The 109083-nt window shown below is 72.2% G+C and carries 108 protein-coding genes and 3 pseudogenes (1 of these 111 only partly in view); 48 read left to right on the plus strand and 63 right to left on the minus strand.

From position 1 onward, the window contains the following. Positions 1–94 precede the first annotated feature (94 nt). Positions 95–626, minus strand: a pseudogene (locus tag ACSBPG_RS11255) (IS701 family transposase); the annotation flags it as partial. 296 nt (positions 627–922) lie between these two features. On the opposite strand from ACSBPG_RS11255, the gene ACSBPG_RS11260 reads away from it, so the two are divergent. Next, positions 923–4258 (plus strand): SwmB domain-containing protein, encoded by a 3336-nt coding sequence (locus ACSBPG_RS11260; RefSeq protein WP_435537256.1) that lies wholly within the window; start codon positions 923–925, stop codon positions 4256–4258. A gap of 446 nt (positions 4259–4704) precedes the next feature. On the opposite strand, the pseudogene ACSBPG_RS11265 reads toward ACSBPG_RS11260, so the two are convergent. From ACSBPG_RS11265 to ACSBPG_RS11275, 3 genes and pseudogenes are all read right to left on the minus strand, one after another. Next, positions 4705–4956, minus strand: a pseudogene (locus ACSBPG_RS11265) (transposase); the annotation flags it as partial. Between the two features lie 83 nt (positions 4957–5039). Continuing rightward, positions 5040–5275, minus strand: a pseudogene (locus tag ACSBPG_RS11270) (IS110 family transposase); the annotation flags it as partial. Positions 5276–5296: 21 nt separating this feature from the next. Continuing rightward, a complete protein-coding gene (locus ACSBPG_RS11275) occupies positions 5297–6169 on the minus strand; it encodes an FCD domain-containing protein (RefSeq protein WP_435537257.1) in 873 nt (290 codons plus the stop codon). Positions 6170–6410: 241 nt separating this feature from the next. Between ACSBPG_RS11275 and ACSBPG_RS11280 the strand changes: the two genes are divergently transcribed. The 10 genes from ACSBPG_RS11280 to ACSBPG_RS11325 all read left to right on the plus strand — a co-directional run bounded on the left by ACSBPG_RS11280 (position 6411) and on the right by ACSBPG_RS11325 (position 16710). Continuing rightward, a complete protein-coding gene (locus ACSBPG_RS11280; RefSeq protein ID WP_435537258.1) occupies positions 6411–7232 on the plus strand; it encodes an ABC transporter substrate-binding protein in 822 nt (273 codons plus the stop codon). Between the two features lie 127 nt (positions 7233–7359). After that, positions 7360–8094 (plus strand): amino acid ABC transporter permease, encoded by a 735-nt coding sequence (locus ACSBPG_RS11285; RefSeq protein WP_435537259.1) that lies wholly within the window; start codon positions 7360–7362, stop codon positions 8092–8094. A gap of 36 nt (positions 8095–8130) precedes the next feature. Further along, the gene (locus ACSBPG_RS11290) at positions 8131–8895 is read left to right on the plus strand and encodes an amino acid ABC transporter ATP-binding protein (protein ID WP_435537260.1); all 765 of its coding nucleotides are present in this window, start codon (positions 8131–8133) and stop codon (positions 8893–8895) included. Between the two features lie 41 nt (positions 8896–8936). Beyond that, on the plus strand, positions 8937–10103 hold the full coding sequence (locus ACSBPG_RS11295; protein ID WP_435537261.1) for a M20 family metallopeptidase: 1167 nt from the start codon (positions 8937–8939) through the stop codon (positions 10101–10103). Then, positions 10100–11197 (plus strand): mandelate racemase/muconate lactonizing enzyme family protein, encoded by a 1098-nt coding sequence (locus ACSBPG_RS11300; RefSeq protein WP_435537262.1) that lies wholly within the window; start codon positions 10100–10102, stop codon positions 11195–11197. Before ACSBPG_RS11295 ends, ACSBPG_RS11300 begins: the two co-directional genes overlap by 4 nt. Beyond that, on the plus strand, positions 11194–12366 hold the full coding sequence (locus ACSBPG_RS11305) for a M24 family metallopeptidase (protein ID WP_435537263.1): 1173 nt from the start codon (positions 11194–11196) through the stop codon (positions 12364–12366). The genes ACSBPG_RS11300 and ACSBPG_RS11305 overlap by 4 nt, the downstream gene beginning before the upstream one ends. Beyond that, positions 12366–13595 (plus strand): glutamine amidotransferase-related protein, encoded by a 1230-nt coding sequence (locus ACSBPG_RS11310; RefSeq protein ID WP_435537264.1) that lies wholly within the window; start codon positions 12366–12368, stop codon positions 13593–13595. The genes ACSBPG_RS11305 and ACSBPG_RS11310 overlap by 1 nt, the downstream gene beginning before the upstream one ends. Positions 13596–13637: 42 nt before the next feature. Next, positions 13638–14579: a dihydrodipicolinate synthase family protein gene (locus tag ACSBPG_RS11315; protein ID WP_435537265.1), complete on the plus strand. Its 942-nt coding sequence runs from the start codon at positions 13638–13640 to the stop codon at positions 14577–14579. Positions 14580–14706: 127 nt separating this feature from the next. After that, positions 14707–15906, plus strand: a complete 1200-nt coding sequence (locus tag ACSBPG_RS11320; RefSeq protein ID WP_435537445.1) for a pyridoxal phosphate-dependent aminotransferase — start codon at positions 14707–14709, stop codon at positions 15904–15906. Positions 15907–15924: 18 nt separating this feature from the next. After that, positions 15925–16710 carry an SDR family oxidoreductase gene (locus ACSBPG_RS11325; protein WP_435537266.1) on the plus strand — a complete coding sequence of 262 codons (786 nt, stop codon included), beginning with the start codon at positions 15925–15927 and terminating at the stop codon, positions 16708–16710. Between the two features lie 127 nt (positions 16711–16837). Here ACSBPG_RS11325 and ACSBPG_RS11330 read toward each other — a convergent pair whose 3' ends face one another. Further along, positions 16838–17842: a zinc-binding dehydrogenase gene (locus tag ACSBPG_RS11330; protein WP_435537267.1), complete on the minus strand. Its 1005-nt coding sequence runs from the start codon at positions 17840–17842 to the stop codon at positions 16838–16840. A gap of 102 nt (positions 17843–17944) precedes the next feature. On the opposite strand from ACSBPG_RS11330, the gene ACSBPG_RS11335 reads away from it, so the two are divergent. Next, positions 17945–18808, plus strand: coding sequence for a LysR family transcriptional regulator (locus ACSBPG_RS11335; RefSeq protein WP_435537268.1), 864 nt, complete (start codon positions 17945–17947; stop codon positions 18806–18808). Positions 18809–18848: 40 nt separating this feature from the next. Here ACSBPG_RS11335 and ACSBPG_RS11340 read toward each other — a convergent pair whose 3' ends face one another. From ACSBPG_RS11340 to ACSBPG_RS11355, 4 genes are all read right to left on the minus strand, one after another. Then, positions 18849–19637, minus strand: coding sequence for a MetQ/NlpA family ABC transporter substrate-binding protein (locus ACSBPG_RS11340; protein WP_435537269.1), 789 nt, complete (start codon positions 19635–19637; stop codon positions 18849–18851). Between the two features lie 32 nt (positions 19638–19669). Then, positions 19670–20338: a methionine ABC transporter permease gene (locus tag ACSBPG_RS11345; RefSeq protein WP_435537270.1), complete on the minus strand. Its 669-nt coding sequence runs from the start codon at positions 20336–20338 to the stop codon at positions 19670–19672. Beyond that, on the minus strand, positions 20304–21368 hold the full coding sequence (locus tag ACSBPG_RS11350; protein WP_435537271.1) for a methionine ABC transporter ATP-binding protein: 1065 nt from the start codon (positions 21366–21368) through the stop codon (positions 20304–20306). The genes ACSBPG_RS11345 and ACSBPG_RS11350 overlap by 35 nt, the downstream gene beginning before the upstream one ends. A 134-nt stretch (positions 21369–21502) precedes the next feature. Beyond that, on the minus strand, positions 21503–22174 hold the full coding sequence (locus ACSBPG_RS11355; RefSeq protein ID WP_435537272.1) for an alternative oxidase: 672 nt from the start codon (positions 22172–22174) through the stop codon (positions 21503–21505). A gap of 334 nt (positions 22175–22508) precedes the next feature. Here ACSBPG_RS11355 and hmpA point away from each other — a divergent pair, with 334 nt between their 5' ends. Continuing rightward, the gene (gene hmpA / locus ACSBPG_RS11360) at positions 22509–23720 is read left to right on the plus strand and encodes an NO-inducible flavohemoprotein (RefSeq protein WP_435537273.1); all 1212 of its coding nucleotides are present in this window, start codon (positions 22509–22511) and stop codon (positions 23718–23720) included. A gap of 37 nt (positions 23721–23757) precedes the next feature. On the opposite strand, the gene ACSBPG_RS11365 is transcribed toward hmpA, so the two are convergent. The 4 genes from ACSBPG_RS11365 to ACSBPG_RS11380 all read right to left on the minus strand — a co-directional run bounded on the left by ACSBPG_RS11365 (position 23758) and on the right by ACSBPG_RS11380 (position 26267). Continuing rightward, complete coding sequence (locus tag ACSBPG_RS11365; protein WP_435537274.1) at positions 23758–24249, minus strand: Rrf2 family transcriptional regulator; 492 nt, start codon at positions 24247–24249, stop codon at positions 23758–23760. Positions 24250–24380: 131 nt separating this feature from the next. Beyond that, positions 24381–24911, minus strand: coding sequence for an RrF2 family transcriptional regulator (locus ACSBPG_RS11370; protein ID WP_435537275.1), 531 nt, complete (start codon positions 24909–24911; stop codon positions 24381–24383). Between the two features lie 120 nt (positions 24912–25031). After that, positions 25032–25478 (minus strand): cupin domain-containing protein, encoded by a 447-nt coding sequence (locus tag ACSBPG_RS11375; RefSeq protein WP_435537276.1) that lies wholly within the window; start codon positions 25476–25478, stop codon positions 25032–25034. 33 nt (positions 25479–25511) lie between these two features. After that, complete coding sequence (locus ACSBPG_RS11380) at positions 25512–26267, minus strand: SDR family oxidoreductase (RefSeq protein WP_435537277.1); 756 nt, start codon at positions 26265–26267, stop codon at positions 25512–25514. 306 nt (positions 26268–26573) lie between these two features. Here ACSBPG_RS11380 and ACSBPG_RS11385 point away from each other — a divergent pair, with 306 nt between their 5' ends. Beyond that, positions 26574–27440, plus strand: coding sequence for an FkbM family methyltransferase (locus ACSBPG_RS11385; RefSeq protein ID WP_435537278.1), 867 nt, complete (start codon positions 26574–26576; stop codon positions 27438–27440). 85 nt (positions 27441–27525) lie between these two features. After that, complete coding sequence (locus ACSBPG_RS11390; protein WP_435537279.1) at positions 27526–28299, plus strand: DUF3750 domain-containing protein; 774 nt, start codon at positions 27526–27528, stop codon at positions 28297–28299. Between the two features lie 4 nt (positions 28300–28303). Here ACSBPG_RS11390 and ACSBPG_RS11395 read toward each other — a convergent pair whose 3' ends face one another. Next, entirely contained in the window at positions 28304–30496 is a 2193-nt protein-coding gene (locus ACSBPG_RS11395; RefSeq protein ID WP_435537280.1) for a helicase-related protein, read from the minus strand. 69 nt (positions 30497–30565) lie between these two features. Further along, entirely contained in the window at positions 30566–31282 is a 717-nt protein-coding gene (locus tag ACSBPG_RS11400) for a FadR/GntR family transcriptional regulator (RefSeq protein ID WP_435537281.1), read from the minus strand. 214 nt (positions 31283–31496) lie between these two features. Here ACSBPG_RS11400 and ACSBPG_RS11405 point away from each other — a divergent pair, with 214 nt between their 5' ends. Continuing rightward, positions 31497–32378 carry a fumarylacetoacetate hydrolase family protein gene (locus ACSBPG_RS11405; protein ID WP_435537282.1) on the plus strand — a complete coding sequence of 294 codons (882 nt, stop codon included), beginning with the start codon at positions 31497–31499 and terminating at the stop codon, positions 32376–32378. Between the two features lie 49 nt (positions 32379–32427). On the opposite strand, the gene ACSBPG_RS11410 is transcribed toward ACSBPG_RS11405, so the two are convergent. Further along, entirely contained in the window at positions 32428–33378 is a 951-nt protein-coding gene (locus tag ACSBPG_RS11410; protein ID WP_435537283.1) for an aldo/keto reductase, read from the minus strand. Between the two features lie 175 nt (positions 33379–33553). Between ACSBPG_RS11410 and ACSBPG_RS11415 the strand changes: the two genes are divergently transcribed. The 3 genes from ACSBPG_RS11415 to ACSBPG_RS11425 are packed head-to-tail and all read left to right on the plus strand — an operon-like array spanning position 33554 to position 36092. Further along, entirely contained in the window at positions 33554–34537 is a 984-nt protein-coding gene (locus tag ACSBPG_RS11415; RefSeq protein ID WP_435537284.1) for an aldo/keto reductase, read from the plus strand. A gap of 29 nt (positions 34538–34566) precedes the next feature. Beyond that, positions 34567–35049 (plus strand): peptide-methionine (R)-S-oxide reductase MsrB, encoded by a 483-nt coding sequence (msrB, locus tag ACSBPG_RS11420; protein WP_435537285.1) that lies wholly within the window; start codon positions 34567–34569, stop codon positions 35047–35049. A gap of 2 nt (positions 35050–35051) precedes the next feature. Then, positions 35052–36092, plus strand: coding sequence for an LLM class flavin-dependent oxidoreductase (locus ACSBPG_RS11425; protein WP_435537446.1), 1041 nt, complete (start codon positions 35052–35054; stop codon positions 36090–36092). A gap of 200 nt (positions 36093–36292) precedes the next feature. Here the strand turns inward: ACSBPG_RS11425 and ACSBPG_RS11430 are convergent, their stop codons facing one another. Next, entirely contained in the window at positions 36293–38731 is a 2439-nt protein-coding gene (locus ACSBPG_RS11430) for a heavy metal translocating P-type ATPase (RefSeq protein WP_435537286.1), read from the minus strand. A gap of 100 nt (positions 38732–38831) precedes the next feature. Next, positions 38832–39122 (minus strand): nuclear transport factor 2 family protein, encoded by a 291-nt coding sequence (locus ACSBPG_RS11435; protein ID WP_435537287.1) that lies wholly within the window; start codon positions 39120–39122, stop codon positions 38832–38834. A gap of 24 nt (positions 39123–39146) precedes the next feature. On the opposite strand from ACSBPG_RS11435, the gene ACSBPG_RS11440 reads away from it, so the two are divergent. Together ACSBPG_RS11440 and ACSBPG_RS11445 are read left to right on the plus strand one after the other, a co-directional pair. Next, entirely contained in the window at positions 39147–39797 is a 651-nt protein-coding gene (locus ACSBPG_RS11440) for a hypothetical protein (RefSeq protein ID WP_435537288.1), read from the plus strand. A gap of 136 nt (positions 39798–39933) precedes the next feature. Beyond that, complete coding sequence (locus ACSBPG_RS11445; RefSeq protein ID WP_435537289.1) at positions 39934–40401, plus strand: DUF411 domain-containing protein; 468 nt, start codon at positions 39934–39936, stop codon at positions 40399–40401. A gap of 12 nt (positions 40402–40413) precedes the next feature. Here ACSBPG_RS11445 and ACSBPG_RS11450 read toward each other — a convergent pair whose 3' ends face one another. The 3 genes from ACSBPG_RS11450 to ACSBPG_RS11460 all read right to left on the minus strand — a co-directional run bounded on the left by ACSBPG_RS11450 (position 40414) and on the right by ACSBPG_RS11460 (position 42815). Continuing rightward, positions 40414–41241, minus strand: a complete 828-nt coding sequence (locus tag ACSBPG_RS11450; protein ID WP_435537290.1) for an OBAP family protein — start codon at positions 41239–41241, stop codon at positions 40414–40416. Positions 41242–41357: 116 nt separating this feature from the next. After that, positions 41358–42068 (minus strand): 7-cyano-7-deazaguanine synthase QueC, encoded by a 711-nt coding sequence (gene queC / locus ACSBPG_RS11455; protein WP_435537291.1) that lies wholly within the window; start codon positions 42066–42068, stop codon positions 41358–41360. 120 nt (positions 42069–42188) lie between these two features. Further along, entirely contained in the window at positions 42189–42815 is a 627-nt protein-coding gene (locus ACSBPG_RS11460) for an FMN-dependent NADH-azoreductase (protein ID WP_435537292.1), read from the minus strand. Positions 42816–42947: 132 nt separating this feature from the next. Here ACSBPG_RS11460 and ACSBPG_RS11465 point away from each other — a divergent pair, with 132 nt between their 5' ends. From ACSBPG_RS11465 to ACSBPG_RS11480, 4 genes are all read left to right on the plus strand, one after another. Next, positions 42948–43841 (plus strand): LysR substrate-binding domain-containing protein, encoded by an 894-nt coding sequence (locus ACSBPG_RS11465; protein WP_435537293.1) that lies wholly within the window; start codon positions 42948–42950, stop codon positions 43839–43841. Positions 43842–43944: 103 nt separating this feature from the next. Next, positions 43945–44376 carry a hypothetical protein gene (locus ACSBPG_RS11470; protein WP_435537294.1) on the plus strand — a complete coding sequence of 144 codons (432 nt, stop codon included), beginning with the start codon at positions 43945–43947 and terminating at the stop codon, positions 44374–44376. Between the two features lie 24 nt (positions 44377–44400). Continuing rightward, positions 44401–44577, plus strand: coding sequence for a (2Fe-2S)-binding protein (locus ACSBPG_RS11475; protein WP_435537295.1), 177 nt, complete (start codon positions 44401–44403; stop codon positions 44575–44577). Between the two features lie 144 nt (positions 44578–44721). Beyond that, positions 44722–46104: an MFS transporter gene (locus tag ACSBPG_RS11480; protein WP_435537296.1), complete on the plus strand. Its 1383-nt coding sequence runs from the start codon at positions 44722–44724 to the stop codon at positions 46102–46104. A gap of 22 nt (positions 46105–46126) precedes the next feature. On the opposite strand, the gene ACSBPG_RS11485 is transcribed toward ACSBPG_RS11480, so the two are convergent. The 6 genes from ACSBPG_RS11485 to ACSBPG_RS11510 all read right to left on the minus strand — a co-directional run bounded on the left by ACSBPG_RS11485 (position 46127) and on the right by ACSBPG_RS11510 (position 53945). Next, positions 46127–48202, minus strand: a complete 2076-nt coding sequence (locus ACSBPG_RS11485; protein ID WP_435537297.1) for a tetratricopeptide repeat protein — start codon at positions 48200–48202, stop codon at positions 46127–46129. A gap of 85 nt (positions 48203–48287) precedes the next feature. Then, positions 48288–49328, minus strand: coding sequence for an agmatine deiminase family protein (locus ACSBPG_RS11490; RefSeq protein ID WP_435537298.1), 1041 nt, complete (start codon positions 49326–49328; stop codon positions 48288–48290). 374 nt (positions 49329–49702) lie between these two features. Next, complete coding sequence (locus ACSBPG_RS11495) at positions 49703–50536, minus strand: ABC transporter permease subunit (RefSeq protein ID WP_435537299.1); 834 nt, start codon at positions 50534–50536, stop codon at positions 49703–49705. Further along, positions 50533–51492 carry an ABC transporter permease subunit gene (locus ACSBPG_RS11500; RefSeq protein ID WP_435537447.1) on the minus strand — a complete coding sequence of 320 codons (960 nt, stop codon included), beginning with the start codon at positions 51490–51492 and terminating at the stop codon, positions 50533–50535. Before ACSBPG_RS11500 ends, ACSBPG_RS11495 begins: the two co-directional genes overlap by 4 nt. Positions 51493–51568: 76 nt before the next feature. Further along, on the minus strand, positions 51569–52723 hold the full coding sequence (locus ACSBPG_RS11505; protein ID WP_435537300.1) for an ABC transporter ATP-binding protein: 1155 nt from the start codon (positions 52721–52723) through the stop codon (positions 51569–51571). 118 nt (positions 52724–52841) lie between these two features. After that, positions 52842–53945: a polyamine ABC transporter substrate-binding protein gene (locus tag ACSBPG_RS11510; RefSeq protein WP_435537301.1), complete on the minus strand. Its 1104-nt coding sequence runs from the start codon at positions 53943–53945 to the stop codon at positions 52842–52844. A gap of 196 nt (positions 53946–54141) precedes the next feature. Between ACSBPG_RS11510 and ACSBPG_RS11515 the strand changes: the two genes are divergently transcribed. Further along, the gene (locus tag ACSBPG_RS11515; protein ID WP_435537302.1) at positions 54142–55152 is read left to right on the plus strand and encodes a homocysteine S-methyltransferase family protein; all 1011 of its coding nucleotides are present in this window, start codon (positions 54142–54144) and stop codon (positions 55150–55152) included. On the opposite strand, the gene atzF is transcribed toward ACSBPG_RS11515, so the two are convergent. Both atzF and ACSBPG_RS11525 read right to left on the minus strand, forming a co-directional pair. Beyond that, complete coding sequence (gene atzF, locus ACSBPG_RS11520; protein WP_435537303.1) at positions 55112–56923, minus strand: allophanate hydrolase; 1812 nt, start codon at positions 56921–56923, stop codon at positions 55112–55114. The two genes, ACSBPG_RS11515 and atzF, sit on opposite strands and share 41 nt — an antisense overlap. Then, entirely contained in the window at positions 56895–57728 is an 834-nt protein-coding gene (locus ACSBPG_RS11525; RefSeq protein WP_435537304.1) for a GntR family transcriptional regulator, read from the minus strand. The genes atzF and ACSBPG_RS11525 overlap by 29 nt, the downstream gene beginning before the upstream one ends. Before the next feature lie 321 nt (positions 57729–58049). Between ACSBPG_RS11525 and ACSBPG_RS11530 the strand changes: the two genes are divergently transcribed. From ACSBPG_RS11530 to ACSBPG_RS11565, 8 genes are all read left to right on the plus strand, one after another. Beyond that, a complete protein-coding gene (locus tag ACSBPG_RS11530; RefSeq protein ID WP_435537305.1) occupies positions 58050–59177 on the plus strand; it encodes a BMP family ABC transporter substrate-binding protein in 1128 nt (375 codons plus the stop codon). 144 nt (positions 59178–59321) lie between these two features. After that, positions 59322–60374 carry an ABC transporter permease gene (locus tag ACSBPG_RS11535; RefSeq protein ID WP_435537306.1) on the plus strand — a complete coding sequence of 351 codons (1053 nt, stop codon included), beginning with the start codon at positions 59322–59324 and terminating at the stop codon, positions 60372–60374. A gap of 3 nt (positions 60375–60377) precedes the next feature. Next, complete coding sequence (locus ACSBPG_RS11540) at positions 60378–61304, plus strand: ABC transporter permease (protein ID WP_435537307.1); 927 nt, start codon at positions 60378–60380, stop codon at positions 61302–61304. Between the two features lie 36 nt (positions 61305–61340). Beyond that, positions 61341–62024: a biuret amidohydrolase gene (gene biuH, locus ACSBPG_RS11545; protein WP_435537308.1), complete on the plus strand. Its 684-nt coding sequence runs from the start codon at positions 61341–61343 to the stop codon at positions 62022–62024. Then, positions 62021–63562: an ABC transporter ATP-binding protein gene (locus tag ACSBPG_RS11550; protein ID WP_435537309.1), complete on the plus strand. Its 1542-nt coding sequence runs from the start codon at positions 62021–62023 to the stop codon at positions 63560–63562. The genes biuH and ACSBPG_RS11550 overlap by 4 nt, the downstream gene beginning before the upstream one ends. Before the next feature lie 19 nt (positions 63563–63581). Then, entirely contained in the window at positions 63582–64259 is a 678-nt protein-coding gene (locus ACSBPG_RS11555) for a cysteine hydrolase family protein (protein WP_435537310.1), read from the plus strand. Continuing rightward, positions 64256–64636: a cupin domain-containing protein gene (locus ACSBPG_RS11560; protein WP_435537311.1), complete on the plus strand. Its 381-nt coding sequence runs from the start codon at positions 64256–64258 to the stop codon at positions 64634–64636. The genes ACSBPG_RS11555 and ACSBPG_RS11560 overlap by 4 nt, the downstream gene beginning before the upstream one ends. 110 nt (positions 64637–64746) lie before the next feature. Continuing rightward, on the plus strand, positions 64747–65118 hold the full coding sequence (locus tag ACSBPG_RS11565; protein ID WP_435537312.1) for a c-type cytochrome: 372 nt from the start codon (positions 64747–64749) through the stop codon (positions 65116–65118). Positions 65119–65289: 171 nt separating this feature from the next. Here the strand turns inward: ACSBPG_RS11565 and ACSBPG_RS11570 are convergent, their stop codons facing one another. From ACSBPG_RS11570 to ACSBPG_RS11580, 3 genes are all read right to left on the minus strand, one after another. Continuing rightward, positions 65290–65727, minus strand: a complete 438-nt coding sequence (locus ACSBPG_RS11570) for a DUF4383 domain-containing protein (RefSeq protein WP_435537313.1) — start codon at positions 65725–65727, stop codon at positions 65290–65292. Between the two features lie 72 nt (positions 65728–65799). Continuing rightward, a complete protein-coding gene (locus ACSBPG_RS11575) occupies positions 65800–66444 on the minus strand; it encodes an ATP-binding cassette domain-containing protein (protein WP_435537314.1) in 645 nt (214 codons plus the stop codon). Then, positions 66441–68186, minus strand: a complete 1746-nt coding sequence (locus ACSBPG_RS11580) for an ABC transporter permease (protein ID WP_435537315.1) — start codon at positions 68184–68186, stop codon at positions 66441–66443. The genes ACSBPG_RS11575 and ACSBPG_RS11580 overlap by 4 nt, the downstream gene beginning before the upstream one ends. Positions 68187–68305: 119 nt before the next feature. Between ACSBPG_RS11580 and ACSBPG_RS11585 the strand changes: the two genes are divergently transcribed. After that, complete coding sequence (locus ACSBPG_RS11585) at positions 68306–69361, plus strand: SPASM domain-containing protein (protein WP_435537316.1); 1056 nt, start codon at positions 68306–68308, stop codon at positions 69359–69361. Here ACSBPG_RS11585 and ACSBPG_RS11590 read toward each other — a convergent pair. The 4 genes from ACSBPG_RS11590 to ACSBPG_RS11605 form a co-directional block, all read right to left on the minus strand. Then, a complete protein-coding gene (locus ACSBPG_RS11590; RefSeq protein ID WP_435537317.1) occupies positions 69346–70557 on the minus strand; it encodes an ABC transporter substrate-binding protein in 1212 nt (403 codons plus the stop codon). The genes ACSBPG_RS11585 and ACSBPG_RS11590 overlap by 16 nt on opposite strands. A gap of 160 nt (positions 70558–70717) precedes the next feature. Beyond that, complete coding sequence (locus ACSBPG_RS11595) at positions 70718–71359, minus strand: TIGR04282 family arsenosugar biosynthesis glycosyltransferase (RefSeq protein WP_435537318.1); 642 nt, start codon at positions 71357–71359, stop codon at positions 70718–70720. Next, the gene (locus tag ACSBPG_RS11600; protein ID WP_435537319.1) at positions 71356–72051 is read right to left on the minus strand and encodes a TIGR04283 family arsenosugar biosynthesis glycosyltransferase; all 696 of its coding nucleotides are present in this window, start codon (positions 72049–72051) and stop codon (positions 71356–71358) included. Before ACSBPG_RS11600 ends, ACSBPG_RS11595 begins: the two co-directional genes overlap by 4 nt. Before the next feature lie 52 nt (positions 72052–72103). Then, complete coding sequence (locus ACSBPG_RS11605) at positions 72104–72295, minus strand: hypothetical protein (RefSeq protein ID WP_435537320.1); 192 nt, start codon at positions 72293–72295, stop codon at positions 72104–72106. Between the two features lie 274 nt (positions 72296–72569). Between ACSBPG_RS11605 and ACSBPG_RS11610 the strand changes: the two genes are divergently transcribed. After that, a complete protein-coding gene (locus ACSBPG_RS11610) occupies positions 72570–72857 on the plus strand; it encodes a hypothetical protein (RefSeq protein WP_435537321.1) in 288 nt (95 codons plus the stop codon). A gap of 134 nt (positions 72858–72991) precedes the next feature. Here the strand turns inward: ACSBPG_RS11610 and ACSBPG_RS11615 are convergent, their stop codons facing one another. From ACSBPG_RS11615 to ACSBPG_RS11655, 9 genes are all read right to left on the minus strand, one after another. Beyond that, positions 72992–74092, minus strand: a complete 1101-nt coding sequence (locus ACSBPG_RS11615) for a branched-chain amino acid ABC transporter substrate-binding protein (RefSeq protein ID WP_435537322.1) — start codon at positions 74090–74092, stop codon at positions 72992–72994. Between the two features lie 197 nt (positions 74093–74289). After that, positions 74290–74649: a DUF6867 family protein gene (locus tag ACSBPG_RS11620; RefSeq protein ID WP_435537323.1), complete on the minus strand. Its 360-nt coding sequence runs from the start codon at positions 74647–74649 to the stop codon at positions 74290–74292. Beyond that, on the minus strand, positions 74649–75368 hold the full coding sequence (locus ACSBPG_RS11625; protein ID WP_435537324.1) for an ABC transporter ATP-binding protein: 720 nt from the start codon (positions 75366–75368) through the stop codon (positions 74649–74651). Before ACSBPG_RS11625 ends, ACSBPG_RS11620 begins: the two co-directional genes overlap by 1 nt. Continuing rightward, a complete protein-coding gene (locus tag ACSBPG_RS11630; RefSeq protein WP_435537325.1) occupies positions 75365–76255 on the minus strand; it encodes an ABC transporter ATP-binding protein in 891 nt (296 codons plus the stop codon). The genes ACSBPG_RS11625 and ACSBPG_RS11630 overlap by 4 nt, the downstream gene beginning before the upstream one ends. Further along, the gene (gene livM, locus ACSBPG_RS11635; RefSeq protein ID WP_435537326.1) at positions 76252–77739 is read right to left on the minus strand and encodes a high-affinity branched-chain amino acid ABC transporter permease LivM; all 1488 of its coding nucleotides are present in this window, start codon (positions 77737–77739) and stop codon (positions 76252–76254) included. Before livM ends, ACSBPG_RS11630 begins: the two co-directional genes overlap by 4 nt. A gap of 4 nt (positions 77740–77743) precedes the next feature. After that, a complete protein-coding gene (locus ACSBPG_RS11640) occupies positions 77744–78661 on the minus strand; it encodes an ABC transporter permease subunit (protein ID WP_435537327.1) in 918 nt (305 codons plus the stop codon). Positions 78662–78950: 289 nt separating this feature from the next. Next, entirely contained in the window at positions 78951–79289 is a 339-nt protein-coding gene (locus ACSBPG_RS11645) for an AzlD domain-containing protein (RefSeq protein ID WP_435537328.1), read from the minus strand. Then, on the minus strand, positions 79282–80049 hold the full coding sequence (locus ACSBPG_RS11650) for an AzlC family ABC transporter permease (RefSeq protein WP_435537329.1): 768 nt from the start codon (positions 80047–80049) through the stop codon (positions 79282–79284). Before ACSBPG_RS11650 ends, ACSBPG_RS11645 begins: the two co-directional genes overlap by 8 nt. A 174-nt stretch (positions 80050–80223) precedes the next feature. Next, positions 80224–81012, minus strand: coding sequence for a hypothetical protein (locus ACSBPG_RS11655; RefSeq protein WP_435537330.1), 789 nt, complete (start codon positions 81010–81012; stop codon positions 80224–80226). A gap of 221 nt (positions 81013–81233) precedes the next feature. Between ACSBPG_RS11655 and ACSBPG_RS11660 the strand changes: the two genes are divergently transcribed. After that, positions 81234–82160, plus strand: a complete 927-nt coding sequence (locus ACSBPG_RS11660; protein WP_435537331.1) for an ROK family protein — start codon at positions 81234–81236, stop codon at positions 82158–82160. Positions 82161–82196: 36 nt separating this feature from the next. Here ACSBPG_RS11660 and ACSBPG_RS11665 read toward each other — a convergent pair whose 3' ends face one another. Next, a complete protein-coding gene (locus ACSBPG_RS11665) occupies positions 82197–82517 on the minus strand; it encodes a hypothetical protein (protein WP_435537332.1) in 321 nt (106 codons plus the stop codon). A 178-nt stretch (positions 82518–82695) separates the two neighbouring features. On the opposite strand from ACSBPG_RS11665, the gene ACSBPG_RS11670 reads away from it, so the two are divergent. Beyond that, positions 82696–83475, plus strand: coding sequence for an alpha/beta fold hydrolase (locus ACSBPG_RS11670; RefSeq protein WP_435537333.1), 780 nt, complete (start codon positions 82696–82698; stop codon positions 83473–83475). A 6-nt stretch (positions 83476–83481) separates the two neighbouring features. Here ACSBPG_RS11670 and ACSBPG_RS11675 read toward each other — a convergent pair whose 3' ends face one another. From ACSBPG_RS11675 to ACSBPG_RS11695, 5 genes are all read right to left on the minus strand, one after another. Beyond that, on the minus strand, positions 83482–85137 hold the full coding sequence (locus ACSBPG_RS11675) for an ArnT family glycosyltransferase (RefSeq protein WP_435537334.1): 1656 nt from the start codon (positions 85135–85137) through the stop codon (positions 83482–83484). Continuing rightward, positions 85134–85472: a lipid-A-disaccharide synthase N-terminal domain-containing protein gene (locus ACSBPG_RS11680; RefSeq protein WP_435537335.1), complete on the minus strand. Its 339-nt coding sequence runs from the start codon at positions 85470–85472 to the stop codon at positions 85134–85136. The genes ACSBPG_RS11675 and ACSBPG_RS11680 overlap by 4 nt, the downstream gene beginning before the upstream one ends. Before the next feature lie 35 nt (positions 85473–85507). Next, complete coding sequence (locus tag ACSBPG_RS11685) at positions 85508–86233, minus strand: glycosyltransferase family 2 protein (RefSeq protein WP_435537448.1); 726 nt, start codon at positions 86231–86233, stop codon at positions 85508–85510. 111 nt (positions 86234–86344) lie between these two features. After that, on the minus strand, positions 86345–87328 hold the full coding sequence (locus ACSBPG_RS11690; RefSeq protein WP_435537336.1) for a zinc dependent phospholipase C family protein: 984 nt from the start codon (positions 87326–87328) through the stop codon (positions 86345–86347). Beyond that, positions 87328–88704, minus strand: a complete 1377-nt coding sequence (locus tag ACSBPG_RS11695; protein ID WP_435537337.1) for a DegQ family serine endoprotease — start codon at positions 88702–88704, stop codon at positions 87328–87330. The genes ACSBPG_RS11690 and ACSBPG_RS11695 overlap by 1 nt, the downstream gene beginning before the upstream one ends. Positions 88705–89129: 425 nt before the next feature. Here ACSBPG_RS11695 and ACSBPG_RS11700 point away from each other — a divergent pair, with 425 nt between their 5' ends. Together ACSBPG_RS11700 and ACSBPG_RS11705 are read left to right on the plus strand one after the other, a co-directional pair. Further along, positions 89130–90104: a hypothetical protein gene (locus ACSBPG_RS11700; RefSeq protein ID WP_435537338.1), complete on the plus strand. Its 975-nt coding sequence runs from the start codon at positions 89130–89132 to the stop codon at positions 90102–90104. A 200-nt stretch (positions 90105–90304) separates the two neighbouring features. After that, positions 90305–90529 carry a ChaB family protein gene (locus ACSBPG_RS11705; protein ID WP_435537339.1) on the plus strand — a complete coding sequence of 75 codons (225 nt, stop codon included), beginning with the start codon at positions 90305–90307 and terminating at the stop codon, positions 90527–90529. A gap of 73 nt (positions 90530–90602) precedes the next feature. Here ACSBPG_RS11705 and ACSBPG_RS11710 read toward each other — a convergent pair whose 3' ends face one another. Together ACSBPG_RS11710 and ACSBPG_RS11715 are read right to left on the minus strand one after the other, a co-directional pair. Further along, positions 90603–91613 (minus strand): glycosyl transferase family protein, encoded by a 1011-nt coding sequence (locus ACSBPG_RS11710; protein WP_435537340.1) that lies wholly within the window; start codon positions 91611–91613, stop codon positions 90603–90605. Between the two features lie 108 nt (positions 91614–91721). Continuing rightward, complete coding sequence (locus tag ACSBPG_RS11715; RefSeq protein WP_435537341.1) at positions 91722–92072, minus strand: TIGR01244 family sulfur transferase; 351 nt, start codon at positions 92070–92072, stop codon at positions 91722–91724. 278 nt (positions 92073–92350) lie between these two features. Here ACSBPG_RS11715 and ACSBPG_RS11720 point away from each other — a divergent pair, with 278 nt between their 5' ends. Next, the gene (locus ACSBPG_RS11720) at positions 92351–93082 is read left to right on the plus strand and encodes a CbiX/SirB N-terminal domain-containing protein (protein ID WP_435537342.1); all 732 of its coding nucleotides are present in this window, start codon (positions 92351–92353) and stop codon (positions 93080–93082) included. 25 nt (positions 93083–93107) lie between these two features. Here the strand turns inward: ACSBPG_RS11720 and ACSBPG_RS11725 are convergent, their stop codons facing one another. Together ACSBPG_RS11725 and ACSBPG_RS11730 are read right to left on the minus strand one after the other, a co-directional pair. Continuing rightward, the gene (locus ACSBPG_RS11725) at positions 93108–93743 is read right to left on the minus strand and encodes an XRE family transcriptional regulator (RefSeq protein ID WP_435537343.1); all 636 of its coding nucleotides are present in this window, start codon (positions 93741–93743) and stop codon (positions 93108–93110) included. Between the two features lie 123 nt (positions 93744–93866). Then, positions 93867–94307 (minus strand): MarR family winged helix-turn-helix transcriptional regulator, encoded by a 441-nt coding sequence (locus tag ACSBPG_RS11730; RefSeq protein WP_435537344.1) that lies wholly within the window; start codon positions 94305–94307, stop codon positions 93867–93869. Between the two features lie 164 nt (positions 94308–94471). Between ACSBPG_RS11730 and ACSBPG_RS11735 the strand changes: the two genes are divergently transcribed. Further along, a complete protein-coding gene (locus tag ACSBPG_RS11735; protein ID WP_435537345.1) occupies positions 94472–94792 on the plus strand; it encodes a heavy metal-binding domain-containing protein in 321 nt (106 codons plus the stop codon). Positions 94793–94853: 61 nt separating this feature from the next. Here the strand turns inward: ACSBPG_RS11735 and ACSBPG_RS11740 are convergent, their stop codons facing one another. From ACSBPG_RS11740 to ACSBPG_RS11750, 3 genes are all read right to left on the minus strand, one after another. Then, positions 94854–96077, minus strand: a complete 1224-nt coding sequence (locus tag ACSBPG_RS11740) for a methyl-accepting chemotaxis protein (protein WP_435537346.1) — start codon at positions 96075–96077, stop codon at positions 94854–94856. Positions 96078–96408: 331 nt separating this feature from the next. After that, positions 96409–99636, minus strand: coding sequence for an efflux RND transporter permease subunit (locus tag ACSBPG_RS11745; RefSeq protein WP_435537347.1), 3228 nt, complete (start codon positions 99634–99636; stop codon positions 96409–96411). Between the two features lie 16 nt (positions 99637–99652). After that, a complete protein-coding gene (locus ACSBPG_RS11750; protein ID WP_435537348.1) occupies positions 99653–100726 on the minus strand; it encodes an efflux RND transporter periplasmic adaptor subunit in 1074 nt (357 codons plus the stop codon). A 72-nt stretch (positions 100727–100798) separates the two neighbouring features. Between ACSBPG_RS11750 and ACSBPG_RS11755 the strand changes: the two genes are divergently transcribed. Then, complete coding sequence (locus ACSBPG_RS11755; protein WP_435537349.1) at positions 100799–101113, plus strand: ArsR/SmtB family transcription factor; 315 nt, start codon at positions 100799–100801, stop codon at positions 101111–101113. 17 nt (positions 101114–101130) lie between these two features. Beyond that, entirely contained in the window at positions 101131–101334 is a 204-nt protein-coding gene (locus ACSBPG_RS11760; protein ID WP_435537350.1) for a YgaP family membrane protein, read from the plus strand. A gap of 17 nt (positions 101335–101351) precedes the next feature. Here the strand turns inward: ACSBPG_RS11760 and ACSBPG_RS11765 are convergent, their stop codons facing one another. From ACSBPG_RS11765 to pdxH, 4 genes are all read right to left on the minus strand, one after another. Further along, entirely contained in the window at positions 101352–102644 is a 1293-nt protein-coding gene (locus ACSBPG_RS11765; RefSeq protein ID WP_435537351.1) for a methyl-accepting chemotaxis protein, read from the minus strand. After that, positions 102619–103143: a PAS domain-containing protein gene (locus ACSBPG_RS11770; protein ID WP_435537352.1), complete on the minus strand. Its 525-nt coding sequence runs from the start codon at positions 103141–103143 to the stop codon at positions 102619–102621. Before ACSBPG_RS11770 ends, ACSBPG_RS11765 begins: the two co-directional genes overlap by 26 nt. Positions 103144–103337: 194 nt before the next feature. Continuing rightward, positions 103338–104288, minus strand: coding sequence for a cation diffusion facilitator family transporter (locus ACSBPG_RS11775; protein ID WP_435537353.1), 951 nt, complete (start codon positions 104286–104288; stop codon positions 103338–103340). Further along, positions 104261–104863: a pyridoxamine 5'-phosphate oxidase gene (gene pdxH / locus ACSBPG_RS11780; protein ID WP_435537354.1), complete on the minus strand. Its 603-nt coding sequence runs from the start codon at positions 104861–104863 to the stop codon at positions 104261–104263. Before pdxH ends, ACSBPG_RS11775 begins: the two co-directional genes overlap by 28 nt. Before the next feature lie 166 nt (positions 104864–105029). Between pdxH and ACSBPG_RS11785 the strand changes: the two genes are divergently transcribed. The 4 genes from ACSBPG_RS11785 to ACSBPG_RS11800 all read left to right on the plus strand — a co-directional run bounded on the left by ACSBPG_RS11785 (position 105030) and on the right by ACSBPG_RS11800 (position 108154). Continuing rightward, the gene (locus tag ACSBPG_RS11785) at positions 105030–105497 is read left to right on the plus strand and encodes an RT0821/Lpp0805 family surface protein (protein WP_435537355.1); all 468 of its coding nucleotides are present in this window, start codon (positions 105030–105032) and stop codon (positions 105495–105497) included. 60 nt (positions 105498–105557) lie between these two features. Next, positions 105558–106523: a DnaJ C-terminal domain-containing protein gene (locus tag ACSBPG_RS11790; protein ID WP_435537449.1), complete on the plus strand. Its 966-nt coding sequence runs from the start codon at positions 105558–105560 to the stop codon at positions 106521–106523. Between the two features lie 121 nt (positions 106524–106644). Then, the gene (locus ACSBPG_RS11795; protein WP_435537356.1) at positions 106645–107202 is read left to right on the plus strand and encodes a hypothetical protein; all 558 of its coding nucleotides are present in this window, start codon (positions 106645–106647) and stop codon (positions 107200–107202) included. A 61-nt stretch (positions 107203–107263) separates the two neighbouring features. Beyond that, positions 107264–108154, plus strand: coding sequence for an EamA family transporter (locus ACSBPG_RS11800; RefSeq protein ID WP_435537357.1), 891 nt, complete (start codon positions 107264–107266; stop codon positions 108152–108154). A gap of 116 nt (positions 108155–108270) precedes the next feature. On the opposite strand, the gene ACSBPG_RS11805 is transcribed toward ACSBPG_RS11800, so the two are convergent. Then, a protein-coding gene (locus ACSBPG_RS11805) for a dienelactone hydrolase family protein (RefSeq protein WP_435537358.1) crosses the window boundary here: on the minus strand, positions 108271–109083 show its 3' portion. Its footprint extends 48 nt past the window's final position; 813 of the gene's 861 nt are visible here — the last part of the coding sequence; its start codon lies off the right edge, out of view; it ends in the stop codon at positions 108271–108273.

Below are 109083 nucleotides of genomic sequence, written 5' to 3' on the forward strand. Positions count from 1 at the left end.
TTCGCCGCCTTCCACCATCTCGCCGCCGCCCTCATCACCGTCCGCTTCGTCGAGCGATGGTTCTGTTAGGCGCTCTTGGTACTGCAGCCGGTCCTTATCGGATTGGGTTCGGCGTTTCCAATGGGAGCGCCTTACGCGCTGCCGGTGGCGTCGTCGCCAGTGGGACCACGTGATAACGGCGTCGGTTGTGGGTGGCGGCAGGCCGACGAGGCGGGCGAGGAAGTGGCGGATTTCCGGGACGGTGAGGGGCAGGAGGTCGGCTTTCGCGCCGGTGGTCGGCTCTCCCCCCGACAGCCGTCGCGCGGACGACGGAGAGAAAGGCCAAGGAGAGCATGGCCAGGGTGATGTGGCGATGCCACGCCGTCCAGGCGCGGACCTCGCAGCGGTCGAGCCCAACCTCGCCTTTGGCCGCCGCGAAGCAGGACTCGATGGTCCAGCGCGTGCCGGCAATGTGCACCAGGGCGGGTACGGACGTCCCCTCCGGGGCGAAGGTCAGGCAATAGGTCCAGCTTGTCCGGCTCGCGGATCGACCGTCGCAGCAGCAGGCCCCGGCACCATCCGTCGCGCATCGACGGATAGGCCTTATGGGCCCCGTCGTTCGACGTCGACGGCTGGGGGCCGCGGCCGCGGTGACCATCGCGACCCTCACCCTCCGCGCGCTGTCGGCATCCGACATTTTTGTGCTGACCGGCTGAACGGAGGCCTGACGCGCTTCGCCCGGCCGCATCATGCGGCCGGGCGAAGCGCGACGGCTCCCAACGGCGGCGCGGCAATTTGTTACAAATGGTTGCACATCTGCTTGAGACCGTCATGTTACGATCTCGCTTGCGACGTGACGTTGTTGGGCATGGATAGAAAAGTATAAAGTGGGATTGATGCACAACCCGAAACGTATGATGCGCGCTCAACAGGAGAAATAAATATGGCTCGGTACATCAAGTATTACACGAATTCATCTGACCCGGCGAGCGCTGTCGACGTTTTCAACGGTTCTCATGGCACTCTGACAGATATCAGCTCATTCATTCCGACTGGCGCATTCGTTTATTTGAATTCCGCTGGATCAATCTACAACATCAGCATCAACGTTACCGACGATTCCTGGAACTTGCTCTCGACGTCGGGCGGCACGCCGCTCAGCCCCTCCACCGCCGGCTTGCTCATCGACTTTTCCGGTCAAACGGAAGTCATGCAACTCGATGGTGGTTCGCTGGGTGACTGGTTCATTGGCGGCTCGTCGCAAGACACGATGAACGGTGGCGGAGGTGCGGATACCCTGTCCGGCGGTTCGCAGAACGACTCCCTCATGGGGGGAGACGGAAACGATGACGTCGATGGGAACGACGGCAACGATACGGCCAATGGGGGTAACGGCAACGACACGCTCAAAGGTGGTGCCGGCAACGACACGGTCATCGGCGGCTCCGGAACCGATTTGATCGAGGCCGGTGACGGCAACGACGTCATCTACATCGAATCAAGCTCCGACCACGACGTCGACGAAACCATCAACGGCGGCGACGGCAGCGATTTCATCCGCTTCAAGGGCGCCGCGGACGGCGATACGCTGGTCCTGAACGCCAACCTCACCGATCCCCAGAATACCATTTCGATCGGCATCGCCGGCAACGCGGGTGGTTCCAGCAGTTCGGCGCAGGTGAACGTCGACGCCTCAGCGATCACCCTATCCGTAGGCGCCCAGATCAACGGCTCCAATGGAGACAATCAGCTGACCGGGTCTAACTTCGCTGACACGCTCAATGGCGGGAACGGCACCGACACGCTGATCGGCGGGGCAGGCAATGACATTTTTACTGGGGACGCAGCGCAGCTCGACAGCGACGTGATCAGCGACTTTGCGGCCGGCGACAGCATCGTCGTTACAAGCCTGGACCTCTCCAGCCTGAACAACCAAGCCGCCAGCGGCACGATCGACCTCGGCAGCAGTCAGACGCTGACCCTCACCGGGGTCACCGCCGCGAGCGGCACTTGGTCGGCCGTCTACAGCGGCGGCAGCACCACCTTGACCTTTGCCGAGACGATCCCTCCTGTGTTTCAGAGCGCGTCGGTCACCGGGACCAAGCTGGTGCTGACCTACGACGAGGCTCTGGACGGCAGTTCCACCCCCGATGCCTCGCACTTCCAGGTTAGCGCCGACGGCACCTCGATCGGCGTGAGCAGCTCGGCGGTGGATGGCCCCAACAAAACTGTCACCCTGACCCTTGACACCGCCGTCGCGGTCGGGCAAGCCGTCACCGTCGCTTACACCGATGCGACCGGTGATCAGACCTCCGGCGTGATCCAGGACAGCGTCGGCAACGATGCGGCTTCGCTCACCGCCACCACGGTGACCAACAACACCCCGACCATCGACATTCTGTCGAATTCCACCAACGTGCCTCTGCCGTTCATCGGGTATGTCGGGCAAACCTTCACTGCGACGGGAACCAAGCTGGAGAGCGCTGCGTTCGAAATCCAGCTTCCTCTCTTGCCTGTTGTCTCCAGTTATCGGCTCCTGCTCACGGAAATCAGCAACGCTGGCGGCGAGATCAACCCGACCACGGTGCTGTTCGAGAGCGGCACGCTCGCGCCCGACCTGACCGTTCTTGGGCCGCAGCGCTTCGACGTGTCCATCAACTACGACGGCCTGACCGTTGGATCCGAGTATGCGATCATCCTCGACGGCGTCGTCGAAACCACGCCGCTGGGACTTATATATTTCGACACACCGGACGTTTACAGCGGCGGCATACAGATCAACGGCGCTCACACGAACGGCAACACGCGGACTCAGGACTTCGCGGCCAACTGGACTGAGAACGCCGGCAGCGATCTCGCGGTCCAGATCACGATGTCCGGAGTCCCGCCCGTTCCGCAGCCTCCCGCGCCGTCGTCACCCGACGTGTCGTCGCCTGCGACGCCCACGCCGGAGATAGTGGACGGCGTGCCGGTGCAGACCAGCACTACCACCAACGGCGACGGTACGACCACGCAGACCGTCACCATCCCGGTCGTCACCACCGCGCGCCCCGAACAGGTCGGCAACAACACGGTGGCAGACATTCCGCTGGTCACCAGCGGTGGCACCAACCTGCTGACCGCCCAGGTGCCGACCGGCTACGGCATGACGGCGAGTGGCTCCGCCGCGCCGAAGGCGGCAGGCAACTCGCTTGCCGACCTGATCCGCGAGATCGAGGCCCACACCGAGGCTGGCTCGGAAGACCAAACGGCGCTGACCGGTGGTGGCGCCGGCTTTCTCAGCGCCATCCCGGCCGACACGCCGCTGCTTGTGCAGACGATCGTGCCGACGGCCGCGTCCGGTTCCACCGTTTCGCCGGAGTCACTTGTCATCACCGGCTCGCCGACGGCAGCCGGCAACCCCTACACGGCGCTGGTCATTGATACGCGCAGCCTGCCCTCGGGCACGGTAATTCAGTTGCAGGACGTGGAATTCGCGGCTGTGATCGGCGCGGTGCGGGTGACCGGCGGTGCCGGGTCTCAGACTGTCTGGGGCGACAGTGCGGCCCAGTACATGGTCCTGGGTGCCGAGGACGACACGCTTCGTGGTGGGGCGGGCAACGACTTCGTCGGCTCGGCCGCGGGCAACGACGTGCTGTTCGGCGACGAGGGCGACGACACGGTCACCGGCGGGCTGGAGAACGACGCGCTCTACGGCAACAAGCAGAACGACCTGCTCTACGGCAACTTCGGCAACGACACCCTGTTCGGTGGTCAGGACAGCGACACCGCGATGGGCGGGATGGACGCCGACTTGGCCTACGGGCAGCTGGGATCGGACGTGCTGTACGGCAATCGGGGGGCGGACACGCTGTTCGGTGGGCAGGAGAGCGATACGCTCTTCGGCGGGCAGGACGGCGACCTGCTCCACGGCAATCTCGGCGACGATTGGCTCGACGGCAACCTGGGTGCCGATACGCTGTTCGGCGGCCAGGGGGCGGACCTGTTCGTCTTCCGCAACCCGGAGGACGGAGGCGACGTGATCGCCGACTTCGAGGCGGGGGTGGACCGGATCGCAGTGTACAGCCCGAACTTCGGCGATCTCGCCACGGGCACGCTGTCGGCGGCGAATTTCGCACTCGACAACCCGACGACGACGAACGCCGGGTTCGTCTTCAACACCCGCACCGGCGCGCTGTCGTTCGATGCGGACGGTTCGGGCGCCGGGGCGGCGGTAACCGTCGCCACCCTCGACGTTCGTACACTGTCGGCATCGGACATCACCGTGCTGGCCAGCTGACCGCGGGCCCAGTGCACTCCGCCCGGCCCTTCGTCTCGGCTCCGCAGGGTGGGTATCCAATGACCATGGATGCGCCCCGAACTCGGAGGCTCTGCCGCTGTGGGGGTGGTAACGATTGTTACCGCTTTCAGAAACTCCTGACTCGCGGGGTGTCGAAGTGTATTGAGGCGTTGGCTGTGGTGTGATTCGCTGGCCTTGCCATTGAGGGAGGGAGCGGCGATGCCAGCGATAGCGATCCGGCAGCGAGGTGATGCGGTGGACGGCCCTTTCACCAAATGCCGGTGAAACAGCGTTGACCGTCGAAGAAACCATGTGTGGACGGCCCTCTCGGCGCAAGAGGAGAATTCGGTTGACGGTTGGTCGGGTGCATCCATGTGTCCGGCCTATCGCCTCTGGCCGCTGGCCTTGATGACGTCCGCGGATCGACGCCCAGCATCGGGCCGCGTGTCCTGGCGCGCCAACCGCATGACTGCCGTGGCGCCAACGGCCAGCAGGCGGCGGAGGTAGCCGTCGCCCTGCTTGCTGATGCCGACCTGGCGATCCTTGCCGCCGCTGCTGTGCGCCTTCGGCGTCAGGCCGAGCCATGCGGCGAACTGCCGGCCGGACCGGAACAGGGAGCCGTCCGGCACCGCCGCGGCGATCGCGCTGGCGGTGATCGGCCCAATGCCGGGTATCGTCGCCAAACGGCGGCTGACGTCGCTGGCGCGATGCCACTCCAGAATACGCGCCTCCAGCCGGTCGATTTCCTCGCCGGGCAGGCGGAGCTGATCGACGAGGCCGTGCAGCGCCCGTCGCGCCAGGTCCGGCAGACGATCCTGCGCCTCCGTGCAGAGCGTCGATGGCGGCCTTCGTCCCGCTTGGTCCTTTGGCCGCGATGATGCCGACTTCGGCGAGGTGAGCGCGCAAGGCGTTGATCAGCATCGTCCGCTGCCGGACCAAGAGGCCCCGCGTCTTGTGGAGCATCAAGGCGGCCTGCTGATCGATGGTCTTGACCGCCACGAAGCGCATCGTCGGCCGGGGGCGCCGCCCCACACAGCCCTATGTGGCGCGGCTGCGCGACTGCACCATGGCGGTGGCGGCGGCGCGCTGGAGATGGTCGCGCAGCGTTCCGGCGGCTGCGGCACGGTCGCCGCGCTCCAGCGCCTCTATGACGGCGAGGTGTTCGCCGCACCACTCACGGACGCGGGCACTGTTGGCATAGCCCTGGTATTCGAACAGCCGGCGCAGCTTGTTCTGCTGCTGCACCACCTGCAGGAAAAAGGGATTTCCCGACGCCTCGGCCATCGTCTCGTGGAACTGCGAGTCGAGCATGAAGAGGCTCCGCCCCGGGACCGGCGCGGCTTGGGTCTGCTCAATAATCAGGCTGTGCCGGTCCCTCAGGTGTCGCAGCACGCCGCGGTCCACGCGGAAGCTGTCCAGCAGCAGGCCGGCCGGCTCGAGTGTGATGCGCAGATCGTAGCTCGCGCGCAGCGATGATTCCGATTCCAGGCTGGGCAGGAACAGCCAATTCTGCCCCTTGCGGGTGATCAACCCCTCCTCGGCCAAGCGGTTCAACACCGGCCGCAGGGAGCCGCGGCCGATCCCATACCGCTTGGTGAGCATGACCTGGTTGACGGTCGGCGGAAGGCTTCCCGACAGCCGGTCACCCAGGATGTCGAGATAAAGCTTCTCGTCGATCAGCGGCGGCACATCCAGGGTCGTTCCCAGCAGTTCGCGCCCGTCCTTCTGCAGACGGAACCCGCGGTTGGGAATCGCCGCGACGATCTTGCGGTCCGCCAGAAGACGCAGCGCCGCGCGCACCGGCGTGCGGGAAACGCCCAGAATTTCGGCAAGATGCTGCTCTTTTAGGTGATGCCCGACGCCGAAACGCTCGTCGACCACAACCGAAAGTATTTTGTTCGCCAGCGCCATCTGCACCGACCGGGCCGCCGCCTTGCGGTCCCGGGGAGGACTTGCCGCGGTTTTGGCGCTGGAATGCGGATCGCCCTGGTCGATTGAATTCGGTGGCGTCACGGTTTCGGCCCGGAATTTGCTTTAGCCTCACCTTACCCATCGCACGCATCCCCGATCGTGTCCAGGCTTGACACCCGCGGATGTGTGCCCTGAAATGTACAAGTTGCGTCCATCTGAACAAACTAGGAGCGCACCGCCCATGCACCACCTGCTCTCTGCCACCGCCGCCCTGCTGCTTGGCGGTCTCGTCGGCACCTCCGCCCAGGCTCAGACCGCGACGCCGAAGCCCGATCTCGTGCAGTCGGGGACCCTGACCTACGGCGTGGCGGCGACCTTCGCGCCCTTCGAGTTCCAGAGCACGGACGGCACGCTGAAGGGCTTCGACATCGAGCTGGGCGACGCGCTGGCGTCGAAGATGGGTCTCTCCGTGGCGCCGCTGAACATGGAGTTCAAGGGGCTGATCCCGGCGCTCCAGGGTGGCCGCATCGACATCATCAACTCGGCCATGTACATGAACGAGGATCGCGCCAAGCAGGTCGACTTCGTGCCCTACCTGCGGGTCGGCAACGAGGTGGTGGTGCGCAAGGGCAATCCCGCCGGCATCACCGGACGCGACAACAGCCTGTGCGGCAAGAAGGTCTCCGTCACCCTCGGCGGCATCCAGGAGACCTACGCGCGCGAGGACAACAAGCGCTGCACCGACGCCGGCTTGCCGGCGGTGGAGATCCTCACCTTCCCGACGGCGCAGGACTCCGCCCTGTCGCTGCGCCAGGGCCGTTCGGACGTCCATCTCGACAGCACGCCGGGGGCCGTGATGATGATGCAGAAGGTGCCGGACACCTACGAGATCGCCGGCGAGTCCTTCAACACCAACACGAAGATCGGCATCGCCGTGCGCAAGGGTGACGCCGCCATGAAGGCGGCCATCGAGGCGGCGCTCCTGGAGGTGGTGAAGGACGGCACCTACGCCGCCCTGATCACGAAGTACGCGCTGCCGCAGACCGTGGCGCTGCTGAAGTGACCCCTTCCTTTCGGGTCCGGGAGGCGGGCGCCCCGGCGCCCGTGTTCCGGAGCCGCTTTCGCGGACGTCCGAACCGTGGGCCGGCGCCGTGTCCGGCACGGCCCCAGTCCGACGGAGAGAATCCCCGATGACGATATCCCTGTCCCTCATCCTCGACTACCTCGTCTCGCCCGTGTTCTTCAACGGGGCGGTGACGACGCTGCTGATCACGGTCTCGTCCATCCTGTCGGGAGTCGTTATCGGCCTTCTGCTGGCCCTGCTGCAGGAATCGCGGTTTGCCGTCGTCCGCGGCGGGACCACTCTCTACCTCTGGCTGTTCCGCGGAACGCCGGTGCTGTTCCAGATCATCTTCGTGTTCAACGTGCTGCCGTCCTTCGGCATCATTCTCTCCGGCTTCGTCAGCGGCGTGCTGGCCCTGTCGCTGAACGAGGGCGCCTACATGGCCGAGATCATGCGCTCGGGCCTGCAGGCGGTGAAGCGCGGCCAGAAGGTGGCCGGCCGTGCGCTCGGCATGACCGAGTGGCAGGTCATGCGCTTCGTGGTGCTGCCCCAGGCCCTGCGGGTGATCCTGCCGCCCATCGGCAACCAGCTCATCGGCATGATGAAGTTGAGCGCGCTGGTCTCCGCCATCGCCGTGCAGGACCTGCTGCTGGCGGCGAACCAGACGGCCAGCGCCGATTTCCGCTATTTCGAGGCGCTGACCGCCGCCGGCATCTACTACCTGGCGATGACCACGGTCTTCATGGTGCTGCAGTCCGCCCTGGAACGCCGCCTCGCCGCCCGCCGCCGCCCCGGGGGCCAGAAGCTGTCCCTGACGCGCCGCCTGATCGGCGCCACCGGCGCCCAATCGGCCTTGCGCTGAGCGCCCGCACCGGCGATCGCGCACAAGGAGATCCCCATGACCGTATCCCCCCGCCACGCCGCCACCGACAGGCCGCTGCTCAGCCTGCAGGCGGTCGACAAATCCTACGGCTCGGTGCCCACCCTCAAACGCTGCTCGCTGGACGTGCGGCGTGGCGAGACGGTGGTGCTGATCGGCCCGTCGGGCTCGGGCAAGTCGACGCTGCTGCGCTGCGTGAACCTGCTGGAGAGCATCAACGGCGGCTGCATCCTGTTCAACGGCGCCGAGATCACCCAGTCCCGGACCGACGCGCCGAAGCTGCGCCAGCGCATCGGCATGGTGTTCCAGAACTTCGAGCTGTTCGGCCACCTCTCGGCCATCGAGAACATCATGCTGGCGCTGGTGCGCGTCCAGGGCATGTCGCGCGCCGACGCCCATGACATCGCCCTCTCGCTCCTGAAGAAGGTGCACATCCCCGACCGCGCCGACCACTACCCGGACGAGCTGTCCGGCGGCCAGCAGCAGCGTGTCGCCATCGCCCGGGCGCTGGCCATGAAGCCGGAGCTGATGCTGTTCGACGAGCCGACCTCGGCGCTCGACCCGGAGATGATCCGCGAGGTGCTCGACGTCATGGTGGAACTGAGCCAGGAGGGCATGACCAGCCTGGTGGTGACCCACGAGATGGGTTTTGCCCGCCGCGCCGCCGACCACGTCGTCTTCATGGAGGGGGGCGAGATCGTCGAGAACGCTCCGGTCGACACCTTCTTCTCCGGGGCGGGCAACCCGCGCACCCAGAAGTTCCTCAGCCAGATCCTGCACTGACGCCCAGCGGGCGCCGCCCTTTCCCCCACCGGACCGACACCATGCTGACCCATCCCGACCGTGCCCGCATGACGGGCGACCTGGAACGCCTCGTGGCCTTCAACACGGAGAACCCGCCGGGCCACGAAGTCGAGGCCGCGCGGTTCCTCGCCAGCCGCCTCCAGGAGGCCGGCTTCGACGTCTCCCTCAGCGAGTTCATGCCCGGCCGGGCCAACGTGGTGGCCCGGCTGGACAACGGGCCCGGCCCGGTCTTCGCCTTCAACTCCCACATCGACACGGTGCCCGCCGGCGGCGGCTGGACCAGCGACCCGTTCCGCCTGGTCGAGCGCGACGGCCGGCTGGTCGGCCGCGGCTCGTGCGACGCCAAGGGGCCGATCGCCGCCATGGTGGAGGCGCTGCGCCAGATGGCGGCGGCCCGCGCCGCGTGGTCGGGCACGCTGCTGGGCGTCTTCGTCGCCGACGAGGAGACGGAAAGCCGCGGCGCCAAGAGCTACGCCGCCGGCCGACCGCGCGTCGACCAGGTGGTGATCGGCGAGCCCACCTCCAACACCACCTTCACCGCCCACAAGGGCAGCCTGCGCCCGGTGGTCCGCGTGCGCGGCGTGATGGCCCATTCCGGCACGCCGCACCTCGGCGAGAACGCCATCTACAAGGCCGGCAAGCTGCTCGGCCTGATCGAGGAGCACCACGCGACCTGCGTGTGCAAGCGCTGCCACCCGCTGGTCGGCAGCGCCAGCCTGACGGTCACCCGGATCACCGCCGGCATCGCCGACAACGTGGTGCCCGACGCCTGCGACCTGCTGCTCGACCGCCGCATGGTGCCCGGCGAGGACGAGGAGGCGGTGAAGCGCGAGCTTTACGCGCTTCTGGACACGGCGCAGCGGGCCTTCGGCGTGCGGGCGGAGATCGTCGCCTTCCAGCCGACCACCGGCGGCCCGACCGAGACGGCGACGGGCGAGCCCATCGTCGCCGCCTGCATGGACGCCGCCGGTATGCACGGCTATCCCCACGACGCCCCGCAGGGCTTCCAGGGCGGCTGCGACCTCGTCCATTTCCGCTCCGTCGGCGCGGTCGGCACGGTTCTCGGCCCGGGGTCCCTGGCGGTGGCCCACAAGCCGGACGAGTTCGTACCCGTCGACGAGTTCGTCGGCGCCGCCCGAATCTACGGCGACGTCGCCCTGCGCATGCTGCGGAGCGCGGCGGCATGAAGGCCGTCCTGTCGACGGCCGTCCTGACCTACGGACCGGAGGTCGCGCTGCACACCGCCTCGTCGGGGGCGATCGGCCACCTCTCGGCCCTCCACCTGCGCCTGACGGCGGCGGACGGCGTCACCGGCCTCGGCGAGGTGCGAACCAACATCGCCTACCTCAACGGCCATCCGGAGGCGGCCGTGTTGGCTGCCGCCCGGGCGGCCGTCGCCGGCACCGACTGGAGCCGTCCGGCCGAGGCGCTGCTCGACGAGGTGCCCCACAGCGGCTGGATCGCCCCGGTGCGCGCCCTGGTCGACTGTGCGCTGCACGACCTGCTGGCGCGCCGCGCCGGGGTGACGGTGGCGCGCTGGCTGGGAGCCGACGGCGCCGGCGCGGCGGCGTGGCCCACCAACCAGACCCTGTTCTGGTCGGGGCACGAGGCGCTGCTGGCCAACGCCGATCGCTACGTCGCCCGTGGCTTCACCGACCTCAAGCTGCGGGTCGGCGTGGCCGATTTCGACGAGGACCTGCGCCGCCTGGCGGCCCTGCGCGGCCGGTTCGGCGACCGCGTCAAGCTGGCGGTGGACGCCAACGGTGCCTGGAGCGTCGCCGACGCGCCGGAACGGCTGACGGCGCTGGCCCGCCACGGCGTGGCCTACGCCGAGCAGCCGATTCCCGCCGGCGACTGGGACGCCATCGCCCGTCTGGGCGAGGCGGGCGCCGTGCCGGTGATGCTCGACGAGAGCGTCGCCGGCGAGGACGACGTGGCCCGGGTCGCCGCCCTGGGCGGGAGGGTCTGGGCCCACCTGAAGCTGGTCAAGTTGGGTGGCATCGGCCCGACGGTCGCCGCCGCCCGCCGGCTGTCGGCGGCCGGCGTCCCCCTGATGATCGGGCAGATGAACGAAGGGGCGGGCGCCACCGCGGCCGCCCTCCAGGTCGCCATCGCGACCCGCCCGCGCTTCGCCGAGCTCTACGGCGCCGACGGGCTGACCGACGACCCGGTCGCCGGCCTGCGCTACGCCGACGGCGCCGTCGCCCACGCCGGCGGAGCCGGGCTCGGCGTCACCTTCACCGCGTCCACCACCCACCCTCTTCTGGAGATCGCAGCATGAGCGCCCCTGGTTCTGTCCGGCAGGGACAGGAATCGGCCTTCCCGCGCGGCGAGTACGACGCGCGCCAGCATGCCGTCCGCGCCGAGCTGGCCCGTCGCGGCATCGACGTGATGATCGTCACCGGGCCGGAGAACATCTTCTACCTCACCGGCCAGCAGACCCCCGGCTACTACACCTTCCAGGCCCTGCTGCTGCCGGTGGAGGGCGACGCGGCCTTCATCGTGCGCCGGCTGGAATACTTCAACTTCATCGCCAACACCTACATCTCCGACGCGGTGATCTACGACGACGGCACCGATCCGGTGTCGCTGCTGGTGGACGTGGTCGGCCAGCGCGGCTGGGGGGCCAAGCGGGTCGCCATCGACAAGCGCGGCTGGTTCCTGCCCATCGCCGTCTACGAGGCGCTGGCGGCCCGGCTGGGCACCGTGCTCGACGCTGCCGGGGTGGTGGAGACCTTCCGCGCGGTGAAGTCGCCGCTGGAGATCGAGAAGCTGGCGACCGCCGCCACCTACGTCGACGCCGGCCTGCGCGCCGGCCTGGCGGCCGTCAAGGCCGGGGCGACGGAGAACGACCTGGTCGCCGCCATGATGGGCGCGTCCATCGCCGCAGGGTCGGAGTACGTGGGCATGGAGCCGCTGGTCTCCAGCGGCCCGCGCGCCGGCGTTCCCCACGGCACCTGGCGTCGCCGGCGCATCGAGCCGGGCGACCCCGCCTTCCTGGAGATGGCGGCCTGCCACGACCGCTACCACGCCGCGCTGATGCGCAGCGCCTGGGTCGGCGCCGTGCCGAAGGCGGCGGAGGACATGATGGCGGTGTGCCAGGACGCGCTGGCCGCCGCGATCGACGCCATCCGTCCCGGCGAGACCTGCGAGAGCGTGCACGCCGCCTGCCAGGCGGTGATCGACCGCGCCGGCTACACCGACGCCTTCAAGAAGCGCACGGGCTACTCGGTCGGCATCTCCTTCGCGCCGGACTGGGGCGAGGGCGGCATCCTCAGCCTCTACACCGGGGTGACCACCGAGCTGGTGCCCGGCATGGCCTTCCACATCCCGCCGGCCCTGCGCGTCTACGGCGCCTTCACCGTCGGCGTCAGCGAGACGGTGGTGGTGACCGAGAGCGGCTGCCGCGTGCTGGGCAGCGTCGACCGGGCCCTGCTGCGGGTGGCGTGATGCCGCGCCTGCAGCTCGTCGTCCACGACACCGGCGAGCCGGCGCTGGACGGCGCCGTGGCCGGCCTGCTGGCGGCGCGGTCCGGCGCCCGCCTGCGGCGCCTGCGTGGCGACCGCGACCTCGCCGGCCCCGACGTCCGCCAGCATGTGCTGGCGGGCGGCCGGCTGGCGCCCAACGGCCTGCTGTGGGCCGAACGGGCGTCCGGTGTCGCCGTCGACACCGCGGTGGAGATCGCCGGTGCCCGGGAACTGACCGTGGCCGACGCACCGGCGGACCGCCCGCTGGTCGTCGCCGTGAACCCGCGCGTCGCCGGTGCCGCGGCGGCGGCGACCTTTGCCCGCGATGCCGAAGGGCGGGGGTGGCCGGTGGACGTCCTCCGGGTCGCGCCGGACGGCGCGGCGCTGGTGGCCCGCAGCCGGAAGGGCGACGTCGGACGCTGGCGGCGCGATGGCTTCGGCCGCGTGGTGCCCGACGGTACGCCGGCGACCGGGCCGGCCGGGCCGCCGCTGCGCATCGTCATCCTCGGCACCGAGACCTATCACCGCCACCAGTACCCGGCGGTGCTGGCCGCGCTCGGCGACGCGGCGGACGCGCTCGGCCGTGCCCTGGTCATCCGGTTCCGGGCGCCCGACGATGGCGCGGCGATCCGCGCCATGGCGGTGGAGGACGCGGACGGGCTGGTGCTGCCGGGCGGCTCGGACATGGGGCAGGTGGCGGGGCAGATCGCCGCGGCCCGCCTCGCCCTGACCAGCGGACTGCCGACGGTCGGTCTCTGCCTGGGCATGCAGAGCATGGCGACCGCTGCGGTGCGGGAGCGGCTGGGGCTGGAGGCCGCCACCCTGGCCGAGGCCGACCCCGCGGCGCCGATCCACAGCGTCGTGCTCCGGCCGGCCGGTCCCGGCGGCGGGCACCGGCTGGGCGACGACGCCAGCGAGCTGCGGCCCGGCAGCCATCTCGCCCGGCTCTACGGCCGCACCCGCACCGTGGAGCGCTACAACCACCGCTACGTGCTCGACCCGGCCCTGGTTCCCGACCTGGAACGGGTGGGCGTGCGCGTGCCGGCCCGCTCGGTCACCCACGGCACCGCCGACGCCGTGGAGGCCGCCGATCACCCCTTCTTCATCGGCATGCAGGGCCATCCGGAGCTGAACAGCGCGCCCGGCCGGCCCCATCCCCTGCTGCACGGCTTCCTCGAGGCGGCGGCCGGACGCAGCCGTGCCGCGGCCTGAGCCCGCGGACGTTCCGAGAGCATCGAAAGGAAACACTTCGTCATGACGACCCTGTCCAACTCCGCCGTGCTCGACATGAAGGCGCGTCTGGGTGGCTTCTTCAACATCACCGTCACCCCGTTCACCGCCGCCGGCGACCTCGACACCGGCGCGCTGGCCGCCAACATCGAGCGGGTGCTGGAGATCGGCGCCGACGGCCTGCTGATCGGCGGCACCTACGGCGAGTTCCCGACCATGACGGTGGAGGAGCGCGCCGACCTGTTCCGCCGGGTCATGGACCAGGTGGGCGCCCGCGTCCCGGTGATGCTGTGCAGCGCCGGCTCGGACGTCCGCGTGGTGCGCGACCTGACGGTGCTGGCCGGCGAGTTGGGCGGCGTTCCCATGATCACGCCGCCCTACGTGTCGGAGATCACCGACGAGCAGATCGTCGCCTTCTTCCGCGAAATGGCCCCGCTGTCGCGCACCGGGGCGCTGATCTACAACGCCCCCGGCATCGGCATCACGCTTTCGGCCAAGCTGATCGAGCAGCTCGCCGCCATCCCGGAGATCGTCGCCATCAAGCAGGGCGACCTGACCCCCACGGTCATCGACCAGCTCGTCGGCGCGCTGCATGGCCGCATCCGCCTGTTCTGCGCTTCCGACCTCGCCTTCCTCGGGCCGGTGGCGGCCGGCTTCGACGGCATCAGCTCGACCAACAGCTGTGCCTTCCCGGAGCTGATCCTCGACAGCTACCGCGCCATGCAGCGCGGCGACGCCATCACCGCCGGGGCGCTGCACCGGCTCTGGTTCCCCTACCGCCAGCTCGCCCGCCGCTTCGGCCAGCCGCAGACGGTGAAGGCCGCCATGGCGGCGCGTGGCTGGACCGGCGGCTCGGTCCGGCGGCCGCTGCGCGATCTGCCCGCGGCGGAGGTCGCGACGGTGCGCGCGGCGGTCGCCGCCATGGCCGCCGACCCGCGCGCCCGGATCGGCGCGCTGGCCGCGTAACCGACGCCTCCGGGAACGCCGTGGCGGGCCCGGAAGTGTACGACTTGGCAACACTGATACAGGCCGGGCCGCAGCGGCGGGCCGGCCAGCGAGGCGCTTTTCCATGGACACCGCCATGCCCCTTCCGCTGTCCCGCCTGTCGCCGCGCGTCGCGGCGCTGCGGCCGTCGCCGACCGCGGCGATCTCCGACAAGGTGCGCCGCCTGGCCGCCGAGGGGCGGTCGATCATCAACCTCGGCGAAGGCGAGCTGGATTTCGACACGCCGGAGCACGTCAAGGAGGCGGCCATTGCCGCCATCCGCGCCGGCGACACCAAATACACCGCGGTGAGCGGCACGCCGGACCTGAAGGCGGCGATCATCGACAAGTTCGAGCGCGAGAACGGGCTGACCTACGGGATGGACGAGGTGATCGCCGGGGTCGGTGCCAAGCCGCTGATCCTCAACGCCCTGCTGGCGACCCTGGCGCCGGGGGACGAGGTGGTGCTGCCGGCCCCCTACTGGGTCTCCTACCCCGACATGATCGCGCTCGCCGACGGCACCGCCCGCGTGGTGCCGTGCCGGGAGGAGGACGGCTTCCGGCTGCGCCCGGAGGACCTCGAGGCGGCGATCACCCCGCGCACCCGCTGGGTCATCCTGAACTCGCCCGGCAACCCGTCCGGCGCCGTGCTGTCGCCCGCCGAGATGAAGGCGCTGACCGACGTGCTGATGCGCCATCCCCACGTTCTGGTGATGGCCGACGACATCTACGAGCACATCGTCCTCGACGGCGCTTTCGCCACGCCGGCCGCCGTGGAACCGGCCCTGGCCAGCCGCACCCTGACCATCAACGGGGTGTCCAAGGCCTATTCCATGACGGGCTGGCGCCTCGGCTTCGCCGGCGGGCCGGCTTGGCTGGTCCGCGCTCTGCAGACCCTGCAATCGCAAAGCACCACCAACCCCACCTCCATCAGCCAGGCAGCCGCCGTCGCCGCCCTGCGCGGCGGCACCGGCTTCCTGCGCGACCGCCTGGCGGTGCTGCGGCAGCGGCGTGACCTGGTGCTCGACGCCGTCGCGGCGGCGCCGGGGCTGTCCTGCGCCGTGCCGGCCGGCGCCTTCTACGTCTACGCCAACTGCGCGGGGCTGATCGGCCGGCGGAGGCCCGACGGACCGGCCATCGCCAGCGACCTGGACGTCGCCGACTACCTGCTGTCCCAGGCCGGCGTCGGGCTCGTGCACGGCGCGGCCTTCGGCCTCTCGCCCTACATCCGCATCGCCTACGCCGTCGACACCGGCGTTCTGCGCGACGCCTGCGAGCGCATCCGGGCGGCCTGCGCGGCGCTGCACTGACCACGAGGAGGACCCGATATGGATTTGGGACTGACGGCCAAGACGGCGCTGGTGCTCGGCTCCTCGCGCGGGCTTGGTCTGGGCGTTGCCCGTGCCCTGGCGGCGGAAGGTGCGCGGGTCGTGCTGTGCGGCCGCAATGCGGAGCGCACCCGCGCGGCGGCGGAGGCGATCGTTGCCGGCGGCGGCAGCGCCGCCACGATCACGGTCGACCTGGCCGACGCCGGGGCGGCCGCGACCCTGCACGACGCGGTGCATCGGCTCGGCCTGGCGATCGACGTGCTGGTGCTCAATTCGGGAGGGCCGCCTCCCGGCGCGGTGCTGGGGGTCGACGGCGCCGTCTGGGCGGCGCAGTTCGGCCAGATGGTGCAGCGGCTGATCGAGATCGCCGGACGCTTCGTGCCCGACATGCGGGCCCGGGGGTGGGGCCGTGTGCTGACCATCGCCTCGTCGGGCGTCGTGCAGCCGATCCCCAACCTCGGCATCTCCAACACCCTGCGCGCTGCCTTGGTCGGCTGGGCCAAGACCCTGGCGGCGGAGGTGGCGGCCGACGGGGTGACGGTCAACACCATCGTGCCCGGCCGCATCCACACCGAGCGGGTGGACGAGCTGGATGCGGCGGCGGCGGCGCGGACGGGAAAGACCGCCGCGGAGGTCGCCGCCCAGTCGCGGGCGACCATCCCCATCGGCCGCTACGGCAAGGTGGAGGAGCTGGCGGCGGTGGCGGCCTTCCTGGCCGGCGAGCCCGCCGGCTATGTGACGGGCAGCGTCGTGCGGGTGGACGGCGGCCTCATCCGTTCGATCTGAGGGCACGCTGGCGGGGGTGCTGGTGCCTGCTCCGGCACCCGTCATCCCACCAGCGGGTGACCGCTGGCGCGCCGATCGAAACAGATCCTGTGGGTCAGGTGAACCGCACCGGGTTTCCCGGTTCAGTTCAGGAACGGATGGAGACGACGATCTTGCCGGCGGCGCTTGCATCGGCGAGTGCCGCGTGGGCGTCGGCGACCGCGGCGAGCGGGAAGATCCGCGGATCGACGCGCGGGACGAGCTTGCCGGCCTCGACCAGCACGGCTGCCGCCTTCAGGATCTCGCCATGGCGGGCGCGGCCGGCGCCGTCGAGCAGCGGCGCCAGGGTGAACACCCCCGAATAGGTGCCGGCCTTGAACGACAGCGGCGCCAGCGCATGGGCGCCCCAGCCGAGGCAGCTCACCACGTGGCCGAAACGCTTCACCGCCTGGAAGGACGCATCCAGCACGGCGCCGCCGCCGGTGTCGTAAACCAGGTCGAAGCCCTCGCCGCCGGTGTGCCGGGCGACGTACTGCCCGACCGGCTCGGCGGCGTAGTCGATGGCCGTCGCTCCCAGCGAGCGGATGACGTCCGCCTTGGCCGCATTGCCCGTGGCAAAGACCGTCGCGCCGTACGCGAGGCCGATCTGCACCGCGACGTGCCCGACGCCGCCCGCCCCGCCCTGCACCAGCAGAGTCTGGCCGGACCGCACCCCGGCGCGGTCGACGAGACCCTCCCAGGCCGTGATGGTGACGAGCGGCAGGGCCGCGGCTTCCCGCATGGTGAGGTTGGCCGGCTTGACGGCCAGCAGTTCCGCGTCGACGGCGGCGTATTCGGCCAGGGTGCCCTGAACGCCGCCGACCCCACCCGTCATACCATAGACCTCGTCGCCGGGACGGAAGGTCGTGACGTCGGGTGCCACCGCTTCGACCACGCCGGCGAGGTCGAGACCGAGGATGGCCGGCAGCGGATGCCGGGCATGGGCGGCCGCGCCGGCCCGGATCTTGGCGTCCAGCGGGTTGACGCCGCTGGCATGGATGCGAACGAGAACCTCGCCGCGCTTGGGCAGCGGACGGGCCACCTCGACGAGGCGGAACGGGCCGTCCTTCGCCTCGACACGCGCGGCGGTCATCGTTGGGGTGGGGTTGGTCATGATCTCCGCTCCGTTCTGGTGCGGCAAACGTGCGCTCGACCGGAATGCATGGCGACCCTAATATCCGCACGATATCCATACAGAAATGCATGAGGCGCGCCCGTGCGGGGACTTGAGTGGGGCGATCTGCCCGTCTTTCTCGCGATCGCGCGGGAAGGCACATTGGGGGCTGCCGCCCGCCGCCTGGGCCAGACCCAGCCCACCATGGGCCGGCGGCTCCGGGCGCTCGAGGCGGCGCTGGGCGTGGCGCTGTTCCAGCGCACCAGCGACGGCTTCATCCTGACCGATGAAGGTCAGGCCATGTTGGCGCACGCGGTTCGGATGGAGGAGGAGGCGCTTGCGATGCAGCGCCGACTGGCGGGCGGCGTCGGCGGGCTCGAAGGGCTTCTGCGCCTGTCCTGTTCCGACTGGTTCGGGACGACCATGCTGAGCCCGGTGCTGGCGGAGTTCGCGGACCTCCACCCGAAGGTCGTCGTCGAGGTGCTGACGGATGCGCGGATCTACAGCCTCGCGCGACGCGAGGCCGACGTCGTCATGCGCATCGCCCCCTTCGACGAACCGGAGGTGATCGCGCGCAAGCTGGTGACGGTTCCCTACGGCCTCTACGCGGGGTCCGATCGCTGGCGCCCACGGGCGGGCGACGGTGCGGGATGCCGGCTGATCCTGATGGACACCGCCTTCGGCGGGATGCCGGACGTTGCCTGGGCGACGCGCGTGCTGCCGCACGCGTCCATCCTGTCCCGCAGCAACAGCCGTGAGGTCCAGGCACGGCTGTGCGCCCTCGGCGCCGGGATGGCGGTGCTGCCGCGCCCGCTCGGGGATGCGACGCCCGGCGTCAGGCTCCTCGATCTCGGCGAACAGCCGCCATCCCGCGACACCTGGATCGGCTATCATCGGGATCTGCGCAGACTGCCGCGCTTGCGCGCGCTGCTCGACCTCGTCGTCGAACGGATCGCACGAGGGTGAAGCCCCGCCCGGCGCCCGTGGCGCCGTGGCGGAGCGGCGGTCACCAGCCGGGAACGACCGCCCCCTTGAAGGTGTCGAGGACGAACCGCTTCACCTCCGGGCTGTGGTAGGACTGGAGGAACGTGGCGACCCACGGCTTGTCCTTGTCCGCCGCGCGGACGGCGATGACGTTCGTGTAGGGGCTGTCGGCGCTCTCCCGGGCAATGGCGTCCTTGTTCGGATCGAGGCCGGATTCCATGGCGTAGTTGGTGTTCACGGCGGCGGCGTCCACGTCGTCCAGCGAGCGCGGAAGCTGCGCCGCGTCGAGCTCGATGAGCTCGATCCTCTTGGGATTCTCCACCACGTCCACCGGCGAGGCCTTCAGCCCGGCGCCGTCGCGCAGCTTGATCAGCCCGTTGGCCTGGAGCAGCAGCAGCGCGCGGCCGCCGTTGGTCGGATCGTTGGGCACGGCGATGCGCGCGCCCTCCTTCAGCTCGCCCAGGGATTTCACCGTCTTGGAGTAGATGCCCATGGGAAAGACCACCGTCTTGCCGACATTGACGATCTCGTAGCCGCGGTCGCGCACCTGGTTGTCCAGGTAAGGCTCGTGCTGGAAGGAGTTCGCCTGCAGGTCCCCCTGCGACAGGGCCTGGTTGGGGATGACGTAGTCGGTGAACTCGATGATCTCGACGTCGAGGCCCTTCTGCGCCGCGATCGGCTTCACCTGCTCCATGATCTGGGCGTGCGGGCCGGCGGAGACGCCGACCTTGATGGTTTCGGCCAGGGCCGCCGTGGCGGACGTCAGGGCCGCGACGCCGAGCACGGCGCCGAACAGGCGGGCACGCAGCATGTCTCTTCTCCTCGCTGATCTCTTCGGAAAATTCAGGACTTCAGGATGCGCTTGTTGAAGCGGCGGGCGAGGCGGTCGCCGGCGGACTGGACGATCTGCACCAGCACGACCAGCACCGCGACCACCGCTAGCATCACCTCGGGCAGAAAGCGCTGGTAGCCGTAGCGGATGCCCAGGTCGCCCAGGCCGCCGCCCCCCACCGCGCCGACCATGGCCGAGTAGCCGATCAGGCTGACCGCGGCCAGGGTCAGGCCGAGCGTGATCGACGACAGCGCCTCGGGCAGCAGCACCTTGCGGATGATCTGGAACGGCGTGGCGCCCATGGCCTGCGCCGCTTCGATCAGGCCGCGGTCGACCTCGCGCACCGCCCCCTCGACGATGCGGGCGATGAAGGGGATGGCGGCGACGGTCAGCGGCACGATCGCCGCCGCCGTGCCGATGGAGGTGCCGGCGACCAGGCGCGTGAACGGGATGATCGCCACCACCAGGATGATGAACGGGGTGGAGCGGGCGACGTTCACCACCGCGCCGACGACGCGGTTGAAGGCGAGGCTCTCCAGCAGCTCGCCCCGGCCGGTCACCGCCAGCATCACGCCGACCGGCAGGCCGACCGCGGTTCCGATCACCCCCGACACCGCCACCATGTGCAGGGTGTCGAGCGTCGCCTTAAACAGCAACGCGATGATTTGCGGGGAGAGCATGGCCGAGCACCTCGACTCCAAGATTGTTCATGGTGAGGAAGCCGATCGCTCCCTCGATGGCGGCCGGCGCCCCCGACGCCTCGACCACCAGGGTGCCGAAGGGCGCGCCCTGGATCTCGTCGATCTGGCCGTGCCAGATGTTCAGGTCGATGCCGAACTGGCGGCTCAACAGGCTGATGACCGGGGAGGTGGCGCGCTCGCCGGTGAAGGTGATGCGCAGCACCGGGTTGCGGTCGGCGGCCGGCTGTGGCGCCAGGCGCCCCTTCAGGCTGTCCGGCAGGCCGCGGTTGATGACGGGATCGACGAAGCTGCGCGTCACCGCGGTCCTGGGGTGCGCGAAGACGTCGAAGACCGGGCCGGTCTCGATCACCCGGCCGCCGTCCAGCACCGCCACCTTGTGGCAGATCTCCTTGATGACGGCGATCTCATGGGTGATCAGCACGATGGTCAGGCCGAGGCGCCGGTTGATGTCGGCCAGCAGGTGCAGGATCTGCTCGGTCGTCTCGGGGTCGAGCGCCGAGGTCGCCTCGTCGGACAGCAGCACCTTGGGCTTGGACGCCAGCGCCCGGGCGATGCCGACGCGCTGCTTCTGGCCGCCCGACAGCTCCGCCGGGTAGCGGTCGCGCTTGTCCGCCAAGCCGACGAGGTCGAGGAGCGGCTCGACCGCCTGGCGGATCGCCGCCTTCGGCATGCCGACGAGTTCCAGCGGCAGCGCCACGTTGCCGAAGACGGTGCGCGAGGACAGCAGGTTGAAATGCTGGAAGATCATGCCGATGGCATGCCGGGCCGCGCGCAGCTCGGCCGGCTTCAGCGCGGTCATCTCGACGCCGTCGACCAGGATGCGCCCCCGGGTCGGCATCTCCAGCAGATTGATGGTGCGCAGCAAGGTGCTCTTGCCGGCACCGGACCGGCCGATGATGCCGAAGATCTCCCCGCGGTCGATGGTCAGGCTCGTGTCGGCCAGCGCGGTCACCGGGGCGCTGCCGCCCCGTGCCGGGTAGGTCTTCTCGATGTTCTCTAGCGTGATCATGCCGGACAACCGCCGTTTCGCGGAACGAGGGAGGCATCTTTTAGTCGCGGCGGGCGCCGCGCACCATTGCGTTCTGGAGGCATCAGCCAAGGGCTGGCGGCCGGCCGAGGACGGTCGCCGGCGGAAGAGGCGGCTCACGCCGCCTTGCGATCCTCCGACCCGGTCCGGCCGGCGGCAGGGTCTGCGGCGGGCCCGGCGGCGAGCGTGTCGGCGAAGCCGTGGTTCACGTCGCGGTGATTGGCCTCGTCGTTGCGGACGGCCAGCACGACGTCGCGCAGCGTCGCCGTCTCCGGCAGGTTCCAGTAGTCGATGGCGAGGCGCGGGGCCGGCGGGTTCGCCTGCCGCCCGGCGTCGATCTCGGCGAGATAGCCGGTGTAGCTGATCACCGCCTCCTCCTCGAAATAGCCGACCACCCGGTGGGCGGTCTTCGGCGACACGAGGTAGAGAAGGAAGAAGGCGTTGTAGAAGGCGCCCTGGGCGAGAAGGATCATCGCCCGCTCGTACCAGCTCGGCTTGGCCACCTCGATGAAGGTCATCAGGTGCACCCGCTCGTTCTCGGCCTCGTCCAGCAGCGTGTGGATCCAGCCGTTGTCCCGCTGCATCCGGCGCAGGCAGCGCAGATGCTGGAGGGTCGCGCCGACCATGCCGGGAACCGCGGCCACGGTTTCCAGCACGATGGCCCGGTGCCCGTAGCGCTTGGCGAAGACGCTGTCGGCGACGAAGCGCAGCGCCTTGGTGAAGCCCAGCGCGATGCGGTCGCCGAGGTCGCGCGGCTGGTGATGGGTGGTGAGCACGAAGGTCGTCATGGTTCGCTCTCCTGTTTCGGGCCTGTTTCCGGGCGCCGGCGCGCTCCACCGGTGGCCGGTGCCGCGCCATTAAGATGCGTTTTCAATGCATGTTAAAGAACGGGGCGGATTGTCGCACCCTGTCGCACCCTGGCGCCCCGTGGCCGCCGAAGCCTTGGATTCCGAGGTCCGCGCCCGGCGTCACGTTCTCGGCCGCATGAGAACATATATTTTTATTGCATCTTAAAGCGTGCCGCGACATCCATGGTCGGCGCGGGCGCTCCGGCGCCGGACGGGCGCCACCGCTCGACCGGCCCGCCCGCCCCGTCCCCACCATCGCCGCACAGGATTCGAGATGCGACAGCCCCTCAGCGAGCGGACCATCGCCGTCGTCATGGCCACCGCCCCCGCCCTGGCCGAGCACGGCCCCGCCATCACGCGCGCCATGTACGTCACCCTGTTCCGCGACGCCAACATCGCGGCCCTCTTCAACCAGTCCCACCAGGGGGTGGAGGGCGCGCAGACCAAGGCGCTGGCCAACGCCATCCTCGCCTACGCCCGCCACATCGACGATCTCGGGGCTCTGGCCCCGGCGGTGGAGCGGATCGCGCAGAAGCACGCGGGATTGCTGATCCGGCCGGACCACTATCCCGCCGTCGCCGCCGCCCTCCTGGACGCCATCCGCCAGGTCCTGGGCGCCGCCGCGACGGACGAGGTGCTGGCCGCCTGGGGCGAGGCGTACTGGTTCCTGGCGGACATCCTGATGGAGCGGGAGCGGACCATCTACGCGGCGCAGGCGGCGTCCGCCGGGGGATGGTCCGGTTGGCGCGACGTCGTCGTCACGGCGAAGATCCGGGAGAGCGACGTCATCACCTCCTTCGTCCTCGCGCCGCGCGACGGCGGCGCCGTCATCCGGCACCGGCCCGGCCAGCACCTGACGTTCCTGCTGCCCGTGCCGGGGGCGGCGCCGCTGCGCCGCAACTACAGCATCTCCTGCGCCCCGAACGGCCGCAGCTACCGCATTTCCGTGAAGCGGGAGCCGCACGGCGCCGCCTCCAACTGGCTGCACGACCAGGTCGCCGAGGGGAGCGTCCTCCAGGTGTCGCCGCCGGCCGGCGACTTCGTCCTGCCCGACCGGCTGGAGCGGCCGGTGGTGCTGCTCAGCGGCGGCGTCGGCCTGACCCCCATGGTCAGCATGCTGGAGACGCTCGCCGCCGCCCATCCCGGCGTCGCGGTGCACTACGTTCATGGGACCGCCAACAGCGCCACCCACGCCATGGACCGTCACGTGCGTGCGCTGGCCTCCTCCCGCGCCGGCATCGCCGTCACGACGTTCTACGCCGAGCCGCTGGCCGGCGACCGTCCGGGCGCCAGCCACGACGTCACGGGCCTGATCTCCGTCGACTGGCTGCGCGACAACACGCCGCTCCGGGACGCCGACGTCTATCTGTGCGGGCCGAAGCCCTTCCTGTCAGCGTTCGTCAACGGCTTGGCGCGGGCGGCGGTGCCCGACGACCGCGTCCATTACGAGTTCTTCGGCCCCGCCGAGGCGTTGCGGGCGGCCTGAACCGGCGACGGCGCGGTGCCGCGCGGGGCGACGCCGGCTACGGCGCGCGTCCCGCGTCCCGCCGGCCGGCCGGGCGCTGCGCCGGCGGCAGCGGCAGGTCGAGGAGGGCGGCCAGGCTGCGGCGGTTGTGCACGATCTCCGCCAGCGTGTAGTCGTCCAGCACCGCCAGGAAGGCCTGGAGGGCCTCCTGCAGGGCGGAGCGCAGGGTGCAGGCCGGGTTCAGCCGGCACAGGGGCGTGCCGTCCGACGCGCCCATGCAGTCGACCAGGGCCAGGTCCCGCTCGGTGTAGCGCACGACGTCGCCGATGCGGATCTGCTCGGCCGGTCGGCCCAGACGCAGCCCGCCGTTGCGCCCCCGCACCGTCTCGATGTAGCCGCCCAGCCCGAGCTGGTGGGCGATCTTCATCAGGTGGTTCTTCGAGATGCCGTAGACCCCGGCGATCTCGCTGATGGTCGGCAGCCCGTCACGCTGCACCGCCAGGAACATGAGCAGGCGCAACGCATAGTCGGTGTGGCTGGACAACCGCATCCCGGCACCAAAGCTGTATTGTTGGTGCATGATAATAATCGCGACCGCCCCGGCCGACAACCGGTGTGCGGGAATGCGCCGACGAATGCTCCCGGCCGGGGAACCGCCGGCGGGCCCCCTCCCGGGACGGGTCAGCGCGTCCGGGCCGACCGCGCCGAGGCGCGGGCGCCGATCCGGCCCTCGATCCAGTCGCCGACCGCGCCGGCGAACTCGGGCGGCGCCTTCCGGCCGAACCGGTCGGCGACGTCGGCGAGGGTCTCCTGTGCCAGGGTCGCGCGCATCGCCTTTTCCGCCCGCAGCATCACCGCGTGGACGGCACAGACGCCGGACGTCGCCCAGGACGGGGGCCGCTCCCCGAACACCGCGCAACGGCCGCGGATCTCCTGACAGTCGAAGAGCGGCTTGTCGCCCTCGATGGCGTCCACGACGTCCAGGAAGGTGATGTCCTCCGGCGCCTTGGCGAGGCGATAGCCGCCGCGCACGCCCTCGCTGGCGGCGACGATCCCGGCCTTCTCGAGCTTGGGGAAGATCTTGGCCAGGAAGGACGGGGAGAGGCCCTGCAACTCGGCCAGGTCACGGCTGCTCAGCGGCGTGTCGCCCGAGGCGATCAGCCAGAGAAGGCAATGGAGACCGTATTCGACGCTGGCGGTGATGTGGGCCATGGGCGGTTCCGGAAGGGGGGCCGACAACGGCGACCGTAGCAATCCGTGTTCCGGTGGACAAGCCGCGGGTTACGGACGCGCACGGCCGCCGCGCTCTTCGGCGGGCGCCGGCATGCCGCGTCACTGCGCGTCCGGGATGGTCAGCTCCGTCTCGGCGGTGTCGACGACGAACACCGCGAGGAGCTTGGCCGGTTCGCTGTCGCTGGCGTTGGCGCTGACGCCATGGTGGTCGCCCGGCAGCTCGGTGAAGTTCTCGCCGGCCTGATAGGTCCGGACCGGACCGCCGTTGACCTGGCTGCGGACGGCCCCCTCCAGCACCGTGGCGTAGATGAGCGCCGAGGCGGCATGGGTGTGCGCCGGCGAGAAGCCGCCGGGGCCATACTCGACCAGCACGCCCTTGATGCTCTTGCCCGGCAGGTCCGGCAGCGCGTGCTCATAGACCAGCGTCACCGTGGCGTTCTTGGCCTTCGGCCCGTCGGCCGCGGCGCTGGCGAACGGCAGGGCGGCGAACGGCAGGGCGGCGAACGGCAGGGCGGCGAGCGCCAGCGCGCGGAGAATGCGGTTCATGGATCGTCCTTGCTTGTCTGTTGGTAAGAGGGATCAGGCCGGCGCCTGCGAGCGGCGCAGCCACTCGTCCAGGCCGATGCGGCCGAGGCGCGCCGGGCCGGTGGGAACCAGCGAATCCTCCTCGGTGCGCCCGCCGAAATAGCGCGCCTCGGGATCGCTCACGGCGACGCGCGGGTCGCCCATGGCCCGCAGATAGCGGCCGACGATCTCGGCGAACGGAGCACGCTCCGGGCCGGCGATGTCGATGATGCCGTTCCGCGGCTCGCCAACGGCCTCCTCGGCCAGCACCGCCGCGACGTCGTCGGCGGCGATCGGCTGGAACAGCCCGGACGCCAGACGCACCGCACCGCCGTCCGTGGCGCCCGCGGCGATGGTGCCGAGGAACTCCAGGAACTGGGTCGCGCGCACGATGGTGTAGGCGATGCCGGACCCGGCGATCAGTTCCTCCTGGGCCACCTTGGCGCGGAAATAGCCGTTGTCGGGCATGCGGTCGGTGCCGACGATGGAGAGGGCGACGTGATGCCGCACGCCGGCCCGCGCTTCCGCCGCGAGCAGGTTGCCCGTCGACGTCCGGAAGAAGTCCATCACCGCCCGCTCCTCGAACGAGGGCGCGTTGCTGACGTCGACGACGGCGGCCGCGCCGGCCACGGCGGTGTCGAGGCCGTCCCCGGTGACGGCGTTCACGCCCTTGCTGGGCGAGGCGGCAAGGACGTCATGACTGCCGGCGCGCAGAAGCGCCACGACCTTGGAGCCGATCAGCCCCGTACCGCCGATGACCACGATCTTCATGAGCCGATCTCCTGTCCGCCGGCACCGCGCGCCGGTCCACGATTGCGAGGGATGACGCGGGGCCGAGACGGACACCGTGTCCCCGGCGGGATCGCGGCCGCTCGACCGTCCGGCCCTGCGGGACCGGCGAAGCGCGTCATAACAAGGACTATATGAGTCCGTGTTTCGGAGCGCAAGCGAAAAACTCGGACCATGCCAGTCCTTGTTCCAATTCTTCGCGACCGACCGGCCGCCACGACGGATCTTGCGCCGCATCGCGCCGCGTGCGACACCGCCCGGCGGAACGCAAGACGACGACGGTGTGCGATGACCAGCTTCGACGAGCATCCCACGATCGGTCTGACCGAGACCCGCCTCGGGCCGATGTTCTACCCCCGAAACGACCGCTACGTCGGGCGCAGCCTGGAGGAATACGGCGAGTACGCCCGCCTGGAGATCGAGGTGTTCCGCCTGGCCGTCGCCAGGGGGCAGACGGTGGTCGACGCCGGGGCCAACATCGGGGCGCACACCGTGCTCTTCTCCACGCTGGTCGGCGACGGCGGGCGCGTGCTGGCGTTCGAGCCGCAGCGGGCGGTGTTCCAGGTGCTGAACGCCAACCTCATGCTGGCCGCCGCGACCAACGTCGAGACGTGGAACGTCTGCCTGGGAGCCGACGCCGGGCGGACGGAGTTTCCGCAGGTGCCGTTGACCGCCTCGGCCAACTTCGGGGGGATCGGCGCGGCGACGGCCTCCGGCGTCCGCCGGCCAGTCGAACGCCGCACCATCGACAGCTTCGCCCTGGACGCATGCCACTTCGTGAAGATCGACGTCGAAGGGGCGGAGGCCGAGGTGGTCGCCGGGGCGATGGCGACGATCGCCGCGCACCGCCCGGTGCTCTGCATCGAGGCGGAGCGGCCGGAGCGGGTGCGGCCCTGGTTCGAGGCGATCACCGGCCTGGGTTACCGGGCGGTCCTGATGATCCCCCGCCTGTTCGTCCACTCCAACTGGAAGGGCAATCCCAGCAACGTGTTCGGCAATGTGGTCAACGCCAACCTCCTGGCTTTCCCGGGTGCCGTTCCGGACTGGGCGGCGTCGCCGCGGTTCGGCATGGCCCCCGTGCCGGATCTCGCCACGCTGGAGCGCCGGACGGCCGCGTCCTGGCTCGGCAAGGCCGCCGCCGGCGGGGGACGCTGATCCCGCCCTGGACACCGGGCAGCCCCGTGACGATCTACGTTCAAGATGAGCGTGCCGGCGTCGGCGGGACGGAGGTCGGGTGAGGGTGGTCGCGGCGTTTTTCCTGGTGCTGGTCCTGCTGCTGGCCGGACCGGCCTTCGTCGTCGCCTCGGGCACGGTGGCCCTGCGCGTCGACTGGGCGACGGCCGACCGCACCGCCGTCGGCCTCGCCCCGGACCCGGCGACGACGCCGGAAGCGGTCGTCCAGGTCTATGCCGCGCGCGCCCTGTCGTGGCGCGGCGCCTTCGGCGTGCATCCCTGGTTCGCCGTCAAGCCGGCGGGAGCCGCCGCCTACACCGTCTACGAGGTGATCGGCTGGCGGGCGTACCGCGGCCTGCCGGCGGTCGCCGTCACCCAGCGCGCGCCCGACGGCCGCTGGTTCGGCGCCCGCCCCACCGTCCTGGCGGAACTGCGCGGGGCCGAGGCGCAGGCGGCCATCCCCAAGATCGCCGAGGCCGCCCGCACCTATCCCTACAGCGGCGAATACCGGGTGTGGCCCGGCCCCAACAGCAACACCTTCGCCGCCTGGGTCGGGCGCGCCGTGCCGGAGCTGCGCCTCGACCTGCCGCCGACGGCCCTCGGCAAGGACTATCTGCGCTGGCCGCTGCTGGCGCGCGCACCCAGCGGCACCGGCTGGCAGGTCAGCCTGTTCGGCCTCGCCGGCGTCCTCCTGGCCGTGGAGGAAGGGCTGGAGGTCAGCCTGCTGGGCCTGACATTGGGCATCGATCCCCTGGACCTGGCGCTCAAGATCCCCGGCGTCGGCCGGATCGCGCCGGGCGGCGCGCCGACGCCGGGCGCCGACGCCGCTCCGCCGGCCTGACCCCTCAGCGCCGGCGGGGCCCGTAGCGCTTTCTCGGCGCGCCGCGGAATCCCGCGGCCGGCGGCGGTTCCCGGCGGCGCGCCCGCGACGCCAGGGCCTCCGACAGGCGCCGGCCGATGTCGTCGCGCCGGGCGCGCACGAGGTCGCGGTCGGGCAGGGTGCCGGGCACCTTGCGCGCCGCCCAGAAATAGAGATCGCAGGCGCGCGACAGCCCCTCCAGTTCGGCGGCGTCGAGCCCGTCCAGCCGGCCCGGCACGACGCGGCCGAGCGGCAGCGGCACGCCCGCCTCCACCGCGTCGAGGATGGCGGCGACGATGCGACGGTCCGCCTCCTCCTCCAGGTCCGCCGGAGCGAGCAGCAGGTCGAGCCGGGTCGCCAGCGGCAGCCGCCGCGCGTCCAGCAGGAGCGCCAGCCGGCGCAGCCCCGACAGGTCGCCGACCCGGTAGGGCGAGTCGGCGGTGCGGGCGACAGCGAAGGCGTCGATCAGCGGCGTCACCTCCGCGCTGCCGAGATGGTCGGCCAGCCGCGCCAGCATGGCGCGCGACGGCCGCACCGTCAGCGGCGCCCCCGGGCCGAGACGCAGGTCGTCCTGCTCCAGCAGCCGGCGCAGGGCCTGGGGCGTGCCGCGGGCGACGACGCCGAACTCCCCGGCGTCATGGTGGCCGAAGCGGCCGGCGCGCCCGGCGATCTGCCGCACCTCGGTGGCGGTCAGCGGCCGCACGGCGCGGCCGTCGAACTTCTCCAGCGCGGTGAACAGCACCCGCCGGCACGGCAGGTTCAGGCCCATGCCGATGGCGTCGGTCGCCACCACCACGTCGGCCTCCCCCGCCAGGAAGCGCGCCGCCTCGCGCCGCCGCACCGCCGGGGCCAGCGCCCCGTACACCGCCGCCACCGACAGGCCGCGCGCCAGCAGGGTGTCGCGCACCGCGTGCACCTCGCGCCGGGAGAAGGCGATGAGGGCGTCGCCGGGCGCCACGTCGCTCCACTCCAGGCGGCGCTCCAGCAGGGTCAGGGGCGTCTTGCGCTCGAGCTCCACGACCTCCAGCGGCTCGCCGAGATGGCCGGCGATCCGCTCCACCAGCGGGCGCACCTCGGGCGCGCCGAGCAGGTAGACGGTGCGGGCCGGGGCGCCCAGCAGCGCCGCCGTCCAGGCCCAGCCGCGGTCGGGATCGGCCAGCATCTGCAGCTCGTCGATCACCGCCACCTCGACCGGCCGGTCGGGGTCCAGCATCTCGATGGTGGACGCCGTGTGACGGGCGCCGGGGGTGCGCAGTTCCTCCTCGCCGGTCAGCAGGGTGGCCGGCGTTCCCTCGGCGTTCAGCCGCTCCATCACCTCCAGGGCGAGCAGGCGCAGCGGCGCCAGGTAGAGGCCGTCGCGGGCCTCCTTCAGGGCGGCGATGGCGCGGTGCGTCTTGCCGGAGTTGGTCGGGCCGACCACCAGCACCAGCCGCCGCCCCATGCCGCGGGCCACCGGGAACAGCCGTTCGAAGCGGGCGAAGTCGAAATGGCGGTCGACGTAGGCACGGCCGCGCGCCTCCGCGCGCTCGCGCCGCCACAGGTCGAACTCGCGGTCCCAGCGGGCCAGCAGGTCGTCCGCGTCGGCGCGGTTGCGGGCGGCGCGTCCCAGCCGCTCCGCCAGCGCCCCGAAGGTCCAGGCGTCGGCGGCGTCGCCGGCATCCTCGGCGTAGAGGCGCAGGCGCGCCGCCGTGCGCGACAGCGCCTCCTCCACGCCGGCGGCGAGCTGCGGGTCCTCCTCCAGGCGGCGGCGCAGCCCGGCATCGTCGAGGTCTCCCAGTTCCAGCGGGTCGAGGGTGCGCGACGCCTGGAGGCGCACCGGCGCCGGCAGCCCCGGCCAGGGCAGCTCGTCGGCGAGCGTCGCCCGCACCCGCGTGCGGTCCTCGGCGGCGGCGAGCGCCACCCGCGACCCCTCCAGCGCGCGCCGTCCCTGGGCCAGCAGGGCGTCGCGCCGGTGCGCCCGGTCGACGGCGCCGGCGATCTCGCGGACCACGGCCTCGCGCCGTTCCGCCGGCACCAGCAGGTCGCGCCGGCCCTTGGGCAGCGGCAGACCCAGCGGGACGAGGCCGCGGGCCTCGGCCTGGTCGACACGGGACAGGCCGGTCGCCGCCAGCGGCACCACGTCGGGGTGGGCGCGGGCGAGGTCGAGGACCAGATGCGGATCGGCGGGCGGCACGGACATGGGGTTCTCCGAAGGACGGGGCCGTTCTCGCAGAACGGCCCCGTCCGATCAACGCCGCCGGCCGGACCCTCAGCCGCCGAGCAGACCCGACCGGACCAGCTGGAGGTGATTCTCGAGCTCGGCGCGCGCCCGATCCCCGTCGCGGTCCTTGAGTGCGTCGACGATCCGCCGGTGCTGGCGTTCGTAGGTGGCGCGCCGGTCCGGCGTCAGGGTGCGCGCCTTCAGCTTGATCCATTCCGGCCGGTTGCGGACCTCGTTGATGGCGTCGTAGACGTCCATCAGCAGGCCGTTCTTCGCCGCGCCGACGATGGCCACGTGCAGCATGCCGTCCCAGTGCTCGAACTCGGCGACCGCCCGGGCCCCCTCGGCGCGCACCAGGCACTCCTCGATGCGCTGGAGATCCGCGGCGTTCGCACGGCCCGCCGCCAGTTCCGCGGCCCGCGGTTCGACCATCAGCCGCAGCTCCATCACCTCCGCCGGGCTGGCGCCATGGATCCGCCGGACGAGGCTTTCCCCATCGCCGCCGTCCGCGCGGGCCGGCGCCGCCGGCGCGCCGGTCACGAACGAGCCGCGGCCGACGTGGCGCACGATCTTGCCCTGCTCCTCCAGCGCCTGCAGGCATTTGCGCAGCGTGTTGCGGGAGACGCCGAAGCGTCTCTCCAGCTCGCGCTCGGTCGGCAGCTTGGTGCCGGGCCCCCAGGTGCCGTCGGCGATGCCGCGCTCGATGAGATCCAGCGCGGCGCCGACGGCCGACGCCGCGCGCGCCCTGAGATTCCCCGCGTCCATCGTCGCCTCCGTCCGCATCGTGACCCAAATCTTCCCCAATATGCCGAAATCCGCATCGGCGCGCAACGGTCCGGAGCGGCCGCAGCCGCGGGAAGGGCATCTTTTCTGTTGACCAAACGCTTCCCAATGGCTCCTAATTGGCAACCGCACGCTGAATGGATGCCGATTGGCACGGCCAATTGGGTCAATATTGGATCAACAGGGGAGCAGCACGATGAAGTTTGCGACCATCCGCCACGACGGCCGACGGACCGTCGCGGCCGTCGATTCGGACAAGGGGCGGGTATGGCCGCTCGAGGCGGTTCTGGGCGAGCCGGTGGCGGACATGCTCGACCTCATCCGCCGCTTCGACGACCTCAAGGGGCGGATCCGCCTGGACGCGCCGTCGCTCCCCCTGTCGGACGTTCGCCTCGAGGCGCCCATCCCGCGTCCGGCGCGCAACGTCTTCTGCGTCGGCAAGAACTACCACGAGCATGCCCGGGAATTCGCGGGCAGCGGCTACGACAGCAGCGCGTCCGGTGCCGCCGACGCCGTGCCGGCAGCGCCGATCTTCTTCACCAAGGTGCCGGAAAGCGTCATCGGGCCGGAGGAGCCGATCCTGTTCCCCCGCGGCGTCAGCGAGCAGATCGACTACGAAGTCGAGCTGGCCCTCGTCATCGGCAAGGAGGGCAAGAACATCGCCCCCGAGGACGCCTTCGCGCACATCTGGGGCTATACGATCATCAACGACGTGACCGCCCGCGACGTCCAGGCCCGCCACAAGCAGTGGTTCCTGGGCAAGTCGTTCGACACCTTCTGCCCGATGGGGCCGTGGATCGTCACCGCCGACGCGCTCGACGCCACCAACGTCGACGTGCGCACCTGGGTCAACGACGAGCTGCGCCAGAACGCCAACACCCGTGATCTGATCTTCGACATCCCGACCATGGTCGCCACCGCGTCGGCGGGCATCACGCTGCACCCCGGCGACGTCATCGCCACCGGCACGCCGGCCGGCGTCGGCCTGGGCTTCAACCCGCCGAGGTTCCTGTCCCCCGGCGACCGTGTGACGGTCGAGGTCGGCGGCATCGGCCGCCTCAGCAATCCGGTGGAGTGAGACCGCCTGCCGGTCGGGCCGGCGGCGGTCCGGCACCGCCGCCGAAGCCTCACGCGCTCGCCCGCGTCAGATGGTCGAGCGACGCCGCGTCGAGCCGGAGATGCGCCGCCGCCACGAGGTCGCGGAGCTGGTCGAGCGACGTGGCGCTGGCGATCGGCGCGGTCAGGCCCGGGCGGGCCATCAGCCAGGCGAGCGCCACCTGGGCCGGCGTCACCCGGTGCTGGGCGGCGACCTCGTCGAGGGCGGCCAGGATGGCACGGCCGCGGTCGTTCAGGTAGCGGCCGACGACGCCGGTGCCGCGGGCGCTCTTGCCCGCGTCGTCCGGCGAGCGGTACTTGCCGGTGAGGAAGCCAGCGGCCAGGGAGTAGTAGGGGATGACGCCGAGGCCGTGGCCCCGGCACACCCCTTCCAGCTCCGCCTCATAGTCGGCGCGGTCGTAGAGATTGTAACCCGGCTGCAGGCTCTCGTAGCGCGGCAGGCCGGTGCGCGCGCTGACCCCCAGGGCGTCGCGCAGGCGCGCCGCCGAGAGGTTGGAGGCGCCGACCGCCCGCACCTTCCCCTGGTCCATCAGGTCGCGGTAGGCGGCGAGCGTGTCCTCGAACGGGGTGTCCGGGTCGTCGACGTGGGACTGGTAGAGGTCGATGCGGTCGGTCTGCAGACGGCGCAGCGACTCCTCGACGGCCGAGCGGACGTAGGCGGGCGACAGGCCCTTGCGCCCCGGCCCCAGCTCCCAGCCGACCTTGGTGGCGATCACCACCCGGTCGCGATCGCCGCGGCGCTTCAGCCATGTGCCGATGACGGTCTCGGATTCGCCGCCGCGGTTGCCGGGCGCCCAGGCGGAATAGACATCGGCGGTGTCGATGAAGTTGAAGCCGGCGTCGACAAAGGCGTCGAGCAGGCGGTGCGACGTCGCCTCGTCGGCCGTCCAGCCGAACACGTTGCCGCCGAAGCACAGCGGGGACACCATCAGGCCGGACCGGCCGAGCGGGCGATACTCCATGGGTGCGTCTCCTCGTCGTTCGCCTTGCCGATGACGGGCATCATGCCCCACGGCGCCGCGACGCGGCAGCCCCGATCCCGGCGTCCGGCACAGGCCAGCCATTCCGGGGGATGCCGCCACGCCCGTCCGCACTACTCTCTACGGCGGTCCGAAAGGGAACGGCGGGAGAAATGCAATGGAGAAGCGCACGCTCGGCCAGGGATTGGAGGTCTCCGCCCTCGGCCTCGGCTGCATGGGCATGTCGGAGTTCTACGCCGGGCGCGACGACGCCGAATCCGTAGCGACGATCCACCGGGCGCTGGAACTCGGCGTGACCCTGCTCGACACCGCCGACATGTACGGGGTGGGGCGCAACGAGGAGCTGGTCGGGCGCGCCATCCGCGACCGCCGCGACCGCGTCGTGCTGGCCACAAAGTTCGGCAACATGCGCGGTGCCGACGGCGCCTTCCTCGGCATCAACGGCCGGCCGGACTACGTCCGGTCCGCCTGCGAGGCCAGCCTGAAGCGGCTCGGGGTGGAGGTCATCGACCTCTACTACCAGCACCGCGTCGACCCCGACGTGCCGATCGAGGACACGGTGGGGGCCATGGCGGAGCTGGTGCGCGCCGGCAAGGTGCGCTTCCTCGGCCTGTCGGAGGCCGGGCCGCGGACGATCCGCCGCGCCCACGCGGTGCACCCGATCGCCGCGCTGCAGACCGAATACTCCCTGTGGAGCCGCGACGCCGAAGAGGACGTCCTGCCGACGGTGCGCGAGCTGGGCATCGGCTTCGTCGCCTACAGCCCGCTGGGGCGCGGCTTCCTGACCGGGCAGATCAAGCGCTTCGAGGACCTGGAACCCGACGACTACCGGCGCAACTCGCCGCGCTTCCAGGGCGCGAACTTCCAGCGCAATCTCGACCTCGTGGGGCGCATCGCCGAGATGGCGCAGGCCAAGGGCTGCACCCCGGCGCAGCTCGCCCTGGCCTGGGTGCTGGCCCGCGGCGAGGACGTCGTGCCGATCCCCGGGACCAAGCGCCGGCGCTACCTCGAGGACAACCTCGGCGCCCTCGCGGTGACCCTGAGCGCCGACGAGCGCGCCGCCATCGACGCCGCCTGCCCGCCGGGTGCCGCCGTCGGCGCCCGCTACCCCGAAGCCGCCATGCCGCTGCTCGGCCGCTGACCCCACCCGCCGAACCGACTGGAGACGCCATGACGACGCACCGCTCGCCTTCGGGCTTCGACCTGACGCCGCCGACGCCGGAACAGCGCGCGCGGCTGGAATCCCGCCTCACGCCGGAGGAGCGCGAGGTGCTGCTGCGCCACGGCACCGAAGCGCCGTTCTGCGGCTCGCTGCTCGCCAACAAGGAGCCCGGCACCTATTGCTGCGCGCTGTGCGGCCTGCCGCTGTTCCGCGGCGGCACCAAGTTCGAATCCGGCACCGGCTGGCCCAGCTTCACCGAGCCGTTCGACAAGGAGCACGTGGCGCTCAAGCAGGACAACAGCTACGGCATGGTGCGGGTGGAGACGCTGTGCGCCCGCTGCGGCAGCCACCAGGGCCACGTCTTCCCCGACGGGCCGCCGCCGACGGGCCTGCGCTTCTGCATCAATTCCGTCGCCCTGCGCTTCGTGCCCGAGGGCCAGCCGCTTCCCGAGACCATCGCCGACACCCCGGCCGGAGCGCCGATCCCATGAGCATCCCGCCGCTCTCGGTCCTCGACCTCGCCCCGGTGCCGCTCGGCGCCACGCCGGGCGACGCGCTGCGCAACACCCTCGAGCTGGCGCAGCACGCCGAGCGCTGGGGCTACACCCGCTACTGGCTGGCCGAGCACCACAACATGGTCGGCATCGCCAGCGCGGCGACCTCGGTGGTGATCGCCCACGTCGCCGCGGCGACGCGCACCATCCGCGTCGGCGCCGGCGGCATCATGCTGCCGAACCATTCGCCGCTGGTGATCGCCGAGCAGTTCGGCACCCTGGCGTCCCTCCACCCGGGCCGCATCGACCTCGGCCTCGGCCGGGCGCCCGGCACCGACCAGCTCACCCTGCGGGCGCTGCGCCGCGACCCCATGGCGGCGGAGTCCTTCCCCCAGGACGTGCGCGAGCTGCAGGCCCTGCTCGGTCCCCTGCAGCCGGGCCAGCGGGTGCAGGCGGTGCCCGGCACCGGCACCGAGGTTCCCTTGTGGATCCTCGGCTCCAGCCTGTTCGGATCCCAGCTCGCCGCCGCCTTCGGCCTGCCCTACGCCTTCGCCTCGCATTTCGCGCCGGACGCGCTGATGCAGGCGCTGCCGCTCTACCGCGACACCTTCGTGCCGTCCGAACAGCTCCGCCGTCCCCACGCCATGGTCGGGGTCAACGTGATCGCCGCCGACAGCGACGCCGAGGCCCGGCGGCTCTTCACCTCGGTCCAGCAGAGCTTCACCAACCTGGTGCGCGGCACCCGCGGCCAGCTTCCGCCGCCCATCGACGACATCGAGGACTACTGGACGCCGATGGAGAAGGCCCACGCCTCCACCATGCTGGCCTGCTCCTTCGTCGGCTCGGCCGAAACGGTCCGGCGCGGGCTGGAAGCCTTCGCCGAGCGCACCGGCGCCGACGAGATCATGGTGGCTTCGGCCATCCACGACCACCGGGCGCGGCTGCGCTCCTACGAGATCCTGGCCGAGGCCTGCGGCGTGGCCGCGTCGCGCCCCGCTCCCGACCTCCCCCCATCTTCGACAGCTCTCGATCGTCGCTGACAACCACATCCTCCCCCGGCTCCGCCGGGGGAGGAAGGGGCCCAACCGCGAGGTTGGGAAGGTGGGGGCAAGGTGCCGTCGGCCGTGCCCGCGCCGCTGCATCGACCGGCTTAGGGGCGGGCTGGATTCCGGCCGAACCCAGCCCCCACCCGGCGCCTTCGGCGCCACCCTCCCCCGCCGGCGGCGAGGGAGGGTTCGCCTCACCGCTGCCGCGGCGCCCAGCCGCGCAGGGACAGGGCGTTCAGCACCACGCTGACCGAGCTCAGCGCCATGGCGGCGCCCGCCAGGACCGGGCTGAGGAAGCCGAAGGCGGCCAGCGGAATGCCGACGAGGTTGTAGATGAAGGCCCAGAACAGGCCCTGGCGGATCTTGGCGTAGGTCCGCCGCGACACGTCGACCGCCCCGCCCACCAGCACCGGGTCGCCGCGCATCAGGGTGACGCCGGCGGTGTGCATGGCGACGTCGGTGCCGGTCGCCATGGCGATGCCGACGTCGGCCGCCGCCAGCGCCGGGGCGTCGTTGATGCCGTCGCCCACCATGGCCACCACCTTCCCTTCGCGCTTCAAGGTCGCCACCACCTCGGCCTTGTCGCCGGGCAGCACCTCGGCGAACACGCGGTCGATGCCGAGCTCGCCGGCCACCGCCTCGGCCGCGCCGCGGCTGTCGCCGGTCACCATGACCGCGGCGATGCCCTGGGCGTGCAGGGCGCGCACGGCCTCGCCGGCGCTCTCCTTGACCGTGTCGCCGAAGGCGACGAGGCCCAGCACCCGCGCCTGCGGCGCCGTCTCGGCCAGCCACGACACGGTGCGCCCGGACGCCTCCAGCGCCGCCGCCCGCTCCTCCAGGGCGGTGTCGGCGAGGCCGTTCTCGGCCATCAGGCGGCGCGTGCCCAGCAGCACCGCGCGGCCGTCCGCCGTGCCGGCCACGCCGCGCCCGGCCAGCGCCCGGAAATCGGCCAGGGTGCCGGCGGCGAGGCCGTCGGCGTCCGCCCGCGCCCGCACGGCGTGGGCCAGCGGGTGCTCGCTGCCCTGCTGGAGCGTGGCGGCGAGGCGGAGCACCGCGGCTTCGTCCCCGCCCGCCGCCGGCACGAGGTCGGTCACCCGCGGCCGGCCCTCGGTCAGGGTGCCGGTCTTGTCGAAGGCGACGGCGGTGACGGCGTGGGCCCGCTCCAGTGCCTCGGCGTCCTTGATGAGGATGCCGTGGCGGGCGGCGGCGCCGGTGCCGACCATGATGGCCGTCGGCGTCGCCAGCCCGAGGGCGCAGGGGCAGGCGATGACCAGCACCGACACGGCGGTGATGATGGCCGTCTCGGGATCGCCCGAAGCCACCCACCAGGCCGCCAGGGTCACCGCGGCGACCGCCAGGACCACCGGCACGAAGACGGCGGCGACCCGGTCCACCGTGCGCTGGATCGGCGCCTTGGACGCCTGGGCCCCCTCCACCAGGCGGACGATCTTCGCCAGCATGGTCTCGGCGCCCACCGCCGTGGTGCGCACCAGCAGCAGGCCGTCGACGTTGATGGAGCCGCCGGTCACCCGGGCGCCCTCCCCTTTCTCGACCGGCAGCGGCTCGCCCGTCAGCATGCTCTCGTCGACGCTGCCGGCGCCCTCGACGACCGTGCCGTCCACCGGCATCCGCTCGCCCGGGCGGACCACCACCAGGTCGCCCGGCCGCACCTGCCCGACCGGCACCTCGACGTCGGCGCCGCCGCGGCGCAGCCGCGCGGTGTCGGGCCGCAGCCCCATCAGGGCGCGGATCGCCGCCGCCGTCTGGCCCTTGGCCCGGGCCTCCAGCCACTTGCCCAGCAGCACGAAGGTGATGAGGACGGCCGATCCCTCGAAATAGAGCGCCGCGTGGCCACCGTGCGCCCCGGTCAGCAGGGTCCAGGTGCTGAGGCCCCAGGCGGCCGAGGTGCCGAGCGCCACCAGCAGGTCCATGTTGCCGGTGCCGGCGCGCACCGCCTTGTAGCCCGCCCGGTAGAAGCGCCAGCCCAGGACGAACTGGACCGGCGTCGCCAGCGCGAACTGCAGCCAGCCCGGCGGCATGAGCGCCAGCCCCAGCAGGTCACCCGCCATGCCGGCGACCAGGGGCAGCGACAGGAGCGCCGCGGTGACCACGTGCAGCAGCTCGCGGCGGCTGCGGTCGGCGGCCTCCGCCGGGGCGGCGGCGGCCGCCTGCTCCTCGGACACGGGGGTCGCGCCGAAGCCGGCGGCCTCCACCGCCTCGACCAGCCGGGCCGCGTCGATGGCATGGCCGGTGACGTGGGCCCGTTCGGTGGCGAGGTTGACCGACGCGGCGGTCACGCCGGGCACCCGCTTCAGCGCCTTCTCCACCCGGCCGACGCACGACGCGCAGGTCATCCCGTCGATCCGCAGGTCGATCCCGCTGGCCGCCGCCTCGAAGCCGGCGGCGTCGATCGCTTCGGCCACGGCGGCCGGGTCCGGCGCGCCGGCGAAGGCCACGTGCGCCCGTTCCGTCGCCAGGTTGACCGCGACGTCGGTGACGCCCGGCACCCGCCGGATGGCCTTCTCGACGCGCCCGACGCAGGAGGCGCAGGTCATGCCGCCGATGCCGATGTCGATCGTACCGGACGCCGGCGCCTGCCGCGCCGTCCGGTCCTGTGCAGCCACCTCAGCCATGCCCGGCTCCGTCGTTTTTCCATGCTGCACAGAGAGATGGGGCTTCCAGCGACGGGAAGGTCAAGGCGCGTTTCGTCGCCCCCGCGCCGCCGGTTCGCCCCTACCCGCCGGTCACGGTGTAATGGATGGTCTGGGCGACGATGCGGCCATCGCGGACGACGTAGCTGTCGGCCCCGTCCTCGACGCGGGCGCCGTTCGCCCCCCGGCCCTTCCAGGCCAGGAACCCGACGCCGTTCTCCATCGCCACGGTGTCGTAGGAGAAGCGGGCGTCGGGCAGTTCGCGGCGCAGCTTGGCCGCGAGCTGCCTCATGCCGTCGTAGCCGCGGAACACCCCCCAGCGGGTCAGCACCACCAGGTCGGGAGCGAAGTTGCGTTCCAGATCCTCCTGCACCGGTTCGCTCCGCGAGGTCCGGAGATGGTCATCGAGGACGTCGCGCGCCGGCCGGCGCACATCCGTGTGCTGTCCCATGGCGGGTTTGCCTCCTTGCACGTCCGGTTCCGTCTTCCCACCTCAACCGGCGGGCCGCGCGGCCGTTTCGCGCCGGGGCGGCACGGCCAATCGCCGCACCGGATGATCTTGATCAAGGCGACGGCCGCGTGTCAGGCTGACGGTGACGGGACGGGGCCGGATGCGGTGCCGCCCGGCATTTCCGACGCCGGGACCGGAAGGGGTGTGCGGATGGGCCGTTTGGTCGCGACAACCAGGATCCTCCTCGCAGGGCTGCTGACGCTAGCCCTGCTTGCGGTTCCGGTCGTCTCCGGCGGCGTCGCCCACCCCGCGGCCCATGGCACGCACGACGCCTGCGTCGGAACCGATGCCACCGCTGCGCCGTCACGGACCGCCTTGGGCGACGACACTCCCTGTCCGCCACCCCCGGTCTCCGGCAGCACCGACGCCTCCTGCTGCGTGAGCGCACCGTGCGTTCCGGCGCTGGCCGCCCTTCCCGCCGGCGGGATGCTCGCCGCCCCGTCCCGCGCCGCCGATCCGGTCGCCCTGGCGCCCGCCGGGCTGCCCGAGGGCGTCGGCGTGCCTCCGGCCCTGCCGCCGCCGCGCATCACGGCCTGACCGGCCCCCGTCGGGGCCGCCGGCCGATTTTCCCATTCCCGACATTCCAAGCCGGCCGCTGGCCGGCGCCGTGGCCATGATGTGAAAACCGCCGCCGCCGCTCCGAGCGCGGCGGCCACGTTCGAGGAGACACGCCATGAAACGCAGGACACTCCTTCTCGCCGGCGCCGCCGGTGCCGTCCTTCTGGGCGGCGTCGCCGTCGGCATCCCGGCGCTGACCAGCGCGCCGGCCGCGGCCGGCACGGTGGTCGAGGTCTGGAAATCGCCGACCTGCGGTTGCTGCGGCGGCTGGATCGACCACATGAAGGCCGCCGGCTTCACCCTGCGCGTCCACGAGATGGACGACGTCTGGCCGCTGAAGGCCGAGAAGGGCGTGCCGGAGACCATGGGCTCGTGCCACACCGCGGTGGTCGACGGCTACGTCGTCGAGGGCCACGTCCCCGCCGCCGACGTCCGCCGCCTGCTGACGGAAAGGCCGGCGGTGAAGGGGCTCGCCGTGCCCGGCATGCCGCAGAGCGCGCCGGGGATGGACAACCCGGGCGAGCCGTACGAGGTCCTGACCTTCGGCGGCGCCGGCGGCCCCACCGTCTACGCCCGCCATTGAGGCGGGCGCCCGCTACCGCCGCGGCGCCGGCGTGCCGGGCGCCGCGGCGGCGCGGGCCGAAGCCTTGTCGAGCACGCCGGGAATCTCGCGGGTCGGGCCGGCGTAGCGGCCGCGCAGCGCGTCCACCCCTTCCTGCGGGCGGGCGTCGCCGGTGAGATCGGCGCGGGCCCGACGCTTGGCCTCGGTGTCGACGCCCATGCGGCGGTCGCGCTCCCGGATCAGCCAGTCCCGCGCCTCGCCGAGCCGGCTGAACGACCACATCAGCCTGGCCTCGCCGACCGGCAGGGGATCGCCCTCGCCGTGGGTGCCGCCGGTGTCCCAGAGGTGCCAGGTCTTGCCGTAGCTGTTCATCTTCGAGCGCATCAGCGCGTGCTCCGCCACCTCCGGCAGGCCGGGGGCGACGAGCTGGCCCGACAGGATCTCGGCGTTGTGCGGGTGCCAGTAGGGCCGCTCCTCCGGCGGCAGCGTCTCGAACAGGCGCTCGGAGATGATGTACTCGACGCCGACGAGGTTGGCGTCGGCGGTGTTGCCGTCGAACAGCGCGCACTCGATGAAGTCCTCGTTGACCTGGCGGCAGAAATGGTGCGCCTCGCACTGCCGTTCGGGATCGTCCTTCATGGGATGGAAGCCGACGAGGTAGACGTCGAAGTCGTCCAGCGGCCAGTGCCCCTGCAGGAGGTGCGCGCCGGATTCGAGGGCCCGGGTGCGCCCGCTCTTGCGTCCCCCGGCGGGACGCGCCCGCGGACCGGACGGCGCGACGCGCGGCCGGGCCAGGGCGACGCCCACGGCCGCGGCGGCGAACAGGGCGGCGGCCAGGGCGGTGGAACTCGGTCGCTTCATGGCGAAGTCCTCGGCGCTGTGATGGAGCACGGCATTCCGGCAACATCCGCCCGCCGTCGGCGTTCCCTTGCCTTCCGTGCTAAGCGGGTTTGTCCGGCCCGGACCTCGGCGCCCTGTCAGGCGGCGGTGCCGCGCCGGGCCGCGTAGGCGGCGTAGCCGTCGCGGCGCAGCGCGCAGGCCGGGCAGTCGCCGCAGCCGTAGCCCCAGGCGTGGCGGTGCTCGCGGTCGCCCTTGTAGCAGGTGTGGGTGTCCTCGGCGATCAGCGCGACCAGAGGCCGGCCGCCGAGTTCCTCGGCCAGCGCCCAGGTCGCCGCCTTGTCGAGCCACATCAGCGGCGTGTGCAGGACGAGACGGCTCTCCAGGCCGAGGTTGAGGGAGGCCTGGAGGGACTTGATGGTGTCGTCGCGGCAGTCGGGATAACCGGAATAGTCGGTCTCGCACATGCCGCCGACCAGGTGCTTCAGGCCGCGCCGGTAGGCGATGGCGGCGGCCAGGGTGAAGAACAGCAGGTTGCGGCCGGGGACGAAGGTGGAGGGCAGGCCCGCCGCGGTCGTGCGGATCTCGACATCGGCGGTCATCGCCGTCTCGCCGAGGTCGGCCAGCACGCCGGCGTCGAGCATATGGTCCTCGCCCAGCCGCGCCGCCCAGCCCGGGTCGAGCGCGGCCAAGCCCGCGCGCACCCAGGCGCGGCAGGCGAGCTCGACGGCGTGGCGCTGCCGGTAGTCGAACCCCACCGTCTCCACATGGTCGAAGCGGTCGAGCGCCCAGGCCAGGCAGGTCGCCGAGTCCTGGCCGCCGGACAGCAGAACGAGCGCCGTGCCGGTCATCGGCGGTCCTCCCTGGTGGTCGTGCGGGGCGGATATGACGCACCCGGCCCCGCATCCGTCAACCCGGAGGAATCGCCGACGTCCCGGCGGCAGGCACTCGGAAGGACGGCGGGACGGCCCTCAGGCGGCCGCGCGCAGGTCAAGGCGTTCGATCTGGCCCCGCGCCTCGGCGAACGCCCGCTCGCGCGCCTCGGGGCCCATGGCGGTGCCCTCGGCACGGATCACCGTCACGTCGGTGACGCCGAAGAAGCCGAGCACGGCGCGCAGGAACGCTTCCTGGTGGTCGAGTGCGCCCTCCACCGGCGTCCCCGCGTACTTGCCGCCGCGCGACGACACGATGACCACCCGCTTGCCGCCGGCCAGCCCGACCGGACCGTCCGCGGTGTAGCGGAAGGTGCGCCCGGCCTGGGCGATGCGGTCGAGCCAGGCCTTGAGCTGGGTCGGCACCGAGAAATTGTACATCGGCGCGCCGATCACCACGGTGTCGGCCGCCAGGAACTCGTCCACCAGGGTGTCCGTCAGGGCGAGTTCGCGGCGCTGCCGCTCGTTCAGGTCGTCGAGGTTGCGGAACTTCACCACCGTCACCAGCTCCGGCGACAGATGGTCGGGCGGATCGGCGACGAGGTCGCGGTGCACCACCTCCGCCGACGGCTCACCCGCCGTCAGCGCGGCAACCACCTCGGCGGTCAGCGCACGCGACACGGACGCGCCGCCCAGCGCGCTGGAATCGATGTGCAGAATTCTCATTGCCGTTCTCCCGAATGGCGCCACGGCGCCGTTGATCCTCTGCGCCGAATCTACGGGCGGAACGGATTTGCGGTCAGGCGGCAATTCCGCTACGCATCGTCCCATGGATGGAACGATCGGCGGGACGCGGCGATGCAGGACCTGAACGACCTCTACCTCTTCGCCAAGGTGGTCGAGCACCGCGGCTTCGCCGCCGCCGGCCGGGCGCTGGGCCTGCCCAAGTCGAAGCTGAGCCGGCGCATCGCCGCCCTCGAGGAGCGTCTCGGCGTCCGGCTGATCCAGCGCTCGACCCGCCGCTTCGCCGTCACCGAGATCGGCCAGAACTACCACCGCCATTGCCTGGCGGTGGTCGCCGAGGCGGAGGCCGCCCAGGAGGCGGTCGACCGCGTGCGGACGGAGCCGCAGGGCCAGGTCCGCCTGAGCTGTCCTGGGCCCCTGCTGCAAAGCCACGTCGGGGCGATGCTGACGGCGTTCATGGCGGCCCACCCCCGGGTGCGCCTGCACGCCGAGGCGACGATGCGGCGGGTCGACGTCATCGAGGAGGGCTTCGACCTGGCCCTGCGGGTGCGGATTCCGCCGCTCGACGACAGCGACCTGGTGGTCCGCCCGCTGGCCCCCAGCGCCCACGTTCTCGTCGGGGCACCGTCGCTGTTCGCCGGGCGCCGCCCGCCGCAGACCCCTGCAGACCTCGCCGCCTTCGACAGCCTCGACCTGCCGGCTTCCGGCGAGCACCTGTGGCGGCTGCGGGGGCCGGACGGCACCCTGGTGGCGGTCCCCCACCTCCCCCGCCTCGTCACCGAGGACATGGAGACGCTGCGCCGCGCCGCCGTGGCCGGGCTCGGGCTCGTCCGCCTGCCCCAGTTCCTCGTCCAGGACGACCTCGCCGACGGCGCGCTCGTCGCCGTGCTCACCGACTGGAACCCGCCGGCCGGCCTCATCCATGCCGTCTTCCCCTCGCGACGCGGGCTGGTGCCGGCGGTCCGCAGCCTGATCGACCACCTCGCCGCCGGCTTCGCCGAGGGGTGACGGGCAGCCGTTCCATGCGCCGCGGCATTTCACCGCATGGCAGAAATGCGAATAATTCGCAATATCATTCAGTCTGTACGCCCCGAGACCGGAGGTGACGTCCATGCCGCAGACCCTGGCCCTGCCCCCGTCCACCCGCGCCTTCGTGGTGGCCATGCGACTCTGGCACTTCGAGCGCCAATCCTGGTGGATCAGGATGGAACCGTTGGGCGCCCGGCTGGGCCAGCGCGCCGGCCGCAGCCTGCTGATGGCGCTGGACGGCCTGATGACGGTGCTGGCCGAGCACGCGCGCTGCGACATCGAGCTCCGGCCCGTGGCCTGCAAACGCCTGACCGCGGAGGAGCACGCCTTCGTGCGGGCCGTCACCTGCGCCGGCTGCGGCGACACCGCCGGCTGCCGCGACGCCCTGTCGCCGTTCCTCGACGGGAAAAACCTGGAATTCGCCCTGTCCCTGCTGCACTCCATCGCCGCGCACCTCGCCGCCTTCGCCGCGACGGTCGACGGCCCGGCCGCCGCCCCCGCCGCCCATTGCTGACGCCAAAGCCACGGAGCCGCCCCGATGTCCCTCTGCCAATGCTACGACCTCACGGAGAAGACGATCCGCAAAGCCGTCGCCGAGAAGGGCCTGTCCGACGCCGACGCCGTCTACGACCATTTCAAGGTGGAGCCCTGCGGCGCCTGCGCCGACGAGATCACCGCCGTCGTCGCGGACGAAACGGCGAAATCCGGCACGTGAACAGGGCTCGGGACCACGCGGATCGAAGGTGGTCCAGCTCATCCGCGGCATCGCCGGCCAAGCCACCCCGTTGGTGCTGAACGCCACGATCAGGACGGCGCGTACCGGCGCGGCCCCGGTCGACCAGTCGACGTCCCTCACTGTGTGAGTCGACGGGTTCCCCGCCGGGCTCCGCGGCGCCGGCGCGAACACCGCCGCGGCGGCGGAGGCACCGCGGCGGGAGGCCGCTCAGGCCTTCGGCAGGGTCGTGCACACTCTTGCCAGAACCATTCCGATGTAGGATGTATGCGGTCCGCCGCGACAGGGACCGCATCCGCCATGACCGAGCCACTCCTCTCCCCCACCGCGTCCGGCCGGACACGGACGGCACCGGGATTCGCCCTGATCGTCAGCGGCACCATCCTCGGCATCGCCGGAGTCGACCTCGTGCTGCCGGCGGTGCCCGACCTGCCGGCGGTGCTGGACGGCAGTCCGGCGCAGGCCCAGCTCGTGCTCGCCGCGTTCGTCGCCGGCACCGCGCTGGGCCTGCTGGCGTTCGGCGAGCTGGGGGCACGCCACGACCAGCGGTCGCTGCTCGCCGGATCGCTGCTGCTCTATGCCGTCACCTCGGCCCTGGCGACGGCGGTCCCGTCGATGGAGGCGTTGATCGCCCTGCGGGTCGTCCAGGGAGCCGCCGGCGCGGCCGCCGCGGTGTTCGCGCCGGGCATGATCCGGCGGCTCTACGGCGATGCCCGGGCGGTCGGGGCGCTCGGCCTGCTCGGCAGCGTCGAGGCGTTGACCCCGGCCTTCGCGCCGGTCGCCGGCGTCTGGCTGGTGCGCTGGTTCGGCTGGCAGGGGACGTTCGCCGGCCTGGCCGCACTGGCGCTGGCGGCCGCGGTCGCGGTGCTGGTCCTGCGCGGCCGGCTGCCCGCCGGCGCCGCCCGGACGCCGGGCGCGGGCGGCTACGGCGCGCTGCTGGGCGACGCGGTGTTCCTGCGCTACGCGCTGCGCCAGGCCTGCGTGCTGGGCGCCCTGCTGGTCTTCGTGTTCGGCGCGCCGGCGGTGATCGTCGGCTCCCTGGAAGGGACCCTCGACGACTTCATCCTGATGCAGATCGTCGGCATCGCCTTCTTCATGCTGTTCGCCAACCTGTCCGGCCGGCTCGCCGCGCGGTTCGGGGCGGAGCGGATGATCCGGCTCGGCACGACGGTCGCCAGCGCCGGGGCGGGCGGCCTCCTGCTCTACGCGCTCGCCGGCGGCGACACGCCGCGCCTGCTGGCGGTGCTGTCGATCCCGCTCAACGTCGGGCTCGGCATCAGCGGCCCGCCGGGCTTCCACCAGGCGGTGGTGGCCGCCCGCGGCGACGATGCCCGCGGCGCGGCGCTGGTGATGCTGGCGATCCTCGCCGTGAGCGCCCTCGGCACCGCGGCGGCGGCCCCCTTCATCACGCTGGGCCTGGTGCCGCTGGCCGCGGTCACCGCGGTGATCGCGGTGGCCGGCAGCGTCACCCTGGCGGTGCTGCCGCCGCTGGCGGCGGACCGGCGCTGACCTCACCGGTCCGGCCCGCGGTTCAGCCGGCGATCCCCAAGGCGCGCAGGATGCGCTCGCGCTCGGCATGCGGTTCGGCGGACGGCCCCGCGGTCCCCAGGGCGTCGACGAGCGTCCGCACGGTCCGGTCGTAGTCCGGCCGGTTCTTTTCGTCGAGGATCTGCACGAACCGGCCGTCCCCGCAGAGGAACAGACGGCCCTCCGCACGGACCGACAGGATGCCCGGGGCCACGCCGCGGCGGACCGCGTCGTCGAGCCCCGCCACCAGGGCGATCTGGTCGAGGAAGTAGAACAGCGTCCGCTCCGCCGTCCACGACAGAAGGAAGCGCCGGACGCGATCGAACAGGGCCAGCACCGGCGGCTCCGGCAGCAGCGCCACCAGGCCGCCGCCGACGCCGTCGTACAGCCGCGCCAGATTGCCGGGAAAATGCTGCAAGGCCAGCGGGCGGTCCCCGGTGAGCGGCGCCGTGAAGGCCGCCGGGTCGGCGAGGATGCAGGCGTCGATGTCGGTGACCAGCAGCGGCGCGCGATAGCGGGCGGCCAGCTCGCCCAGCCGCAGGAACCGGGCGAAGGTGTAGTAGGTGGTCCGCGCTCCGGCACCCAGCCCGGCCGGCGCCGCCTCGTGGCTCCAGCCCAGGCGGCAGCGGCGCAGGCCGGCGGTCAGCGTGGCGATGACCGCCGGCGTGTCGGGCGCCGGATCGATCACGTGCAGATGGACCACCTGTCCCGAAGCGGCGAACCGTTCCAGCGTCGACAGGTACAGCGGGGCGAAGCGGCGGAGGTAGCCGGCATCGCAGGCCGCGACCACCACCGGCGCGGTGCCGGGTTGGACGACGGCCTCCGCCACGAAGGCCGCCTCCGACTCCGCCGCCACCGCGGCCGGCAGGGCCTCGACGCGACCGGCGAACGCGTCGCCCAGAGGCACGTGGACCAGGAACGGCAGGTACGGCTGCGCCGCCGCGAAGGCGTCGCGCGCCGTCCCGAGGTCGCCCCGCCGTACGGCCAGCGAACCGTGCAGGAACATCGCCCAGGCCTGCAGCTCGGAATCCACGCCGCGCCACGCCTCGATGACCGCCGGCAGCAGCGCCGCCACACGGTCGGAGCGCCCGGCGGCCAGCAGCGTGTTGCACAGGCGCACCAGATGATAGTAGGCGGTCTTCCAATGGAACCGGCCGCGCCGGCCGAGGCGGCCCACCTCGACGAGGACGGCCGCGACGTCGGCGAGCCGGCCGGCGGCCTCCAGCGTTTCGGCCGAGCGCTGCCACGGGGTGGGGTCTTCCGGCGTCAGCGCCATCAGGCGGCGGAAGGCGGTCAGCGCCGCCTCGCAGGAGCCGGCGTCGGCCAGCGCGGTGGCGAGAGGCAGCAACCGGTCCGGCCGGTCCGGCGTCAGTGCGACGAGACGGCGCAGAACCGCCGACGCGGCGGCGGGGCGGCCGGCGTCGAGCAGAGCCGCGCCGAGATTCCCGGCCGCCTCCTCGAATCCGGGTGCCGCGCGCAGGGCGCGGCGGTAGCCGGCGGCGGCTCGGTCCCGGGCTCCGAACGCCTGTTCCGTGCGGGCGAGGTTGAACAGCACCGTGGGGTTGGCCGGCGCGCTGGCCAACGCGAGGCGCAGGTGCGCCAGCGCCTCGTTCCGGCGCCCGAGCGCATCGAGCGCGGCGGCCGCGTTGATGCGGGCTTCGACGAAATCGGGCTTCAGGGCCAGCGCGTCCCGGTACCGCTCCGCGGCCTCGGCGGTCTGCCCGGCCTGCTTCAGCACGTTGCCCAAGCTGAAGAAGGCGTCCGCCGCCGGCTGAAGGGCAATGGCACGGCGCAGGCTGTCGGCCGCCTCCGGCAGCCGCCCCTCGGCGCGCAGCGCCCGTGCGAAGTTGGCGTGATAGGCGGCGACGTTGCCGTTGCGGGCAATGGCGCTGCCGATCAGCTCCACGGCGCGGGCGTTGCGGCCGGTCTGCGCGCAGAGAACGCCGTACAGGTGAAGCGCATCCGCAAAGCCGGGGAAGTCCGCCGCCAGAGCGGCGTACCGGGGCTCCGCCTCGCTCAGTCGTCCGGCCTGGTGGTGGTCGACCGCCGCACGCAGCCGGGTCAGCGGATCGTCGCTCATCCGGGTGTGGGGCGAGGGGGGCGGAGGCGGGGAGGCATGCGGCGTCCTCGGCTGGGTGCGGGTCGCGGTGTCCGTCCGAGCGTCGTCAGGCCGTCGGCTGCTGCTGCGTTATGCAGTGGATGCCGCCGCCGCCGCGGACGATGTCGAGCGCCGGGATCTGGATCACCTCGCGGTCGGGGAAGGCCTTGCGCACGGTGCGGTAGGCCTCGTCGTCGGCGGCGTCCTCGAAGGCCGGCATGACGATGCCGCCGTTGGCGATGTAGAGGTTGGTGTAGGACAGGGTCAGGCGCACCCCGTCGCGGTCGCGCCGCGGCGGCTGGCGGACCGGGATGATCTCCAGCTCCCGCCCCTGGGCGTCGCGCGCCTTCTTCAGGCGGTCCAGGTTGTCCTGGAAGATGCGGAAATTGGGATCGGCCGGATCGTCGGTGACGACGGCCATGACGACGCCCGGCTTGACGAACAGGGCGATCTCGTCGACGTGCCCGTCGGTCTCGTCGTCCTGGTAGCCTTCGCCCAGCCAGACCACGCTGGAGACGCTGAGATGGTCCTTCAGCAGGGTCTCGATCTCGCCGCGCGACAGGTTCGGGTTGCGGTTGGGGTTGAGCAGGCACTGCTCGGTGGTCAGCAGCGTGCCCTCGCCGTCGACATGGAAGGCGCCGCCCTCCATCACCAGGGGGGCGGCGTAGCGCGGCAGCTTCTGGTGCTCCAGGACCAGCCGGCCGATGTCCTGGTCCTTGGCGCAATCGGCGTAGTTGCCGCCCCAGGCGTTGAAACGCCAGTGGACGCCGGCGGCCCGCCCCTTGCCGTCGACGAGGAAGCTGGGGCCGGTGTCGCGGATCCACGAATCGGAGATCGGCATGGGCAGGATCTGCACCCCGCTGCCGCCGCAGGCCAGCGAGGCCTCCGGCACGTCGTCGGGGTCGCAGATCATGGTCACCGGCTCGAATCGGGCGATCGCCTTGGCGACCTCGGCGTAGGCGAGGCGGGCCGCCTCGATCCCCTCGCCGCTGCCGTCGGCGGCCAGCGCCGGCCAGGTCTCGGTCCGGCAGGGCCAGGCCATCCAGCAGCGGGCATGGGGCTCCCACTCGCCGGGCATGTAGAAACCGTCTGCGGCGGGTGTCGTCATGGTCTGCCTCTCCCCGTTCGGCGCCGCGCTTGTGCTTGTGGTTCGGGCGCACCGTTCCGTCTGCGCGAAACCCTAAACAGGCGGGCGACGGTTTGGCAACGGTGGGGATGGCGGAGGCAGGCCTGCCCCCGGGAGGGGAAAACCTTAAGGCGCGGCGGCCGGACGGCGGTCGCGGCGGCGGCGGAGCGCGAAAAGATTGGCAAAGGGGTTGGCAAAACCCAGACGGATCATCGGAAACCAAAGGACGGTGTGCACGGCACGCCTCGTTCGCAGTTGACGATGCGTGAAGAATAGCAGTCCCGAACGCAATGTTCCAGGCGACGCCGGACGGCCATGCGGGGCACGCATGACCGTCCGGACCGGATCGGGCGATTTCAGCCGCCCTGCAGCGCCATTTGCTCGTCGCGCCGCCTCTGCTTTTCCTGCCGGGCCATCCACAGGCTGGCGACGAAGATGCCGGTGGCGACGACCAGCACGATGATGGTCGCCAGCGCGTTGATCTTCGGGCTGACGCCGAACTTGACGCTGGAGAAGATCACCATCGGCAGGGTGGTCGAGCCGGGTCCGGAGACGAAGCTGGCGATCACCAGGTCGTCGAGCGACAGGGTGAAGGCGAGCAGCCAGCCCGACACGATGGCCGGCGAGATGATCGGCAGGGTGATGACGAAGAACACCTTGGCCGGCCGCGCCCCCAGGTCCATCGCCGCCTCCTCCAGGCTCTCGTCCAGGCTGACCAGGCGCGACTGCACGATCACCGCCACGTAGGCCATGGTGAAGGTGGTGTGGGCGATGGTGATGGTGGTGACGCCGCGCCCGCCCGGCCAGCCGACGAGCTGCTCCATGGCGACGAACAGCAGCAGCAGGGACAGGCCGGTGATCACCTCGGGCATCACCAGGGGGGCCGTGATCATGCCGCCGAACATGGTGCGGCCGCGGAAGCGGCCGAAGCGGGCCATCGCCAGCCCGGCCATGGTCCCCAGCACGACGGCGATGCTGGCCGAGGTGGCGGCGATCTGCAGCGACAGCCCGGCCGCCTCGAGGAGCTGCTCGTCGCGCAGCAGCTCGCCGTACCAGCGGGTGGAGAAGCCGCCCCAGATGGTCACCAGCCGGCTGTCGTTGAAGGAGTAGATGACGAGCAGGGCGATCGGCACGTAGAGGAAGGCGTAGCCGAACCACAGCGCCCACGACAGGAAGCCGAACCGTTTCATCGCCGCGCCTCCGCCTCCTGCTGGCGTCCCTGCACGTACTGGAACACCATGATCGGCACCACCAGGAACAGCAGCAGGGCGATCGCCACCCCCGAGGCCACCGGCCAGTCGCGGTTGGCGAAGAACTCGTTCCACAGCACGCGGCCGATCATCAGCGTGTCCGGCCCGCCCAGCAGCTCGGGGATGACGAACTCGCCGACCGCCGGGATGAACACCAGGAGCGAGCCGGCGACGATGCCCGGCAGGGACAGCGGCAGGGTGACGGTGAGGAACGCCTTCCACGGCCGGCAGCCGAGGTCGGCCGCCGCCTCCAGGAGGGTGAGGTCCATCTTCTCCAGGGTCGCGTACAGCGGCAGGATCATGAAGGGCAGATAGGTGTAGGTGATGCCGATGTAGACGGCGGTCTCGCTGTACAGGATCTCGAAGTTCTCGCCCACCAGCCCGAGCGACGACAGGACGCCGGTGATGATGCCGTTGGCCTTGAGGATGCCGATCCAGGCGTACACGCGGATCAGGAACGACGTCCAGAAGGGCAGCACCACCAGCATCATCAGCGGCCCGCGCAAGGACGGGCGCGCCCGGGCGATGGCGTAGGCCATGGGGTAGCCGATCGCCAGGCACAGCAGCGTCGACACGGCCGCCATCTTCATCGACGACAGGTACGCCACGACGTAGAGGTCGTCGGTGATGAGCCGCATGTAGCTGGTGAGGCTCAGCGTGATCTGCAGCTTCAGCTCGCCGAAATCCGGGTTCTCCAGCCACTCGAACAGGCCCGAGTAGGGCGGTTGGGCGATCACCGCCTCGGAGAAGCTGATGCGGAAGACGATCAGGAAGGGGATCAGGAAGAACAGCAGCAGCCACAGGTAGGGCACCGCCAGCACCAGCGCCCGCCCCGTCAGGCCGAGCCGCCGCAGGCCCCGCTTCAGCGCGTCCAGCAGCCCGTAGGGACCGTCCATCACGGCGGGGGGCGTGCCCTCGCTCATGCGGTCGCCGAGGGGAACGAAACCCTGACGGCTCATGCCCGTCCTCCGCTCACTGGGTCAGCACGACGCCGGCGAAGGGGCGCCAGCTCAGGTACACTTGGTCGTCCCAGGTGATCGGCAGCTCGGTGCGCCGGGTGACGTTGGGCATGGTCACCCGCACCGTGGTGCCGCTCCTCAACTCGATCAGGTAGATCGACATGTCGCCGAGATAGGCGATCTCGCGCACCGTGCCGGTGGTCACGTTGCGCCCGTCCGCCGCGGCGTCGGCCGGCGGCTCCTTGGACAGCATGATCTTCTCCGGGCGCACGGCGACCCACACCTGGGTGCCGAGCGGCGCCGGCACGCCGTGGCTGATGTAGAGGTCGCAGCCCGCCGTCTCGGAGCGCACCAGCACGTGGTCGGGCTCGTCCTCGATCACCCGGCCCTCGAACATGTTGACCGAGCCGATGAACTCGGCGACGAACTTGGAGTTGGGATACTCGTAGATCTCCGTCGGCGTGCCGACCTGGGTGATGTAGCCCTGGTTCATCACGGCGATGCGGGTGGACATGGTCATCGCCTCCTCCTGGTCGTGCGTGACGACCACGAAGGTGACGCCGAGCTTCTCCTGGATGTTCACCAGCTCGAACTGCGTCTGCTCGCGCAGGCGGCGGTCGAGCGCCCCCAGCGGCTCGTCCAGCAGCAGCAGCTTGGGCCGCTTGACCAGCGAGCGGGCGAGCGCGACGCGCTGGCGCTGGCCGCCCGAGAGCTGGTGCGGGCGGCGCTTGGCGAAGCGGCCGAGCTGGACCAGGTCGAGCATCGCCGCCACCCGCTCGCGGATCTCGTCGCGCGGCACGCCGTCCTGCTTCAGCCCGAAGGCCACGTTCTGCTCCACGCTCATGTGCGGGAACAGGGCGTAGGACTGGAACATCATGTTGACCGGCCGCTCGTAGGGCGGGATGCCGGCCATGTCGACGCCGTCGATGGCGATGCGCCCCTCGCTGGGCGTCTCGAATCCGGCCAGCATGCGCAGCAGGGTGGTCTTGCCGGAGCCGGAGCCGCCCAGCAGGGCGAAGAACTCGCCGCGGTAGATGTTCAGGGAGACGTCGTCGACGGCGACGAAGTCGCCGAACCTCTTGGTCACCCGCTCGATGCGGATGTAGGGGACCGCCTCGGAATCCTGCCACGGCTCCAGGCGGGTCGGCTTGCGGATCGGCTGGGCCATGCCCGGCATTTCCCTCGCTAGACGGGACGGACAAGGAACGCGACACCCCGGCCTCGCCCGGCGGCGGACCGCTGGGGAGAACCGGGGCGTGGTCCGGGAAAGCGGCGGGCTCCCCCGCTTACTGGCCGGTCTTCACCTTGGTCCACAGACGCGTGCGCATGCGCTCGACCGGAGTCTTCACGGACTTCAGCGAGAACAGCTTCTCCTTCTGCTCCTCGCGCGGGAAGATGGCCGGGTTGGTCTTCACCGACTCGTCCAGCGACGCGAGCGTCGCCGGCACGGCGTTGCCGTACATGACGTAGTTGGTGATGCCGACCATCGCCTCCGGCTTCAGCACGAAGTCGATCAGCGCGTGGGCGCCGTCCTTGTTGGGGGCGTCGGCCGGGATGCCCAGCGCGTCCCACCACGCCTGCGCGCCTTCCTTGGGAATGACGTACTCCACCTTGACGCCGCTGCCGGCCTCCTCGGCGCGGGTCTGCGCCTGCAGCACGTCGCCGGAGTAGGCCATCACCACGCAGGCGTCGCCGCCGGCAAGCAGGTTGATGTTCTGCCCGGTGACGAACTGCTTGATGTAGGGGCGCACCGACGTCAGCAGCGCCTCGGCCCGGTCGTGGTCCTCCTTCTTCTCGGAATTCGGGTCGATGCCGAGATAGGCCAGCACGGTGGGGATGACGTCGATCGCCGAATCGAGCAGGGTGATGCCGCACGGCGCCAGCTTCTTCGCCACCTCCGGCTTGAAGATCAGGTCCCAGCTGTCGAGCGGCGCGTCGGGCATCAGCGCCTTGATCTTCTCCGGCAGGATGCCGATGCCGACGGTGCCGCCGAGATAGGGCACGAGGTACTTGTTGCCGGGATCGGCGCTCTCGAGCTGCTTCAGCACCTTGGGGTCGACGTTGCCGTAGTTGGACAGCTTCGACTTGTCGAGCGGGGCGAGCACGCCGGCCTGGATCATGCGCGAGCCCGTGGGCTGCACCGTCGGCACGATCACGTCGTAGCCGGAGCGCCCCACCAGCACCTTCTGCTCCAGCAGTTCCAGGCTGTCGTAGAGGTCGACGTTCGTCGGGTAGCCCGTCGCCTTGGTGAAGTCGTCGAGCGTCGTCTCGCCGAGATAGTCGTTCCAGATGTAGATGTTGACCGGCTTCTTGTCCTGCGCCGAAGCGGCACCGGCCAGCGTGGCGGCGATCGCGGCGCCGATGACGCCGAGAGCGATTCGTTTCTTCATGGAGCCCCTCACCGTTGTCGATCGCGCGGCGCACGGTCGGCATCCGCACGGCGTTACCGTCGTCGTCGCCATTGCACTTGCCTACCCCCCTTTTGTCAACGGAAAGGGGCGCTCCGCCATAAGGTTGACCGCGGTCGGCGGCGGTGGTGCAGTGGCCGTCCGAATCCCCTGGGACGACGCGGCGAGGACGGAGAGCATGGCGCGATTTGCCGAGGCCTTGGCGGCGGAACCGTTCATCCTCACGGACGGCGGGATCGAGACCCGCATCCTCTACGAGACCGCCCTTCCCCTGCACCCCCAGCTCGAGGTCGCCGGGCTGGTGCTGGCGGGCGGCGAGGGCGGCGCCGCGATGGAACGGCTCTACGCCGACTATCTCGAGGTGGGGCGGCGCCACGGCGTGCCGATGATCGTCGGCACGCCGACCTTCCGCGCCCATCCCGACCGGATCGCCGCCGCCGGCCTGCCCCTGCCCGACGGCGTGCGCCGGGTCAACACGGCCTGCGCGGCCCTGCTGCAGGCGCTGCGCGCCACCCTCGGCGCCTATGCCGGGAAGGTCTTCATCGCCGGGGTCATCGGCCCGCGCGGCGACGCCTACCGGCCCGCGGAGGGGGCCGCCGAGGACGTCGCCGCCGCCTACCACCGCACCCAGGCCGAGGCGCTGGCCGCGGCCGGCGTCGACCTGCTGTTCGCCCCCGCCTTCCCGGCCGCCCCGGAGAGCGTCGGCGCCGCCCGCGCCATGGCCGCCACCGGCCTGCCCTACGCGCTGAGCGTCGTGGTGCGCGGCGACGGCACCCTGCTCGACGGCACGCCCCTCGACACCCTCGTCCGGACGGTCGACGCGCGGGTCTCGCCCCGCCCGCTCTACTACGCGCTGAGCTGCGTGCACACCTCGCTGGGCGCCGCCGCCCTCACGGCGGCCACGTCCGGCCGGGTGCGCGGCCTGAAGGCCAACGGCTCCCGCCTGCCGCCGGAGGAACTGGTCGCCCTCGACCGCCTCGACAGCGAGCCGCCGGAGGATTTCGCCGCGGCCATGCTCGACCTGCACGCCCGCTTCGGGCTGCGGGTGCTGGGCGGCTGCTGCGGCACCGGGCCGGCCCACATCGACGCGCTGGCCGGCCGGCTGCGCGGGGCGTTCCGATCCTCCGGGGGTGCGCCGGGAGCCGGCGTCACCGGGCGAGCCAGGCGCGCCAGCCGCCGTAGTCCGTGATGTCCTCCGCCTCCGCCGCGGCGTAGGCCTCGCAGAGGAAGCCCTGCACCCGGCTGCCGTCCTCCAGCTCCATGGTGCCGATGCCGAGCGGCGCCGGGACTCCGGCCACCAGCTCGCCGAAGCCGCCGACCGGCATTTCCCAGACCTCGACGGCGACGGCGGCACCGCCCTCGCCGACGCGCACCATCCCGGGCCGGGCCGGCCGCCGCCCCGGCAGCGCGTACAGCCGGTAGAGAGGCGCCGTCCGCGTGTGCCGGAACAGCCGGCCGCCGCGCTCCGTCAGCTCGTGGTTGAGGGGCAGGCCGGCCATGTGGGCGCCGACCACGGCGACCCGCACGTGGCCGCGCCGCGGCACCGGCTCGGCGGCCGGTGCGGCCGGCGGCAGCGGCGCCCCGGTGGCGCCCAGCGGCAGCGCCGCCGCCTCGTGCAGCGCGGCGGCGATGCCCAGCACCCGGGCCTCCTCGAACGCCGGCGCCGCCAGGGTCACGCCGAAGGGCAGACCGTCGGGCTGGAAGCCGGACGGCACCGCCACGCCGCACAGGTCCAGCAGGTTCATGAAGTTGGTGTAGGTCCCGAGATTGCTGTTGAGGCGGATCGGGTCGGCTTCCACCTCGGCGATGGTGTAGATGGTCCCGGCCGTCGGCGTCAGCAGCACGTCGGCCTTGCGCCACACCGGCTGGGTGGCGCGGGCCAGCTCGCGCAGGCGGTAGACGGCGCGGAACGCCTCCACCGCCGAGCGCGACCGGCCGCCCTCGACGATGGCGCGGACCACCGGATGCCCGACCCCGGGGTGGGCCGCCAGGAAGTCGCCGATCGCCGCCGTGCGCTCGGCCACCCACGGCCCGTCGTAGAGCAGCCGCGCCGCCTCCAGGAAGGGGGCGAAGTCGACGGCGACCGGGGTGCCGCCCAGCGCCTTCAGGTGGTCGACCGCCTCGACGAAGAGGCGCGGCGTGTGCGGGTTGCCGAAGAACTGCAGCTGGTCGGGCAGCGGCATGGCGAAGCGGAACGGCGCCGGCCGGGCCGGCGTGAGGTCGGCGCGGTCGGCCTCGGGGCGGGAGAAGGGGTCGTGCGGGTCGAAGCCGGCGGCGACGGCGCCCACCGCCGCCGCGTCGGCCACCGTCAGGGCGAAGACGCTGACGCAGTCGAGCGAGCGGCAGGCGGGGACCACGCCGCGGGCGCTGAACAGGCCGCAGGTCGGCTTCAGCCCGACCAGGTTGTTGAAGGCGGCCGGCACCCGGCCGGATCCCGCGGTGTCGGTGCCGAGCGCGAAGCTGACCAGCCCGGCCGCCACCGCCGCCGCCGAGCCGGAGGACGAGCCGCCCGACACGTACGCCGGGTCGAAGGTGTTGCGCACGGCGCCGAAGGGCGAGCGCACGCCGACCAGCCCGGTGGCGAACTGGTCGAGGTTGGTCTTGCCGACGAACAGGGCCCCGGCCGCCGTCAGGCGCTGCACCACGACCGCCGTCTCGCGGGGCAGGTAGGCGAAATCCGGGCAGGCGGCCGTGGTGTCCAGGCCGGCGACGTCGATGTTGTCCTTGACCGCGAAGGGGATGCCGTAGAGCGGCAGCTCGGCGGGCGAGCGGGCGGCCAGCGCCTCCGCGGCGGTGAGCACCGCGACCTCGGACTCCCGGGCGATCCACACCGCGTCGTCGCCGTGGCCGGCGATGCGGTTCAGCACGGATTCGGCGACCTCGCGCGGCGTCGTCCCGCCGGCGAGGTAACGGGCCCGCAGGCTGGCGATGTCAAGGCTGTCGCGATTCGAGAAGCCCATGGCGTTCCTCTTCGTCGGCGGTTCGGTGTGTGGTTTCGGGGGACGGGGCGGCGGCGCGGGTGACGACCACCTCGGCCGAGGCGACGCTGACGATCTGCACGTGCGCCCGCATGGCCCGCGCGGCGCCGTCGCCGTCGCCGCACAGGATGGCGCGCACGACCTCGTCGTGCTCCGCCCAGGACTTCGCGAGACGGCCCAGCATCAGGAAGGAGGCGCGGCGGAACGGCGCCACCCGGCGGCGCGCCGCCAGCACCGTCTCCTCCAGCTCGCCGTTGTGGGCGCCGCGATAGAGGGCGGCGTGGAAGCGGCGGTTGACGCCCTCGTACCCCTCGCGGTCGCCGGAGCGCACGTACGCCGCGGAGTCGCGGTGCAGCGTCTCCAGATCCATGCGCTCGCGCGGCGTCATCCGTTCGGCGGCGAGGCGGGCGGTCACGGCCTCCAGCTCGGCCATGACCTCGAACATCTCGTAGAGGCGCTCCTCGCCGATCGCGGCGACGGCGGCGCCCCGGTTGGGCTGGTGCTCCACCAGCCCGGTCGCCACCAGCAGCCGCAGCGCCTCGCGCACCGGCGTCCGCGACACCCGGAAGCGGGCCGCCAGATCCTGCTCCTCGAGGCGCGCGCCCGGCAGCAGCCGGCCGTCGACGATGTCGTCCGCCAGCCGCTGCACCAGGTCGTCGACCAGCGTCCCCCGGGCGCGCACCTCGGTCGCGCGCCCGGCGGCCCGCATCCGCCCGTTCCGCCCTTTCGGCGCCGTGTCGCGCATCGCTCCCGCCTCGTCCTGCCGCCTCGTCGTGCCCAGCCCCATGCATACATCGTTCCAGTCCGCACGGCCAGACGCGCAAGCGGCGGAAATCAACGGCTGGGCGACGCCACACGGAGGCGGGCGGGGTGAAACATGCATACAAACGTCCAATGTTTGTGCACACGCGAACGGCGCGATTAAAATTTGATCATCGACGTCGGTGGAAACGCGCCTTCGGAAACGGTTCTCCCAACATTTATTGACCAAAATCAAATAATTACGCAAACAGCTACGGCTTGGCACACGGTTTGCTGATTGTGTACACGGCGAGGCGACGCGCCGGCGAGGCGCGCCACCGACACATTCCAGAGGGGGACCGGATCCATGGCCGACCAGCACCGCCTTTCCCGCCGCACCATCCTGCACAGCGCGGGGGCAGCCGGCGCCCTCGGGCTCCTCGGCGCGGGCCTGCCCTGGAAAGCGGCACGGGCCAAGGACCTCGTGGTCGGCTTCGTCTATGTCGGCCCGCGCGACGACTTCGGCTACAACCAAGCCCACGCCGAGGGCGCCGCGGCGGTCAAGACGCTCGCCGGCGTGACCGTGCTGGAGGAGGAGAACGTCCCCGAGACGGTCGACGTCGAGAAGTCCATGGAGAGCATGATCGAGCTCGACGGCGCCACCCTGCTCTTTCCCACCTCCTTCGGCTATTTCGACCCGCACGTGCTGAAGGAGGCGAAGAAGCATCCCGACCTGACGTTCCTCCATTGCGGCGGCCTGTGGACGGCGGGCAAGCACCCGGCCAACGTCGGCAGCTATTTCGGCTACATCGACGAGGCGCAGTATCTCTCGGGCATCGTCGCCGCCTACGCGTCCAAATCGAAGAAGCTGGGCTTCGTCGCCGCCAAGCCGATCCCGCAGGTGCTGCGCAACATCAACTCCTTCACGCTGGGCGCCCGCTCGGTCGACCCGGCGGTGACGACGGCGGTGATCTTCACCGGCGACTGGTCCATGCCGGTCAAGGAGGCCGAGGCCACCAACAGCCTGATCGACCAGGGGGTCGACGTCGTCACCTGCCACGTCGACAGCCCCAAGGTGGTGGTGGAGACGGCCGAACGCCGCGGCATCTTCTGCACCGGCTACCACGCCAGCCAGGCGGCGCTGGCGCCGAAGGGCTACCTGACCGGGGCGGAGTGGAACTGGGCCAAGGTCTACACCGACTACGTGGGCCTGGTGCAGGCGGGCAAGACGGTGCCCAACCTGGTGCGCGGCGGCCTCAAGGAGGGAATCGTGAAGACCTCGGCCTACGGCCCGGCCGCTCCGGACAAGGCGCGCGCCCACGCCGACGACGTCAAGGCCAAGTTCATGGCCGGCGACTTCGTGATCTACAAGGGGCCGATCAAGGACAACAAGGGCAACACGGTGATCGCCTCCGGCACCGCCCAGGGGCAGACCGACATCGCCCTGGAATCCATGAACTACCTGGTGGAAGGGGTGGTCGGCAGCGTGGGGTGAGGCGGTGGCGGCGACGTCGTCGCATCGGTCCCCCACCCAACCCTCCCCCACTGACGCGGGGGAGGGCTTCTCTCCTCCCCCCGCGAAGTGGGGGGAGGTCGGGAGGGGGGGCCGGGCCTGCACTCTCCCGCGAAGGATCCCGCCATGTCCCTCGACCGCCTTCTTCCGCCCGTGATCGCGCTCGCCGCGGCGATGGTGCTGTTCGGGCTGTTCGTGGCCGCCGTCGGCGTCGACCCGCTGACGACCTACGCGCTGATGTACAAGGGGGCCTTCGGCTCCTGGTTCTCGTGGCAGAACACCCTGACCCGCGCCGCGCCGCTGGTGCTGACGGCGCTGTGCACGGCGCTGCCGGCCCAACTCGGCCTCGTCGTCATCGGCGGCGAAGGGGCGCTGGTGCTGGGTGGGCTGGCGGCGGTGGCGACGGCGCTGGCGCTCGACGGCCTGCCGGCGCCGCTGGTCTGGGGCGCCATGGGGCTGGCCGGCATGGCCACCGGGGCGGCGCTGATCGGCCTCGCCGGGGCGCTGCGCCACGCCCGCGGCGTCAACGAGACCATCTCCTCCCTGCTGCTCACCTACATCGCCGTCGCCGTGCTGAACCACATGGTGGAGGGGCCGATGCGCGACCCCGCCAGCCTCAACAAGCCCTCCACGCCGCCGATCCCCGACCCCTACCTGATCGGCGCCATGCCCGGCATGGACGTCCACTGGGGGCTGGCGCTGGGTGTGCTGTTCGCCGTGGCCGCCTGGGTGCTGATGGCGCGCACGACCTTCGGCTTCGCCGCCCGGATGGTCGGCGGCAACCCGCGGGCGGCGCGCATGGCCGGCCTGCCGGTGGGGGTGCTGCTGGTGGTCACCTGCGCGCTCGGCGGCGCCGCGGCGGGGCTCGCCGGCGTGGTCGAGGTGGCCGCCGTGCATGGGCGGGCCAACGCCGCCATGGTCGCCGGCTACGGCTTCACCGGCATCCTCGTCGCCTTCCTCGCCCGCCAGAATCCGCTGGCCGTGATCCCGGTCGCCGTGCTGTTCGGCGGCATCGGCGCCAGCGGCGGCCTGCTGCAGCGCCGCCTCGACCTGCCCGACGCCGCCGTCCTGGTGCTGCAGGGCATCATCTTCGTCACCCTGCTCGCCAGCGAATCCCTGCAGGGACGCCTGTCCCTGCCCCGCCCCGCCGTCGCCGCGCGGCGCGCACAGGAGGCCTGAGCCATGGAGGACGCCGCCCTGGGATGGTGGGGGGTGCCGCTGGCGGTGCTGGCCGGCGCCATCCGCGTGTCGACCCCGTTCCTGTTCGTCAGCCTCGGCGAATGCCTGACCGAGAAGAGCGGGCGCATCAATCTCGGCCTCGAAGGCACCCTGGTGATGGGCGCCATGAGCGGCTACGCCGTCGCCTACGCCAGCGGCAGTCCGTGGGCCGGCGTGCTGGTCGCCGGGCTGGCCGGCACCGCCTTCGGCGCGCTGCACGCCGCGCTGTGCTCGTTGGAGCGGGTCAACGACATCGCCGTCGGCATCGCCCTGATGCTGCTGGGCACCGGCCTCGCCTTCTTCCTCGGCAAGCCGTTCATCCAGCCGCAGGCGCCGCAGCTTCCGGCGATCGCGCTCGGCTGGTGGAGCGACGTGCCGCAGGTGCAGTCGGCCCTGCGCATCAACGCCCTGTTCCTGGTGGGGCTGGCGCTGGCGCCCGCCCTGGTCTGGGCCCTGCGCTGCACGCGCTGGGGCATGGTGGTGCGCATCGTCGGCGAGAGCGCCGAGGCGGCGCGGGCCATGGGCTACCCGGTCAACGCCGTGCGCCTGGCGGCGACCGCCGCCGGCGGCTTCCTGGCCGGGGTCGGCGGCTCGTTCCTGTCGCTCTACTACCCCGGAAGCTGGAACGAGGGGCTGTCCAGCGGCCAGGGCATCACCGCGGTGGCGCTGGTCATCTTCGCCCGCTGGGACCCGATGCTGTGCTTCTACGCCTCGCTGCTGTTCGGCGGCGCCAGCGCGCTCGGGCCGGCGCTGCAGTCGGTCGGCATCACCGAGGGCTACTATCTGTTCAACGCCGCCCCCTACATCCTGACGCTCGCCATCATGGTCGCGACCTCGTCGTCGCGCCACCGCCTCGCCGGCGCGCCGGCGGAGCTGAGCGTCTCCCGCTGACCCGCACGAGCAACGACGAGACAGGGAGTTCCCGGCATGATCGAGCGCTTCATCCCCGCCGCCCCCTACCCCTGGCCCTACAACGGCGACCTGCGGCCGGAGAACACGGCGCTGATCGTCATCGACATGCAGACCGACTTCTGCGGCAAGGGCGGCTACGTCGACTGCATGGGCTACGATCTGGAGCTGACCCGCGCCCCCATCGAGCCGATCCGCCGCGTGCTCGCGGCCATGCGGGCCAAGGGCTACCACGTCCTCCACACCCGCGAGGGGCACCGTCCCGACCTGTCGGACCTGCCGGCCAACAAGCGCTGGCGCTCCCAGCGCATCGGCGCCGGCATCGGCGACCCCGGCCCGTGCGGCAAGATCCTGGTGCGCGGCGAGCCGGGCTGGGAGATCATCCCCGAGCTCGCCCCGCTGCCCGGCGAGCCGGTCATCGACAAGCCCGGCAAGGGCAGCTTCTGCGCCACCGACCTGGAGCTGATCCTCAACGTCAGAGGCATCCGCAACCTCGTGCTGACGGGGATCACCACCGACGTCTGCGTCCACACCACCATGCGCGAGGCCAACGACCGCGGCTTCGAGTGCGTGATCCTGGAGGACTGCTGCGGCGCCACCGATCCCGGCAACCACGCCGCCGCCATCAAGATGGTGACGATGCAGGGCGGGGTCTTCGGCTCGGTCAGCGACTCCGCGGCGCTGGTGGAGCACCTGCCATGAACGAGATGACCCGCGTCGCTCCGCCCGAGGTCACGGCGCCCGGCCTCGAGGCCATCGCCATGACCAAGCGCTTCGGCGGCTTCACCGCGCTCGACGACGTCACCGTGCGGGTGCGGCCGGGCACGGTGCACGCTCTGCTCGGCGAGAACGGCGCGGGCAAGAGCACGCTGGTCAAGTGCATCATGGGCTTCCACCGGGCGGACGCCGGCAGCGTCGTCGTCGGCGACCGCGAGGTCGGCGTCGACAGCCCGCGCACCGCCCAGCGCCACGGCCTCGGCATGGTCTACCAGCACTTCACCCTGGTGCCGCGGATGACGGTGCTGGAGAACCTGGTGATGGCCCGCGCCGACGTCCCCGCGGTCATCGACTGGGCCGGGGAGCGGCGGGCGCTCGCCGCCTTCATGGAGACCATGCCGTTCCGCGTGCCGATCGACGCGCCGGTCGCCACCCTGGCCGCCGGCGACAAGCAGAAGGCGGAGATCGTCAAGCAGCTCTACCTCAAGGCGCGCTTCCTCATCCTCGACGAGCCGACCTCGGTGCTGACCCCGGCGGAGGCCGACGAGATCCTCGGGCTGATCCGCACCATGGCGCTGGACGGCCGCCTCACCGTGCTGATCATCACCCACAAGTTCCGCGAGGTGATGGCCTTCGCCGACGAGGTGTCGGTGCTGCGCCGCGGCCGGCTGGTCGGTTCCGGCCCGGTGGCCGGCCACACCCCCGACAGCCTCGCCCGGCTGATGGTGGGCAGCGACGCGGTGGCCGCCCCGGCGGCCCGGGCGGCCACCGCGCGGGACACCGTGCGGCTGGAGATCGCCGGCCTGTGGGCCGACGACGATGGCGGGATGCCGGCGGTCCGCGGCCTCGACCTGCGGGTGCGCGGCGGCGAGATCGTCGGCGTCGCCGGCGTGTCGGGCAACGGCCAGGTGGAGCTGGTGCAGGTGCTGGCCGGCCAGCGGGCCGCCGCCGCCGGCGCCGTGCGCGTCCATGGCGAGCCCTATTTCGCCACCCGCCGGGAGATGACCCGCCACCGCGTCTTCTGCCTGCCGGAGGAGCCGCTGCGCTCGGCCTGCGTGCCCGGCATGAGCGTCGCCGAGAACATGGCCTTCCGCAGCTTCGACCGGCCGCCCTTCGCGGCCGGCGGCTGGTGGCTCCGCCGCGGCGAGATCCGTCGGGCGGCCGGCGAGCTGATCGCCCGTTACCGGGTCAAGACCACGTCGCCCGACGCGCCGATCGCCACCCTGTCCGGCGGCAACGTGCAGCGCGCCGTGCTGGCGCGCGAGCTGTCGGGGACGGTGGACGTGCTGGTCGCCGCCAACCCGGTGTTCGGCCTGGATTTCGCGGCCGTCGCCGACATCCACGCCCAGATCGTCGAGGCGCGCAACCGCGGCGCCGCGGTGCTGCTGGTCAGCGAGGACTTGGACGAGCTGCTGGAGCTGGCGGACCGGCTGGTGGTGATGTTCCAGGGCACCGTCGTCCACGAGACCGCCGCCGGCGACGCCGACCTCACCGCGATCGGCCGCCGCATGGCCGGGCACTGAGCCGCACAGAGGAGATCCCATGCCCATCGTCGCCGCCCGGCCGTTCGACGTCGCCCTGCCCCTGCAGCGCACGGCGCTGGTCGTCATCGACATGCAGCGCGACTTCCTGGAGCCCGGCGGGTTCGGCGAGACGCTCGGCAACGACGTCTCCCGGCTCGCGCCGGCGGTGGCGCCGGCCCGCGCCCTGCTCGACGGCTTCCGCGCCCGCGGTCTGCCGGTCGTCCACACCCGCGAGGCGCACCGCCCCGACCTGTCCGACTGCCCGCCGGCCAAGCGCGAACGCGGGCATCCGGGCCTGCGCATCGGCGATCCCGGCCCGATGGGCCGCATCCTGGTGGCGGGCGAGCCGGGGGCGGCGATCGTGCCGGAGCTGGCGCCGCTGCCCGGCGAGACCGTCATCGACAAGCCGGGCAAGGGCGCCTTCCACGCCACCGGGCTGCAGGCGGTGCTCGACGGGCTCGGCGTCACCCATCTGGTGTTCGCCGGCGTCACCACCGAGGTCTGCGTGCAGACGACCATGCGCGAGGCCAACGACCGCGGCTACGTCTGCCTGCTGGCCGAGGACGCCACCGAGAGCTACTTCCCCGCCTTCAAGGAGGCGACCCTGGCGATGATCCGCGCCCAGGGCGCCATCGTCGGCTGGACCGCCCCCACCGCAGCCATCCTCGCCGCCCTGCAGCCGGAGGCCGTCCGATGAGCGGAGATCATGCCGGCGGTCTCTTCGCGGGCGCCACGCCGCTGGTCCTCGCCGGCCTGCCCAGCGGCGGCGGCGACCTGCCGCCCCTGGTGTGGGAGCCGTTCCGCGAGGGCATCGCCGTGAGCTGGCTCTACCGCACCGGGGCCGACGGCCCCGCCGCCGCCTTCCTGCGCTACGAGCCCGGCGCCTCGGCGCCACGCCACGCCCACGACGGCTACGAGCACATCCTCGTCCTGGAGGGCAGCCAGGAGGACGCCCGCGGCCGCTACGCCGCCGGCACCCTCGTCGTCAACCCGCCGGGCAGCGAGCACACGGTGTCGAGCCCCGAGGGCTGTCTCGTGCTCATCGTCTGGGAACGGCCGGTGCGCTTCGTCTGAGCGAGGGGGTGCAAACCTGGCGCAGACCGGGCGATGCCGCTCGGCGGGAACCCGGCGGCGCCGGCCGGCGTTTCCCGGATGCCCCGCCGCCGCCCGAGGAGGCCCGCCCGGTGTCGCGCGCCGCCGCCGTCCTGTTCTGCCTGCTCCCGCCCGCCCTCATCGCCTGCGGCGCCGAACGCGTGCCGGAGGAGCGGATCGCCGACGCCGATCCCGACCGCGGGGCGGCGCTGATCCGCGCCTACGGCTGCCCGACCTGCCACATCGTGCCCGGCGTGCGCGGCCCCCGCGGCGTCGTCGGCCCGTCGCTCGAACAGTTCGGCCGGCGCGCCCTGATCGCCGGCATCGTCCCCAACCGGCCGGACACGCTGGTGCGCTGGGTCATGGACCCGCCCGGCCTGGCGCCCGACACCGGCATGCCGGACATGGGCATCCCCGAAGAGGAGGCGGCGGACATCGCCGCGTTCCTCTACACGCTGCGCTGACCGGGATGCCACGGTGGGAGGCGGCCGCGCGTCCGCCCCCCATCGGCGACACGGATCATACGAATTCCGCCTGAAGGCTTCATTCGTATGCCTCGCTCGATCAATGCTATTGCATTGATCTGCCGGGTTTTACGGTTCGCGGATGATCGAACCGATCATCCGCGAACCGTATCAGATCCGTGTGCCGTGCGCCTCGTGCACCGTGTCGTGCTCGTGGACGAAGAAGCCGACCCCGCCGGCGACGATGGCGATCAGCGCGTGCAGCCAGATGTCGTTGCCGTACAGCGGCACCAGGCCGAACACGGTCGCGAGGCCGGGGATGAAGCCCATGACGGTGAACACGAGATAGATCACCGCGGTCGCCTTCAGGAAGAAGCGGGAACTCGCGACGCCGGAGAAATAGGCGAAGAACGCCCACAGGCCGAAGGCGACGTGGACGAGGTTGTGCAGCCAGTTCACGGGGAAGATGCCGAACAGGCGGCCGTGCATGCCTTCCAGCGCCATGTCCTCGCCCCCCATCGGCATGGTGACGAGGCCGGGCACGAAGCCGAGGATGCCGACCGCCGCGAAGACCACGGCGAACAGCAGGGTCGTGTTGCGAGACCACATGGGGCCCTCCGTCTGTTGTGCGTTGCGCAAGCGCCCACACCAACAGGGAATCCGCGGCCTTGGTTGCACCGATCACGGGGTACCGCGGCCGAGCGCCACGACCGCGCCGCCGGCCGCCTCGGCGTCCGCCGGGTCGTGGGTGACCAGCAGGACCGGCAGGCCGGCCCGGCGGGCGTGCGCGAACACGAAGTCGCGGATCTGCCCGCGCAGGGCGGCGTCGAGCTTGCCGAACGGCTCGTCCAGCAGCAGCGCCCGCGGCGCCGACAGCAGGGTGCGCATCAGCGCCACCCGCGCCCGCTGCCCGCCCGACAGGGTCGCCGGGTCGCGGGCGGCGAAGCCGGCCAGCCCGCATTCCGCCAGCGCCCCCTCCACCGCCGCCGCCCGCGCCGCCCGCCCCCGCACCGCCGCCGGCAGCCCGAAGGCGAGGTTCTCGCCGACCGACAGGTGGGGAAACAGCAGGTCGTCCTGGAAGAGGATGCCGAGGCGCCGCCGCTCCGGCGGCAGCGCGGAGAGGTCGGCCCCGTCCAGGAGGACCCGCCCGCGGGCCCGGAAGGCCGGGCCGAGGCTGCCGGAGACGTAGGCCAGCAGGCTCGACTTGCCGCAGCCCGACGGCCCCATGACGGTCACCACGGCGCCCCGCGGCACCTCCAGCGACAGCGGCCCGACGATGGGCCGCCCCGCCACCTCCAGCGCCACGCCATCGAGCCGCAGGGTCATGCGCCGCGCATCCCCCGGCGGTGGCGGTGACGCCACGCCGGAACCGCCACCGCCAGGACGAAGGCCAGCAGCGGCAGCGCCCCCTGGGCGAAGGCGTACAGCGCCGTCACCCGACGGTCGCCGCCGCTGGCGAGCGCCACCGCCTCGGTGGTCAGGGTGGCGACCCGGCCGCCGCCGGCGAACAGCGTCGGCAGATACTGGCCGACGCTGACCGCGAAGCCGACGGCGGCGGCGGTGAGCAGCGGCCGCAGCAGCATCGCCAGCCGCACCCGGACGAACGCCGCGAGCGCCGGGACGCCGAGGCCGCGCGCCGTCCGCTCGTAGCGCTCGTCGAAGGCCCGCCAGGGATCCGACAGGGTGAGGAACAGGTACGGCAGCACGTACAGCAGGTGCGCCCACACCACGGCGGCCAGCGTGCCGTCCAGGCCGGCGGCCACCAGTCCGACCTGGATGCCGAACAGGAACCCCACGGCCGGCACCAGCAGCGGCAGATAAACCAGCAGCAGCGCCCGCTGCGACGGCGCCACGCCGGCGCGTCGCTCGTTCTCCAGGCAGCCGATCACCAGCACCAGCCCCGTCAGGGTCGCCGCCGCCGCGACCGCCAAGGTGCTCAGCGCCGGCCCCGCCAGCGCCGGCAGCGTGTCCGCCAGGGTCGCCAGCGACCAGCGCGCCGGCAGGGCGTCGGGGAAGCGCCAGTTCCACGCCACCGTCCACAGCGCCAGCACGACGAGCGCCCCCACCACCGCCGCCACCGCCAGCCCCATGACGAGGCCGCTCAGCCGCCGCACCAGCCGGCCATCGCCGCCGCGCCCGCCCGCCGCGATCCAGCGGCGGCCCGCCACCGCCGCCAGCCGCTCCGCCGCCAGCCACGTGGCGATGGCGGCGGCGACCAGGGCGAGCTGCAGCACGGCGCCGGCGGCGGCGCGGAACTGCAGGGTCAGGTCGGGGTCGGCGAACCAGCGCAGCACCAGCGGGGTCAGCGGCGGCGGCGTGCTCGGCGCCAGCACCAGCGCCGGCTCGACCGCCGACAGGGAATAGGCGAGCACCGCCAGGACCGCCAGTCGCACCCGCCGGTACACCGGCGGCAGCACCACCTTGAACCAGGCCGTGACCGGGCCGTAGCCGAGCGCCCGCGCCGCCGCCAGCAGCGCGTCGGCGCGGACCTGCCCGAGGGCGGCGACGATCATCAGGACGAGGAACGGCACCTCCTTGCAGATCAGGGCCACGGTCAGGGCCAGCCCCCAGGGGTCCTGGATCAGCGCCACGTCGGGCGGCCGCTGCCAACCGGTCGCCCACGGCGACAGCAGGCGGGGAATCCAGCCGGCGGGCGCCACCAGGAAGGCGAAGCCGATGGCGAACGCCGCGTGCGGCACCGCCAGCAGCGGCGGCAGCAGGCGCCGCAGCCGCGCGAACCACGGGCTGCCGTGCCAGGCCGCGCAGAAGGCGACGGCGAGGGCCAGCGACGCCGCCGTGGCGGCGCCCCCGGTGGTCACCGTCAGCCGCACCGACGCCGCCAGGCCGGGCGCTGCCAGCAGATCGCGCCAGGCCGCCAGCCCGGGCTCGGTCCCGCCCAGGGCGGGCAGGAGGCCGAACGCGGGCAGCACGGTGCCGAGCAGCCCCGCCAGGATCGGCGCCAGGAAGGCGATCACCGTCAGCGCCGGGAAGAGGGCCAGCCAGCCGCCGCCGCCGCCGGCCCGGCGCACCGCCCCGCCGGCGAGGCGGACGGCGCGGGCGACGCTCATCTCGCCCCCTCCGGCCGCGCACCCTCACGGCGAAGTGACCGCCCCTTCCGCGGCTCCCGGTTTTCCCGGGCCGGCCGCCGCGCCATGTTGTCCCCGGGAAACACCGTCGGGAGCGCGCCGTGGAATCGATCTATTACGTGCTGTGCTGGGCCTGCCATCGCCGCTGCCGGCACTGCTACGAGGACCGCTTCCGCCCCTACACGGGGGCCGCGCTGGAGGCCGTGGTCCGCGAAGCGGAGGAGAACGCCCCGCGCATCGTCGCGCACCTCCCGCCCTCCATGCTGTACCGCGACCTCGGCGCCGTCGACGACCACGGCGAGCCCCGCGTCGGGCGGGGCCGCATCATCCTCGCCGGCGGCGACGTCCTGGTCGATCCGGTGCGCGAACGGGTGCTCTACCCGACGCTCGACCGCCTGCGCGCACGCTACGCCGACCGGGGCGGCGTGCGCCTGGTGGTGCAGACCACCGGCGACCTGGTGACGGAGGAGATCGTCGCCGACCTGCTGCGCCACGGCGCCGAGCACATCTCCGTCTCCGGCATGGACGATTTCCACGTCGGCATGCAGGGCGAGCGCAAGGAGGCGCTGCGCGCCCGGCTGACCACCCTGTTCGCCCGGCTCGGCCTGGTGCCCGGCGGCGCCGCCGAGGGCGATCCCGGGCAGCCCAGCTATTCCTTCTTCGGCGCCACGCCCGATCAGTGGATCGGCAAGATCTGGCCGCGCGGCCGGGCTTGGGACAACGGGCTGTCGACGGCGACGCTCGCCGACAATTTCTGCAGCCGCTGGTCCGGCGGGCTCGGCTTCCTGCGCCACGGCTTCGCCGGCTCGGAGGTGGCGGTGGAGCCCAACGGCGCGGTCTATCCCTGCTGCCTGAAGACCGCCGCGCCGCTCGGCTCGCTGCTGGAGGAGCCATTGACGGACATCCTCGACAGCCTGGCCGGCCATCCCGCCTTCGAGGCGCTGTCGGCCGGCCAGCCCGAACGGATGGGGCTCGCCGCGGGCTGGTCGGTCGACGACTTCCTGGCCGCCTGCGCGACGACGACGCCGGACGGCCGGAGTTACCGCAACCTGTGCATCGGCTGCGACCGCTTCCACGCGCAGGTGCTGGGCCCGGTCATCGAGTCCCTGCGCGCTGAGCGCCACCGCGCCCGTCACGGCGCTCAGCCCGCGGCGTAGCGGCGCTGCCATTCCCGCTCGATCCGCTCCATCCACGAGGGGTGCGGCTCGGCCAGCGACGGGCCGAGCGCGCCCGGCGCCGGCGCCGCCTCGTGGCGGGGAATCGCCTCGAACAGGGCGCGGTCCGCCGGGGTCAGCTTCGCCAGGTCGAGCACCGTCTCCGAGCCCCAGTGGCGGGGATCCGCCTTGCGCGCCTGCGCCTCCGGCGACAGCAGGAAATCGGCCACCACCATCGCCCCCTCCTTGGCGTTCGCGTTGTAGGGAATCGCCACGAAGCTGGCGTTGCCGATGGTGCCGCCGTCGAGCGCGTACACGCGCGCCGTCGGCGGCAGCAGCCCGGCCTCGATGGCGCTCGCCGCTTCGAGCGCGGTGAAGGCCAGGGACAGGTCGACCTCGCCGTCGTTGAGCAGGCGCCGCTGGTCGGGGCCGCTGGCGGGAAAGACGCGCCCGCCGCGCCACAGCACCGGATGCAGCGCGTCGAGATAGGCCCACAGCGGCGCCGTCGCGTCGGCGAAGGAGGGATCGACCGCCGGCGACCGGAGCAGGGCGGGGTCGGGCGTCAGCGCGATCAGCACCTGCTTGAGGAAGGTGGTGCCGAGGAAGTTGGGCGGCTGCGGATAGGTGAAGCGGCCGGGGTTCGCGGTGGCCCAGCCCAGCAGGGAGCGCACGCTGCGCGGCGGGTCGGGCAAGGTGGCGGTGTCGTGGACGAGGACGAAGCGGGCCATCCCCCAGGGCGCCTCGAGCCCGTCCACCGGCACGGTGAAGTCGACCGTCGTCGGCTTCGTCGCGGTGTCGACCAGGGCGAAATGGGGCAGCATGGCGGTGAAGGGGCCGAACAGCAGGCCGTTCTCCTTCATGGCGGCGAAGTTCTCGCCGTTGATCCACATGAGGTCGACCGAGCCCCCCTCGTCCCGCCCCGCCGTCCTCTCCGCCAGCACCCGGCTCACCGTGGCGGCGATGTCGGTGACCTTGACGTGGCGCAGGTCGATCCCGTGGCGCTGGCGGACCGCGTCCGCCACCCACTGGAGGTAGGCGTTGGCCTCGGCCGAGCCGCCCCAGGCGTTGAAGTAGACGGTCTGGCCGCGCGCCCGTTCGCGCACCGCCTCCCAGCTCGGCGCCTGCACGCCCTGGGCGGCGGCCGGGGCCGCCCACAGCGCCAGCACCAGAACCAGGATCGCCCGAACCGCACGCCGCATCGCCGTCCTCCCGCCATGTCCGCCGCCAAGATGGTGGCGTTCGCCGCCGCCGGGCAACCCGACCGAAGGTCAAGTCTTCGTGAGGGACGCGGCGTGGCGCGCTAAGCAGGTCTGCCCAGGCCGGGCCACAGAAGGCCCAGCCTGGGCAGACTTGCGGACTCTATGGTTTTGCAGGTTTTCCGAGCCCGCCCCACCGTGGGCGGAGTGCGGAAAACCTGCTTAGCGCCACCGCGTCGTCGACGTCGGCCAGCCGGTCGGCGAAGCCGACCGAAGCGCCGCGCGGCAGGGTCGCCAAGGTGTCGGCGAGCGCGTGCTCCGTCGACCAGCGCACGCCGCGGAACAGCCCGGCCGGCAGCGCCGCGACCCGGCGCGCGCCGACCAGCCAATAGCCGCCGTCCTCCGCCGGACCGAAGACGTAGGCGGCGCGGCCGAGCGCGCGGAAGCCGGCGGCGACCCGCGCCGCATCGACGTCCGGGATGTCGCTGCCCACCAGCACCGCCGGCCCGGGCGGCAGCGTGCGCAGGGCGCGCGCCATGCGCGCCCCGAGGTCGCCCCGGCCCTGCGGGCGGAAGCGGGCGCGCGCCGCCTCCGCCGGCCAGCCGCGCGGGCCGGCGGCGCCATCGGGCGCGACCACCAGCCACAGGGTCCAGCGGCCGTCCCGGGCGACGCGGCGCAGCAGGCGGGCCAGCGTCGAGCGGTAGAAGCGCAGCGCCGCCACGGCGCCGATCCCAGCGGCCAAGCGGCGCTTGACCCGGCCGAGCCGCGGCTGCCGGGCGAACACCACGAGGTGCCGGCGCCTCACCCGTAGATCCGCCGGATCAGCGCCGGCGGCACGCCGGCGGCGTAGAGCGACAGGCACAGCAGGTTGCGCGCCGGCCGCCGCAGCCAGCCGTCGCGCTCGTAACGAACGGCCGAGGTCACCGCCTCGGCCGCCAGGGGGACCAGCCGGCGGCGGCCGATCCGGCGGACGAGGTCGACGTCCTCCATCAGCGGCAGCGGCCGGTATCCGCCCAGCGCCTCGTAGAACGGGCGGGCGATCAGCAGCCCCTGGTCGCCGTAGGGCAGGCCGAAGGCCCGGCACCGCCACGCCACCAGCCGCTCCAGCCGCCGCGCCGCCGGCGCCGGGCTGTCGAACCGCAGGCGGAAATAGCCGGCCCGGCGGGCGTTGGCGGGATCGCCGGCGAAACGCGCCACGGTGGCCCGCCAGCCGGCGCCGAGCCGCGTGTCGGCGTGCAGGAAGAGGAGCCACGGCGCGGCCCCCACCGCGGCGCCGGCCGCCAGTTGCGGCCCGCGGCCGCGCGGCGCCGTCACCACCGCCGCCCCGGCGGCGCGGGCGACCGCCGCGCTGCCGTCCCGCGAACCGCCGTCGGCGACGACGACCCGCACGTCGCCCTCCCGGTCCTCCGCCGCGAGCGCGGCCAGCGCCGCCGGGAGCCCGGCGGCGGCGTCGAGGCAGGGAATGACGACGTCAAGGGCGACGGGGCCTACCGGCATATCGCGATCCCAAGGTCGGCCGGCCGAGACGCCGCGCCCGGGAGGTCGCACCTCAGGCTTCGGCCTGGTGCCCGTCGCCGACCCATTCGAACTCGTGGGGGTCGAGCAGCGTGGCGACGGCCAGCGTCTTCCACGTCAGCGGGTCGTCGGCCCGCCTCATCTGCGCGTGCTGCGTCCCAAGGGCGTCCTTGCGTACGGCGACGACCTGCCAGACCCCACCGCCGGGGCCGAGCTTGCGAAACATGTGCCCTTCGACGACTTCGCGCTTCCTGCGCATGACCACTCTCCAGACCCCCGGTTCCGACGCGCCGGCACCGCCGCAACGGCGCCGCCCGGTCGGAGGGGCATTGAAACACCAATTGAGCCGCCCATGGCGAGTGTCCGTTTTGGGTAGGACCCCGGCCACGGGGGTTTGTAGCGGCGCGGCCACAGCGCCGGGCGCGCCGCTCCCTCTTTTGCACCGCGGCAAAGCCGGCGCGGCGACGGAACCAGGCACCGCCAGGAACGTTCCTTGCGCCATGAAGATCGATCATGACGTGCTTCTGCTGGCGACTCGCCTGGTCGAGGAGATGGGTGAGGTCGCCACGCGAATCAGCCGGGTGCGCCTGGTGGAACTGACCGCCGCCAACAACCTGCGGGCCGCCGCCTTCTGGCGCGACGTCCTCCACACCTCGGAGCGCCTGCTGGCCGAGCGGGCGACGGCCGGGGCGCTGGTGGACGACGCCGCCGTCCGCGCTTCCCACATGCTGACCGGCACCGGCGACCGCAGGCGGGTGCCGCAGCTCGGCGGCGAACCGGCCGGCTGACCGCGCCCCGGCCGATCGCGTCCGGGCCGATCGTGCCCGGCTGACGCCGACGGGCCCGGCGGTCTCCCGCCGGGCCCGCGATCGGCCGCCCCGACGCGGCGCCGGCCGGCGCCGCGCCGGGCGCGGACCGGGCCTTACTTCACTTCGGCGTACTGGCCGTCGTGCCAGCGGTACCAGACGTACGCCGGGGTCGTCACGTCGCCCTTGTCGTCGAAGGCGAGCTTGCCGATGACGGTGTCGAACTCGTTCTTGCGGAGCTGCTCGATCACCTTGTCCATGTCGGTGGAGTTGGCCTTCTTCACCGCCTCGGCGTAGGCCTGCATGGCGGCGTAGGTGTAGAGGGTGTAGCCCTCCGGCTCGTAGCCGGCAGCGCGGAACTTCTCGACCACCGCCTTCGCCTCGGCCTTCTGGCGCGGGTCGGGACCGAAGGTCATCATCGTGCCCTCGCCGGCATTGCCGGTGATGGCCCAGTACTCGTTGGTGACCAGCGCGTCGCCGGAGACGATCTTGGTGCTCATCCCCTGCTCGGCCATCTGGCGCGCCATCAGGCCGGCCTCCGTGTGGTAGCCGCCGACGTAGACGACGTCGACGTTCTCCTGCTTCAGCTTGGAGACGACCGCCGAGTAGTCCTTCTCACCGGGGTTGTAGGCTTCGAACAGCTTCTCGTTCACGCCGGCGGCGTTCAGGGCCTTCTTGGTCTCGTCGGCCAGGCCCTTGCCGTAGGCGGTCTTGTCGTGGAGGATGGCGATGCTCTTGCCCTTGTAGGTCTCCGCCAGATAGGCGCCGGCCACCTTGCCCTGCTGGTCGTCGCGGCCGCAGACGCGGAACACGTTGTCGAAGCCCTGCTCGGTGAGCGTCGGGTTGGTCGAGGCCGGCGACATCTGCAGGACGCCCTCCTCGTTGTAGACCTGGCTGGCCGGGATCGACGAGCTGGAGCAGAAGTGACCGGCGACGAACTTGACGCCGTCCTGGGCGAGCTGGTTGGCGACGGCCACCGCCTGCTTGGGATCGCAGGCGTCGTCGCCGACATGGAGCTTCAGCTTCTCGCCGAGCAGGCCACCGGCGGCGTTGATGTCCTTCACCGCCATCTCGATGCCCTTCTGCATCTGCTCGCCGAAGGTGGCGTACTGGCCGGTGATCGGCCCGGCGGTGGCGACGCCGATGTCGGCCTTGGCGACCGAGGCGCCGAACGCCGTCAGGGCAGCGGCGGCGAGGAGGGTGTGCTTGAATGCCATGGTTGTTGTTGCTCCCTGCTTTGGATGTGGTCGCGTGCTGAGGGTGCGGCCGCTCCGGATCCTCCGGGGCGTCCCCGCCGCGGCCGTCTCCCGGATCGCCGCGGCGGTGATTGGAACCGAGTATACTCCGTAGGGCCGAGGATGCGACAAGCGCCCCATCGGCCTATTCCCAAGGCCGGCCCCGGGACGGCGCCCGCCTACTGCGCAAGGTCCGCCCCCGACCGCTCGCGCCAGCCGAAGGGGCCGGCGCGCTCGTACAGCCAGGGATACTGCCCGACCATCCGCCGCGCCCGCGCCATGCGGTAGGCGACGACGGCGATGATGCCGATCACCACGGTGTGGACGACGAAGCCGTAGAGCGACAGCAGTTCGCCGCCGAACAGGGCGTAGACGAGGAACCGGTCGCCCAGCCCGAGCAGCAGCGAGTAGGCGTAGACCTGGTGGGCCGGCTTCCAGCCCTCCGCCAACGACTGGCCGGTCAGCACGGCGCAGCCGCCGAACAGCAAGACCGTCATGAAGACGAAGACGCCCAGCGACGATCCGAGCACGCCGTCCATCAATGCCCTCCCTCGAGGTAGGCGGCCCGCACCTCGGGATCGGCCAGGAGCTGCTCCCCGGTGCCGCTCATGGTGATCTTGCCGGTGACCATGACGTAGGCGCGGTGCGCCAGCTTGAGCGCGTGGTAGGCGTTCTGCTCCACCATGAAGATGGTCATCTTCTGTTCGCGGTTGATGTCCTTGATCACCTCGAAGATCTGCCGCACCACCAGCGGCGCCAGGCCGAGCGACGGCTCGTCCAGCAGCAGCAGGCGGGGCTGGCTCATCAGGGCGCGGCCGATGGCGAGCATCTGCTGCTCGCCGCCGGACATGGTGCCGGCGCGCTGGCCGATGCGCTCCTTGAGGCGGGGGAACAGGGTCAGCACCCGCTCCAGCTCGCTGTCGAAGCTGCCGGGCCTGGCCGTGATGGCCCCCATCTGCAGGTTCTCCAGCACCGTCATGCGCGGGAAGATCCGCCGCCCTTCCGGGCTCTGGGCGATGCCGCGGCGGATGATCTCGTAGGTCGGCCGCTCGGTGATGTCCTCACCCTCGAACAGCACCCGGCCGGCGCGCGCCCGCGGGTTGCCGCAGATGGTCATCAGCAGGGTCGACTTGCCGGCGCCGTTGGCGCCGATCAGGGTGACGATCTCGCCCGCCCCGACCTCCAGGTCGACCCCCTTCAGCGCCTCGATGGAGCCGTAGTAGGTGTGGACCCCCGACACCTTGAGAAGCGTGCTCATGCCCCCTCCCCGGCGTGCTGCCCGCTGGGGCGGGCCCCCAGGTCGCGGGCGACCACCTCGGGCAGCTCCTCGTCCTCCTCCTCGCCGAGATAGGCGCGGATGACGGCGGGGTCGTTCTTGACCATCTCGGGCGTCCCGTCGGAGATCTTCTTGCCGTAGTCGAGGACCACGATGTGGTCGGAAATGCTCATGACGACGCTCATGTCGTGCTCGATCAGCAGGACGCCGATGCGGTGTTCGTCGCGGATGAAGGTGAGGAGATCGCCCAGCTCCGCCGATTCGCGGGGGTTGAGGCCGGCGGCCGGCTCGTCGAGGCACAGGAGCACCGGCTCGGTGCACATGGCCCGGGCGATCTCCAGGCGGCGCTGGGCGCCGTAGGGAAGATTGCCGGCCTGCCAGTCGGCGAAGTCCAGGAGCTTCACCCGGTCCAGCCAGTAGGTCGCCAGCTCGATCGCCCGCTTCTCCGCGTGGCGGTAGCCGGGCAGGCCCAGCAGGCCGGCGATGCTCCAGCCCGACGCCTTCTGCAGCTTGTTGTGCTGGGCGACCAGCAGGTTCTCGAGCACGCTCATGCCGCCGAACAGGCGGATGTTCTGGAAGGTGCGCGCCACCGCCGCGCGCTTGGAGATGATGTAGCCCGGCATCCGCTCCAGCAGGTACTCCCGGCCGTCGGGATGGCGCAGCGCCAGGCGCCCCACGGTCGGGCTGTAGAAGCCGGTGAGGCAGTTGAACAGGGTCGTCTTGCCGGCGCCGTTGGGGCCGATGATGGCGGTGATGTGCCGGTTCATGGCGTTGAACGACACGTCGTTGACCGCGACCAGACCGCCGAAGCGCATGGTCAGGTGCTCCACGGTCAGCAACGGGGTCTCGTCCGCGCGCGACGCGGTCATGGCATGCCTCCCGCGGCGGCGGCGCCCTCGCCGGGCGGCGTCTTCGGCTTTCGTCCCAGGGTCACGGTGGGGTCGCGGTGGGCCAGCAGGCCGCGCGGGCGCCACAGCATGATCAGCACCATGCCGGCGCCGAAGGCCAGCATGCGGTACTGCTCCAGCTCGCGGAACACCTCGGGCAGGCCGATGACGAGGAAGGTGGCGATCACCACCCCCATCTGGCTGCCCATGCCGCCCAGCACGACGATGGCGAGGATGATGGCGGACTCGATGAAGGTGAAGCTCTCCGGGCTGATGAAGCCCTGCCGGGTGGCGAAGAAGGAGCCGGCGAAGCCGCCGAACATGGCGGCGATGGCGAAGGCCGCCAGCTTGGCGTTGGTCCGGTTGATGCCGAGCGAGGCGCTGGCGATGTCGTCCTCGCGCAGGGCCTCCCAGGCGCGCCCGAGCGGCAGCTTGCGCACCCGCAGGGTGAACAGGTTGACGATCAGCGCCAGGGCCAGGATCAGGTAGTACATGAAGACGATGCGCTGCAGCGAGCTGTACTCCAGCCCGAACATCTCGTGGAACGCCGGCACGCCGTCGGCCGGAGAGCGCGAGAAGTCGGCCAGCCCGAAGAAGCTGGGGCGGGGAATGCCGATGATGCCGTTCGGCCCGCCGGTGAAGGTGTACCAGTTCAGCAGGATGATGCGGATGATCTCGCCGAAGCCGAGCGTCACGATGGCGAAGTAGTCGCCGCGCAGCCGCAGCACCGGGAAGCCCAGCAGCACGCCGGACAGGGCGGCGAACAGGCCGGCCAGCGGCAGGCAGGCCCAGAAGCTCAGCCCGAAATACTGGGCGAGCAGCGCGTAGGAGTAGGCGCCGACGGCGTAGAAGGCGACGTAGCCGAGGTCGAGCAGGCCGGCCAGGCCGACCACGATGTTCAGGCCCCAGCCCAGCATGATGTAGGTCAGCAGCAGGATGCCGATGTCGATCAGCTGGCGGTCGGCGAAGGGCAGGAAGGGAAAGACGACGGCGAACAGGATGCCGACGGGCGCCAGCCAGCGCGAGGCGTGCTGCACCTTGGCGGCCACCGCGTCCATCCGCTTGTCGCGCTCCGCCTGGCTGAGGCGGGAACGGTGGGTGACCGCCGAGATGGCGGCGCGCAGGGCGATGACGAGGCCACCGCCCACCAGCATCACCTCCAGCACGTCGGTCGGCAGCGGGACGACGACGCCGAAGGCGGCCGCCCCCAGCGCCAGCACCAGCACCGGCAGCGCCAGCCCCTCGCGGATCAGGCCGAGGCCGAGGCGGCCGACGAAGACGAGGGCCACCGCCACCAGCACCTCGTCGAAGCGCAGGTCGAGGCCGAGGCCGGTGGGGCGGTCGACCGTGCGCAGGCCGACCAGCGGAACCGTCAGGAGGAAGGCGACCAGCGCCGCCAGGCCGGCGTCGCGCAGCACCGCCGTCCACGGGAGGCTGCGGCCTTCGGAGAGGGAGATCGCGGTCATGGCCTTACACCTTCTCGATTTCCGGCCGGCCGAGCAGACCGGTCGGGCGGAAGATGAGCACCAGGACCAGGATCGAGAACGCCGCCACGTCCTTGTACTCGGTGGTGAAGTACGCCGACCAGAAGGCTTCGATCAGGCCGATGCACAGGCCGCCCAGCATGGCCCCGGGCAGCGAACCGATGCCGCCCAGCACGGCCGCCGTGAACGCCTTCACCCCGGCGAGGAAGCCGATGTAGAAGTCGATCACGCCGTAGTACAGGGTCACCATCATGCCCGCCACGGCGGCCAGGGCGGCGCCCATGACGAAGGTCAGCGAGATCGTGCGGTCGACGTTGACGCCAAGCAGGCCGGCCATCACCTTGTCCTGCTCGCAGGCGCGCTGGGCGCGGCCGAGCTCGGTGCGCTGGATGAGCTGGGTGAAGCCGTACATCAGCGCCACCGTCAGCAGCATGATGAAGACCTGCAGGTAGCTGAGCGAGACGACGAAGCCGTCGGCCCGCTCCATCACCGAGAAGCCGCCGCTGACGATGGGCGGCAGCGGCTTCACGCGGGCCCCCTGGAGGACCTGGACGTAATTCTGCAGGAAGATCGACATGCCGATGGCGGAGATCAGCGGCGCCAGCCGCTGCGAGCCGCGCAGGGGACGGTAGGCGATGCGCTCCACCGTCCAGCCGTAGACGCTGGTGAACAGCATGGCGCAGACCAGCATCATGGCCAGCGCCAGCGGCACCCAGGTGATGCCCAGCGCCCCCATCACCAAGAAGGTGATGACCGAAACGAAAGCGCCGATCATGTAAATTTCGCCGTGGGCGAAGTTGATCATGCCGATGATGCCGTAGACCATCGTATAGCCGATGGCGATCAGGCCGTATATGGCGCCGAGCGTCAGCCCGTTGATCAATTGCTGAAGGAAATATTCCATCCACCGCCCCCGCGTCAGCGTGCCGTGCTTGGGCAGGCTGGGCAGTCGGGACCGTTGAGAAGTCCGGTCACGTTTTTCCCGCTCCCTGTTCTGGCGGAAGCCATGCGTGGACCGCAGGGCTGCATTCATTTTCCTTCAGGACGTTAGCCCACCCTGTTCGGGCAGAGCAAGAGGGGAAAGCCACGCGCCGGCGGTATTACCACCGCCGCGGCGACAACCGCCGGAAGATTGCACGGCGACCTTGCCGCGCGACAAGAATCTGTCGCGATTCCGGCTCGCGCCGGAATTCCTAGAAGAGACTCACCCCGCTCTGCGCCAATCCGATGAGGGCGGCGGTGCCCACGGTGACGCCGGCGAGGACGCTGCGGCCGGCCAGCCAGAAGGCGGCCAGCGCGGCGGCGGCGGCGAGCACGCGCGCGCCGAGGTCGGTGGCCTGCAGAGGCCCGACCGGCAGCAGGATCATGCGCGCCACCAGCCCCGCCAGGAGGGCGTAGGCGACGCAGCCGACCCAACGGAACAGGCCGCCGTTGGGGTCGATGCGCCCCGACAGGGCGACGCCGAGGGCGCGCGACGCGTAGGTGACGACGGCGCCGCCGGCCAGCGCCATCCAGATCGCCGGATCAGTCACCGATGCCGTCTCCGCCACCGGGCTCCGGGCATTGGCGGCCGCCCAGGACGCGGTCGGCCGCGAACGCCAGGGTGCCGGCCAGCAGGCCGGTCGCCAGCAGCCCGTAGGCCGGGCTCACCAGGTGCAGGGTGGGACCGAGCAGCACGCCCAAGCCGAGCGACAGGGCCTTGGCACGGTCGGCCAGGTCGACCGCGAACAGCAGCATGAAATAGACGGGGTTGAGGAACACCAGGCCGAGGGTGACCGGGTGCGGCACCAGCCCGGTGAGGAAGAAGCCGACCACCGTGCCGACCATCGTCGTCGTCCACAGGGTGACGCCGTAGGCGGTGAACCACGCCAGGCGCAGCTTCGGCTCCAGCGCCGGCAGGCGGCGCATGCCGTTGGCCCAGGAGGTCACGGCGACGAAGTGGGCCAGCGCGTAGTAGCACCAGCGGGCCGCCCCGGCACCGCGCAGCAGCGGCATCAGGGTGACCACCATCGGCATCAGGCGCGTGTTGGTGAGCGCCACCGCCAGGGCGATGGTCAGCAGCGAGGCGCCGACCCCGTAGAGTTCGATCAGCGCCATCTGCCCCGGCAGGGCCCAGCCGGTCGCCGTCGACACCAGCCCCTCGGGCAGGCCGAGCCCGCTCTCGCGGACCAGCGAACCGAAACCGACGTAGCTGGCGAACAGCACCAGCGACGGCAGGCCGAGCGCCTCGCGCACGGCGTCGGCGCGGACCCTCCTGATCGGCGGCGGTGATGCGGCGGTGTCGTTGGGCATGGGGAAGTACCGGAGACACGAAGGTTTCCCATCCCTACACGGTACGCCGCGGCGCGTGGCGTGCGTTCTCGGCACGCGCGGCATGCGCCGGCGAACCGCCGTGCCGGCCCGTGAATCGAAAGCCCCCCTTCCCGGGGGGAAGGGGGGCTTTCGACGGCGCGGCCGGCGATCCGCTCACTTCGGGAAGTTGGCGGCCACCTTGTCCGAGGTCGGCTTCGCCGGCGGCTTGGCCGACGGCTTCGCCGAGGCCTTCTCCACCGCCGGCTTGGCCGGCGGCTTGGTCGCCGCGGTCTTGGCCTTGGCGTCCGGCTTGGCGGCCGCCGTCTTGGCCTTGGCGTCGGGCTTGGCCTTGGCGTCCGGCTTGGCGGCGGCCGCGGGCACGGCGGCGACCTCGTAGACCGGATCGGGGTTGCTGACCACCTTCACGTCGCACAGCGGCTTGGAGCTGAGATGCATCAGCTCGGCGTCCTTCTCGTCGGACGTCAGCGTCTTCAGCTCGGCCTGGCTGAGCTGGATCGCCGCCTTGGCGCGTTCGACGTAGTTCCAGCAATAGACGTGGTTGCCGACGATGGCGGCACGCCGGCTGATCTCGTTGGCCAGCTCCGTGCGGAAGGTGTCGAAGGAGCGCGTGGCGTTGCCGCCGAGCTTCTTGAAGTGGCTGATCATGACCGCTTCCTGGGCCGACAGGAGGGCGCGGTTCTTGACCGTGAAGTCCTGGTACTTGCCGAACGGGTTCGCGGCCGGGGCGAGGCTCTGGCAGGTCAGGCCGATGACCATCAGCTCGGTGTGCATGCGGATCAGCTGCTCGGCGGCGTGCTCGGAGCGCGAGTAGCAGGCAGGCCGGCCGGCGGCTGCGGCCGGAAGCGCGAGGCCGAGGACCGAAACCGCGGTCACGGCGGCGGCGAGCGACCGGAGCATGCGGGCGGGGGCGAAACGGGCGTGGGCGGCGCGCTCGCGATTCATCGTGTTCTCCGACTGCGGTGACGGCGGCTTCGCGGGGCGGTCGACGCCGGCCTCGGCCACGCCGCCTACCCATTTCGGGGTTCTACAAGATGGGCGGACTCGGTCAACCCGAATCCGCCGCGCGGCCGCCGTTCGCCGTGCGCCGTTGCAAATCTGCCGCGAGACGGCCGCCCCCGCGGGCGGCTATTCCTGGGCGGAGAACACGATCCGGCAGGGCGTCCATGATCCGCATCGGCATCGATCTCGGCGGCACCAAGACCGAGGGAATCGCGCTGGACCCGCGCGGCGGCGCGCTGGCCCGGCGCCGCGTGGCGTCGCCGCGCGGCGACTACGCGGCGACCGTGCGCACCATCGCCGGCCTGGTGGCCGCCCTGGAGGAGGAGGCCGGCGGCGCCGGCGCGGTGGGGAGCGCCCGCGTCGGCGTCGGCATCCCCGGCATCGTCTCGCCGCACAACGGCCTGGTGAAGAACGCCAACTCCACCTGGCTGATCGGCCGGCCGCTCGACCGCGACCTCGCCGCCGCCCTCGGCCGGCCGGTGCGGATCGCGAACGACGCCAACTGCCTCGCCGTGTCGGAGGCGGCCGACGGCGCCGCCGCCGGCGCCCGCGTCGTGTTCGCGGCCATCCTCGGCACCGGCTGCGGCGCCGGGATCGTCGTCGACGGCCGGCCGCTCGCCGGCCGCAACGGGGTCGCCGGCGAATGGGGGCACAATCCCCTGCCCTGGCCGCGCGACGACGAGCGGCCGGGCCCCGCCTGCTACTGCGGCAAGCGCGGCTGCCTGGAGACCTTCGTGTCGGGGCCCGGCTTCGCGGCCGACCATGCCGCGGCGACCGGCCAGCCCCTGCCGGCCGAGACGATCGTCGCCCGCGCCGCCGCCGGCGACGCCGCGGCGCGGGCGTCGCTGGAGCGGCTGGCGGACCGCATCGCCCGCGGCCTCGCCACCGTGGTCGGCGTGCTCGATCCCGACGTGGTGGTGCTGGGCGGCGGCCTGTCCAACGTCGCGTTCCTCTACGACGCCCTGCCGCCGCTGGTCGAGCGCTGGGCCTTCTCGGACCGCGTCGACACGCCGATCCGCCGCGCCACCCACGGCGATTCCAGCGGCGTGCGCGGCGCGGCGTGGCTGTGGCCGGCGGACGAGCCCGCCTGAGAGGGCATGGGGACGGGGCGGCCGCCCCGGCGGCCTTCAGCGGCCGAAGCCGGTCGGCGTGTCGCGCGGCGCCCCCGCCCGCGGCGGGGCTTCGTCGCCACCGCCGCCGCCGAGGCCCAGCGAGCGGGTCTGCGAATAGTGGTGGCGGCCGACGTCGGTGCCGTAGCGGCGGCTGCCGGCGCGGAACTCGTCCGCGCCGCCGAGGGCGTTCCAGTGGTTGCCGCCGCGCGGCTGCGCCGCCGCCCCGGCCGCGTCGCCGGGCTGCGCGCGCGACGACAGGAAGGACTGGGCGGCGGCCGGCCCGGCGCAGGGCAGCAGCACGGCGGCCACGACGGCGAGTGTGCGGATCGGCGGCATCGGCGGTCTCCTGGTGACGGGGTGCGACGACGTCCCGGCCGATTGGAGCGGACCGCCGCCCGGCCGGCAAGGGTGCGGCCGGAGTACCGTCGGTGCGGCACCGCGGCGCGTCCTCGTTACCGCCGTTTCGCGACGAGCGTCTTGCCGAGACCCCATCCTCCTTGCTAAGGGGCGTTGCATGACGTTCCGCATCCAGAATCGCCGCCTCGAAAGCCGCTGGATTCCCGGCGATGCCGCGGCTCCCACGCTGGTGTTCCTGCACGAAGGGCTGGGCTCCGTGTCGCTCTGGCGGGACTTTCCCGACAAGGTGGCCGCGGCCACCGGGTCGCCGGTGCTGATCTACGGCCGCGCCGGGCACGGCCGGTCCGACCCGGCCGAGGGGACGCGGGGCGTCGATTACCAGCACCGCGAGGCACTGGAGGTGCTGCCGCAGGTCCTCGACCACTTCATGATCCGCGACCCGATCCTGATCGGCCACAGCGACGGCGGCTCGATCGCGCTGATCTACGCCGGCGGTTCCGGCCGTCCGGTGCGCGGGCTGGTCCTGGAGGCGCCCCACGTCTTCGTCGAGGACGTCTCGATCACCGGCATCGAGACGGCGGTGGAGGTCTGGAACGCCTCGGACCTGCCGGAACGGCTGTCCCGCCACCACGACGACGCCGAGGGCCTGTTCGACGCCTGGTCCGGCATCTGGCTGTCGCCGGAATTCCGCTCCTGGAACATCGAGGAGTACCTGCCGGGCATCACCGCCCCCGTCCTCGTCATCCAGGGCGAGGACGACGAGTACGGCACGCTGGCCCAGGTCGACGCCATCGCCCGCCAGGTGTCGGGGCCGGTGGAGACCCTGGTGCTGCCCAACTGCCGCCACTCGCCCCACCGCGACCAGCAGCCGACCGTGCTGCGGGCGGCGGCGAACTTCATCCGCCGCATCTCGCGCGCCGACGCCTCGGCGGCGTGAGGCGCCTCACCGGGCCGGCGCGTACAGGGTGAGCGCCAGCCGCCGGCCGTTGTTGTAGTTGAAGCCGCGCACCGTGGCGAGCGGCACCGCGGCCGTGTCGCCGAGGGCCTGCCGGAAGGCCTCCTCGAACCGCCCCTCGACCAGCGCCAGGGCGCAGTCGGTGCCGCCGCGCAGGTGGGCCGCCGCCTGCTCGCCGGAGCCGAGCCGGGTCCCGGTTCCCAGCAGGAAGACCAGGCTCGGCTCGTTGTAGCCGGCCGAGGCGACCACCGGGTCGGGACAGCGCTCCACCCGGGCGACCGCCCGCGCCACTTCGCGGCTGGTCCAGACGCCGTCGACGGCCGGCAGGACGAAGGCGTACGTCACCGCGTACAGCACGGAAGCCGCCGCCAGGGCCGCCGCCGCCGCCGTCCGCTCGGCGCGGCGCCACGCGGCGCGGAGCGCCCAGACGAACAGCACCAGCACCACCGGCACCACGGCGACCGCCCGCGAGTCGACGCGCCCATCGACCAGCCACGGCACCACCGCCACCGTCGCCGCCAGACCGACGACACCGGCCAGACCGAGGACGGCGGCGACCGCGAAGAGGCCCCGTCGCGGCCGCCCGGCGGACCGGTCGAAATGGTCGAGCGCGGCCCGCGCCGTCAGGGCGGCGACGGCGGGAAAGACCGGCAAGGTGTAGTGCAGCAGCTTGGTCGGCACCGCCTCGAAGACCAGCCACGCCGGCACGATCCAGGCCAGGCAGAAGCGCACCGCGTCGTGCCGCCGGTTGCGCCAGACCCACGGCACCGCCAGCAGCGCCAGGAAGGCCCAGGGGGCGAAGGTGATCCAGACGGTGGCGAGATAGTAGCCGGGCGGCAGCCCCTTGCCCTCCTGCCCGCCGGCCACCTTGCCCAGCATGTCGTGGCCGACCGAGGCGGCGAAGAAGGCCCCCTTGGTCTGCACGGCGATGGCGACCAGCCAGGGCAGCGCGATGGCGGCGACGATGGCGAGGCCGGCCAGCGGCCGCAGGCGCGCGAGCCAGCCGCCGCGGCGGTCCCAGGCCAGCAGCGCCAGCACCGTCAGTCCCGACACCAGCGGTGCGATCGGGCCCTTGACGAGGATGCCCACACCCTGGGCCACCCAGAACAGCGCCGGCAGACCCCAGCCGCCGGCCGGACGGGCGCGTCCGAGATAGAGCGCCGCCAGCGCCCCCTGGGCGGCGACGATGCAGGCCAGCAGGACGGCGTCGGTCTTGGCCATCCGCGCCTCGACGCCGAGCACCACGCAGCCCGCCATCATCACCCCGGCGAGCGCGCCGGCGGTGGCGCCGAACAGGCGGCTCCCGGCCCAGGCGGTCAGCAGGACCGCCAGCAGGGCTCCCGCCAGGGACGGGATGCGGTAGGTCCACACCGCCTTGCCGACCGCCCCGTCGAGCCCCTGCACCAGCGCCGTGGCGCCGGCCTGCAGCCAGTAGATGCCGGCCGGCTTCTTGTGGCGCGGCTCGTCCTGGAAGCGGATGTCGACGAGGTCGCCGCTCTCCAGCATCTGGAAGGAGGCCTGGGCGAAGCGCGCCTCGTCGCGGTCGAAGGGCGGCAGCACCGTGAAACCCGGCAGGAACAGGGCCAGGCTGAGCACCGCCAGCAGCAGGTAGGCGCCGGGCGAGAGGCGGTCGGGCACGCTCACGGCCGGCCGGGCTCCGCTCCCGCCTGGCGGGCGTCCTCCCGCTTGCCGGCCCAGATGAAGTACAGGTTGCGGGCGTAGATGATCAGGCCGAGCGCCTGGCCCAGCATGAACACGGGATCGGCGCGGTGGATGGAGTAGGCCAGCAGCAGCACGCCGCCGCCGAGGCTGAAGTACCAGAACAGTTCCGGCACGATGCTGCGGCGGGCGCGCTCGCTGGCGATCCACTGGACCACGAAGCGCATCATGAACAGCAACTGCGCGAAGAAGCCCAGCGCGATCCACACGAGTTCCGTGGTGCTGCGCTCGTTGAACCAGGTGACGAGGGCGTCGATCATGGAGAGGACGGTTCCCAAAGGGCGGGGGGAGCGCCTCAGCGCTCCTCCACCGCGGGCGAGAGCTGGGTGCGGCGCTTCAGCCAGTAGACGCCGAGCAGGTCGACGACGCCGATCAGGCCGCGCCGCAGATTGGTGTACTTGGAGGTGCCGCGCTGGCGCGGCCGATGGTTCACCGGGACATAGGCGACGGGGTGTCCGTGGGCGCGGAACAGTGCCGGCAGAAAGCGGTGCATGGCCCCGAAGTACGGCAGGTCGAGGAAGGCGTCGCGGCGGAACAGCTTCAGCCCGCAGCCGGTGTCGGCGCAGCCGTCCTTGAGCATCGCCTGCCGCAGGCCGTTGGCGAACCGCGAGGCCGCCCGCTTCGACCAGGTGTCGCGCCGCGTGCGGCGCAGGCCGCCGACCAGCAGCGGGTGATCGGCCTCGCCGGCGCGGGCGATCAGGGCGGGGATGTCGGCGGGATCGTTCTGGCCGTCGCCGTCGAGAGTGGCGATCCACGCCCCCCGCGCCGCCTTCGCTCCCGTACGCACGGCCGCGCTCTGCCCCGACCGCTGGAGGTGGCGGACGACGCGTACGGCGTCGCGACGGCCGGCCGACGCGGCGACCCGCCCCGCCAGGCGCGCCACCGTGTCGTCGGTGGAGCCGTCGTCGACGAACACGACCTCGAAGGGCCCGTGCCCGGCCAGCGCCGCCTCGACCTCGTCGAGGAGGGGAATGACGTTTTCGGCCTCGTTGAAGACCGGGATGACGACCGACAGCCGCATCGGCTCCCGGTCTGCCGACAGCAGTGTCACGGGGGATGTCCCTTAGCCCAAACGGCCGGCAAAATACCGCCGCCGCCACGGGAACGATAGGGGAAAAGAAGGAGCCGCGGCTCAGGCCGTGCCGTAGCGCCACAAGGGCGCCATCGCCACCGGATCGAAATGACGGGCGCGGGAGACGGGGCAGTCGGGCAGGCCGGTGGTGAGGCTGCGCCCGCCGATCACCGCCGACAGCCACGCCGTCCCCGCCCTCCCCTCCAGGGCGTCCCCCACGGCGCCGAGGAAGGCGGTGGCGAGGTCCCGCGCGGCCTGCCAGCGCCCGGCCAGCCCGCCCTCCACCACCGCCCCGGTGACGGGATGGACGAAATCGGCGAAGGCGAAGAGCGCCTCCGGCACGGCATCGCGCTCGACGGGGTAGAACAGCGCCACCCGCTCCCGCAGCGCGCCGGCCGCCGCGCGGTCGGCCAGGGCGGCGGCGCGGGCCGCCGCCGGCCGCGGGAACAGGCGGGTGAGGGTCATCTGCACCCGGTACTGCCAGAGCAGGCCGCGGCGCAGGGCGGCCTCGTCGCCGTCCCATGCCGCGGCCGCGGCGGCGGCGAGCAGGCGCAGGGCGGCGCGGTTCGAGGCCGCGTTGGCGCGCACGGCGTCGAGCGGGCGCCAGCGTTCGATGGCGAGCCCGGCGCGGCGCACCATCAGCAGATCGAGCCAGCTCTCCACCAGCAGATGCCGGGCCGTCGCCTCGCCGTCGTCGCCGGCGACGTGGCTGACCCAGGGGTGGAAGGCGATGTCCAGCGCCATGTGGGTGAGGAAGCCGCAGAGGAAGGCGGCGCGGCGGTCGCGGGCCTCGCCGCCGGGCAGCGCCGCCACGCGCTCCAGGAGGGCGGCGGGCACCGCCCCGGTGTCCTCGCCGCCGTCGCCGTGCAGCCGCTCGCCCCAGGCATAGAGGGTCGGGCCGCCGCCCGGCACCGGCAGGCCGTAATAGAAGACGTCCGGGGCGATGGCGCCGAAATGCAGGTCGGCGGTCCATGGCGACGCCGGCCGGGGCACGGCGTCGCGAACGCTGTCGGCGAACAGGATGTGCGTCAGCTCCTTGGGCATCACCCTCGCCCGTCCACGGGGAGCGGCACGAAGTGCGCCTCGCCGCCGCGGTTCACCTGGACCAGCACGGTCCGCTGGTCGCCCGCGCGGGCCTCGTCGACGTGGGCGCGCACGTCCTCCGGGCGGATCACCCGCTCCTGCCCGGCTTCGACGATGACGTCGCCCGCCTCGATGCCGCGCTCCGCCGCCGGGCTGTCGGGCGCCACCTCGGTCACCACGACGCCGTCGACCTCGGGAGCGATGGCGAAGGTGTCGCGCAGATCGGGCGTCATCGGCGCCAGGCGGAGTCCCAGCACCTCCTGCGACCCTTGCGGGCGCAGCGGCTGCGGATCGCTGGAGCCGGCGGTCGCCATGATGTCCTCGGGCCGCAGCTCGCCGATGGTCACCTCCAGGGTGCGGCGCTCGCCGTTGCGCAGGACCTGCACCGCGACGGTGTTGCCGATGGGGGTCTTGGCGACCGCCCGCGGCAGGTCGCGCATGTTGCCGATCGTCGTGTCGCCGAAGGCGGTGACGATGTCGCCCTGCGCCAGCCCGGCCGCCGCGGCCGGTCCGCGCGGATCGACGTTGGTGACGAGGGCGCCGCTCTCGGCCTCCACTCCCAGGCTCTCGGCGATGTCCGGGCTGATCGACTGGACCCGCACACCGAGCCAGCCACGCCGCACCTCGCCGTTCTCCTTGAGCTGCTCGACGATCGGGCGGGCGACCGAGGACGGCACGGCGAAGCCGATGCCGACCGAGCCGCCGGTGGGCGAGAAGATCGCCGTGTTGATGCCGATCACCTCGCCGTCGACGTTGAAAAGGGGACCGCCGGAGTTGCCGCGGTTGATCGCGGTGTCGGTCTGCAGATACTCGTCGTACGGGCCCTGCTGGATGTCGCGGGCGCGCGCCGACAGGATGCCGGCCGTCACCGTGCCGCCCAGCCCGAAGGGATTGCCGATGGCGACCACCCAGTCGCCCACCCGCACCGCGGCGCTGTCGCCCCACGCGGCGGACGGCAGGGGCGCTTGCGACTCCACCTTCAGCACCGCGAGATCGGTCGCCTCGTCGGCGCCGACGACTTCGGCCTTGAGGGTGCGGCCGTCGTGCAGAATGACGGACACCTCCTCGGCCTCGGCGATCACGTGGTTGTTGGTGACGACGAAGCCGCCGGCGTCGATGATGAAACCGGAGCCGAGCGCGGTCACCGGCTCCGGCTCGGCCTCCGGTCCCTCGCCCTGGAAATTGCGGAAGAAGTCCTCGAACGGCGAGCCCGGCGGGAAGGCCGGCGCGTCGGGCAGCGCCGGCCCGCGCTGCGGGGCCCGCGCCTTCGTGGAAATGTTCACGACCGTCTGCAGTTGCTTCTCCGCCATGTCGGCGAAGGACTGGGGCCTCGCCATGGCCCCCTGCGCGGCGGCGGGAAGAGCCGGTGGGACGGCCAGCGCCGTCGCGACGGCGAAAATCCGCAGGCAGCGGCCAAGGCGGCGCCGACGGGGAACGGGAACGTGCGGCATGGGGCAACCTCCGGCGAGGCGTGAGCGTGACGGAAACGAAACGCGCAAGTCAATCCGGCGTTCCCGAACGATCTCGGCGTGGTGACGGCGGGCGTGGCTTTTTGAAAGAGGGACCACCATTGCGGTAGTTTTTAAAATGTCGAACGTCCTGGGCCGCGCAGTCCGGTGATCGTGCTCATCGTTCCAGCAAGGCGCCGTCACCGCCGCCAATGGACAGGGGCCGGCCGCGACCACCCGCCGTCCAGCCACCGCATACAAAATCGCTTTTCCCGGCAAACTTATGCTGGTATTTTGCGGCCCGGACGCCGATATTGATCCGCACAGAAAATCATCGCCGCCAGCTCAGCGATTCACCGGGTCCCGCCGTATCTCCGTTGCGGCGCGGCGACGGAAGTGTGCGATCTCCCACGGGCATCTGTCGAATGACGCAAAATTCACTTTGGCAACCGAGCGACATTATGAACGCAGAAACCGGCACCGAAACGGAATCCCCGAAGCGCCGCGGCCGCATTCCGCAATCGGCGTGGCCGCGCATTCTCGAACGGTACCGTTCCGGCGCAACGCTCTCGGCCATCGCGCGCGAATTCGAATGCACGCCGAGCGCGATCTCCTACATCGTCCGCAAGGCGGGAGCGACCGGCGCGGCACCGGACGAGGCGGAAGGCCAAATCACCGAGGACGCGGCGACGGAGACGCCGGATGCCGACGCCGCGGCCCCGACGCCGCCTGCGGCGGCGGAGGTGGCGGCTCCGACGCCACAGCCCCCGGCCGCCGAGCCGGCGCCCGCCGTCGCGGAAGCGGCACCCACCCCCACGCCCGCCCCGGCACCGGCGCCCGTCCGGCCGAAGGCGGACGCCCCGCGCGGCACGCTGCGCGCCGACCAGTTGCGCGGCGAACGGCCGCCCCGCGGCGAAGCCCCCGGCCGCAGCGAGCCACCGGCCCCGCCGGCGCCGCCCGCCGCACCCCCGGCGGCGGAGGCTCCGGAGGGCGGCCCGGCCGCCGCATCGGCCCAGCCGGCACCGCGCGCGGCGCGCGGCGAGCCGACCCCGCCGGTGGACGCCGTCGAGGCGCGCCTGCGCGAGACGGCGCGGACCTGCCTCGCCGCCTATCGCACGTGGCGGCAGCAGCCCGGCGAGAACAGCATACAGCCGCTGGCCGACGCCGTGCACGAATTGCGCAAGGCGCTGGCGCGCATCGAGATCGACATGTCGGCCAGCCGCCGCGAGGAGCAGGTCGCCCGGCCGATCCCGATCCCCGCCCACCGCGCCGCACGCCGCACGCCGTGATGCGGCGGCGGCGGAAGCCCGCCGCCGCCCGAGCCACCGCCCCTCCCCCGCACCGCCGCGGGGGAGGGTTTTTTCATGCCCGCGGCGCGCATGGCGGGTGGGCCGCCGGCGGGCCCTTCCATTGCAAAAGGCTTATACCCGGGGGTGGGTGTTTGGAGTAGGCTGCCCACAAACAAGAAGATCGCGCGGAGGATGCGCCGATGCCCTACCCCAGCAACGCCGAACTGCCGGAATCGGTGAAGTCCCTGTTGCCCGAAGGCGCCCAGGACGTCTACCGCTACGCCTTCAACCGGGCCTGGCGGGTCTGCGCCGACTCGCCCGACCGCTCCCGCCTCCACCGCACGGAACTGGCCCGCCGGATCGCCTGGGCCGCCGTGCGCCACACCTACGAGAAGGTCGGCGATTCCTGGCAGCGCCGGCACTGACCGGCGCAGCGCGGGGCGCCCGGCGCGGTCGAGACGATCCGCGCGGACCTCGCACGACAGGGCGTCCGGGGCGCTATGCGGCCCCGGCGAGGGCGGCGGTGTCGCGGTTGCGCCAGAGTTCGGCGGCCAGCGTCTCCGCCTCGGCGTGGCTGCGCGCGCGGCCCAGGGTCTTGAGGGCGACCGCCGCGGTGGCGACGACGACGTCGACCGCCTCGGCATCGGCCATCGAGCCGTTCCACACCGCCCCGAGGCGGCCGGCGTCCAGTTCGTCGTCGTGGCGCACCGTGGTCGTGCGGGCGAACGGCGGCCACACCTCGGAGCCCAGCGCCCCGTCGGCCAGGGTGAAGACCTCGCAGGGCTTTTCCGGACGCCGCTCGGCTTCCCCGCCCTCCCCCTTGAAGACGGCGAGGTTGGGCTGGCCGATGAGGGCCGCGGCCTTCTGGTGCGCCTCCCGGTAGGGGGGATGGGCGACCCCCACCATCTGGCAGGGCGCGCCGAACGGGTTGAGCATCCGCGCCACCGTGTGCATCGGATTGCGCAGGCCAAGCACCGCCTTCAGGCCGACGATCCCGTGCAGCTTGGGCGCCATGTCGGCAAGGCGCAGATAGGCGAAGCGGCGGGCCGCCAGATGGGCCGCGGCCTCGTCCAGGCTGCGGGCGACCGGGACGCCGAGAGCCTCCAGCGCGGCGCCGGTGAACAGGCGGCCGGCGGTGTGCCCCTCGGTGCCGTGCATGAAGACGCGGACGCCGTTCTCCGCCAGCAGCAGCGCCGACAACAGGAACCAGGGCAGGCGCCGCGACTTGCCGGCGTAGCTCGGCCAGTCCAGGTCGACGAGCGGCGGGTCGGCCGGCAGCGACAGACTGTCGCGGGCCGCGCGGGCGAAGCCGGCCAGTTCCTCCGGCGTCTCCGTCTTGACGCGGATCAGGCAGAGGAAGGCGCCGAGCTGGATCGGCTCGACCTCGCCGCGCAGGATCATCGAGACGGCGGCATAGGTCTCCTCCTCGGTGAGCGAGCGCGAGAGGGTCGGGCCCTTGCCGAGGATGCGGACATACTGGGCGAAGGGGTGTTCGGTGCTCTTGGTCATCGCTTCCCGGGGTCCTTGACAGTCATCGCCGCTCGCTCCTTCGACCCGCCGCGGCGCGGAGCGGCACGGCCGTCCCGCCTCCCCGCGCGGAGTCCCCGACGGAACGGGTCAGCCCTGCTCCATCATGCGGGCCCGGGCGTAGGAATGCAGCGTGCTGGAGCGCTGGCCGGACCGGCAATAGGCGACGATGGGGCGCGGCGACTCCTTCAGGATGCGGGCGAACTCGTCCACCATCTCCAGGGTCAGCGGCGTGCGGCCGACCGGGATGTAATGGTATTCCAAGCCGTGCTCGGCGGCCAGTTCGGCGGCGCGGGCGTGCGGGATCTGGGCGGCGTCCTCGCCGTCGGGGCGGTTGTTGATGACCGTCTTGACGCCCTGGCGGGCCAGCTCGGCGAAGTCCGTCTCCTGGAGCTGGCCGTTGACATAGACTTGGTTCTCGACCTGCGCGAGGGTCAGCATGGGTGTTCCTTCTTGTTCACGTCCGCGACACGGGACCGTTCCGAGCCGATCCGCCGGGGGCTTCAGACGGCTCGCCCCGTCGGATTGGCGAGGCGCGGAGGTCCGGCCCGCATGTTGACCCGGACCGCCGGAACCGGCAAGGCCGGCGGAGTCCGGACCCGAGACAGGCAATCTGTTAGGGAGCGCCAATCGTTCAAGCCCGTCGTGGCGGAGCGGCCTCGCCAAAAGGGCGGCGCGGGGCCACTTGGAAGGGCAGCACCGCCCCCGGGGATCGCCCGATGACGACCAAGCCCTCCCTTCTCCTGTTCGCCCACGGCACGTCCGACGGCGCCGGCGGCGCCATCGCCGAGACGCTCGCCGCCGCGCTGCGGGCGACCGGCGCGTTCGCCGCGGTGGAGGCCGCGTTCGGCCTGCAGCCGCCCTCCCCGGCCGAGGCGCTGGGCCGGCTCCCGGCGGGCGCCGTCGTGGTGATGCCGCTGCTGACCACCGACGGGCACATCGCCCGGACCGTCCTGCACCGGCGCCTCGCCGAGGCGGACCGCGGCGACCTCGCCCTGCGGGTGCTCCCGCCGCTCGGCCGCGATCCCGAGATCCCCGGCCTCGCCGCCGACCTCGCCGACGCCGCGATCGCCGGCGCCGGGCTCGACCCGGCCGCGGTGGCGGTGCTGGTGGCCGGCCACGGCAGCTCGAAGTCGGGCGAGAGCGCCGCGGCGACGCGGGGTGTCGCGGCGGCGCTGGCCGGGCGCTACGGGGAGACCGGCGTCCTCTTCCTCAGCGAGGCGCCGACCGCCGACGCGTGGCGTTCGGTGACGGCACGGGAGGCGGTGGTGGTGGTGCCCTTCTTCCTGTCGGGCGGCCATCACGAGGACGACGACCTGCCCGCCCTGCTCCGTGCCGGAGGCGGCGGGCTGGACGGCACGCCGCACGCCGGGCGGCGGCTGTGGCTGACGCCGGCGGTCGGCCGCCATCCGGCGCTGGCCGACCTGATCCGCCGCCGCGCCGGCGCATGACGGGCGGACCGCGCGGCGGCCCCGCTCACCCGCGCAGCGGACGGACGACCTGGACCGCGACCCCGGCGACATGGGCGCCGTCGATGGCGGTGGGGCAGCACTCCGGATCGGTGGACACCGGCACCAGATGGGGCGGGTAGTACCGGTAGCCGCACACGGCGTCGCCATGCACCGTGACCACCACGTCGCCGGCCCGCGGCGTCAGCAGGTCGAGCGGCTCGAGAACGACGCGGTCCTCCGGCAGGACACCGGCGGCGTTCAGGCTGCGCGAGCCGACGCACAGGGCGAAGGCGCGGGGCGAGGAGGGCCGGTCGACCGCCACGCAGGCGCCGCCGTCGCGCAGCCGATCGGCGAGGTAGACCTCGGCGGCGCGGCGGCCGAGCCGCAGCATGTCCAGGACCTGCGCCAGGGTCAGCACCGGCACGCGGCACAGCGGCGGGAACAGGCCGTCGTCGAGGAAGCGCGGCTCGCAGCCGGCGGTCCGGGCCAGCCGGCCGATGGTGTCCGTTCCCGGCAGGCTGCCGCCGGCGGGATCGTGCAGAAAGCGCGTGAGGTTGCTCGCCGTGACCCCGGCCGCCTGCGCCCACGCCCGGGCGCTCCAGCCGCGCGCCTCCATCACGCCGGTCATCCAGCGCAGCAGCGCCCGCCGCGTCCCGTCCATGCCGTCCCCCGTCTCCCCGATCGATTGGGAGAATGCCGGAACGATGCGAATTCGCAAGCACGACGTTGGGCATGGAAGCAGGTGTGCCGGCAAGGGTGCGATTGCGCATGTCGGGGGCGGCCGCTAATTCCCCAGGTCGCGCTCCAGGTTGGCGATGAGGCGGCCGAGAAGGCCGCGGAGCTGCGCCCGCTCCGCCTCGCTCAGGCTGCCGGCCGCCACGGCGTTGACGGCGGCGGCCTCGGCCACCACCCGTTCTTCGAGGGCGCGGGCGCGCTCGGTCAGGAAGATCAGCGCGCGGCGGCGGTCCGCCGGATCCGCCTCGCGGCGGATCAGGCCGTGGCGCTCCATGCGGTTCAGGGTGTTGGCCATGGTCGGCTGCTCGACCTGGACGAGACGGCACAGCTCGGCCTGGCTCACGCCTTCGCGCTCCCACAGGCAGAGAAGCGCCGGCAATTGTCCCGAGTGCAGGCCGAGCGGCTGCACACGACGTTCCAGAGCGCGCGCGAGCAACCGGCTGAGAAAGCTGACGAGGTATCCGAAGGATTCGGATCGACGCAGCGTCATCAAACCCCTTCCGTCGGTCGGTTTTGCGTCGATACCATATCGCGGCGGCAAGGACTTTGCGACCCGTTTCACCGGCGCCAAAGGGTGGGTGCCCGTGCGGACGGCTTGCCCCTTCCGCGCCACACCCCCATCTGCAGCATCGTCCATCCCCAAGGAGGCGCCCCATGCTGGTCACCACCACCGAGTCCGTCGAAGGCCGCCGCATCGTCGAATATCTCGGCGTCGTCACCGGCGAAGCGATCCTCGGCGTCAATGTCTTCCGCGACCTCTTCTCCGGCATCCGCGACATCATCGGCGGCCGCGCCGGCGGCTACCAGAACGCGCTGCGCGACGCCCGCGAAGCGGCCTTCGCCGACCTGACGGACGCCGCGCAGGCGCGCGGCGCCAACGCGGTCGTCGGCATCGACCTGGACTACGAGGTGCTGGGCAAGGAGAACGGCATGCTCATGGTGTCGGTCAACGGCACCGCCGTCCGGGTGGAGTGACACCGCGACCCCCCGCCGCGGCGCAGCCGCGGCGGGGGCGGCCGGCTCACACCCGGCCGGCTCACACCCGGTAGGCGACGCGCAGACCGCCCCAGTGGCGGCCGCGCACCATGATGGGCGCCGAAACGTCCTTCATCAGCGTGTACTTGCCGCCGCCCATGTCGCGGCGGTAGGTCTGCAGGAGAAAGGGCTTGACGTTGCGCCCAGCCGCCAGCCCGACACGGTCGTTGAAGACGCGGCGGTTGCGGCAGTGGGCGGCGTTCCACACCGGATCCCGGCCCTGGGGCTGGCTGAACGCCTTGTTGTGGGTTGGCAGATAGCCGTTGGTGTCGACCGCCACGCAGAACACCAAACGGTCGTCGCCGTCGAGAGCCGGTTCCTGGATCGGCGGCAGGACACGGTCGCAGAAGGCGGTGAAGCGGGCCATCACCTGCTGCGGATCGGTTCCGGGGATCGGCTGGTAGTTGCGGTCGAACAGGTCGCTTTCCGACAGTTCGCCGCGGGCCAGCGCGTCCTCGAACGCGGCGGAGACGGCGGCGGCCGCGTTACGCGCCTTGCGGATGTAGGGCGTGTCGACGGTTTCGACGTCGAGTTCGGCGGTGATGCCGATCAGCCGCTCGCCCATGCCGAGCAGGTTGTTGATGCGGTCGCGCGCCTGCGCCAGGTTCTCGTCGGAGAGTTGGACGCCGGCCGCCAGGTCGGCGATCTCCCGTTCGAGGTCGCCGCAGTTGCCGGCGATGTCCGCCGACGCGCGGTCGATCTTGTCGGTCTCGCCGTGCAGTTCGGCCATCGCCCGGCCGACGGTGTCGATGACCTGGCCGATGGCCGACGTCCCTTCGCTGACGGCGCGCGCCTTGGTGGCGCTGGCGGAGCTTTCGATCATCAGCCGCTGCGCCTGCTCGTTCAGGTACTTCAGCGTGGCGTCGATCTCCGCCGTCGCCTCGGAGGTCTTGGTCGACAGCGCCTTCACCTCGCCCGCCACCACGGCGAAGCCGCGGCCCGCCTCGCCGGCGCGCGCCGCCTCGATCGTCGCGTTCAGCGCCAGCAGATTGGTCTGCTTGGCGATGGCGTAGATCTCCTTGGCGACCCTGCCGACGCGTTCCAGCGCCTCGCGCAGGCCGGCGATCTGCGTCTCCATGCCGCCGACCGCCGCCACCAGCCCGTGGATGTCGGACAGCGACTGCTGCACCTGGTCGTGCGACGAGCTCACTTCCTGGCGCGCGCGGTCCGTCACCGACCGCGCCACCTCCGACGCCTGGGAAATACGTTGCGTGCTCGCCGACATGTTCGCTCCGGTCTCGCGCAGTTGCGCAAAGACCTCGGCCTGCTTGTTGATCCGCCTGCTGACGTCATCCACATGACCGGCGACGTCGGCAATTTCGATGCCGAGCGTCCCCGCTTCCGCTGCAATATCTACGATGAGATACGAACGGTTGCCGAACGTGCTATCCATTTCGTCCGCCGCGTTTTTATCTGTGTCGGATGGTGCGTTTTCTCCCCATTTCGATTATTGCCGGTTTTTTGCGAAACCGCAACAGGTCGACCGGGGCGAGCCAAGACCCGTCCCGGCGATGTAACAGGTTGTTTCCGGCCGTCCCGCTACCGGCGTCGCGCGATCAGCCGGCCGGCCGGCCGTCGTCGCGCAACACCACGTAGATCGCGGGGATGACCAACACAGTCAGCAGGGTCGAGCTCATCAGCCCGAACAGCAGGGAGATGGCGAGCCCCTGGAAGATCGGGTCGGCGAGGATGAAGGCGGCGCCGATCATCGCCGCCAGGGCCGTCAGCAGGATCGGCTTGAAGCGGACGGCCCCGGCGTCGAGCACCGCCCGGCGCAGCGGCAGGCCGGCGCCGCGCAGGTGGCGGATGAAGTCGACCAGCAGGATGGAGTTGCGGACGATGATGCCGGCGAGCGCGATGAAGCCGATCATCGAGGTGGCGGTGAAGGCCGCCCCGAACAACCAGTGGCCGAGCAGGATGCCGATCAGGGTCAGCGGCACCGGAACGAGGATCACCAGCGGCAGCTTGAAGCTGCCGAACTGCCCCACCACCAGCAGGTAGATGCCGAGGATGGCGACGGCGAAGGCCGCGCCCATGTCGCGGAAGGTCACGTAGGTGATCTCCCACTCGCCGTCCCACAGCAGGGAGACGGCGGACTCGTCGGCGGGCTGGCCGTGCAGGCCGATGGCGGGGGGACCGTCGAGGCCGAGGTGCGACCAGTCCATCGCCGCGACCCGCTCGGCCACCGCCAGCATGCCGTAGACCGGCGCCTCGTAGGCACCGGCCAGCTCGGCCTGCACCATCTCGGCGAAGCGGCCGTCGCGGCGGAACAGCGGGTAGGAAGCGGGCTCGCGCGTCACCCGCACCAGATCGCCCAGCTCGGCCGTCCCGTTGCGCCCGGGCACCGGCGTGGCGAGCAGCCGTTCGCTCGGGTGCAGGTCGGCCTCGGGCAGGCGCACCGCGATCTCCACCGGGTCGAGCCCGGCGCCGCGGTGCGAGTAGCCCACCGGCACGCCGCCCATCAGCGCCTGCAGGGTGTCGTAGACCGCCTCCTCCTCGACGCCGAAGAACTCCAGGTTCTCCTGGTTCAGCGCGAAGCGCAGGCGCTCGGCCGGCCGGCCGAAGCTGTCGTCGGTGTCGACCACGAAGGGCACGGCGCGGAACGCCTCGCGCACCTGCGCCGCGGCGGCGCGGCGGCTCTCGGCGTCCGGGCCGTAGATTTCCGCCAGCAGGGTCGCCAGCACCGGCGGCCCGGGCGGCACCTCCACCACCTTCACCGCGGTGCCCTCGGGAAAGGCAACGGTCGCCAGCCGCTCCCGCAGGTCCAGGGCGATGGCGTGGCTGGCGCGCTGGCGCGCGTGCTTGGGCGCCAGGTTCACCTGGAGATCGCCCTGCTCCGGCTGCGCCCGCAGATAGTAATGGCGGACCAGCCCGTTGAAGGTGAAGGGGGCCGCCGTCCCGGCATAGGCCTGCAGGCTCGCCAGCTCGGGCAGGTCGGCCACGGCCCGCGCCGCGGCGAACAGGGCGCGCTCGGTGTCCTCCACCGCAGCCCCTTCGGGCAGGTCGACGACCACCTGCAGCTCGGACTTGTCGTCGAACGGCAGCAGCTTGACGGTGACGTCCCGGGTGTAGAACAGGGCCATGGAGGCGAGGGTCGCCGCCCCGACCGCCAGCAGGAACAGCCACGCCCGCGCCTTCGACGCGACCAGCGGCGCCGCCACCGCGCGGTAGGCCCGCGGCAGCCAGCCGCCGCCGTGACCGTCCCCGTGACCGCCCTCCTGCCCGGCTCCGTGGGCGGCGGCCGGGGTGCCGTCCCGGCGCAGCTTCACCATCAGCCAGGGCGTCAGCACCATGGCGACGAAGAAGCTGAACAGCATCGCCGCCGACGCGTTGGCCGGGATCGGGCTCATGTACGGCCCCATGAGGCCGGACACGAACATCATCGGCAGCAGCGCGGTGATCACGGTGAGGGTGGCGACGACGGTCGGGTTGCCGACCTCGGCCACCGCCTCGATGGCGGCCTGGACCCGCGGCCGGCCGTCGTTCATCGACCAGTGGCGGTCGATGTTCTCGACGACGACGATGGCGTCGTCCACCAGGATGCCGATGGAGAAGATCAGCGCGAACAGGCTGACCCGGTTGATGGTGTAGCCCATCAGCCAGGAGGCGAAGAGGGTGAGCAGGATGGTGGTGGGAATGACCACCAGGGTCACCGCACCCTCGCGCCAGCCGATGGCGGCGGTCACCAGGACGACGATGGAGACCGTGGCGAGCGCCAGGTGGAACAGCAGCTCGTCGGCCTTCTCGTCGGCCGTCTCGCCGTAGTTGCGGGTGACCGTCACCGCGAGGTCGCGCGGCAGCAGCCGCTCCTCGACCAGGGCCAGCCGGTCGAGCACCGCCTCGGCGATGGTGACGGCGTTGGCCCCCGCCCGCTTGGCCAGCGCCAGGGTCACCGCCGGGACGGCGGTGAGGCCGCCGCGCCCGTCCGGCACCATGTGCCAGGCCCGCCGTTCGGTCGGCGCCGCCCCCACCACGACCGCCGCCACGTCCTTGACGTAGACCGGCCGGCCGTCGCTGGTGGTGAGCAGGAGCAGACCGATGTCGGGCACGCCCCGCAGGGTCTGGCCGGCCACCGCGGTGCGGCTGCCGCCGTCGGCGCGCAGCGTTCCGACGACGAACGAGCGGTTGGCGTTCCGCACCTTGTCGACGAGCTGGTTGAGCGTGACGCCGTAGAGCGCCAGACGCTCGGGGTCCGGCTCGACCCGGATCTGGTCGGGCCGGCCGCCGACGACGTAGGTCAGACCGACGTCCTCGACCTTGACCAGTTCGGCCAGCAGCTCGTCGGCGACGGAATGGAGGGCGTTGTCGTCCCAGCGGGCGGCCGCTTCGGGCCTGGGCGCCAGGGTCAGGGTCAGGATCGCCACGTCGTTGATGCCGCGGCCGACGATCAGCGGCTCGGGAATTCCCAGCGGGATGCGGTCCAGGTTGGCGCGGATCTTCTCGTGCACGCGCAGGATGGCGTCGTCGGCGTCGGTGCCGACGTCGAAGCGCGCGGTGACGACGACGCCGTCGTCGACGGTCTGGCTGTAGGTGTGCTCGACCGCGTCGATGCCCTTGACGATCTCCTCCAGCGGCTTGGTGACCAGTTCCACGGCGTCCTCGGCCTTGAGGCCGTCGGCGCGGACGTGGACGTCGACCATGGGAACGGAGATCTGCGGCTCCTCCTCGCGGGCCAGGCCCTGGAGGGCGACCAGCCCGAGCACGACCGAGGCGAGCAGCAGGAGCGGGGTCAGCGGCGAGCGGATGAAGGCGCGCGTCAGCACGCCGGACAGGCCGAGGGTCATGGCTGCCTCCCCGCCGTCACGGCCGCACGACGACGTCGCCGGGCCGCAGACCGGACAGGATCTCGACCCCGCCCGGCCCGTCCGGCGTCGCCGGCAGCGGCTGGCCGGTCTGCACCACGGTCTGCGTGCCGTCGGCCAGGGTCACCGTTTCCAGGCCGAAGCGGCGCGTCACGAACCCGTCCGGCAGGACGATCGCGGTGCGGGTGCCGGTGGCGACGAAGACCCGCACCCGCTCGCCGACGAAATAGTCGCCGAGCCCGTCGACGGCGACGTCCGCCACCACGTGACCCTGCTCCAGTTCGGGATAGACCAGGCGCACCGTGCCGGCGCCCAGCCGCTCGGCCGCCCCGTCGGCGGCGCCGAGGCCGCGCGCCCCGACCAGCACCCGGTCGCCCTCGCCGATGAAGCGGGCGTGCCGTTCCGGCAGGCGCAGGCGCAGGATGTAGCGGTCGGTGGCGATCACGGCGACCGGCTCGCCCGCCATCACGACGCTGCCCTCGACCACCTTGACGCTCAGCACCCGGCCGCCGGCCGGGGCGAGCACGGCCCCCTCGGCGAGTTGCTGCTCCACCACGGCGCGCTCCGCCGCCGAGGCGGCGAGCTGCGCCACCGTCACGTCGAGGGTGGTGCGCGCGTCGTCGAGGCGGGCCTGCGAGCCGGTGCCGCTGGCGCGCAGGGACTGCGCACGGTCCAGCTCGATCTCCGCCTGGCGGCGCTGGGCCTCCAGGGAGCGGAGCCTGGCGTCGAGGGCGGTGAGCTGGAGTCTCAGCTTGGGGTCGTCGACGGTGGCCAGCGTCCGGCCGCCCTCCACCCGATCGCCTTCGACCACCGCCAGCGCGCGCACGGTGCCGCCGATGCGGGTGCGCGCCGTCGCCTCGCGCACGCTTTCCACGGTGGCGAAGACCGCCTTCAGGTCGTCGACGGCACGCCGTTCCGCCACCGCCCGCGCCGGCTCGGCGCCAAGCGCGGGTCCGGAAACGGCACCGGAGACGGCACCGGAGACGGCACCGGACATGGGGCCGGCAAGGGCAAGCACGGCGCCGGCAAGGACGACGCGCAGGACACGGGCGGCACGGGGCGGACGGACCATGACAGGCTCCCTCGGCGGAGGGTGGACGGATTTGCCTTGACCGATATATGCAGAATATCTAATTTAGCAAGCATGAATATCGCGGAGCTGGAAGGCAACGCCTGGAAGGCGGCTCGGCTTCTGAGGGCGATGGGGAACGAACGTCGCCTGATGATTCTGTGCCAGCTCGAAGGCGGCGAGAAGACGGTGGGCGAATTGGCCGCACGCGTCGGCCTCAGCCAGTCGGCGCTGTCCCAGCATCTGGCGCGCCTGCGGGCCGACGGGCTGGTGGCCACGCGCCGGACGGCACAGACGATCCACTATTCCCTGGCCAGCCGGGAGGTGGAAGCGCTCATCGGCGTGCTGTCGGACCTCTACTGCGCCCGTCCGGACCGCGATCACCCCTGAAGGAAAGGATCTCCCCGATGTCGCTCGACCGCATCATGTTCGCGTTTGCCGGCAGCATGGTCCTGATCAGCCTGGCCCTGTCGCAGCTGCACAACGAGGCTTGGCTGTATCTCACCGCCTTCGTCGGCCTGAACATGCTCCAGGCCGCCTTCACCGGCTTCTGCCCGGCGGCGATGGTCCTCAAGAAGCTGGGCGCCAAGCCGGGGGTGGCGTTCGTCTGAGCGGCGTCGCCGCCGCGTCACGCCGCCCGGATCCGGCCGATGAAGGCCTCGATCTGCCCTTCCAGCGCCTCCGCCTGGCGGGCCAGATCGGCGGTCGCGGCGGCGATCGCGCCGACGGCGGTGTTGGTCTGTTCGGCGGCGTTGCGCACCGTGGCGATGGAGGTGGTGACGGCGCCGGCCCCCGCCGCCGCCTCGCCGACGTTGCGGGTGATGCCGGCGGTGACGGTGTCCTGCTGCTGCACCGCACCGGCCACCGCGGTCGAGGTCGCCTCGATGCGGCCGAGGGTGCCGGCGATCCGCCGCAGGGCGCCGCCGGCGCCCTCGGCGACGAGGCGCATGCGCCGGACGTGCTCGGCGATCTCCTCGGTGGCCCGGGCGGTCTGGCTGGCCAGGCTCTTGACCTCCGAGGCGACCACGGCGAAGCCCCGTCCCGCCTCGCCGGCGCGCGCCGCCTCGATGGTGGCGTTCAAAGCCAGCAGGTTGGTCTTGTCGGCGACGTCGTGGATCAGCGCCACCACGCTGCCGATGCGCTCGGCCGCTTCGGACAGCTCGCCCACCGTGCGGTCGACGCCGTCGGCCAGCGACACCGCATCCCCGGCGATGGCGGTCGCCGCCGCGGTCTGCTGACGGATCTCCCCGAAGGAAGCGGAAAGCTGGCCGGCCGCCGCGGCGGCGGCCTCGACGTTGGCGGAGGCCTGCTGGGCGCCGGCCGCCGCGGCGACCGCGTCGCGCACGGCGGCGTCGGTGTTGGCGGCGAGGCGGTCGGCGTTGCCGCGCAGCAGCGTCACGGCGTCGGACACCGTCACCAGCACCTGGCGGACGTTCTCCTCGGCGAAGCGCAGGGCCTCGGCGTCGCGCTCCTTCATCCGGTCGAGCGCCCGGCTGATGGTGTCGGCGTGGCGCGCGAAGTCGCCGCGCAGGCCGGTGGTGAGGATCGTCCGGTAGTAGCGCCGGCCGCTGGCCCCCTGCATGGCGGCGTCCGCCTCCTTGCAGAACGCCTCCGTCAGGTCGAGCAGGCGGTTGACGTTGCGCAGCATGCGGCCGAGGTCGCCCGACTCGCCGACGCCGACGAGGCGCACCGAGAGATCGCCGTGCGCCGCCGCCTCGCAGACGCCGGCCGCCCGGCCGATGGTCCGGGCGGCCTGCCGCAGGGCGGTCAGACAGACGCCGGCGCCCGCCAGCACCGGCAGGGCAAGGACCGCCGCCACCGCATCCTGGCGGAGGGCGGCGGCCAGCGCCAGGACGGCCGCGCCGCCGAACGCCACCGACGCGGCGGCGCGGGCCCTAGAGACCGAGGACGAATTCGTCATAGCCCCTGCCCTCCGCGTTCAGGATGTCGTCGAGGATGCGTCCGGCCGCGGCCACCCCGGCCTCGCCGTCGCCCGCCTCGCGTTCCGCCGCCCGCAGGCGCCGGTAGAGCGGTTCGACCCTCGCCAGGGCGTCGCGCCGCGGCGCCCGCCGGCTGGAGTGGTAGCCGGCGACGGCGCCCGCCGCCGTGAAGTTGGGGGTGACGTGGGCCAGCACCCAGTAATGGTCGCCGTTCTTCGCCCGGTTGTTGACGTAGGCGAAGATCTCCCGGCCGCCGCGGATGGTCCGCCACATCAGGGCGAAGATGGCGCGCGGCATGGCGGGATGGCGGATGATGTTGTGGGGCCGCCCGAGCAGCTCGGCCTCGGCGTAGCCGGCGACCTCGACGAAGACGTCGTTGACGTAGGTCAGGCGGCCCTGGGGATCGGTCTTGCTGACGATGATCTCGTCCGGCGGGAAACGCCGCTCGCGACCGCTCAGGTACGGTTCCACCCCTCTCATCCACCATCCCTCGGCATGAAGCGCGATCGATCGCCGGGGACAAGCAGGAAGCGTGCCACAGGCCGGAGCGCGTCCGCGTCACGCAAAGACGGGGACTTCGCCGGCCCGGCGACACACCACACAAGTTTTATGTTGTACGACCTGCGACAGGAACGGCCCTTCTGGTGACGGATCCGACAGGACGCCGCTCCGCCTCAGCGGTGCTCGCCGATGCGGTGGTCGAGCCGTTCGTCGTCCAGCCCGGCCGGTTCCTGGTGGATCAGCGCCGCGCTGTTGGGAAAGGCGCCCATCAGCTCGCGCTCGATGGCATCGGCGATGTCGTGGGCCTCCCCCACCGACAGCTCCGGATCGACCTCCAGGTGGAGTTCGATGAAGACGCCGATGCCGGCGTTGCGGGTGCGCAGGTCGTGCAGGCCGCGGGCGCCGGGATGGGCGAGGACGATGCGGGCGATGCGGTCGCGCTCCTCCTGCGCCAGCTCGCGGTCCATCAGCACCGCCAGCGCGTCGATGGCGACGCCGCGCGCGCCGCGCAGCAGGAAGGCGGCGATGCCGAGGGCGGCGAGGGAATCGATGGCGGCGACGCCGGTCCAGGCGGTCAGGACGATGGCGGCGATGACCGCGGCGTTGGTCAGCAGATCGCCGGTGTAGTGCAGGCGGTCGGCGCCGATCGCCACCGAGCCGGTCGCCTCGACGACGTGGCGCTGGTAGCGGATGAGCCCGAACGTCAGGACCACCGACAGGACCATCACCGCGACGGCGATCGCCCCCTGCTCGATCGGCTCGGGGTGGATGAGGCGGCGCACCGCCTCGATCGACAGGAACAGCGCCGAACCGCCGATGAACGCCGCCTGGGCGAGCGCCGCCAGCGCCTCGGCCTTGCCGTGGCCGTAGCGGTGCATGCGGTCGGGCGGCTTCATCGCTTGGCGCACCGCGAACAGGGTGACCAGCGAGGCCAGCAAGTCGGTCGAGGAATCGATGAGCGACGACAGCAGGCTGACCGATTCGGTCAGCATGTAGGCCGACAGCTTGGCGACGATCAGGGTCAGCGCCACCGACACGCTGGCGTAGGTCGCGCGCCGCCGCAACCGCTCGGCGTGCGTGGCGGGCGGCTGCGGCCTCACGGGAAGAGGCGTTCGGTCGTCCACCCCTGGTCTCCCGCTCCAGCACCGCGGACGAACAGGATGCGCTCGTGCAGGCGGAAGGGCTTGTCGGTCCAGAATTCGATGCGCCGCGGCAGCACCCGGAACCCGGTCCAGTGCGGCGGGCGCGGAACGTGGCCGATGTTGAACTTGGCGGCGTACTGGGCCACCCGCTTCTCCAGGTCCCAGCGCCCCTCCATGGGTCGCGACTGCTGCGACGCCCAGGCGCCGATGCGGCTGTCGCGCGGCCGGCTGGCGAAATAGGCGTCGGCCTCGGCGTCGGTCACCCGTTCCACCGCGCCCTCCACCCGCACCTGGCGCCGCAGCGACTTCCAGTGGAAGCACAGGGCGGCGTTGGGGTTGGCGGCGAGCTGCTCGCCCTTGCGGCTTTCGGTGTTGGTGTAGAAGACGAAGCCGCGGTCGTCGACCGCCTTGAGCAGCACCATCCGCAGCGACGGCAGGCCGGCGGCGTCGGCCGTGGCGAGCGCCACGGCGTTGGGATCGTTCGGCTCGCTCTTCTCGGCCTCCGCCATCCAGGCGGCGAACAGCGCGAAAGGATCCTGCTCGCTCGGATCGCCCATGTCGGTTCGTTCCCCTCCTCGTTCGCGTGCGCCCGCGGACGCTCGCCGCGCCCCTCAGGTCGCAATTCACAGATAGCACAGGTTCGACTATACCGGTGGCCAAAGGCGCGCAGGGCAGACCCGAGACCGCCGGGACCGCCCCCGCCGCCAAACCTGCAAGGCCAGCATGATGCATCCGAAGTCCTTCCTCTGCGCGGCCGCCGTGGCGGCCCTTCTCGCCGGCTGCCAGTCCACCGCCAAGCCGGCGGCCAACCGTGCCCCCGACAGCGTGGTCGGCGGCGTCATCGGCTCGAAGATCGGCGGGCCGCCCGACACGCCGGCCGCCGGCGACGTCGGCAGCCTGCTCGGCGCCTACATGGGCAAGCCGATCGCCGCCTCGATCGCCGCCTCCGACCAGCCCCACGCCGCCGAGGCCGCGCGGCGCGCCTACGCCGCGCCGGTCGGCGAGCTGATCGGCTGGAACAATCCTGTGACGGGCCATTCCGGCACCGTCACCAGCACGCGCGCCGGCTACAACAACAAGGGCGAGTATTGCCGGGAGTACCAGCAGACCGTGACGGCCGACGGCCAGAAGGAGATGGCGTTCGGAACCGCTTGCAAACTGCCCGACGGTACGTGGAAACTCGTCGATTGACGTCACTCCAGCCAGTGTGCCCCGGTCGCCGGGGCGGGGATGTACTGCTCCGTGCCCACCATGCGCGACCCCTATCAGGTGCTCGGCGTCCAGCGGACCGCCAGCGTCGACGAGATCAAGAAGGCGTACCGCAAGCTCGCCAAGGAGTGCCATCCCGACCTCAAGCCGGGCCACGCCGGCAACGAGGAGCGCTTCAAGGAGATCTCGGCCGCCTACACGCTGCTGTCCGACGCGACCAAGCGCGCCCGCTTCGACCGCGGTGAGATCGACGCCGACGGCAGCGACCGCCACCCCGGCGCGTCGGCCTACCGCGGCCAGTCGTCGCGCGCCCGCAGCCATGCCGGCGGCACCGACGAGTCCGGCTTCGGCTTCGGCGACGACTGGTTCTCCGACCTGTTCTCGCGGCGCCGCGCCGGCCCCGGCACCGGCTCGGCCAAGCCGGGCGCCGCCGGGGCCGGCGGCCGCGCGGGGGCCGGCGCCAAGGCGCGCGGCGCCGACATCGCCTATTCCGTCACCGTGTCCTTCCTGGAGGCGGCGCAGGGCGCCAAACGGCGCATCAGCCTGTCCAACGGCAAGAGCCTGGACGTCGCCATCCCGCCCGGCACCGAGGACGAGCAGAAGCTCCGCCTCAAGGGGCAGGGCCTGCCCGGGCTGGGCGGCGACCTGGCCGGCGACGCCATCGTCGAGGTGCACGTCGAGGAGCATCCCCACTTCAGCCGGCAGGACGGCGACATCCACCTGGAGCTGCCGATCACCTTGAACGAGGCGATCCTCGGCGCCACCGTGCGTGTCCCCACCGTGGCCGGCGCCGTCGCCGTGAAGGTGCCGCCGGGCTCCAACACCGGCTCGGTCCTGCGCCTACGCGGCAAGGGCGTGGTGTCGCAGAAGACCAAGCAGACCGGCGACCAGTACGTGAAACTCAAGGTCGTCCTGCCCGAGCCGCCCGACGCCGAGCTCGTCAAGTTCATGGAGCAGTGGGCCGCCAAGCGCAGCTACGACGTGCGCAAGAAGATGGGCCTCGAGTAGGCCGCCGCCGGCGGGGGCGGCGGCCGGTCCCGCCCCGATCGGTCGGAGAAGGAATACTTCGCGATCCTCCGTCGTTGGTGTAAGTACCCTGTCCACACGATCCCTCCCCGGAGAACACCCCATGCGACGTGTCCGAGCCGGCGGTCTGCTGTTCCTGCTCGCCTCCATGGCGCTCGCCGCCTGCCAGACGCCGCCCTCGGAACCGCCCGCCGCCGCCGAGGCGGCCGCCCCGGCGGTGGAGACGCCGACCCGCATCGTCGGCGAACGCGACAACTGGGTGATCGAGTTCCACGCCGCCGACACGGCGGGCCAGCCCTTCTGCAAGGCATGGCGGCCCCAGGTCCGCGGCGCCCGGCTGGTGTTCGTCGCCGGCGCGCGGGATTCGGCCTTCCGCCTCGCCGGCGTCGGCCCGCGCAAGCCCGCCGACGGCGCGGTGCGCCTCCAGGCCCGCTTCGACGACGGCGAACGCACCGCCTACCGCGCCGAGGTTCAGCCCGGCCCGTCGCTGGTGGTGACCTTTCCCACCGCGCGCTACGACGACGCCGTCCACCGCTTCGCCCGCAACAAGAACGTCACGTTCCGCGGCCCCGGCGGCCCGCTGGCCAGCTTCGACCTGACCGGCACGCTGTGGGCGCTCAACGCCCTCGACGAGTGCCGGCGCGTCCACACCGGCACCTGACGGCGCCCCCCCCCGGCGCGGGCCGCCGCGCCCGCCCCTCCCCCCTTGCCGGCGGAGCCCCATGCGCCCACACCACGTCGCCCTCGCCGTCCTCGTCGCCGCCGTCTGGGGCTTCAACTTCGTCGCCATCAAGGTCGGCCTGCGGGACGTCCCGCCGCTCCTGTTCTCGGCCCTGCGCTTCCTGCTGGCGGCGACGCCGCTGCTGGCGCTGCGCGGCGCCGGCGGACCGCCGGTGGCGTGGCGCCACGTGCTGGGCATCGGGCTGGTGCTGGGGGTGGTGAAGTTCTCGCTGCTGTTCGTCGGCATGGACGTCGGGATGCCGGCCGGGCTGTCGTCGCTGGTGCTCCAGGCCCAGGCGTTCTTCACGGTGCTGTTCGCCGCCCTGTGGCTGGGCGACCGGCCGCGCCCGCGGGCGCTGGCCGGCATGGCCGTCGCCTTCTCCGGGATCGCCGTGATCGGCGCCGGCATGCCGGCCGGCGACTCGCTGTCCGGGCTGGCCCTGGTGATCGCCGCCGCGGCGGCCTGGGGTGTCGCCAACGTGCTGATGAAGCGGGCCGCGGCGCCCGACCTGCTGCGGCTGATGCTGTGGGTCAGCGTGGTGCCGCCGCTGCCGCTGTTCGCCCTCTCGCTGGCCGTCGAGGGGCCGGAGCGCATCGCCGCCGCGCTGGCCGGCCTGACCCTGCCGGGGGTCGCCGCCCTGCTCTACGTCGCCGGCGCGGCGACCCTGTTCGGCTTCGCCGCCTGGGGTTTCCTGCTGCGGACCTATTCGGCCAGCCTGGTGGCCCCCTTCTCCCTGCTGGTGCCGGTCTTCGGCATGACCTCCAGCGCCCTCGTGCTCGGCGAGTCGCTGACCGCCGCCTCGCTGGCCGGCGCCGCCCTGGTGTTCGCCGGGCTGGCGGTCACCGCGCTGGGCGGGCCGGCGGCGCAGCCGCGGACGGCGCCGGCCCGCTAGAGCGGGATCACTCCAGGTGGAGTCACCTGGAGTGATCCCGCTCTAAATTCAAACGTTTAGATCAAGATTCACGCTTTTGGCCGGATCGGCCAAAAGCGATCTTGCTCTGACGCCGGTCAGGCGCCGAGGCGCGTCTTCAGGAAATCGACCGTGCGCCCCCAGGCCAGCGTCGCCGCCGCCTCGTCGTAACGCTCGGCCGAGGTGTCGTTGTTGAAGGCATGGTTGGCGCCCTCGTAGCGGTGGATGGTGTGCTCGACGCCGGCCGCCTTCAGCGCCTCCTCGTAGGCCGGCACGCCGGCGTTGATGCGCTGGTCGAGGCCGGCGTAGTGCAGCAGCAGGGGCGCCTTGATGGCGGCGGCCTGCGCCGGATCGGGCGAGGCGCCGTAGTAGACGACGCCGGCGTCCAGCGCCGGCGCGGCGACGGCGAGCTGGTTGACCATGCCGCCGCCCCAGCAGAAGCCGACCGCCCCCACCTTGCCGGTGGCGTAGCGGTGGCCTTCCAGCCAGGTCATGGCCGCCAGAAGGTTCTGCACGACGTCGTCGCGCTTGAGCTGGCCGATCATGTCGCGCGCCCGGTCGGGGTCGTCGGGCGTGCCGCCCAGCGGCGACAGCAGGTCCGGGGCGAGCGCCACGAACCCCTCCTTGGCGAAGCGGCGGGTCACGTCCTCGATGTGCGGGTTGAGCCCGCGGTTCTCGTGGATGACGATGACCGCCGGCGCCCGGCGCTCGCCGCCCGGCCGCGCGACGTAACCGCCGAGGCTCCCGGTGGCGCCGGGGAAATCGACCCTCTGCGCGGCGATCGCCGGATCGTCGGCGGCGACCATGGCCGCCTCGGCGTAGGCCGGCTCGAGCGCCCGCAGCACCGCCGGCACCGCCGCGGCACCGCCGAGCAGCGCCGTCAGCCGCTCCAGGAAGACGCGCCGCGGCAG

The sequence above is a fragment of the Azospirillum sp. ST 5-10 genome, from assembly GCF_051225715.1.
Classification (GTDB): Bacteria; Pseudomonadota; Alphaproteobacteria; order Azospirillales; family Azospirillaceae; genus Azospirillum.

Coding starts and splice junctions, on each gene's coding strand:
- ACSBPG_RS11665 (WP_435537332.1), bottom strand. CDS start 82,517: ATGCCGCCGATCCGCACACTCGCCGTCGTGGCCGCCGTGCTGCTGCCC.
- ACSBPG_RS11460 (WP_435537292.1), bottom strand. CDS start 42,815: ATGAGAATTCTGCACATCGATTCCAGCGCGCTGGGCGGCGCGTCCGTG.
- ACSBPG_RS11485 (WP_435537297.1), bottom strand. CDS start 48,202: ATGAGCGACGATCCGCTGACCCGGCTGCGTGCGGCGGTCGACCACCAC.
- ACSBPG_RS11315 (WP_435537265.1), top strand. CDS start 13,638: ATGACGACCCTGTCCAACTCCGCCGTGCTCGACATGAAGGCGCGTCTG.
- ACSBPG_RS11640 (WP_435537327.1), bottom strand. CDS start 78,661: ATGGAATATTTCCTTCAGCAATTGATCAACGGGCTGACGCTCGGCGCC.
- ACSBPG_RS11600 (WP_435537319.1), bottom strand. CDS start 72,051: ATGCCGGTAGGCCCCGTCGCCCTTGACGTCGTCATTCCCTGCCTCGAC.
- ACSBPG_RS11375 (WP_435537276.1), bottom strand. CDS start 25,478: ATGAACCGCATTCTCCGCGCGCTGGCGCTCGCCGCCCTGCCGTTCGCC.
- ACSBPG_RS11650 (WP_435537329.1), bottom strand. CDS start 80,049: ATGCCCAACGACACCGCCGCATCACCGCCGCCGATCAGGAGGGTCCGC.
- ACSBPG_RS11290 (WP_435537260.1), top strand. CDS start 8,131: ATGACCGTATCCCCCCGCCACGCCGCCACCGACAGGCCGCTGCTCAGC.
- ACSBPG_RS11285 (WP_435537259.1), top strand. CDS start 7,360: ATGACGATATCCCTGTCCCTCATCCTCGACTACCTCGTCTCGCCCGTG.
- ACSBPG_RS11625 (WP_435537324.1), bottom strand. CDS start 75,368: ATGAGCACGCTTCTCAAGGTGTCGGGGGTCCACACCTACTACGGCTCC.
- ACSBPG_RS11260 (WP_435537256.1), top strand. CDS start 923: ATGGCTCGGTACATCAAGTATTACACGAATTCATCTGACCCGGCGAGC.
- ACSBPG_RS11710 (WP_435537340.1), bottom strand. CDS start 91,613: ATGACCAAGAGCACCGAACACCCCTTCGCCCAGTATGTCCGCATCCTC.
- ACSBPG_RS11500 (WP_435537447.1), bottom strand. CDS start 51,492: ATGGACGGTCCCTACGGGCTGCTGGACGCGCTGAAGCGGGGCCTGCGG.
- ACSBPG_RS11705 (WP_435537339.1), top strand. CDS start 90,305: ATGCCCTACCCCAGCAACGCCGAACTGCCGGAATCGGTGAAGTCCCTG.
- ACSBPG_RS11345 (WP_435537270.1), bottom strand. CDS start 20,338: ATGCTCTCCCCGCAAATCATCGCGTTGCTGTTTAAGGCGACGCTCGAC.
- ACSBPG_RS11525 (WP_435537304.1), bottom strand. CDS start 57,728: ATGGGGCTGGGCACGACGAGGCGGCAGGACGAGGCGGGAGCGATGCGC.
- ACSBPG_RS11795 (WP_435537356.1), top strand. CDS start 106,645: ATGCGACGTGTCCGAGCCGGCGGTCTGCTGTTCCTGCTCGCCTCCATG.
- ACSBPG_RS11465 (WP_435537293.1), top strand. CDS start 42,948: ATGCAGGACCTGAACGACCTCTACCTCTTCGCCAAGGTGGTCGAGCAC.
- ACSBPG_RS11800 (WP_435537357.1), top strand. CDS start 107,264: ATGCGCCCACACCACGTCGCCCTCGCCGTCCTCGTCGCCGCCGTCTGG.
- ACSBPG_RS11790 (WP_435537449.1), top strand. CDS start 105,558: ATGCGCGACCCCTATCAGGTGCTCGGCGTCCAGCGGACCGCCAGCGTC.
- ACSBPG_RS11450 (WP_435537290.1), bottom strand. CDS start 41,241: ATGAAGCGACCGAGTTCCACCGCCCTGGCCGCCGCCCTGTTCGCCGCC.
- ACSBPG_RS11350 (WP_435537271.1), bottom strand. CDS start 21,368: ATGATCACGCTAGAGAACATCGAGAAGACCTACCCGGCACGGGGCGGC.
- hmpA (WP_435537273.1), top strand. CDS start 22,509: ATGCGACAGCCCCTCAGCGAGCGGACCATCGCCGTCGTCATGGCCACC.
- ACSBPG_RS11690 (WP_435537336.1), bottom strand. CDS start 87,328: ATGCCCAAGGAGCTGACGCACATCCTGTTCGCCGACAGCGTTCGCGAC.
- ACSBPG_RS11535 (WP_435537306.1), top strand. CDS start 59,322: ATGTCCCTCGACCGCCTTCTTCCGCCCGTGATCGCGCTCGCCGCGGCG.
- ACSBPG_RS11610 (WP_435537321.1), top strand. CDS start 72,570: ATGAAGATCGATCATGACGTGCTTCTGCTGGCGACTCGCCTGGTCGAG.
- ACSBPG_RS11385 (WP_435537278.1), top strand. CDS start 26,574: ATGACCAGCTTCGACGAGCATCCCACGATCGGTCTGACCGAGACCCGC.
- ACSBPG_RS11715 (WP_435537341.1), bottom strand. CDS start 92,072: ATGCTGACCCTCGCGCAGGTCGAGAACCAAGTCTATGTCAACGGCCAG.
- ACSBPG_RS11580 (WP_435537315.1), bottom strand. CDS start 68,186: ATGAGCGTCGCCCGCGCCGTCCGCCTCGCCGGCGGGGCGGTGCGCCGG.
- msrB (WP_435537285.1), top strand. CDS start 34,567: ATGACGACGCACCGCTCGCCTTCGGGCTTCGACCTGACGCCGCCGACG.
- ACSBPG_RS11380 (WP_435537277.1), bottom strand. CDS start 26,267: ATGAAGATCGTGGTCATCGGCGGTACGGGGCTGATCGGCTCCAAGGTC.
- ACSBPG_RS11695 (WP_435537337.1), bottom strand. CDS start 88,704: ATGGCGAGGCCCCAGTCCTTCGCCGACATGGCGGAGAAGCAACTGCAG.
- ACSBPG_RS11630 (WP_435537325.1), bottom strand. CDS start 76,255: ATGACCGCGTCGCGCGCGGACGAGACCCCGTTGCTGACCGTGGAGCAC.
- ACSBPG_RS11395 (WP_435537280.1), bottom strand. CDS start 30,496: ATGTCCGTGCCGCCCGCCGATCCGCATCTGGTCCTCGACCTCGCCCGC.
- ACSBPG_RS11330 (WP_435537267.1), bottom strand. CDS start 17,842: ATGACCAACCCCACCCCAACGATGACCGCCGCGCGTGTCGAGGCGAAG.
- ACSBPG_RS11770 (WP_435537352.1), bottom strand. CDS start 103,143: ATGAGAGGGGTGGAACCGTACCTGAGCGGTCGCGAGCGGCGTTTCCCG.
- ACSBPG_RS11410 (WP_435537283.1), bottom strand. CDS start 33,378: ATGGAGTATCGCCCGCTCGGCCGGTCCGGCCTGATGGTGTCCCCGCTG.
- ACSBPG_RS11785 (WP_435537355.1), top strand. CDS start 105,030: ATGATGCATCCGAAGTCCTTCCTCTGCGCGGCCGCCGTGGCGGCCCTT.
- ACSBPG_RS11405 (WP_435537282.1), top strand. CDS start 31,497: ATGAAGTTTGCGACCATCCGCCACGACGGCCGACGGACCGTCGCGGCC.
- ACSBPG_RS11300 (WP_435537262.1), top strand. CDS start 10,100: ATGAAGGCCGTCCTGTCGACGGCCGTCCTGACCTACGGACCGGAGGTC.
- ACSBPG_RS11475 (WP_435537295.1), top strand. CDS start 44,401: ATGTCCCTCTGCCAATGCTACGACCTCACGGAGAAGACGATCCGCAAA.
- biuH (WP_435537308.1), top strand. CDS start 61,341: ATGATCGAGCGCTTCATCCCCGCCGCCCCCTACCCCTGGCCCTACAAC.
- ACSBPG_RS11555 (WP_435537310.1), top strand. CDS start 63,582: ATGCCCATCGTCGCCGCCCGGCCGTTCGACGTCGCCCTGCCCCTGCAG.
- pdxH (WP_435537354.1), bottom strand. CDS start 104,863: ATGGGCGATCCGAGCGAGCAGGATCCTTTCGCGCTGTTCGCCGCCTGG.
- ACSBPG_RS11725 (WP_435537343.1), bottom strand. CDS start 93,743: ATGGACGGGACGCGGCGGGCGCTGCTGCGCTGGATGACCGGCGTGATG.
- ACSBPG_RS11680 (WP_435537335.1), bottom strand. CDS start 85,472: ATGATCGACGCCCTCGTCACCTGGTTCAACGAGCGCAGCACCACGGAA.
- ACSBPG_RS11305 (WP_435537263.1), top strand. CDS start 11,194: ATGAGCGCCCCTGGTTCTGTCCGGCAGGGACAGGAATCGGCCTTCCCG.
- livM (WP_435537326.1), bottom strand. CDS start 77,739: ATGACCGCGATCTCCCTCTCCGAAGGCCGCAGCCTCCCGTGGACGGCG.
- ACSBPG_RS11370 (WP_435537275.1), bottom strand. CDS start 24,911: ATGGCCCACATCACCGCCAGCGTCGAATACGGTCTCCATTGCCTTCTC.
- ACSBPG_RS11735 (WP_435537345.1), top strand. CDS start 94,472: ATGCTGGTCACCACCACCGAGTCCGTCGAAGGCCGCCGCATCGTCGAA.
- ACSBPG_RS11365 (WP_435537274.1), bottom strand. CDS start 24,249: ATGCGGTTGTCCAGCCACACCGACTATGCGTTGCGCCTGCTCATGTTC.
- ACSBPG_RS11295 (WP_435537261.1), top strand. CDS start 8,937: ATGCTGACCCATCCCGACCGTGCCCGCATGACGGGCGACCTGGAACGC.
- ACSBPG_RS11490 (WP_435537298.1), bottom strand. CDS start 49,328: ATGACGACACCCGCCGCAGACGGTTTCTACATGCCCGGCGAGTGGGAG.
- ACSBPG_RS11620 (WP_435537323.1), bottom strand. CDS start 74,649: ATGGACGGCGTGCTCGGATCGTCGCTGGGCGTCTTCGTCTTCATGACG.
- ACSBPG_RS11575 (WP_435537314.1), bottom strand. CDS start 66,444: ATGACCCTGCGGCTCGATGGCGTGGCGCTGGAGGTGGCGGGGCGGCCC.
- ACSBPG_RS11470 (WP_435537294.1), top strand. CDS start 43,945: ATGCCGCAGACCCTGGCCCTGCCCCCGTCCACCCGCGCCTTCGTGGTG.
- queC (WP_435537291.1), bottom strand. CDS start 42,068: ATGACCGGCACGGCGCTCGTTCTGCTGTCCGGCGGCCAGGACTCGGCG.
- ACSBPG_RS11655 (WP_435537330.1), bottom strand. CDS start 81,012: ATGAATCGCGAGCGCGCCGCCCACGCCCGTTTCGCCCCCGCCCGCATG.
- ACSBPG_RS11755 (WP_435537349.1), top strand. CDS start 100,799: ATGAATATCGCGGAGCTGGAAGGCAACGCCTGGAAGGCGGCTCGGCTT.
- ACSBPG_RS11750 (WP_435537348.1), bottom strand. CDS start 100,726: ATGGTCCGTCCGCCCCGTGCCGCCCGTGTCCTGCGCGTCGTCCTTGCC.
- ACSBPG_RS11730 (WP_435537344.1), bottom strand. CDS start 94,307: ATGACGCTGCGTCGATCCGAATCCTTCGGATACCTCGTCAGCTTTCTC.
- ACSBPG_RS11505 (WP_435537300.1), bottom strand. CDS start 52,723: ATGGCCCAGCCGATCCGCAAGCCGACCCGCCTGGAGCCGTGGCAGGAT.
- ACSBPG_RS11530 (WP_435537305.1), top strand. CDS start 58,050: ATGGCCGACCAGCACCGCCTTTCCCGCCGCACCATCCTGCACAGCGCG.
- ACSBPG_RS11570 (WP_435537313.1), bottom strand. CDS start 65,727: ATGTGGTCTCGCAACACGACCCTGCTGTTCGCCGTGGTCTTCGCGGCG.
- ACSBPG_RS11445 (WP_435537289.1), top strand. CDS start 39,934: ATGAAACGCAGGACACTCCTTCTCGCCGGCGCCGCCGGTGCCGTCCTT.
- ACSBPG_RS11605 (WP_435537320.1), bottom strand. CDS start 72,295: ATGTTTCGCAAGCTCGGCCCCGGCGGTGGGGTCTGGCAGGTCGTCGCC.
- ACSBPG_RS11590 (WP_435537317.1), bottom strand. CDS start 70,557: ATGCGGCGTGCGGTTCGGGCGATCCTGGTTCTGGTGCTGGCGCTGTGG.
- ACSBPG_RS11660 (WP_435537331.1), top strand. CDS start 81,234: ATGATCCGCATCGGCATCGATCTCGGCGGCACCAAGACCGAGGGAATC.
- ACSBPG_RS11745 (WP_435537347.1), bottom strand. CDS start 99,636: ATGACCCTCGGCCTGTCCGGCGTGCTGACGCGCGCCTTCATCCGCTCG.
- ACSBPG_RS11510 (WP_435537301.1), bottom strand. CDS start 53,945: ATGAAGAAACGAATCGCTCTCGGCGTCATCGGCGCCGCGATCGCCGCC.
- ACSBPG_RS11495 (WP_435537299.1), bottom strand. CDS start 50,536: ATGAAACGGTTCGGCTTCCTGTCGTGGGCGCTGTGGTTCGGCTACGCC.
- ACSBPG_RS11280 (WP_435537258.1), top strand. CDS start 6,411: ATGCACCACCTGCTCTCTGCCACCGCCGCCCTGCTGCTTGGCGGTCTC.
- ACSBPG_RS11275 (WP_435537257.1), bottom strand. CDS start 6,169: ATGGCGCTGGCGAACAAAATACTTTCGGTTGTGGTCGACGAGCGTTTC.
- ACSBPG_RS11430 (WP_435537286.1), bottom strand. CDS start 38,731: ATGGCTGAGGTGGCTGCACAGGACCGGACGGCGCGGCAGGCGCCGGCG.
- ACSBPG_RS11310 (WP_435537264.1), top strand. CDS start 12,366: ATGCCGCGCCTGCAGCTCGTCGTCCACGACACCGGCGAGCCGGCGCTG.
- ACSBPG_RS11720 (WP_435537342.1), top strand. CDS start 92,351: ATGACGACCAAGCCCTCCCTTCTCCTGTTCGCCCACGGCACGTCCGAC.
- ACSBPG_RS11550 (WP_435537309.1), top strand. CDS start 62,021: ATGAACGAGATGACCCGCGTCGCTCCGCCCGAGGTCACGGCGCCCGGC.
- ACSBPG_RS11685 (WP_435537448.1), bottom strand. CDS start 86,233: ATGCGGCTGTCGGTCGTCATCCCGGTCTTCAACGAGGCCGAAAACGTC.
- ACSBPG_RS11340 (WP_435537269.1), bottom strand. CDS start 19,637: ATGCTGCGTGCCCGCCTGTTCGGCGCCGTGCTCGGCGTCGCGGCCCTG.
- ACSBPG_RS11400 (WP_435537281.1), bottom strand. CDS start 31,282: ATGGACGCGGGGAATCTCAGGGCGCGCGCGGCGTCGGCCGTCGGCGCC.
- ACSBPG_RS11740 (WP_435537346.1), bottom strand. CDS start 96,077: ATGTCGGCGAGCACGCAACGTATTTCCCAGGCGTCGGAGGTGGCGCGG.
- ACSBPG_RS11515 (WP_435537302.1), top strand. CDS start 54,142: ATGGCGCGATTTGCCGAGGCCTTGGCGGCGGAACCGTTCATCCTCACG.
- ACSBPG_RS11560 (WP_435537311.1), top strand. CDS start 64,256: ATGAGCGGAGATCATGCCGGCGGTCTCTTCGCGGGCGCCACGCCGCTG.
- ACSBPG_RS11540 (WP_435537307.1), top strand. CDS start 60,378: ATGGAGGACGCCGCCCTGGGATGGTGGGGGGTGCCGCTGGCGGTGCTG.
- ACSBPG_RS11355 (WP_435537272.1), bottom strand. CDS start 22,174: ATGACGACCTTCGTGCTCACCACCCATCACCAGCCGCGCGACCTCGGC.
- atzF (WP_435537303.1), bottom strand. CDS start 56,923: ATGGGCTTCTCGAATCGCGACAGCCTTGACATCGCCAGCCTGCGGGCC.
- ACSBPG_RS11325 (WP_435537266.1), top strand. CDS start 15,925: ATGGATTTGGGACTGACGGCCAAGACGGCGCTGGTGCTCGGCTCCTCG.
- ACSBPG_RS11765 (WP_435537351.1), bottom strand. CDS start 102,644: ATGACGAATTCGTCCTCGGTCTCTAGGGCCCGCGCCGCCGCGTCGGTG.
- ACSBPG_RS11760 (WP_435537350.1), top strand. CDS start 101,131: ATGTCGCTCGACCGCATCATGTTCGCGTTTGCCGGCAGCATGGTCCTG.
- ACSBPG_RS11615 (WP_435537322.1), bottom strand. CDS start 74,092: ATGGCATTCAAGCACACCCTCCTCGCCGCCGCTGCCCTGACGGCGTTC.
- ACSBPG_RS11415 (WP_435537284.1), top strand. CDS start 33,554: ATGGAGAAGCGCACGCTCGGCCAGGGATTGGAGGTCTCCGCCCTCGGC.
- ACSBPG_RS11670 (WP_435537333.1), top strand. CDS start 82,696: ATGACGTTCCGCATCCAGAATCGCCGCCTCGAAAGCCGCTGGATTCCC.
- ACSBPG_RS11440 (WP_435537288.1), top strand. CDS start 39,147: ATGGTCATCGAGGACGTCGCGCGCCGGCCGGCGCACATCCGTGTGCTG.